The organism is Rhizobium sp. A37_96 (assembly GCF_053521765.1).
Genome location: NZ_JBNWDS010000014.1, coordinates 1 through 112,886 on the forward strand (window position 1 = coordinate 1; position 112,886 = coordinate 112,886).

General features: G+C 61.1%; 104 protein-coding genes and 3 pseudogenes (1 of these 107 running past the window's edge). 62 read left to right on the forward strand and 45 right to left on the reverse strand.

Annotation, left to right across the window (positions count from 1 at the left end; all coding sequences use genetic code 11):
* Nucleotides 1-79: 79 nt before the first annotated feature.
* The 3 genes from ACQZ6J_RS26465 to ACQZ6J_RS26475 are packed head-to-tail and all read right to left on the reverse strand — an operon-like array spanning nt 80 to nt 3,888.
* Nucleotides 80-1,201, reverse strand: coding sequence for a substrate-binding domain-containing protein (locus ACQZ6J_RS26465; protein WP_449086302.1), 1,122 nt, complete (start codon nt 1,199-1,201; stop codon nt 80-82).
* Nucleotides 1,202-1,251: 50 nt separating this feature from the next.
* Nucleotides 1,252-2,298 (reverse strand): ABC transporter permease, encoded by a 1,047-nt coding sequence (locus ACQZ6J_RS26470; protein ID WP_449086303.1) that lies wholly within the window; start codon nt 2,296-2,298, stop codon nt 1,252-1,254.
* Between the two features lie 57 nt (nt 2,299-2,355).
* Entirely contained in the window at nt 2,356-3,888 is a 1,533-nt protein-coding gene (locus ACQZ6J_RS26475) for a sugar ABC transporter ATP-binding protein (RefSeq protein WP_449086304.1), read from the reverse strand.
* Between the two features lie 138 nt (nt 3,889-4,026).
* Between ACQZ6J_RS26475 and ACQZ6J_RS26480 the strand changes: the two genes are divergently transcribed.
* Nucleotides 4,027-4,968 (forward strand): helix-turn-helix transcriptional regulator, encoded by a 942-nt coding sequence (locus ACQZ6J_RS26480; protein WP_449086305.1) that lies wholly within the window; start codon nt 4,027-4,029, stop codon nt 4,966-4,968.
* A 2-nt stretch (nt 4,969-4,970) separates the two neighbouring features.
* On the opposite strand, the gene ACQZ6J_RS26485 is transcribed toward ACQZ6J_RS26480, so the two are convergent.
* Nucleotides 4,971-5,351 (reverse strand): VOC family protein, encoded by a 381-nt coding sequence (locus ACQZ6J_RS26485; RefSeq protein ID WP_163988165.1) that lies wholly within the window; start codon nt 5,349-5,351, stop codon nt 4,971-4,973.
* Nucleotides 5,348-6,259 (reverse strand): NAD-dependent epimerase/dehydratase family protein, encoded by a 912-nt coding sequence (locus tag ACQZ6J_RS26490; RefSeq protein ID WP_449086306.1) that lies wholly within the window; start codon nt 6,257-6,259, stop codon nt 5,348-5,350. The genes ACQZ6J_RS26485 and ACQZ6J_RS26490 overlap by 4 nt, the downstream gene beginning before the upstream one ends.
* Nucleotides 6,260-6,437: 178 nt before the next feature.
* Between ACQZ6J_RS26490 and ACQZ6J_RS26495 the strand changes: the two genes are divergently transcribed.
* The gene (locus ACQZ6J_RS26495; RefSeq protein ID WP_449086307.1) at nt 6,438-7,043 is read left to right on the forward strand and encodes a TetR/AcrR family transcriptional regulator; all 606 of its coding nucleotides are present in this window, start codon (nt 6,438-6,440) and stop codon (nt 7,041-7,043) included.
* A gap of 106 nt (nt 7,044-7,149) precedes the next feature.
* Here the strand turns inward: ACQZ6J_RS26495 and ACQZ6J_RS26500 are convergent, their stop codons facing one another.
* On the reverse strand, nt 7,150-8,013 hold the full coding sequence (locus ACQZ6J_RS26500) for a LysR family transcriptional regulator (protein WP_449086308.1): 864 nt from the start codon (nt 8,011-8,013) through the stop codon (nt 7,150-7,152).
* Nucleotides 8,014-8,098: 85 nt separating this feature from the next.
* On the opposite strand from ACQZ6J_RS26500, the gene ACQZ6J_RS26505 reads away from it, so the two are divergent.
* The 3 genes from ACQZ6J_RS26505 to ACQZ6J_RS26515 are packed head-to-tail and all read left to right on the forward strand — an operon-like array spanning nt 8,099 to nt 10,532.
* The gene (locus ACQZ6J_RS26505) at nt 8,099-8,884 is read left to right on the forward strand and encodes an SDR family oxidoreductase (RefSeq protein ID WP_449086309.1); all 786 of its coding nucleotides are present in this window, start codon (nt 8,099-8,101) and stop codon (nt 8,882-8,884) included.
* A gap of 17 nt (nt 8,885-8,901) precedes the next feature.
* On the forward strand, nt 8,902-9,609 hold the full coding sequence (locus ACQZ6J_RS26510; protein ID WP_449086310.1) for a ribonuclease activity regulator RraA: 708 nt from the start codon (nt 8,902-8,904) through the stop codon (nt 9,607-9,609).
* Nucleotides 9,606-10,532, forward strand: coding sequence for a dihydrodipicolinate synthase family protein (locus ACQZ6J_RS26515; protein ID WP_449086311.1), 927 nt, complete (start codon nt 9,606-9,608; stop codon nt 10,530-10,532). The genes ACQZ6J_RS26510 and ACQZ6J_RS26515 overlap by 4 nt, the downstream gene beginning before the upstream one ends.
* Nucleotides 10,533-10,667: 135 nt before the next feature.
* Here the strand turns inward: ACQZ6J_RS26515 and ACQZ6J_RS26520 are convergent, their stop codons facing one another.
* Together ACQZ6J_RS26520 and ACQZ6J_RS26525 are read right to left on the reverse strand one after the other, a co-directional pair.
* Complete coding sequence (locus tag ACQZ6J_RS26520) at nt 10,668-11,609, reverse strand: sensor domain-containing diguanylate cyclase (RefSeq protein WP_163988176.1); 942 nt, start codon at nt 11,607-11,609, stop codon at nt 10,668-10,670.
* 377 nt (nt 11,610-11,986) lie between these two features.
* Nucleotides 11,987-13,186, reverse strand: a complete 1,200-nt coding sequence (locus ACQZ6J_RS26525) for a serine hydrolase domain-containing protein (RefSeq protein ID WP_449086312.1) — start codon at nt 13,184-13,186, stop codon at nt 11,987-11,989.
* Nucleotides 13,187-13,619: 433 nt separating this feature from the next.
* On the opposite strand from ACQZ6J_RS26525, the gene ACQZ6J_RS26530 reads away from it, so the two are divergent.
* From ACQZ6J_RS26530 to ACQZ6J_RS26540, 3 genes are all read left to right on the forward strand, one after another.
* Nucleotides 13,620-14,792 carry a serine hydrolase domain-containing protein gene (locus ACQZ6J_RS26530; protein ID WP_449086313.1) on the forward strand — a complete coding sequence of 391 codons (1,173 nt, stop codon included), beginning with the start codon at nt 13,620-13,622 and terminating at the stop codon, nt 14,790-14,792.
* Between the two features lie 98 nt (nt 14,793-14,890).
* Complete coding sequence (locus ACQZ6J_RS26535) at nt 14,891-15,619, forward strand: GntR family transcriptional regulator (RefSeq protein ID WP_163988181.1); 729 nt, start codon at nt 14,891-14,893, stop codon at nt 15,617-15,619.
* A gap of 452 nt (nt 15,620-16,071) precedes the next feature.
* Nucleotides 16,072-16,446 (forward strand): cupin domain-containing protein, encoded by a 375-nt coding sequence (locus ACQZ6J_RS26540; RefSeq protein ID WP_449086314.1) that lies wholly within the window; start codon nt 16,072-16,074, stop codon nt 16,444-16,446.
* A gap of 17 nt (nt 16,447-16,463) precedes the next feature.
* On the opposite strand, the gene ACQZ6J_RS26545 is transcribed toward ACQZ6J_RS26540, so the two are convergent.
* On the reverse strand, nt 16,464-17,873 hold the full coding sequence (locus ACQZ6J_RS26545; RefSeq protein ID WP_449086315.1) for an aminotransferase-like domain-containing protein: 1,410 nt from the start codon (nt 17,871-17,873) through the stop codon (nt 16,464-16,466).
* 299 nt (nt 17,874-18,172) lie between these two features.
* Here ACQZ6J_RS26545 and ACQZ6J_RS26550 point away from each other — a divergent pair, with 299 nt between their 5' ends.
* From ACQZ6J_RS26550 to ACQZ6J_RS26560, 3 genes are read left to right on the forward strand one after another with little or no spacing between them, the layout of a single operon-like run.
* Nucleotides 18,173-19,381, forward strand: a complete 1,209-nt coding sequence (locus tag ACQZ6J_RS26550) for a Tm-1-like ATP-binding domain-containing protein (RefSeq protein WP_449086316.1) — start codon at nt 18,173-18,175, stop codon at nt 19,379-19,381.
* Between the two features lies 1 nt (nt 19,382).
* The gene (locus ACQZ6J_RS26555; protein ID WP_449086317.1) at nt 19,383-20,216 is read left to right on the forward strand and encodes a phosphoenolpyruvate hydrolase family protein; all 834 of its coding nucleotides are present in this window, start codon (nt 19,383-19,385) and stop codon (nt 20,214-20,216) included.
* Nucleotides 20,217-20,225: 9 nt separating this feature from the next.
* Nucleotides 20,226-20,663: an SRPBCC family protein gene (locus tag ACQZ6J_RS26560; protein WP_449086318.1), complete on the forward strand. Its 438-nt coding sequence runs from the start codon at nt 20,226-20,228 to the stop codon at nt 20,661-20,663.
* 114 nt (nt 20,664-20,777) lie between these two features.
* Here the strand turns inward: ACQZ6J_RS26560 and aroE are convergent, their stop codons facing one another.
* Nucleotides 20,778-21,626 (reverse strand): shikimate dehydrogenase, encoded by an 849-nt coding sequence (aroE, locus tag ACQZ6J_RS26565; RefSeq protein WP_449086319.1) that lies wholly within the window; start codon nt 21,624-21,626, stop codon nt 20,778-20,780.
* 17 nt (nt 21,627-21,643) lie between these two features.
* Nucleotides 21,644-23,170 (reverse strand): GMC oxidoreductase, encoded by a 1,527-nt coding sequence (locus tag ACQZ6J_RS26570; protein WP_449086320.1) that lies wholly within the window; start codon nt 23,168-23,170, stop codon nt 21,644-21,646.
* Nucleotides 23,171-23,293: 123 nt separating this feature from the next.
* On the opposite strand from ACQZ6J_RS26570, the gene ACQZ6J_RS26575 reads away from it, so the two are divergent.
* Complete coding sequence (locus ACQZ6J_RS26575) at nt 23,294-24,163, forward strand: helix-turn-helix domain-containing protein (RefSeq protein ID WP_449086321.1); 870 nt, start codon at nt 23,294-23,296, stop codon at nt 24,161-24,163.
* Nucleotides 24,164-24,399: 236 nt separating this feature from the next.
* On the opposite strand, the gene ACQZ6J_RS26580 is transcribed toward ACQZ6J_RS26575, so the two are convergent.
* Nucleotides 24,400-25,401 (reverse strand): ABC transporter ATP-binding protein, encoded by a 1,002-nt coding sequence (locus ACQZ6J_RS26580; protein WP_449086322.1) that lies wholly within the window; start codon nt 25,399-25,401, stop codon nt 24,400-24,402.
* 103 nt (nt 25,402-25,504) lie between these two features.
* Here ACQZ6J_RS26580 and ACQZ6J_RS26585 point away from each other — a divergent pair, with 103 nt between their 5' ends.
* The 13 genes from ACQZ6J_RS26585 (at nt 25,505) to ACQZ6J_RS26645 (ending at nt 41,561) form a co-directional block, all read left to right on the forward strand.
* Complete coding sequence (locus ACQZ6J_RS26585; protein ID WP_449086323.1) at nt 25,505-26,809, forward strand: ABC transporter substrate-binding protein; 1,305 nt, start codon at nt 25,505-25,507, stop codon at nt 26,807-26,809.
* A 119-nt stretch (nt 26,810-26,928) separates the two neighbouring features.
* Nucleotides 26,929-27,855, forward strand: coding sequence for a carbohydrate ABC transporter permease (locus tag ACQZ6J_RS26590; protein WP_449086324.1), 927 nt, complete (start codon nt 26,929-26,931; stop codon nt 27,853-27,855).
* Nucleotides 27,852-28,706: a carbohydrate ABC transporter permease gene (locus tag ACQZ6J_RS26595; protein WP_449086325.1), complete on the forward strand. Its 855-nt coding sequence runs from the start codon at nt 27,852-27,854 to the stop codon at nt 28,704-28,706. The genes ACQZ6J_RS26590 and ACQZ6J_RS26595 overlap by 4 nt, the downstream gene beginning before the upstream one ends.
* A 24-nt stretch (nt 28,707-28,730) precedes the next feature.
* The gene (locus tag ACQZ6J_RS26600; RefSeq protein WP_449086326.1) at nt 28,731-31,760 is read left to right on the forward strand and encodes an alpha-mannosidase; all 3,030 of its coding nucleotides are present in this window, start codon (nt 28,731-28,733) and stop codon (nt 31,758-31,760) included.
* Between the two features lie 59 nt (nt 31,761-31,819).
* Nucleotides 31,820-33,013 carry an ROK family transcriptional regulator gene (locus ACQZ6J_RS26605; protein WP_449086327.1) on the forward strand — a complete coding sequence of 398 codons (1,194 nt, stop codon included), beginning with the start codon at nt 31,820-31,822 and terminating at the stop codon, nt 33,011-33,013.
* Entirely contained in the window at nt 33,003-34,079 is a 1,077-nt protein-coding gene (locus tag ACQZ6J_RS26610) for an ROK family transcriptional regulator (protein ID WP_163988208.1), read from the forward strand. The genes ACQZ6J_RS26605 and ACQZ6J_RS26610 overlap by 11 nt, the downstream gene beginning before the upstream one ends.
* A gap of 179 nt (nt 34,080-34,258) precedes the next feature.
* Nucleotides 34,259-35,071: a PIG-L deacetylase family protein gene (locus ACQZ6J_RS26615; RefSeq protein ID WP_449086328.1), complete on the forward strand. Its 813-nt coding sequence runs from the start codon at nt 34,259-34,261 to the stop codon at nt 35,069-35,071.
* Between the two features lie 407 nt (nt 35,072-35,478).
* Nucleotides 35,479-37,110 (forward strand): ABC transporter substrate-binding protein, encoded by a 1,632-nt coding sequence (locus ACQZ6J_RS26620; protein WP_449086329.1) that lies wholly within the window; start codon nt 35,479-35,481, stop codon nt 37,108-37,110.
* 4 nt (nt 37,111-37,114) lie between these two features.
* On the forward strand, nt 37,115-38,041 hold the full coding sequence (locus tag ACQZ6J_RS26625; protein WP_449086330.1) for an ABC transporter permease: 927 nt from the start codon (nt 37,115-37,117) through the stop codon (nt 38,039-38,041).
* Entirely contained in the window at nt 38,038-38,907 is an 870-nt protein-coding gene (locus ACQZ6J_RS26630) for an ABC transporter permease (RefSeq protein WP_449086331.1), read from the forward strand. The genes ACQZ6J_RS26625 and ACQZ6J_RS26630 overlap by 4 nt, the downstream gene beginning before the upstream one ends.
* Complete coding sequence (locus ACQZ6J_RS26635; protein ID WP_449086332.1) at nt 38,904-40,589, forward strand: dipeptide ABC transporter ATP-binding protein; 1,686 nt, start codon at nt 38,904-38,906, stop codon at nt 40,587-40,589. The genes ACQZ6J_RS26630 and ACQZ6J_RS26635 overlap by 4 nt, the downstream gene beginning before the upstream one ends.
* 176 nt (nt 40,590-40,765) lie before the next feature.
* Nucleotides 40,766-40,948: a hypothetical protein gene (locus ACQZ6J_RS26640; protein WP_163988220.1), complete on the forward strand. Its 183-nt coding sequence runs from the start codon at nt 40,766-40,768 to the stop codon at nt 40,946-40,948.
* Nucleotides 40,938-41,561: a helix-turn-helix domain-containing protein gene (locus ACQZ6J_RS26645; protein ID WP_163988222.1), complete on the forward strand. Its 624-nt coding sequence runs from the start codon at nt 40,938-40,940 to the stop codon at nt 41,559-41,561. The genes ACQZ6J_RS26640 and ACQZ6J_RS26645 overlap by 11 nt, the downstream gene beginning before the upstream one ends.
* A gap of 89 nt (nt 41,562-41,650) precedes the next feature.
* Here ACQZ6J_RS26645 and ACQZ6J_RS26650 read toward each other — a convergent pair whose 3' ends face one another.
* Nucleotides 41,651-42,001, reverse strand: coding sequence for a hypothetical protein (locus ACQZ6J_RS26650; RefSeq protein WP_449086333.1), 351 nt, complete (start codon nt 41,999-42,001; stop codon nt 41,651-41,653).
* Nucleotides 42,002-42,394: 393 nt separating this feature from the next.
* Between ACQZ6J_RS26650 and ACQZ6J_RS26655 the strand changes: the two genes are divergently transcribed.
* The 3 genes from ACQZ6J_RS26655 to ACQZ6J_RS26665 are packed head-to-tail and all read left to right on the forward strand — an operon-like array spanning nt 42,395 to nt 44,737.
* The gene (locus tag ACQZ6J_RS26655) at nt 42,395-42,544 is read left to right on the forward strand and encodes a hypothetical protein (protein WP_163988226.1); all 150 of its coding nucleotides are present in this window, start codon (nt 42,395-42,397) and stop codon (nt 42,542-42,544) included.
* 46 nt (nt 42,545-42,590) lie between these two features.
* Complete coding sequence (locus tag ACQZ6J_RS26660; protein WP_449086334.1) at nt 42,591-43,550, forward strand: PLP-dependent cysteine synthase family protein; 960 nt, start codon at nt 42,591-42,593, stop codon at nt 43,548-43,550.
* Nucleotides 43,547-44,737, forward strand: a complete 1,191-nt coding sequence (locus ACQZ6J_RS26665; RefSeq protein ID WP_449086335.1) for a cystathionine beta-lyase — start codon at nt 43,547-43,549, stop codon at nt 44,735-44,737. Before ACQZ6J_RS26660 ends, ACQZ6J_RS26665 begins: the two co-directional genes overlap by 4 nt.
* Before the next feature lie 92 nt (nt 44,738-44,829).
* On the opposite strand, the gene ACQZ6J_RS26670 is transcribed toward ACQZ6J_RS26665, so the two are convergent.
* Nucleotides 44,830-46,155, reverse strand: coding sequence for an NtaA/DmoA family FMN-dependent monooxygenase (locus ACQZ6J_RS26670; protein ID WP_449086336.1), 1,326 nt, complete (start codon nt 46,153-46,155; stop codon nt 44,830-44,832).
* A 320-nt stretch (nt 46,156-46,475) separates the two neighbouring features.
* Between ACQZ6J_RS26670 and ACQZ6J_RS26675 the strand changes: the two genes are divergently transcribed.
* From ACQZ6J_RS26675 to rnk, 7 genes are all read left to right on the forward strand, one after another.
* The gene (locus tag ACQZ6J_RS26675) at nt 46,476-47,102 is read left to right on the forward strand and encodes a GNAT family N-acetyltransferase (RefSeq protein ID WP_449086337.1); all 627 of its coding nucleotides are present in this window, start codon (nt 46,476-46,478) and stop codon (nt 47,100-47,102) included.
* Nucleotides 47,103-47,324: 222 nt separating this feature from the next.
* Nucleotides 47,325-48,047, forward strand: a complete 723-nt coding sequence (locus ACQZ6J_RS26680; RefSeq protein WP_449086338.1) for a gamma-glutamylcyclotransferase — start codon at nt 47,325-47,327, stop codon at nt 48,045-48,047.
* A 244-nt stretch (nt 48,048-48,291) separates the two neighbouring features.
* Entirely contained in the window at nt 48,292-49,641 is a 1,350-nt protein-coding gene (locus tag ACQZ6J_RS26685) for an FAD/NAD(P)-binding protein (protein WP_449086339.1), read from the forward strand.
* Nucleotides 49,642-49,898: 257 nt separating this feature from the next.
* Complete coding sequence (locus tag ACQZ6J_RS26690) at nt 49,899-51,155, forward strand: SfnB family sulfur acquisition oxidoreductase (protein WP_449086340.1); 1,257 nt, start codon at nt 49,899-49,901, stop codon at nt 51,153-51,155.
* Nucleotides 51,156-51,166: 11 nt separating this feature from the next.
* Entirely contained in the window at nt 51,167-52,405 is a 1,239-nt protein-coding gene (locus tag ACQZ6J_RS26695) for an SfnB family sulfur acquisition oxidoreductase (protein ID WP_449086341.1), read from the forward strand.
* A gap of 18 nt (nt 52,406-52,423) precedes the next feature.
* Nucleotides 52,424-53,785, forward strand: a complete 1,362-nt coding sequence (locus ACQZ6J_RS26700; protein ID WP_449086342.1) for an LLM class flavin-dependent oxidoreductase — start codon at nt 52,424-52,426, stop codon at nt 53,783-53,785.
* A gap of 356 nt (nt 53,786-54,141) precedes the next feature.
* Nucleotides 54,142-54,576, forward strand: a complete 435-nt coding sequence (rnk, locus tag ACQZ6J_RS26705) for a nucleoside diphosphate kinase regulator (protein ID WP_163988244.1) — start codon at nt 54,142-54,144, stop codon at nt 54,574-54,576.
* 159 nt (nt 54,577-54,735) lie between these two features.
* On the opposite strand, the gene ACQZ6J_RS26710 is transcribed toward rnk, so the two are convergent.
* Nucleotides 54,736-56,568, reverse strand: a complete 1,833-nt coding sequence (locus ACQZ6J_RS26710) for an ABC transporter ATP-binding protein (RefSeq protein WP_449086343.1) — start codon at nt 56,566-56,568, stop codon at nt 54,736-54,738.
* A 32-nt stretch (nt 56,569-56,600) separates the two neighbouring features.
* Nucleotides 56,601-57,797 (reverse strand): aminotransferase class V-fold PLP-dependent enzyme, encoded by a 1,197-nt coding sequence (locus tag ACQZ6J_RS26715; RefSeq protein ID WP_449086344.1) that lies wholly within the window; start codon nt 57,795-57,797, stop codon nt 56,601-56,603.
* Between the two features lie 81 nt (nt 57,798-57,878).
* Between ACQZ6J_RS26715 and ACQZ6J_RS26720 the strand changes: the two genes are divergently transcribed.
* Nucleotides 57,879-58,721 (forward strand): IclR family transcriptional regulator, encoded by an 843-nt coding sequence (locus ACQZ6J_RS26720; RefSeq protein ID WP_449086345.1) that lies wholly within the window; start codon nt 57,879-57,881, stop codon nt 58,719-58,721.
* 11 nt (nt 58,722-58,732) lie between these two features.
* Here ACQZ6J_RS26720 and ACQZ6J_RS26725 read toward each other — a convergent pair whose 3' ends face one another.
* The 5 genes from ACQZ6J_RS26725 to ACQZ6J_RS26745 form a co-directional block, all read right to left on the reverse strand.
* Nucleotides 58,733-59,245 carry a RidA family protein gene (locus tag ACQZ6J_RS26725; protein ID WP_163988252.1) on the reverse strand — a complete coding sequence of 171 codons (513 nt, stop codon included), beginning with the start codon at nt 59,243-59,245 and terminating at the stop codon, nt 58,733-58,735.
* 18 nt (nt 59,246-59,263) lie between these two features.
* Nucleotides 59,264-60,472: an amidohydrolase/deacetylase family metallohydrolase gene (locus ACQZ6J_RS26730; protein ID WP_449086346.1), complete on the reverse strand. Its 1,209-nt coding sequence runs from the start codon at nt 60,470-60,472 to the stop codon at nt 59,264-59,266.
* The gene (locus tag ACQZ6J_RS26735) at nt 60,473-61,351 is read right to left on the reverse strand and encodes an ABC transporter permease (protein ID WP_449086347.1); all 879 of its coding nucleotides are present in this window, start codon (nt 61,349-61,351) and stop codon (nt 60,473-60,475) included.
* Nucleotides 61,351-62,292 carry an ABC transporter permease gene (locus ACQZ6J_RS26740; protein WP_449086348.1) on the reverse strand — a complete coding sequence of 314 codons (942 nt, stop codon included), beginning with the start codon at nt 62,290-62,292 and terminating at the stop codon, nt 61,351-61,353. Before ACQZ6J_RS26740 ends, ACQZ6J_RS26735 begins: the two co-directional genes overlap by 1 nt.
* A gap of 82 nt (nt 62,293-62,374) precedes the next feature.
* Nucleotides 62,375-63,901 (reverse strand): ABC transporter substrate-binding protein, encoded by a 1,527-nt coding sequence (locus ACQZ6J_RS26745; RefSeq protein WP_449086349.1) that lies wholly within the window; start codon nt 63,899-63,901, stop codon nt 62,375-62,377.
* Nucleotides 63,902-64,226: 325 nt separating this feature from the next.
* Between ACQZ6J_RS26745 and ACQZ6J_RS26750 the strand changes: the two genes are divergently transcribed.
* From ACQZ6J_RS26750 to ACQZ6J_RS26770, 5 genes are all read left to right on the forward strand, one after another.
* Nucleotides 64,227-65,180 (forward strand): N-acetylglucosamine kinase, encoded by a 954-nt coding sequence (locus ACQZ6J_RS26750; RefSeq protein WP_449086350.1) that lies wholly within the window; start codon nt 64,227-64,229, stop codon nt 65,178-65,180.
* Nucleotides 65,177-66,043, forward strand: a complete 867-nt coding sequence (locus ACQZ6J_RS26755; protein WP_449086351.1) for an amino acid ABC transporter permease — start codon at nt 65,177-65,179, stop codon at nt 66,041-66,043. Before ACQZ6J_RS26750 ends, ACQZ6J_RS26755 begins: the two co-directional genes overlap by 4 nt.
* Nucleotides 66,040-66,828, forward strand: coding sequence for an ATP-binding cassette domain-containing protein (locus ACQZ6J_RS26760; protein WP_163988266.1), 789 nt, complete (start codon nt 66,040-66,042; stop codon nt 66,826-66,828). Before ACQZ6J_RS26755 ends, ACQZ6J_RS26760 begins: the two co-directional genes overlap by 4 nt.
* 63 nt (nt 66,829-66,891) lie before the next feature.
* Nucleotides 66,892-67,782 (forward strand): ABC transporter substrate-binding protein, encoded by an 891-nt coding sequence (locus ACQZ6J_RS26765; RefSeq protein ID WP_163988268.1) that lies wholly within the window; start codon nt 66,892-66,894, stop codon nt 67,780-67,782.
* A 70-nt stretch (nt 67,783-67,852) separates the two neighbouring features.
* Nucleotides 67,853-68,860 carry an SIS domain-containing protein gene (locus ACQZ6J_RS26770; RefSeq protein WP_449086352.1) on the forward strand — a complete coding sequence of 336 codons (1,008 nt, stop codon included), beginning with the start codon at nt 67,853-67,855 and terminating at the stop codon, nt 68,858-68,860.
* 7 nt (nt 68,861-68,867) lie between these two features.
* Here the strand turns inward: ACQZ6J_RS26770 and ACQZ6J_RS26775 are convergent, their stop codons facing one another.
* The 7 genes from ACQZ6J_RS26775 to ACQZ6J_RS26805 all read right to left on the reverse strand — a co-directional run bounded on the left by ACQZ6J_RS26775 (nt 68,868) and on the right by ACQZ6J_RS26805 (nt 76,206).
* A complete protein-coding gene (locus ACQZ6J_RS26775; RefSeq protein WP_449086353.1) occupies nt 68,868-70,079 on the reverse strand; it encodes an ROK family transcriptional regulator in 1,212 nt (403 codons plus the stop codon).
* Nucleotides 70,080-70,198: 119 nt separating this feature from the next.
* Nucleotides 70,199-70,966, reverse strand: a complete 768-nt coding sequence (locus ACQZ6J_RS26780) for an SDR family NAD(P)-dependent oxidoreductase (RefSeq protein ID WP_449086354.1) — start codon at nt 70,964-70,966, stop codon at nt 70,199-70,201.
* 159 nt (nt 70,967-71,125) lie between these two features.
* Nucleotides 71,126-72,178, reverse strand: a complete 1,053-nt coding sequence (locus tag ACQZ6J_RS26785; protein ID WP_449086355.1) for a sn-glycerol-3-phosphate import ATP-binding protein UgpC — start codon at nt 72,176-72,178, stop codon at nt 71,126-71,128.
* Nucleotides 72,178-73,026 (reverse strand): sn-glycerol-3-phosphate ABC transporter permease UgpE, encoded by an 849-nt coding sequence (ugpE, locus tag ACQZ6J_RS26790; RefSeq protein WP_449086356.1) that lies wholly within the window; start codon nt 73,024-73,026, stop codon nt 72,178-72,180. Before ugpE ends, ACQZ6J_RS26785 begins: the two co-directional genes overlap by 1 nt.
* A gap of 9 nt (nt 73,027-73,035) precedes the next feature.
* Entirely contained in the window at nt 73,036-73,917 is an 882-nt protein-coding gene (gene ugpA / locus ACQZ6J_RS26795; RefSeq protein ID WP_449086357.1) for a sn-glycerol-3-phosphate ABC transporter permease UgpA, read from the reverse strand.
* 60 nt (nt 73,918-73,977) lie between these two features.
* Complete coding sequence (ugpB, locus tag ACQZ6J_RS26800; protein WP_449086358.1) at nt 73,978-75,285, reverse strand: sn-glycerol-3-phosphate ABC transporter substrate-binding protein UgpB; 1,308 nt, start codon at nt 75,283-75,285, stop codon at nt 73,978-73,980.
* A gap of 486 nt (nt 75,286-75,771) precedes the next feature.
* Nucleotides 75,772-76,206 carry a PACE efflux transporter gene (locus tag ACQZ6J_RS26805; RefSeq protein ID WP_163988285.1) on the reverse strand — a complete coding sequence of 145 codons (435 nt, stop codon included), beginning with the start codon at nt 76,204-76,206 and terminating at the stop codon, nt 75,772-75,774.
* Between the two features lie 87 nt (nt 76,207-76,293).
* Here ACQZ6J_RS26805 and ACQZ6J_RS26810 point away from each other — a divergent pair, with 87 nt between their 5' ends.
* Entirely contained in the window at nt 76,294-77,196 is a 903-nt protein-coding gene (locus tag ACQZ6J_RS26810) for a LysR family transcriptional regulator (RefSeq protein ID WP_163988287.1), read from the forward strand.
* 99 nt (nt 77,197-77,295) lie between these two features.
* On the opposite strand, the gene ACQZ6J_RS26815 is transcribed toward ACQZ6J_RS26810, so the two are convergent.
* Nucleotides 77,296-78,063, reverse strand: a complete 768-nt coding sequence (locus ACQZ6J_RS26815) for a Crp/Fnr family transcriptional regulator (protein ID WP_449086359.1) — start codon at nt 78,061-78,063, stop codon at nt 77,296-77,298.
* Between the two features lie 632 nt (nt 78,064-78,695).
* On the opposite strand from ACQZ6J_RS26815, the gene ACQZ6J_RS26820 reads away from it, so the two are divergent.
* The 6 genes from ACQZ6J_RS26820 (at nt 78,696) to fhuB (ending at nt 86,605) form a co-directional block, all read left to right on the forward strand.
* Nucleotides 78,696-79,094 (forward strand): hypothetical protein, encoded by a 399-nt coding sequence (locus ACQZ6J_RS26820; RefSeq protein ID WP_449086360.1) that lies wholly within the window; start codon nt 78,696-78,698, stop codon nt 79,092-79,094.
* A gap of 467 nt (nt 79,095-79,561) precedes the next feature.
* A complete protein-coding gene (locus ACQZ6J_RS26825; protein WP_449086361.1) occupies nt 79,562-80,080 on the forward strand; it encodes an RNA polymerase sigma factor in 519 nt (172 codons plus the stop codon).
* A gap of 104 nt (nt 80,081-80,184) precedes the next feature.
* Nucleotides 80,185-81,138 (forward strand): FecR family protein, encoded by a 954-nt coding sequence (locus ACQZ6J_RS26830; protein ID WP_163988294.1) that lies wholly within the window; start codon nt 80,185-80,187, stop codon nt 81,136-81,138.
* A gap of 125 nt (nt 81,139-81,263) precedes the next feature.
* On the forward strand, nt 81,264-83,705 hold the full coding sequence (locus ACQZ6J_RS26835; RefSeq protein WP_449086362.1) for a TonB-dependent siderophore receptor: 2,442 nt from the start codon (nt 81,264-81,266) through the stop codon (nt 83,703-83,705).
* A 4-nt stretch (nt 83,706-83,709) separates the two neighbouring features.
* Nucleotides 83,710-84,627 (forward strand): ABC transporter substrate-binding protein, encoded by a 918-nt coding sequence (locus ACQZ6J_RS26840; protein ID WP_449086363.1) that lies wholly within the window; start codon nt 83,710-83,712, stop codon nt 84,625-84,627.
* A gap of 1 nt (nt 84,628) precedes the next feature.
* Nucleotides 84,629-86,605 carry a Fe(3+)-hydroxamate ABC transporter permease FhuB gene (fhuB, locus tag ACQZ6J_RS26845; RefSeq protein ID WP_449086364.1) on the forward strand — a complete coding sequence of 659 codons (1,977 nt, stop codon included), beginning with the start codon at nt 84,629-84,631 and terminating at the stop codon, nt 86,603-86,605.
* 97 nt (nt 86,606-86,702) lie between these two features.
* On the opposite strand, the gene ACQZ6J_RS26850 is transcribed toward fhuB, so the two are convergent.
* Nucleotides 86,703-87,335: a TetR/AcrR family transcriptional regulator gene (locus tag ACQZ6J_RS26850; RefSeq protein WP_449086365.1), complete on the reverse strand. Its 633-nt coding sequence runs from the start codon at nt 87,333-87,335 to the stop codon at nt 86,703-86,705.
* A 73-nt stretch (nt 87,336-87,408) separates the two neighbouring features.
* On the opposite strand from ACQZ6J_RS26850, the gene ACQZ6J_RS26855 reads away from it, so the two are divergent.
* From ACQZ6J_RS26855 to istB, 3 genes are all read left to right on the forward strand, one after another.
* Nucleotides 87,409-87,960 (forward strand): FAD-dependent oxidoreductase, encoded by a 552-nt coding sequence (locus ACQZ6J_RS26855; protein WP_449086366.1) that lies wholly within the window; start codon nt 87,409-87,411, stop codon nt 87,958-87,960.
* 118 nt (nt 87,961-88,078) lie between these two features.
* On the forward strand, nt 88,079-89,575 hold the full coding sequence (istA, locus tag ACQZ6J_RS26860; RefSeq protein WP_174008068.1) for an IS21 family transposase: 1,497 nt from the start codon (nt 88,079-88,081) through the stop codon (nt 89,573-89,575).
* Nucleotides 89,572-90,330 carry an IS21-like element helper ATPase IstB gene (gene istB, locus ACQZ6J_RS26865; RefSeq protein WP_174008066.1) on the forward strand — a complete coding sequence of 253 codons (759 nt, stop codon included), beginning with the start codon at nt 89,572-89,574 and terminating at the stop codon, nt 90,328-90,330. The genes istA and istB overlap by 4 nt, the downstream gene beginning before the upstream one ends.
* Before the next feature lie 131 nt (nt 90,331-90,461).
* On the opposite strand, the pseudogene ACQZ6J_RS26870 reads toward istB, so the two are convergent.
* Nucleotides 90,462-90,701: pseudogene (locus ACQZ6J_RS26870) on the reverse strand (family 4 glycosyl hydrolase); the annotation flags it as partial.
* A 110-nt stretch (nt 90,702-90,811) separates the two neighbouring features.
* On the opposite strand from ACQZ6J_RS26870, the gene ACQZ6J_RS26875 reads away from it, so the two are divergent.
* From ACQZ6J_RS26875 to ACQZ6J_RS26885, 3 genes and pseudogenes are all read left to right on the forward strand, one after another.
* Entirely contained in the window at nt 90,812-91,684 is an 873-nt protein-coding gene (locus ACQZ6J_RS26875) for a helix-turn-helix domain-containing protein (RefSeq protein ID WP_449086367.1), read from the forward strand.
* A gap of 154 nt (nt 91,685-91,838) precedes the next feature.
* A pseudogene (locus ACQZ6J_RS26880) lies at nt 91,839-92,347 on the forward strand (cytochrome P460 family protein).
* A gap of 482 nt (nt 92,348-92,829) precedes the next feature.
* On the forward strand, nt 92,830-94,113 hold the full coding sequence (locus ACQZ6J_RS26885; protein ID WP_449086368.1) for an epoxide hydrolase family protein: 1,284 nt from the start codon (nt 92,830-92,832) through the stop codon (nt 94,111-94,113).
* A gap of 262 nt (nt 94,114-94,375) precedes the next feature.
* Here the strand turns inward: ACQZ6J_RS26885 and ACQZ6J_RS26890 are convergent, their stop codons facing one another.
* On the reverse strand, nt 94,376-95,527 hold the full coding sequence (locus ACQZ6J_RS26890; protein ID WP_449086369.1) for an MFS transporter: 1,152 nt from the start codon (nt 95,525-95,527) through the stop codon (nt 94,376-94,378).
* A 506-nt stretch (nt 95,528-96,033) separates the two neighbouring features.
* Between ACQZ6J_RS26890 and ACQZ6J_RS26895 the strand changes: the two genes are divergently transcribed.
* A complete protein-coding gene (locus tag ACQZ6J_RS26895; protein WP_449086370.1) occupies nt 96,034-97,332 on the forward strand; it encodes an NRAMP family divalent metal transporter in 1,299 nt (432 codons plus the stop codon).
* A 175-nt stretch (nt 97,333-97,507) separates the two neighbouring features.
* Here the strand turns inward: ACQZ6J_RS26895 and ACQZ6J_RS26900 are convergent, their stop codons facing one another.
* Nucleotides 97,508-97,906: a RidA family protein gene (locus tag ACQZ6J_RS26900; RefSeq protein WP_449086371.1), complete on the reverse strand. Its 399-nt coding sequence runs from the start codon at nt 97,904-97,906 to the stop codon at nt 97,508-97,510.
* Nucleotides 97,907-98,216: 310 nt separating this feature from the next.
* Here ACQZ6J_RS26900 and ACQZ6J_RS26905 point away from each other — a divergent pair.
* Both ACQZ6J_RS26905 and ACQZ6J_RS26910 read left to right on the forward strand, forming a co-directional pair.
* Nucleotides 98,217-98,333 (forward strand): annotated as a pseudogene (locus ACQZ6J_RS26905) (glutathionylspermidine synthase family protein); the annotation flags it as partial.
* A 198-nt stretch (nt 98,334-98,531) separates the two neighbouring features.
* Nucleotides 98,532-101,333: a DEAD/DEAH box helicase family protein gene (locus ACQZ6J_RS26910; protein WP_449086372.1), complete on the forward strand. Its 2,802-nt coding sequence runs from the start codon at nt 98,532-98,534 to the stop codon at nt 101,331-101,333.
* Between the two features lie 190 nt (nt 101,334-101,523).
* Here ACQZ6J_RS26910 and ACQZ6J_RS26915 read toward each other — a convergent pair whose 3' ends face one another.
* From ACQZ6J_RS26915 to ACQZ6J_RS26950, 8 genes are all read right to left on the reverse strand, one after another.
* Nucleotides 101,524-101,808: a copper-binding protein gene (locus ACQZ6J_RS26915; protein ID WP_449086373.1), complete on the reverse strand. Its 285-nt coding sequence runs from the start codon at nt 101,806-101,808 to the stop codon at nt 101,524-101,526.
* 26 nt (nt 101,809-101,834) lie between these two features.
* Entirely contained in the window at nt 101,835-102,314 is a 480-nt protein-coding gene (locus tag ACQZ6J_RS26920) for a cupredoxin domain-containing protein (protein WP_449086374.1), read from the reverse strand.
* A 28-nt stretch (nt 102,315-102,342) separates the two neighbouring features.
* On the reverse strand, nt 102,343-103,689 hold the full coding sequence (locus ACQZ6J_RS26925) for a multicopper oxidase family protein (RefSeq protein ID WP_449086375.1): 1,347 nt from the start codon (nt 103,687-103,689) through the stop codon (nt 102,343-102,345).
* 13 nt (nt 103,690-103,702) lie between these two features.
* A complete protein-coding gene (locus ACQZ6J_RS26930; protein ID WP_449086376.1) occupies nt 103,703-105,145 on the reverse strand; it encodes a TolC family protein in 1,443 nt (480 codons plus the stop codon).
* Complete coding sequence (locus ACQZ6J_RS26935; protein ID WP_246725820.1) at nt 105,142-105,369, reverse strand: hypothetical protein; 228 nt, start codon at nt 105,367-105,369, stop codon at nt 105,142-105,144. The genes ACQZ6J_RS26930 and ACQZ6J_RS26935 overlap by 4 nt, the downstream gene beginning before the upstream one ends.
* A 93-nt stretch (nt 105,370-105,462) precedes the next feature.
* Nucleotides 105,463-105,855, reverse strand: coding sequence for a hypothetical protein (locus ACQZ6J_RS26940; protein WP_449086377.1), 393 nt, complete (start codon nt 105,853-105,855; stop codon nt 105,463-105,465).
* A 140-nt stretch (nt 105,856-105,995) separates the two neighbouring features.
* Nucleotides 105,996-106,580, reverse strand: a complete 585-nt coding sequence (locus tag ACQZ6J_RS26945) for a tyrosine phosphatase family protein (protein WP_449086378.1) — start codon at nt 106,578-106,580, stop codon at nt 105,996-105,998.
* A 105-nt stretch (nt 106,581-106,685) separates the two neighbouring features.
* Complete coding sequence (locus ACQZ6J_RS26950) at nt 106,686-107,474, reverse strand: metallophosphoesterase family protein (RefSeq protein ID WP_449086379.1); 789 nt, start codon at nt 107,472-107,474, stop codon at nt 106,686-106,688.
* Nucleotides 107,475-107,674: 200 nt separating this feature from the next.
* On the opposite strand from ACQZ6J_RS26950, the gene ACQZ6J_RS26955 reads away from it, so the two are divergent.
* The 3 genes from ACQZ6J_RS26955 to ACQZ6J_RS26965 all read left to right on the forward strand — a co-directional run bounded on the left by ACQZ6J_RS26955 (nt 107,675) and on the right by ACQZ6J_RS26965 (nt 109,181).
* The gene (locus ACQZ6J_RS26955; RefSeq protein WP_449086380.1) at nt 107,675-108,403 is read left to right on the forward strand and encodes an MgtC/SapB family protein; all 729 of its coding nucleotides are present in this window, start codon (nt 107,675-107,677) and stop codon (nt 108,401-108,403) included.
* 363 nt (nt 108,404-108,766) lie between these two features.
* Nucleotides 108,767-109,024 (forward strand): BON domain-containing protein, encoded by a 258-nt coding sequence (locus ACQZ6J_RS26960; RefSeq protein WP_449086426.1) that lies wholly within the window; start codon nt 108,767-108,769, stop codon nt 109,022-109,024.
* A gap of 13 nt (nt 109,025-109,037) precedes the next feature.
* Nucleotides 109,038-109,181 carry a hypothetical protein gene (locus ACQZ6J_RS26965; protein ID WP_449086381.1) on the forward strand — a complete coding sequence of 48 codons (144 nt, stop codon included), beginning with the start codon at nt 109,038-109,040 and terminating at the stop codon, nt 109,179-109,181.
* Between the two features lie 9 nt (nt 109,182-109,190).
* Here ACQZ6J_RS26965 and ACQZ6J_RS26970 read toward each other — a convergent pair whose 3' ends face one another.
* Entirely contained in the window at nt 109,191-109,466 is a 276-nt protein-coding gene (locus ACQZ6J_RS26970; protein WP_246725821.1) for a hypothetical protein, read from the reverse strand.
* A gap of 76 nt (nt 109,467-109,542) precedes the next feature.
* Nucleotides 109,543-109,866 carry a hypothetical protein gene (locus tag ACQZ6J_RS26975; RefSeq protein ID WP_163988377.1) on the reverse strand — a complete coding sequence of 108 codons (324 nt, stop codon included), beginning with the start codon at nt 109,864-109,866 and terminating at the stop codon, nt 109,543-109,545.
* A gap of 271 nt (nt 109,867-110,137) precedes the next feature.
* Between ACQZ6J_RS26975 and ACQZ6J_RS26980 the strand changes: the two genes are divergently transcribed.
* Entirely contained in the window at nt 110,138-110,476 is a 339-nt protein-coding gene (locus tag ACQZ6J_RS26980) for a hypothetical protein (protein WP_449086382.1), read from the forward strand.
* Between the two features lie 94 nt (nt 110,477-110,570).
* Here the strand turns inward: ACQZ6J_RS26980 and ACQZ6J_RS26985 are convergent, their stop codons facing one another.
* The gene (locus ACQZ6J_RS26985; protein WP_163988381.1) at nt 110,571-110,828 is read right to left on the reverse strand and encodes a DUF2934 domain-containing protein; all 258 of its coding nucleotides are present in this window, start codon (nt 110,826-110,828) and stop codon (nt 110,571-110,573) included.
* Nucleotides 110,829-110,966: 138 nt separating this feature from the next.
* Here ACQZ6J_RS26985 and ACQZ6J_RS26990 point away from each other — a divergent pair, with 138 nt between their 5' ends.
* Complete coding sequence (locus tag ACQZ6J_RS26990; protein WP_163988383.1) at nt 110,967-111,428, forward strand: YbhB/YbcL family Raf kinase inhibitor-like protein; 462 nt, start codon at nt 110,967-110,969, stop codon at nt 111,426-111,428.
* A 98-nt stretch (nt 111,429-111,526) separates the two neighbouring features.
* Here the strand turns inward: ACQZ6J_RS26990 and ACQZ6J_RS26995 are convergent, their stop codons facing one another.
* Nucleotides 111,527-112,886 carry the 3' portion of a phosphoketolase family protein gene (locus ACQZ6J_RS26995; protein ID WP_163988385.1) on the reverse strand. Its footprint extends 1,016 nt past the window's final position, so only the last 1,360 of its 2,376 coding nucleotides appear in the window; its start codon lies beyond the right edge, outside the window; it ends in the stop codon at nt 111,527-111,529.

The window sequence follows — 112,886 nt, forward strand, 5'->3', positions numbered from 1 at the left end:
AAAAGCTTTTACTAATTATTCAACTCAATTCTTGGGTGGGGTTTTGGGGGGGGGCGGCCGGTGGCCTCCGCCCGAGGGGTCACTTGCCCGTCCAGATCTTGGCATAGGCGTCGCGATAGCCGTTATCCGGATCGTAGACATTCTTGGGACCGCCGTCCGAGCCGATGTTCGCTGCGGCGACCAGATGGACGGGGGCGGAAAAGCCCGATGCCGGCTGTCCGGCGAAGGCGCGGTTCAGTTCGTCCACCGCCTGCCAGCCCTGCAGGTGAAGCGGTTCGGCCACCGTGCCGGACTGGTAGAAATTCGTGCGGATGCGCTGGAAGGCCGCCTCGCTTCCGTCACCGGCGGAAATGTTGCGGGGATGACCGTCCTGGGCGATGCCGGCGGAGGCGAGCGAGGCCGACATGAAGTCGAAGGTCAGGTCGTTGATGCTCAGCGTGTAGGTCCACTGATCGCCGAAGCGCTGCAGCAACGAGGTCGTCAGCTGTGGAATACGGGTGCTCGCCTCTGCAAGCGGTGTATCCTCCACGTCGAGAACCTTGCAGCCGCCGCACGCCTTGATGACATTGGCCATGGCGTCCGATTTCGCGACGGCGATCGCATAGGTCGAGTCGGTGAAGATCACCACGCCGGCCTTGCCGCCGGAATCGGCGACCGCGAACGAGGCTGCCGCCTTGGCGACGTCGAGCGGATCGGTTGCGATGTTGGTGAAGAGCTTGAACTCTTCGGAAGGCCCCGGATTGGTGACGGAATGCCAACCCACTACCTTGATGCCGGCACCCGCCGCTTGTGCGATAAGTTCGGCCTGTTCCTTGGCATCCACCGTGCCGAGCACGATGCCGTCAGGCTTGAGCGCAATGGCCTGCTGCAGGGCGGAGGAGCGTCCGGAGACGGTTCCCTGGCCGTCCAGCACGCGCACCGTCCAACCGATCGCCTTTCCGGCTTCCTCCACGCCGTCGCCGACACCGAGCGCGCCGCCGTTGCGCTGGTCCGCCGAGACGTAGACGATCGTCTTGCCCTTCTGGGCGGCGGGGCCCGAGGTCGGGCCGGTCCATGGCGGGTTCGGCTTGGTGACAGCGGCGATGTAGTTCTGCGCGGCCTGCGCGCCATCGTCCTGGGCATAAGCGGAGATGGCCGTCATCGTGGTTCCGAGCAGCCCGAGGGCAAAAAGGCCGATGCTTTTCCGGTAGTTCAATGTCATTTGATATCCTCCCTTGCATGACATGTTGCGAATCTTGGCTGACGCCGGCGTCAGGCCCCGCTTTTCTGGGGCGGCTTGGCTCGGCCGATGGCGCGGCGGCGCTGCGAATACCCGGCGATGCCGATGGCGACGAGCAACGTCATGCCGTTGAAGAGCGGCTCGACGTAGAAAGCGCCGCCGAACTGTTGAATGCCTGAAATGCCGACCGCGAGGATGCTGACGCCGATGACCGTGCCCCAAACGTTGACGCGGCCGGGCTTGATCGTCGTGGACCCCAGGAAGGCGCCGACCAATGCCGGCAACAGGAATTCGAGACCGACGCTTGCCTGGCCGATGCGCAGCTTGGCGGCAAGGACGATGCCGGCAAAGGCGCCGAGCACGCCCGAGGTGACAAATGCGCCGATGACGAAGCGGCGGGTGCGAATGCCGTTCAGCGACGCGGCGCGCTGATTGGCACCGATTGCATAGAGCATGCGGCCGATCGGCAGGTAGTCGGCGACGACCCAGAGCACGATGCTGATTGCCAGCACATAGAAGGCGGCGACAGGCAGGCCGAAGATATTGGTGGCGTAGATATTGGTGAATTCAGGCGGCAACGCACCGATGACCTGACGACCGCCGGTATGCCAGAGCGCCAGCGCATAAAGCACCGTACCCGTGCCGAGCGTGGCAATGAAGGAATCGATCTGGGCGATCTCGACGAGAAGGCCGTTGATAAGCCCGAGAAGCGCTCCAAGAGCCAGAACCACGAGCACGGCCGCGATCCAGTTGAAGCCGTATTGGGTCTGCAGGCTGATGGCCAGCACATGCCACATGACGATGCCGTAGCCGACCGTCAGGTCCATGCGGCCCGCCATCATCGGCACCATGGCGGCGAGCGCGAGGACGCAGATGATAGACTTGTCGCCGAGCACCGAACGCAGGTTGAGCATTGTCGGAAAGGTCGTCGGCAGCAGGATGCTGAACAGGATGATCAGCGCGACGGTCAGGATCGGCAATCCGTAGACCGGCAAGAGCCGCATCATGCGCTGCAGGAGCGACAGATGCGCGAGCTCCCTCGGCGTGGGTTCCAACGCCGTCGATTTGATAGATTCCATGATATCCTCCCTTCCGGCCCGCAGAGCTTGGCCGGCGTCTTTGTGTGCAGGTTGCTGTCAGGCTACGGGCGAAAGCGATGCGGCGCCGAGAAGCTTGGTGACCGACAGATCGGCCGCCGGAATCTCCGCCACCACCTTGCCGGAATGGAACACGTAGGCGCGGTGGCAAATGGCCGTCACCTCCTCGAAATCGGTCGAGATCAGCAGCACGCTCAGGCCGTTCGACAGTGCGTCGGCCAACAATCGGTAGATCTCCGCCTTGGCGCCGATATCGACACCCGCGGTCGGATCCTCGAGAACGAGGACTTTCCCGCCGATGCGCATCCAGCGCGCCATCACCACCTTCTGCTGGTTGCCGCCGGACAGCGTTTCGATCGGCGCGGAGGGCAGGTTCGGCCGCAGCCGGACCCGGGCCCCCATGGTCTCCGCTTCCCGGTCCTCGGAGGCCGAAGAGCGCAGGCCGAAGAGGCTGCGGCCGGAGGCCACCGGGTTCAGGAACATGTTCTCGCGCACGCTCATGCCCTGGGCGACGGATTCGGCATTCCGGTCTCCCGCAACCATCAGCACACCCTGGGAGATGGCATCGAGCGGATCGTGCGGGAGATAGGCGGCGCCCGAAAGGCGGATGGTGCCGGAGGTGACCTTTTCGGTGCCGAACAGCGCCTTGCCGATCGCGTCCTGCCCGGCGCCGCGCAAGCCAACGAGACCCACGACCTCACCGGCCTTCAGCGAAAGATCGACGGGCCCAACGGTCCCGATCGCGACGGCTTCGAGACTGAGGACGGTCCCGGCCCCGTCCGGCGCCGATGGGCGCACGAAGACCTGCTCGTGCGGCCGGCCTATGATCGACTGGATCAGGGAGCCGGCGTCTATCTCCGAGGTTTCGGCAGTCGTCGCGACAACGCCGTCACGCAGGACCACCACGCGGTCGCAGAGCGCATAGACTTCATCGAGGCGATGGGAGACATAGATCATTCCGACGCCGCGCGAACGCAGCCGCCGCAGCACGTCATGCAGCCTCTCGACCTCGGACTGCGGCAGGCTGGCCGTGGGTTCATCGAGAACGATCAGCTCGGCATTGCTGGCTAGAGCCCTGGCGATGGCGACGAGCGACTTGTCGGTGCGGCTCAGGCTTTCGATGCGGTCACCGGGATCGATCTCGCCGCCGATCTCGGCCAGCGCCCGGCTTGCGCGCTCGCGGCTGGCACGCCAGTCGATCAAGCCGAGGCGGCGCGGGTAGCGGGTGGCGAGCATCATGTTCTCGGCCACGGTCATCCAGGGGATCAGGCCGAGGTCCTGGTGGATGAACGCAACGGATCCGGCTTTGGTCGCGGCCTGGACGCTGTCGCCCTTGAAGCTCAGGGTGCCGGTGTCGGCCTGATACACGCCGGCCATGATCTTGATGAGGGTGGATTTGCCTGCACCGTTCTCGCCCAGCAGCGCAACGATCTCGCCTCGGGACACCGCGAACGAAACATCGCGCAGCGCTATCGTGCCGCCGAACCTTTTGCCGACGCCCGAGACGTCCAGAAGCGTCTCCGAAGGGCGGCCTGAATGAGCCCCCGGCGGTGCGTAACCAAGACTGGACATGTTCGTTCCTCCCCGGAGCGGTTTTAAATTTTCTGCTCCTCACCACTTGCGACGCTGATCTTGTCACGTTAAACCAAGGCCGTCATTCGGAAATAGGCCAGCAATTTACTAATATCGGACAATCTCGCGGAGGACGAAATGAAAGCAATGGAGCCTGAGGAAAGCTGTCCGCTAAGCGGTTCGGTAAAAGTGATGCAGCGCTTCGTTCTCGGGAGGCGGGACGAGCGCTTCGCGATTTCGCGCGCCCAGCCGTCCCATGCCGTGGAACTGAAGCTCTCCTCCTTCGATGCGAGTTCCGAGCGCGAATCCGGCGGCATGCTCGTTTGCGTTCACGATGGAGAGGCGAAGCTGTTTGGCGCCGCCGGCTGCTGGACCCTGCCGTCCGGCCACATGGTCTTCATACCCGCGGATCGCTCTTATCGTCTGGCGGCGACCGGCCCTGTGGAGCTGACACTGGTAAAATTCACCGGCGCCGAAGCGGTTTGGCATCATCCGGGCTGCTGGGCCGTCGCGATGCCGGCACTTGCCGTCGAGATGGCCTCCTTTGCGCGTCGCTGGGGCGTGGATCGCGATCCGGCCGACCAGGTCGCCAATGACTTCTTCCGTACGATGGGCCATCTCTTCGCCATCTGGTTCGATACCAGGCGCAAGATGTGGACCCCCTTCGGCAACGGACCCGACATGGAGCGGGTCATCGAATTTGCGCGCGATCATCTCGAAACCGCGTCGCTGACAGATGCCGCCGCCGCGGTTGCGATGTCCGAGCGTACCCTGCGCCGCCGCTTCAAGGACGAACTTGGCATCAGCTGGCGGGAATTTATCAACGAACTTCGCATGAGCGAGGCGATGCGCCTGCTGCGCCAAGGCAATATCAGCGTGACGGAGACGGCCTACGCCGTGGGCTTTAACAGCATCGGCGCCTTCACCGTCGCCTTTACAAGCTATACCGGATCGACGCCGGGTAGTTTCGTACGGCGGCACACGAAGGCCGGCCGGATCTCCGGCCGGGATGTGCATGACGGACAAGGCACCGCACCCCTATCGCTTCATGGAGAAGAACGCCGGCGACAGCACGCCTAGGTTCACTGCTGAGGCTGGTCGCGGAAAACGAGTTCGAGCAGGATGTCGGTCGGCGTCTGGACGAAGATGCGGCGCTCGCCGAGTTCCGGCAGATTCATGAGCGAATGAGGAATGCGCAGCGCCTCCACCTTGCCGAGCATTCCTTCGTAGTCGTCGAGGCGGAAGGCGACGTGGTCGATCGCCTCTCCATCCCGTTTGACCGGCCCGCCACGGGCGGGAATAAGATGGACGATCGGCTCGCTGCCGGCATAAAGCCAATAGCCGGGGAAGGAAAAGGCCGGGCGATAACCGACCTTCAGGTCGAGAAGCGTCTCGAAGAAGGTGCGCGTCGCCTCAAGGTCGCGGGTCCGCAAGGTAACGTGGTCGAGCAGATATACCGTCATGCCGCAGCTCCCGTTTGTGCAAACACCTTGAACCAGTCGGGCAGCGATGGCCCCTTCGGCTGCCATCCCAGACGACGGGCGTTGAGCGCATTGACGTAGCTGTTGGACGCGACGCCGAGCCTGGCGCTTTCACCGAATTGGCGGATGATGTCTGCCACCGGAACGCTCACCGTCCGGCCTTCGAGTTCAGGCAGGGCGCCGATCATCTCCGCGATCTCCCTAAAGGAGTTGTATCCGTTCTCGGCAAAGAAAAACGAGCCGCCGGGCGCCTTCTCGAGCACCAGCAGGTAGAGGCTCGTGAGATCGTCGATGTGCACGTTCGAATAGATGTTCAGGCCGTTGCCGAAATAGACGCCGGCGCCGTTCTGGCGCGAGAGGCCGATGAGCTTGGGAATCTGATCGCTTTGGGGTTGTATGCCGCGGCCCGCGCCGTAGATCATCCCGGGGCAGATGACGATCGTGCGAACGCCCTTTTCGATCGCTGCCTGCCGCACATAACGGTTCAAGTCGACGCGGGAGCGCCGGTAGGGAACAGGTTCGAAATAGTCGTCCTCGGCGAGCGGCACTTCGGCGGCATATTCGCTATCGGCATGGTCGGTAACGATCGAGGATCCGGAGGTGTGGATCAAAGGCTTGCCGCTGCGATCGAGCGCGGTGACGAGCGTGATCACCGAGCCCGCGTGATCGGCGTTGGCGGAGTGGATGACCGCGTCGGCCGCTTGCGCAAGTGCCGTCAGCTTCTCGGCGTCGTCGAGTTCGCCGACGACGGCATCGATCCCGCGCGCCTTCAGCAAAGGGACGTCCTTCTCCGATCGCACCAAACCGACAATGGTGTGGCCGGCGGTTTTGAGGCCCTCGGCGACCGAGCCGCCGATGTAGCCGGCCGCTCCCGTGACAAAGATCTTCATGATGTTCCTTTCGCGCGCCGTTCCTGTCTTGTCTCGGCGGCGGCTTGATTATAGTGTCGATTAAATGACAGCGATCGCTGTCGTTTGTGCGACAGTGATTACTGTCGAATTGAATGTCAAGAGGGTCATGTGTCCTATGGTCAAGACTTGGTCGGCCGATAATCCCAAGGCTGCATTGATGGAACGCAAGCGCGCGCTCATCGTCGACGCCGCGTTGAAGGCGTTTCTGGATTCCGGCTACGCCGAAGCCTCGGTCAATCATATCGCGGCGGAGGCGGGGGTCTCGATCAAGACTCTCTATCGGCATTTTGACAGCAAAGACGACCTCTTCAGCGCGGTCATGCAGGCGGCCTGCGACCAGCCGCTCGGTCCGCATGCACCGATTCCGGACGGGACGCCAGCCTGGTATGATCTTCCTCCCGTCGAGGCATTGCCGATCGCCGGTGAAGAGTACCTTCGGCACGTCCTGTCTCGCACTCAGCTGGCGCTCTATCGCGTGGTTGCGCGCGAGGCCGATCGCTTCCCCGATCTGGGCCGCAGATACCAGGAGCAGACGAGTGGCAGCATATATGCGCAGTTTGTCCGCTATATCGAGCTTTGGGCCGAGCGCGAGGACTGGCGCCTCGTCGATAAGCGCCGCACCGCCCAAACATTCGCCGCTCTTCTCAAGGCCGAGATCTTCGACGAGGCTCTTCTAGGCCTGGGCGTGGCGTCGCCGCAGGAGATTGCAGAGCAGGCGGAGAGGGCTTCCCGCGAGATACTGCTACTCCTAAAGGCCCGGTGAAATCATACCTGCGCGGCGGCCGCCAGATCGGCGATCTCGCGTCGGGCAGTCATCCGCGCTATGTCGCTTTGCCGCGGAGGACGGGGTGCTGATTTGAAGAGTGCTTCTATGCACGCACCGCATCGAGAACGGCCTGGACAAGGCGGCTCGATCGAACATTCCGCGGCCGCAGCAACCCGATTTCGCGATGCGGGGCATTTCTCAGCGGCAGCCGCGCAACCCGAAGGTTGTCGAAAAGCGAGGAGCGCCAGTCGGGCATCAGCGATACGCCCAATCCCGCTTCCACCATGACCGCGATCGCCTCCAAGGAGTCCAGCTCAAGCCATTCACGCGGCAGGATGCGAAGCGACTGGAGATAGGTATCCGCCAGGCGCCCGCCCCAATTGCTTCTGTCGTAGCGGATGAACGGCTGCTCGCGCAGCAATTGATCGGCGGGTGCGTCGGCGAGTTCCGGCGGCGCCAGCAGAACAAACGGCTCCGAGCGGATCAGATCCCACTGCAATGTCTTCGGTATGGGGAAGGGCGGCTTGACGAGGATTGCAGCATCGATCTTCTCTTCCAGAAGCCCGTTGTAAAGCTCTGCGGACGTGCCGGGCAACAGGAAGATGTCTACGCCGGGGATGGTGTCGAAAACCCGCCGCAGCCCACCGGGAAGCAGCCCTGTCAACGCCGTCGAGATTGCCCCGAGGCGCAGCTCGCCGAATGCCTGGTCGTCGTGCGCCAGACTTTTCAGCTCTCTGACCTCCGACAGGACCCGCCTGCTCTTTTCCAGGATGGCGAGGCCAGCCTCCGTGGGTTTCACCCGCCTTCCGGAGCGGGCGAGAAGCGGCAGGCCGATTTCATCTTCCAAGGCTTGAATGCGCTGCGCGATGCCGGCCGGCGTCACGCCAAGCCGTCGCGACGCTTCCGCCAGCGAGCCATGCTGGACGACCATCAGGAAGGTTTCGAGGAAGCGCGTTTCCATAATCATATTTTCTATCGTCTGAAAGAACAAAAAGGAAGGTTTTCTTTTGTTTTCGAGCGGTCATAGTAGCCCCGAACCATTGGAGGAAGAGTTGGATCTTCAGTTGAACAACAAGACGGCACTTGTCTTCGGCGCCGGCGGCGGCCTTGGCGGGGCAATTGCAAAATCGCTGGCGGCCGAGGGTGCTTCCGTCGTCGTCGCGGACATAAACGAAGAGAGCGCGAAGGTGACCGCGGATGCCATCGCGGCCGAAGGCGGCAAGGCGATTGCGCTCTCATGGGATATCGCCGACCTGTCGTTGATCGGCGGGAAGCTCGATGAAATCGGCAAGGCGTTCGGCCCAGTCGACATTCTGGTCAACAATACCGGCGGACCGCCGCCGACGACGGCTGCGGGACAATCGCCGGCAGACTGGTCGAAATATTTCGACATGATGGTCAGGTCCGTCATCGCCGTCACGGATGCCGTTCTTCCGTCCATGCGCGAGCGCAAGTGGGGCCGTATCATCACGTCGACGTCGTCGGGCGTCGTCGCACCGATCGCCAATCTCGGAATATCAAACAGCCTGCGCCTTGCGCTGGTGGGCTGGTCGAAGACGCTGGCGCGCGAAATCGGCCGCGACGGCATCACGGCAAACGTCGTCTTGCCGGGCCGCATTGCGACCCAGCGCATCGTTTTTCTAGACGAGCAGAAGGCGAAGCGCGAGAACAGGCCGGTGGCGGATGTCACCGCCGAGAGCACCGGCTCCATTCCGGTCGGGCGCTATGGCGATCCGAAGGAATATGGCGACACGGTCGCTTTTCTCGCCAGCCCGCGCGCATCCTATATCACCGGTTCCATCATCCGCATCGATGGCGGCCTGATCGGCAGCATCTGAAAGAAAGCGAGGTCTTCATGTCACTCGATCCCCGCACGGTTGAGCTACTGCAGGGCATTTCAACGGCGACGCTGACGACGGTTCTGTTGAAAAAAGGGCTGCGCAATGTCTGGATGCGCGGCACAAAGCCGTTGAAGCCAGGGCAGGGGCGTGTCGTCGGCAAGGCCTTCACGCTGCGGTTCATTCCTGCCCGCGAAGACCTTGCCACGCCCGCCAGCTGGGCTTCGCCGATCTCGACCCGCGCCGCCATCGAAGCAATGCCCGAGGGCTGCATCGCGGTGGCGGATGCGATGGGGACAGTCGACGCCGGTATCTTCGGCGATATCCTCTGCGCCAGAATGGCCAAGCGCAATGTCGCCGGTCTGGTGACCGACGGTGTGATGCGCGATGCCGAGGGCGTTCTCGCAAGCGGCATGAAGGTGTGGTGCAACGGCGTGGCGGCGCCGCCTTCGGTCGCCGGCCTGACGTTTGTCGGCTGGCAGGAACCGATCAACTGCGGTGGTGTCGCCGTCTTCCCGGATGATATCGTCGTGGTCGACGAAGACGGGGCGGTCCTCATTCCGGCAGCATTTCTGGAACACGTCGTCGCCGAGGCTCCCGAGCAGGAGCGCATGGAAGCGTGGATCATGCGTGAGGTCGATCGAGGTGTACCGCTCCCGGGTCTCTATCCGATGAATGCAGAAACGAAGGCCAGATATCAGGCCTGGAAGGACAGCCAGCAATGACGTTCAGCACCGAATCCAAAGGCGTCTACGCAATCGCAACAACGCCGTTCTTCGAGGACGGCTCGATCGACTTCAACTCGATCGACAGGCTGACGGACTTTTACGAGGAAAGCGGCTGCACCGGCGTTACGATCCTGGGCATCATGGGGGAAGCCCCGAAGATGGAACCGGAAGAGAGTAGGGCCATCGTCAAGCGGGTCGTGGCTCGCTCCAGGATTCCCGTCATCGTTGGCGTCTCGGCGCCGGGTTTCGCGGGGATGCGCTCCCTGGCGCGGGACTCGATGGACATGGGTGCGGCAGGCGTTATGATCGCGCCGCCGCCCGCGCTGCGGACGGACGACCAGATCGTCAATTATTTCGCCGGCGCCGTCGAAGCCGTCGGCGAAGACGTGCCGTGGGTCCTTCAGGACTATCCGCTCACCTTGACCGTCGTCATGGCGCCCGGTGTGATCGCGAAAATCATGACCAACCATAAATCATGCCTGATGCTGAAGCACGAAGACTGGCCGGGTCTGGAGAAGATTTCGACGCTGCGCGCAATGCAGAAGGCCGGCACGTTGCGCGACTTCTCGATCCTGTGCGGCAATGGCGGTCTCTTTCTCGATTTCGAGCCGGAGCGCGGCGCCGATGGAGCCATGACCGGCTATGGCTTCCCGGACATGCTCACCGAACTGATGGCATTGTCCGCCGCCGGCAAAAGGGACGAGGCGCACGACCTGTTCGACGCCCATCTGCCGCTGATCCGCTACGAGCAGCAGCTCGGTATCGGCCTTGCCGTCCGCAAGCATGTGCTCAAGCGGCGCGGCGTGATTGCCACCGACGCGCAACGCAAACCGGCGCAGATGCTGACGCCGGCCGCGAGAGCCGAAGTCGACTATCTCCTTGCCCGCGTCGGCAGGCGCGACGAACGGGCAGCGCTTTAACCGAAGCCGCCGCCGAGCAGGAAAGCCGTTCTCCGATCTCTAGGTTCGCGCGTTTCCAGGCAGCGGCGCGGGCGTTTCGCCTCGGCTGCGTGCCAGCGCGACAAAGGAATCGGGCAGCCGGTCCGGCGGCAGACGCTAGAAACGTCCTGCCGTCAAACGGTTGCCGTCCTTCAGCAGCGTTGCCGGAGCAGCCTCCAACGCCGATCGGGAAGACGGTGCGATGCGGAAGCCATTCCTTCCCGCCGATTTCACCTCGTAGAGGACATGATCGGCCTTTGCGAATATATCCTTTGGCGATTGCCCAGGCACGATGATGGCCGCCCCGACCGACGTCGCGATCCGAATGTTCCTCGCCGGCGTCGAAATCGTCCAATGCATGCCTTTTACGACGCGGGCGGCGATCTTTGCGAGATCTTCGGGCGATGAACATGGATGGATGACGGCAAATTCGTCGCCGCCGATGCGGGCAACCATATGCGCATCGGGGACAGCCCGCGATAGCCTGCGGCCGGCAACCTTCAGGCAATCGTCACCGGCCTGATGCCCGAGAGTGTCGTTTACGGACTTGAAGCCGTCGAGGTCCGCCAGGAGCAGGGCCTTGGCCCCATGGCCGTCGGCTCCGCATATCTCGCTCAGGAAAGTTTCAAACCTCGTCCGCGAAGTCAGCCCCGTGAGGATATCGCGCTCCGCCAGATGGCGGAGCTGCTCCATCATCGTCTTCTCGGCGGTGATATCCTGCTTGACCCCGAAGATCCTTGTGGCCGTCCCGCCCGCAAACTCCACGCAGGCGGTTATTCTTATCCAGCGATTGTTTCCTTTTGCCGTAACTATCTGGGCGTCGAGGGTGAAGCCTTCACCTGTGCGAATTGCCCTGTCGCGAAGCTCGTTGAGCTGCCTGCGGGTCCCCGGGGTGTAGAGCCTGACGATTTCATCGCGCGCCAGTGCTGTCTGCGGGGCGAGATCGAAGAATTCATAGACCGTATCCGTCCATTTCAGCGTCTGGTCCGGCAGGCTGCATTCCCATACTCCGATCCGGGCTGCCTTGAACGAACGGTCAAACAGTTCCCGCAAATGCATGAACTCCTGGGAGCCGACTGCATGAGGCTGCGGTATTTCATTTTCATTGCAAGGCATGCGACGCCCTCGCCAGCTGAACGAAGATGGTTTCCCGATCCCGTCGTCATGTCCGGGATTACCATCGGGAACAGAGGCTGGCACATATTGCTTGCGTTCGGGTTTCTAAAAAATATCGAAAGGCTAAATTTTTTCCAACTTAGGTTCGTGCTCGAGGCACCGGCTTCATGCCCGGGGCGCCAAAATGAGGCATTGCGTTTGCAAACGGGGCAATCTCAGGCCGCAGGTGCTGCGAAACCAGGTTGCATCCCGCTGAAACGGCGGCATCTCGGGCATGGCCATAGGCTGGCATTCGTGTCGCCACACTCCCGATTAGCGGGTCAAATTCCCGTTTTGCAGAAATCCCGCAGCCTGTGGGCGGCGGCCAGCATATCGGCCGTGCGATCATCGTTCACAGGATCGACATCGGTCGACAGCTTGATCATCGCAAAGTCCGACTCCGGGTCCATGTAGATATATTGGCCGAAGATGCCGAAGCACATGAAGACGCGGCTGTCGGGGTCCTCGATCCAGAACTGGTTGCGATAGGCTCCCCGCGGCAGCGCGCCCTGGCGCTTGTTGCCGAAAATCTCGTGATCGGCATTGCGGATCGCCTCGATCCACGCGACCGGCACGATCTGGCGCCCATGCGCCTTGCCGCCGCGCAGCAGGAGCAAGGCGAAGCGGGCAAAATCGCGCAGCGTCGCATTGAAACCACCGTCCGCAAGGCCGAAGCCGCCACGGTCGAGCGTGATGTAGGCGTCGTCCTCTGCGCCCATTGGCGCCCAGAGTTCCTCGCTGATCAAGTCCGCAAGATGCTTGCCGGTCGCACGTTGCATGATGAAGGCCAGCACATCCGTTTCGATCGACCGGTACTGGAAGGCCTTTCCATGCGGGCGCTCCTGCTCGGTAAGCTGGAGGACGAGCTGCCATACGGTCATCGGCCATGCGGGATCAATGACGTCGAACCAGCCGCTTGCCTGCCCAAGCTTCTGCATGTGGGAACCAGGCGTCGTGTAGGTCTCGTCGAAATAGACACCGCTCGTCATGTCGAGCACATGCTGGACCGTCGCGCCGCGATAGCCGGTCCCTTCCAGCTCCGGCAGATATTTCGTCACCAGCGCCTGCGGATCGATAAGCCCGCGATGGGCGAGAATGCCGAAGACCGCCGAGGTGACGGACTTGGAGACCGACATGGCGAGATGCTGCCGGTAGGGTTTAAGCCCGTTCATGTAGCGTTCCGCGACGACTTCGCCGCGTGAGAGCACCATGAAGCCGTCCGTTGCGCTTTCCTCCAGATATTGTGCCATCGTGCGGCGTCCGGCGCGCGTCTCGAAGACGATACCGTCGATATCGCGCTTGCGTTCCGGGAGCGGCAGGACCGGGCCGGGACCGCGCCAGACCTGTGCGGTGGGCGCCATCTCGCGCACATGCTGGAAGGTCCAGCGATGATAGGGTGGAAAATCCCATTCCCCGCGCGGGATGATGGGAGCGCCGGGGTTCTCCGGGTCGCGCTGCCACGGTTGCCTGCTGGAATTCATGAGTTCCTCCCTTTTTGCTGACGTGGCGATATCAAGCGATCGCTTCTTCCTAAATTTGTGATCTCAGATCACGTATAAAGTCAACATATTTTCTGCGTTACCGCTTGCGATACGAAATTGATACGATATGGATTATCAGATCTGAGATCACAGTGCGCGGTCTTTGACATCGTCAAGAATTCGAAATAATATTGATTTTTTGATAGATATTCAGCCATTGTGGAAGGTAATCTCGATATTAATGATCGAGAAATGAAAGCTGGATTGGGAGATTATCGAGAATTGCAGGACGTCTTGCCTCGAGGGGGGCCGTCAAAAACTAGATCGAATTTTGTTCAGTTTTCGGTGAGTTTTATTCGGTGGGAAATTGGTGAATTTCTGAGCTAACCGCCGGAATTCAACTGCCGCAACAAGGCTACGGAGAGGATATTTCATGGTCGATATGGCCACATTCGAAGAGAGGTACGGCTTTCGCCGTGACGAGGTGACGGTCGCGAACTGGCGTCTCGATCCCTACGGCCGATGGTCGTTCCAGAATGTCGGCGAACTGGTGCCGAGCGCGCATGTCTGGCGCGGGACGGGAGCCGAGGACACGCCTGCAGCGGAAACGTCCGCTCTCGTCGCCGAGCGAGTACGGCTGGCGAACGGTGAGGAGCGGATCGCGGATTTCCTCGCGCGCTCCTATGCCGACGCGCTCGTCGTCATGAAGGGCGGACATTTCGTTGCGGACTGGTTTGCACCGAGCATGGATTTCGGCAACCGCCATATCGCTTTCTCGATCAGCAAGTCGATCACGGCCGTTGTCGCCGGCGCCCTGCAGGAACGCGGGCTGCTGGATCCCGGCGCGCCGGTCGTTCAATACGTGCCTGAGGCCGAGAGTTCCGCTTACGGCGATGCTACCGTGCAGCATGTGCTGGACATGACGGTGGCTATCGACATCGACGAAGCCTATCTGGATCCGCAAAGCCCGTTCGGCCGCTATCGTCGCGCCATGCTCTGGAATCCGGGCGGCGGAGAGGAGGGGCTTCGGGAATTCCTGTGCAGTCTCAGGCGCCTGCCGGGCGACCATGGGGAAATCTTCCGCTATCGCTCGCCGAACACCGATATGCTCGGTATCATCCTGGAGCGCGCCTCCGGCCGCCGCATGGCGGATCTGTTGCGCGAGATAATCTGGGCTCCGCTCGGGGCACGGGGCGAGGTGACGATGACCGTCGACCGCGAAGGTACAAGCCGTGCCTCCGCCGGCATTTCGCTCACCCCGCGCGACCTGGCGCGTTTCGGCGAGATGATGCGGCAAAGCGGCACGGCGAACGGAACGCGCATCGTGTCCGAAGCCTGGGTAAGCGGTACGCTCAGCGGCGGCAGCAAGGCTGCGTGGGACCGCAGCGATTTCGCTCCTCTGTTTCCGAAGGGGCGCTATCACAACAAATGGTATCAGACAGGCGAGGGGAGCTTCTGCGGCATCGGCATCCACGGTCAATGGCTTTACATCGATCCCGCAGCGGACGTGGTCATCGTGCGCATGAGCTCGCAGCCGGATCCTATCATGGAAGGCTTCGATCGCGATAACCTGGCGCTGCTCGGGCAATTGGCGCGCATGGTCTGACGGACTAAGGCCGTTGCTCGCGATGGTGCTTGCGCGAGCAACGGCAAATCTTCTACCAAAGGCATCTTTGGAGCAGCATTGTTTTTCGAGTGGTGGATATGACGGCGAAGAAAGCGGCAAACATCACGGCGATCGAAGCCCCGGTGCCGATGCACGAGCAAGTGTATCATCAGATCGTGCAAGCCCTCATGGCCGGGCACTTTGAACCGGGACAGAAGCTGACCTATCGCAAGGTCGCCGAGCAGTTCGGGACAAGCCCGATGCCTGTTCGCACGGCATTCCAGCGCCTTCAGGCGGTGCGCGCGCTGAACCTGCTTCCAAACGGCAGCGTCGAGGTTCCGCTTCTCAGCGTGGCCTCGTTCAACAATCTGACGCAGGCGCGAATCTCCATCGAGGGCACGGCAACGGAGCTTGCGACCACCAGGCTCAACGGCAACAGCCTGCGCACCGTGCGCCATCACTGCAAGGAGCGCACCGAAGCCGCCAGGGCCGGCGATATCGACCGCTATCTTCAGGCAAATTTCGATTTCAAATTCTCGATCTACCGGCATTGCGGTAACGAGTATCTCCTGTACCTGATCGAGATCCTCTGGCTCCAGGCGGGTCCGTTCCTGCGCAAGCTGGTGGAAGGCGCGCCCTTCACTCCGACCGAGGTGCTGGACGTCGATTTTCATGAAAGAATTCTCGAAGCCCTGGAGGCGAAGGATCCGCGCGGCGCGCGTGACGCGGTGGTTCACGATATTCGCGAGGCGGCGGACTATATGGTCAAATATGCAAAGTTCTCCGCGGCCGATGCGGACGGCCCAGCCGATAGCGACCTTGCCTAGCGACGCTTCAATCGGGTGAGGCGGAAATGCTGGAGACACTCGCGGAATTGGCCGGCGCGACTGGGCTCGGGTTTGCATGTGCCGCCGCGAATGGCTTCTCTTTGCATGTGAGATCCGGACTAAGCCTGCCCATCCGGGCAGCTTCGCTAAACTTAAGGTAGATGTTATTATCCAGGACACCGGCCCGGATGCCACCCGCGAGCCGGATAGAGTGCAGCGTCCGACGACAATAACATGCCCCACCATTGTCGTCGGATGCACGCGCTCGTTCGGTGCTCACAAAGCCCGCTTGCTTCCGCCATCGAAACGCTCAGACCCCGTCTACAGATTCCGGCAATGCGACGCGCGTGGCATCGGAAATGGCGACAGCTGAACCACTTTGTACAAAGTGGTTCTTGCCGATCTTGCTATGGACCGTTCAGCTCGCACAACGAACCGGGTGGAGGGGACCAATGACCGAAGACAGGCAAGCGATCGTGTTCGCGAATGGCAGCGGTGAGTTCTGGACCGAGGAACGATGCCATATCACGGAGCTGCATAACTGCGATGCCTCGCCGGAGGCGTCGCTGGCATTGGCTCGGGTCGAGGTCGGTATAACCACTCAGCTGCACAGCCTCACCGGCGTGATAGAACGCTACATCGTTCGTCAAGGGGAGGGGATACTGGAGATCGACGGCGTGAAACAGAAGCTTCGGGTTGGCGATCAGGCCGTGATACCGGCCGATGCGGCGCAGCGTATCGAGAATACCGGCCTGGTGGATCTGGAATTCTACTGCCTGTGCACGCCCCGCTTTTTCCCGGAGGCATATGTCAATCGGGAGCAATAGATGACTTTTGCTTCCGTCTAGGCGGCGCGTGCCGTGCGGGTCAGATCGCAGATCGTTTCGATCGCGAACCGCATGATTTCAGGCGGGCGAACGAATGGCAGGCGAATGACGTCGCCGAAATTCTCGTGGGCGGAATAGCCGGGGCCGGCTGATAGGAACAGGCGATGACGCTGGGCTTCCTGGCATAGTGCGACCGCATCGATGCCGGGCATGCGGATCCACATTGCGGTGCCCGCTGAAGGGCGCGAGCAGCGCCATCGGCCTGCGGCTCTCTCGGCAATGAGATCCTCGGCGATTTTCAGGTGGCTCGCGATTTCCTGGTGACGATAAGCCCGCGCCTCCGGGATATTTTCAAGCAGGCCGATGGCGAGATGCTGGTCGAACATGGAGCAGCCCAGGTCGTTGACGGCCTTGAAGCTTGCCAGCCGCTTCACCACCGGAGGCGCCGCGCGGATCCAGCCGATGCGGATGCCGCCCCAGAACAGCTTGGAAAGCGTGCCGATCGTGGCGACATGGTTCGGATCGACCTCGCTCGCAAACAGGCGGGGCGTCGCTCCGGCAAGGGTCGAAAGCTCGTTCTGCGCTCCATCCTCCACAAGGAAAGTCGGATGACGTTCGAGCAAGGCCGCGAGGTCGCGGCGGCTTTCGTCGTCCAGCGACCTGCCTGTCGGATTGTGGGCTTCCGGAAAAAGATAGAGAAGTTTCGGTCGGTTCTTCAGCGCCTTTTCGAGCTGCGGCATGTCGAGCCCGCGTTCCGTGACCGCGACGGGAATGATCCTCGCATTGCGTCGGCGGAAGGCTTCGAGCGAGCCGCGATAGACGGGGTCTTCGACGATGACGGCATCCGATGCGTCGACCATGGCGTTGGCGAGCAGCCATACCGCCTGCTGCGCGCCGCTGGTGATGAGGATGTTGTCCGGGTGGGTCGCCAGCCCCAGATCGGTATAGTAGCGGGCGACCGCCCAGCGGAGGGCGGGCAGGCCGGACGCGTCATAGCCGAGGCCCGCGGCCACGCTTGCAAGCTCCGTACCGCGCAATGAAGCAAGCATCCGGGTGAGGATCGGTGACGGCGGCAAGGCGCCGCTGGTCATGTCTATATCCTGCGGGTGGGCGGGAATCTCGCCGGCAAGGCGGGTATGCGCGGAGCCGGGGGCCGTTGCGGACGCGATGATGCGGTGGCCGCTGCCATGGCGGCTGTCGAGCACGCCTGCATCCCGCAACGAGGCATAGGCCGCGACGATAGTTCCCCGGCTGACCGCAAGCGCTGCCGCCAGCGCGCGTTCGGAAGGCAGCAAGCCACCGACGGGCAGCTCCCTTGCCGTGATCAACCGGGCGATGGCCGCACTCAGCTGTTGGCTGATTTTACCCTCCGGCACCCGCCAGTTTCCGATGAGCCGGCTGATTCTCGCCGGTGAAATCCTGTTCATGCCTGATCCACTTCTCGACAAGTGGACTTTGTCAGATCCGGCGGGGTGGAGCAACTTGGTTTGCGGAGAACCAAGGGAGGAATCTCCGCTGAAAAGGCCAGGAGGAGGCTCGTGCTTGCCGTCGATATCTCCCGTTCCCATGCGGGTGCGGTTGGCTCCGGCTCCCGGGTCAAGGCAGAGACCAGGGCTTGCCCAAGCAAATCACCGAGGCTGCGCCCTTTGCCGCCATGCTGCCGGGGATGATGGCCGCTCGGCCCGAGTGGACGCCGAAAAAATGACAGATACTTGAGGAGGAAGCGATGACTATAGCGAAGACGATTTATGTGGCGGGCTCCATCGATACGAAGGGCGACGAGCTGCGCTATGTGGCGGATCTGATCAGAGCGCAGGGGTTGCCCGCGATCCTGGTCGATCTTTCCACGGCCAGACCGTCGGATGACGCCGATGTCGATGCGAAGACTGTCGCGGGTTTCCATCCCGGCGGCGCGGGCGCGGTCTTCACCGGGGACCGCGGTTCCGCGGTTTCCGCCATGGGGCTGGCGTTCGAGCGCTTCATCCTGTCGCGCGCCGATGTCGGCGGCGTGATCGGCCTCGGCGGCTCCGGAGGCACCGCGATGGTCACGCAGGCCATGCGCGTTCTGCCGGTGGGCACGCCGCGCGTGATGGTCTCGACAGTGGCCGCCGGCAATATCAGCGCCTATGTCGGTCCCAACGATATTGCCATGGTGAATTCGATAACCGACATAGCCGGGCTCAACCGCATCTCGCGGACGGTGCTGTCGAATGCCGCCAACTCGATTGCGGGGATGGTCCGCAACCGGCGGGAAGCCGAGCAGGACGACAGGCCGGCGCTGGGTCTCACCATGTTCGGCGTCACCACGCCTTGCGTTTCCCAGGTCGTCGAGCAGCTGCGCGACCGCTTCGAATGCCTGGTATTTCACGCCACCGGCATCGGCGGCCAGTCGATGGAAAAGCTTGCCTCCTCCGGCTATCTGGCCGGCGTCCTGGATATCACGACGACGGAAGTATGCGATCTCCTGTTCGAAGGCATTCTGCCCGCAACGGAAGACCGTTTCGGTTTCCTCGCGCAGTCGGCGCTGCCCTATGTCGGCTCCTGCGGCGCGCTCGACATGGTCAATTTCGCGGGCATCGACACCGTTCCGCAGAAATACCGTCACCGCAATCTCTATGTGCACAATCCGCAGATCACGCTGATGCGCACCACGGTCGAGGAGAACGTGGCCATGGGAAAATGGATCGGCGAGCGCCTCAACAGAAGCATCGGGCCGGTGCGCTTCCTTCTGCCCTTGGGAGGGGTGTCGCTTCTCGATGCGCCGGGCCAAGCATTTCATGATCCGGAAGCCGATGCGGCCCTGTTCGACGCCATCGAGCATACCGTCCGGCAGACGGACGAGCGCATCGTTCTCCGGGTGCCGCACGCGTTAAATTCACCGGAATTCAGTTCCGAAGTTGTCCGCCACTTCAATGAAATCAGTAGAGGTCGCTAGCATGAAGTTCGAAAGAAGCCAGTTGCTGGACAAGTTTCGCCAGCAGATCAAGGCCGGGATTCCCATTATCGGCGGCGGGGCGGGCACCGGCCTTTCCGCCAAATGCGAGGAAGCCGGCGGGATCGACCTGATCGTCATCTACAACTCAGGCCGATACCGCATGGCCGGGCGGGGGTCGCTTGCCGGCCTGCTCGCCTATGGCAACGCCAACGAAATCGTCATGGACATGGCGCGCGAAGTGCTGCCCGTGGTCAAGCACACGCCGGTTCTCGCAGGCGTGAACGGCACGGATCCGTTCTGTAATTTCGATTACTTCCTCGATGAGCTGAAGGCCGTGGGTTTCGCCGGTATTCAGAACTTTCCGACCGTGGGTCTGATCGATGGCAGGTTCAGAGCCAATCTCGAGGAGACCGGCATGGGCTACGCGCTGGAGGTGGAGGTCGTCCGCCTGGCGCGCGCCAAGGATCTGCTCACCACGCCCTACGTCTTTTCCGTCGACGACGCGCGGGCCATGACGGAGGCCGGGGCCGATATCGTCGTCGCGCATATGGGATTGACGACGGGCGGGTCGATCGGCGCCGATACCGCGCTCACGCTCGAGGCCTGCGTGGACGAGGTCAACGCGATCGCCGCGGCTGTGAGCGGCATCAATCCCGAGGTGATCGTTCTGTGCCATGGCGGTCCGATCGCCGAACCGGAGGATGCCCGCTACATCCTGGAACGGTGCCCGGGCTGCCACGGATTCTATGGTGCCTCCAGCATGGAGCGCCTGCCGGTGGAAAAGGCGCTCGTGGCGCAGACGCAGGCTTTCAAGAATCTCGTCATTCAACGTTAGGAGGGGAACATGGCCAAGGCCTATGCAAGCGCGGTGATCGACGCGCCGATCGAAGCCGTATGGGAGGTCGTGCGCGATTTTAACGGCCTGCCGAACTGGCATCCCGCCATTGCCGGAAGCGAGATCGAAGGCGGGTTGAGCAGCAGCGAGGTCGGCTGCATTCGCTCCTTCCATCTCACGGATGGCGCGCATGTGCGCGAGCGGCTGCTTGCGCTCAGCAACTGCGATCATTCGCTGTCGTACAGTTTCGTGAAGCCCGCATTTCCGGTCAAAAACTACGTGGCAAGCATAAGGCTGCTTCCGATTACCGAAGGCAACCGGACGTTTGCGGAATGGACGGCCACCTTCGACGAGGAGCCGGAAGATGCTGGAAAATATGTGGAAATCGTCTCCTCACATGTTTTCGCTGCCGGCTGGAAAGCGCTTAAATCGAAGCTCAACGAATAAGCAGGCGTGGTGGACGTACCGCTGCCGGCACCCCCGCTATTCGCGATTGTGAATGAAGGCGGGATGGAAGTCCCGCCTGAATGGCCTTGGCCGAAGGCGCCGGAGCATGTTCTTTCATAATCCCAGATCGGCAAGGGCCTTGCGCATGATGCCGGTGTCAGCATCGATACCGGTCCAGTATCGGATCGCGATGACGCCTTGGTTGACCAGCATCCCAAGTCCGTCGGCGGTGCGGCAGCCCCGTGCTTGCGCTTGCCTGAGGAACGGTGTCAGGGGTGGGTTGGGAATGCCGTCGGCGACCACCATGTTCGCGTGCAAGCTGTCCGGTTCGATGTCCGGCATGGCGTCGATATCCGGAAACAGGCCGATCGACGTGGCGTTGATGACGATATCCGTCTCTTCCGGTATGCGATATCGCCCCACCCAGGGCCGGTAGCGCCCCTTGGCCGGCGTCTGTCCGTCAATTACGGCGGCGACGTCCTCTCCGCGTCCGGCACTGCGGTTGACGACGGTGATGTCGGTCGCGCCCGCCAGGGCCATCTCGACGCCCACCGCCCGGGCCGCCCCGCCTGCTCCGAGCAGCACGACGCGCTTGCCTGCGGGGTCGATGATGTCCCGCAGCGCCGCAACGAAGCCTTTTCCGTCGGTGTTTTCGCCGATCAGGCGGCCATCGCGGCGAACCACGGTATTGACCGCGCCGATGATGCGGGCGGATTCGCCGAGCCCGTCCAGATGCTCGATGACCGCCACCTTGTGGGGCAGCGAGCAATTGAAGCCCATCCAGCCCATGGCGCGGGCGCCGCGCACGGCATCTTCAAGCGCGTGCGGAGCGACCTCGCAATTGATGTAGCGCCAGTCGAGACCATGATGCCGATATGCCGCCTCGATCATGGCGACGGTGGGGTTTTCTGCGGCCGGCATGGCAAAGGAACCGGTCAGCGGCGAAAGAAAATTATGAACCATGGAAAGCTCCCGGGTGGTCAGGCGGCGAGATTGTCGTTGCGCCAGGAAGCGCGCAGGTGATTGCCGACGCGCAGCGCCTGCGCGCAGACGGTGAGTGCCGGGTTGAGTGCTGCCGAAGATGGGAAGAACGAGGCATCGACCACATAAAGATTGGGATGGTCATGGGTGCGGCAGACGGAATCGAGAGCCGATTGCGTCGGATCGACGCCCATGCGCACGGTGCCGCATTGATGGGACGGTGCCTCGATGCCGAAGGAGTGGCGCAGGACCACGGGGAAGATTTGCCGCAGCCGGGCGCGCACATGCTCCACGAAACGGTCATGCGCGGATCGGCCCCCCGGATGATAGGCCACTTCGACCCGATCGCCCGGCAGAAGACAGACGCGGCTTTCGGCTCGCGGCAGGTCCTCGGACATGCACAGCCAATCGACGCTATGGCGCCCGAGGAGATTGGCAAGCGGACGCGGCATCCAGGAGTAGGCGGAGCGGATCATCGGCCCCTGAATGTTGCCGAGCATCTGGATGTTGCCTCGCGCCGCGCCGTCACCCGGCACGCCGTGATAGAAATCGTTGACGGACAGCGTTTTGGGAAATTTCGTGTCGTTCACGCGAAACGGCATGAGACCCATCAACCCGCTCAGGTGATGGTTCATCAGGTAACGGCCGACGACGCCCGAGCTGTTGGCAAGCCCATTGGGATGGGCAGCGTCGGTCGAGCGCAACAGCAGAAGTGCAGAGTTGATCGCGCCGGCGCTAAGGACGAACAGCGGCGCCTCAATGCGCATGATCTCGCCGCCACGCCGCACCTCGACCGCCGCTATGCGCCCGTCCGAGGCAGGAAGGAGCCGCGTCGCCTGCGCCCCAGTCCAGAGCGTGACGTTGGGATGTTTCAGGACTGGCCGGATCAATCGCATCTCACCATCGCCCTTGGCGCCATGGCGACAGACGAAGGCATCGCAGGTGCCGCAGCGCCGACAGCTTCCGCCGGGACCAAAATCCACCGCAGCCGGCATGAAAAAGGGGCGAAGGCCCTGCGTGCGCAGTCTTTCAGCCATATCGGCGATGACCGGCTCGTGCGGAATGGCCGCGTGGGAATAGGGATGGGAGCGAGCGCCTTCCGTCGGATCCTGCCCCGCCTGCCCGCGCACGCCGAACAGGCGCTCCGCCTCGTCGTAAAAAGGTTCGAGATCGTCATAGGAAAAAGGCCAGGACGGGGATGTGCCATCTTCATGCTCCGTTTCGCGAAAATCGGTGTCGCGAAACCGGAACATGGCTGTCCCGTAGAACTTCGTGTGCCCGCCGACATAGTAATACTGGCCGGGGCGGTAGCGGCGACCGGCCTCATCCTGGTATTCCTCTCTGGTCCGGTAGCGCGCCTGGGTGAAAACCGCTTCCGCATCGGCATTTTCCGGTTCGTTCGGCAGGAAGCTGCCCCGTTCCAGGATAAGTATCCTTGCGCCCGTTTCGGCGAGCTGGCGGGCTATCGTGCCGCCGCCGACGCCCGATCCGATAATCACCACATCCGGTCTGATCGCCGCTTCCATCCGTTCCTCCTGTTGCCGGGAAGGGTGACATTACGGATGGCAACGGATTGCGCCATTCCCTCGGGCCGCAAGCTTTTGTATGATTACCGCATTATGGTGCGATAGAAGCGGAGCAATAGGTCAATGCAGCCCTGGTTCGAAACGGTTGCCATTCCGGCGGATCGCTCCTGGCTTCTGTTCGACCGGCAATTGCCCGATTTTCCGTTCAACTGGCATTACCATCCGGAGTTCGAGCTGACCTTGACGGTCGATAGCGGGGGCGTGCGGTTCGTCGGCGATCATGTGGAGCGATACGGCGACGGTGATCTCGTTCTGCTTGGGCCGAACCTGCCGCACGCGTGGCAATCCGAGGCGCTGATCGGCACGGCGCGGCTGCACCGGGCCATCGTTTGCTGGTTCTCGCGCGAATGGATCGATGGCCTCATGGCGTTGATGCCGGAATATGGCAGCCTTGCTGCCCTCACCGCTGCGGCGGGGCGCGGGCTGGAATTCGACGCGGCGACCGTCGCGCGACTGCGGCCGCGAATGCTGGCGCTCGGCACGCTGCCGCCGGCGATGCAGGCGCTGGAATTGCAAGGGATTCTGCTCGACCTCGCTTCGGTTCGCGGGAGGTCGCTGGCCTCGGGAGAGGTTTCGGTGAGCGAGACGCCGCGTGACCGGGAGCGGATGCGACGGGTACTTACCTGGTTGCACGCCCATTACCGCGAACCGCTGCGGCTCGCCCCACTCTGCGCCATCGCGCATTTGACGGATAGCCAGTTGCAGCGTGTGTTCAAGCGCAGCACCCGCATGTCGATCAGCCAATATGTGACGCAATTGCGGATAGGCGAGGCTTGCCAGATGCTGGTGCAGACCGATCTCCCGATGAACCATGTCGCCGTCGAATGCGGCTTTTCCGATACGGCGCATTTCGCCCGTCAGTTTCGCGCCGCCAAGGGCCTGCCGCCGACGCATTATCGACAGAGCTTCAAGATCTCCGCAACGCGCGCCTAACCCGGATTGTCCGAAACCGTCGCGGAGGATGGCCCAATCCGCATGCCATCCCGGGCGTCTGTCAGCCGGCAACGTCGTCGAGCGATGGAGCATGCGCTTCAGGGCAGCCTCGCCCGGCGATTTCCATGATGCCGCCGGCATGACTGTGGCGGCAAGACGCATGCAGCTCCTCTTGCCTGCCGTTGCTGCCCGCCACTGACCGGATCGGCGGCGGGCGAGATGCCAGGGCGTCGGCTTCAGCGCATCGCCTGGCCGTCTCCGTCGAATCGGTGAAGCTTCTCTTCCGGAAAGACCATGGAGATCTCCTGGCCCGCCGCTACCATGAGGTCACCGCCGCCGCGGACGATGACGTGGCCGGCATCCGGTAGGTCGACTCTCAAAAAAGTGTCGCTGCCGAGATGTTCGGCAAAGGCCACGGTGCCGCTGATCCCGGTTCCGGGGGCGGATATTTGGATATGTTCCGGCCGGATGCCCAGCGTCGCGGCGCCATGGGCCTCTGCATGACGACCGGTGAGGAAGTTCATGGCCGGCGAGCCTATAAAGCCGGCCACGAAGAGATTGGCGGGTGACTTGTAGAGCTCCAGCGGCGTGCCGACCTGTTCGATCCGGCCCTGGTTGAGCACGACGATCTGGTCCGCCATGGTCATGGCCTCGGTCTGGTCGTGCGTGACATAGATCGTCGTCGTCTTCAGCCGGTCGTGCAGATCGCGGATCTCCGCGCGCATCTGCACGCGCAGCTTGGCGTCGAGATTGGAGAGCGGTTCGTCGAACAGGAAGACTTTGGGATCGCGCACGATCGCGCGACCCATGGCGACACGCTGGCGTTGTCCGCCGGACAGCGCTGCCGGCTTGCGGGCGAGATAGGGTGTCAGCGCCAGTATGCCGGAGGCATGGTCGATGCGCTTGCCGATTTCCTCCTTGTCCCGCCGCATCAGCCGCAGCGCAAAACTCATATTGTCGGCGACCGTCATGTGCGGATAGAGCGCGTAATTCTGGAAAACCATGGCGATGTCGCGCTCGCGCGGGGCCAGGTCGTTGACCACGCGGCCGTCGATGTTCATTTCGCCGCCGGAAATCGTCTCCAGGCCGGCGATCATACGCAGAAGCGTCGACTTTCCGCAGCCGGACGGACCGACGAGCACGACGAATTTCCCATCCTCGATCTCGACGCTGAGATTGTGCAGGACCTGCAAACCTCCGTATTGCTTCGAGACATTGTCAATGACCACACGCGCCATCAGTACCTCCCTTGACACAAAAACAAAGTGATTTAATATAAATATTGCCTGCTCGATCGCTCGTCGTCAACGGGCGGCACGGCAACAAATTTGGGAGGGAATTATGAACTATCTGACGCGCCGCGTTGTCGCGGTCGCCGCGGCTGCCATGGTCGCTTTTCCGGTTTTCGCAGAGGATCTCGTCACCAATGAGCGCGCCGGCAAGGCAGATGCGCCCAACAAGTTGGTCCTGGCGTTGCCGGCTTGGGAGAGCCCGTCATTCTCGGCCGTGCCGGCCTGGGCCGACGGCTACAAGAAGCTTTATGGCGATTTCATTTCCAAGCATCCGGATTGGCAGATCGATTTTCAATACCAGAGCGACGACACCGGTCAGGTGGCAGCCCGCCTGCTGGAGCAGGCCAAGGCCGGCAATGCGCCCGATTGCTCGGCGATCGACAGCTTCGTGCTGCAGCAGTTCATCGACAATAAGGTGCTGAAGCCGATGACGCCCTATTTCACCAAGGAGCAGGTCGCGGATCTCTTTCCCTTCATCCGCGACGTCGTCGTCGCCAAGGACGACCAGCTCTATGCCTGGTGGTGGGCGACCGACATCCGCGTCTTGTGGCGCAACACCGATATCGTGCCTGCTGCGCCAAAGACCTGGGCCGACTTGAAGAAAGCCGCGCTCGCGTCGAAGGAAAAAGGCATGGAGGGCGTGCTGTTCAATGCGGGCCGCTGGGAAGGCACGACTTTCGACTGGCTGGCGAATTTCTGGTCGCAGGGCGGCAAGCTTGTCGATGCCGACGCCAAGCCGATCTTCGGCGAAGGCGACAATCGCGCCAAGATGATCAAGGCGGTCGACTACTACAAGGATCTCGTCGATTCCGGCGCCGCACCGAAGCGCGTGCTCAACATCAAAGCTTATGACGACATCAACGCCGCTGCCGCCGCCGGCACCACCGCCCTGTTCGTCGGCGGCAACTTCCAATACGGTCAGCTGAAGAACGCGCTGGAGCCCGACGATTTCGCCAAATGGCAGCCGTCGCCGCTTCCCGGTCCGACGGAATCGCAGCATTCGGCCGGCACGGGCGGCTGGGCTTTCGGCTCCTTCAGCAATGATCCGAAGAAGGTCGAGTTCTGCGCCGATCTCGTCAAGGAAATCTACAACGGCCCGGCCAACGCCTTGCAGGATCAGTTGCCGACCCAGCGTTCGCTGTTCGACAAATACGATCAGTTCAAGACGCCGATCGACAAGGGTTTCGCGGCAGCTTTGGAAAACGGCAACGCACGTCCCGGCGTCGCGATCTATCCGGAAATCTCCAACCAGATCCAGATCATGATGGGCGACGTGCTTTCCGGCACCAAGTCCACCGAGGAAGCGGTCGATGCCGCCTACAAGGCCTCGCTCGCCGCCTATTCCAGCAAATAACGGGCTTCGGCGGGCTTTCCCGCCGCGGATATGGCAACTTTCCGCCCTGGGGCATGGGCGCGGTTTCGGTGTGGACCGGCCGCGTTTCATGCCGGGAGGGCAGGCACGGAACGATTTTTATGACCGTTGCAGCATTCAGCAGTTCTTCAGGCCGGACGCGGACCGCCAGCAGGCCGTTCTCCGGCTCGGCCTGGCCTTGGCTCTTGCCGGCGATCCTCGTATTGGGATTGTTCTATCTCTATCCGATCCTCGACGCCTTCCGGCTGGCCTTTACCAACCAGACGCTGCTCGGCAGCGACGGCGGTTATTCGCTCGACAAGATGCGGCAGATCCTCGGCAATCCGGCCTTGCCGCTGACATTGTGGATCACCTTTGTCTTCACCCTCGGCAGCGTCGTCGGCCAGCAACTGCTCGGCCTGTTCATCGCGCTGGTGGTCATTCGCGCCGAGAAGCGGCGCCTGTTCGGGGCAACGCTGCTGCGCACCGCGGTCATGGTCGCCTGGGTGGTGCCGGGCATTGCCGGCGGCATCGTCTGGCAGATGCTGTTCAGCGAAGCGCCGTTCGGGGCGATCAATGGCTTGCTGCGCCTTGCCGGTATTGCGCCGGTCGCCTGGCTTTCCGATCCGGCCAACGCCATCTGGTCGGTTGTGATCTCCAATATCTGGCGCGGTACGGCCTTCTCGATGATCGTGATGTACGCGGCGCTGAAGACCATCGATCCCGTCCTGTTCGAGGCCGCAGCCGTCGACGGCGCCAATCCCTTGCAGCGCTTCTGGTACGTCACCCTGCCGCAATTGCGCACGGCGATCCTGGTCAACATGGTGATCATCACCATCCAGACCCTGAACACCTTCGACGCCATTCTATCCTTGACCGGCGGCGGACCGGGCAGGGCGACGGAGGTGCTCTCGCTCTTCACCTACAACCTCGTCTTCCGCAACTTCGATCTTGCCGGCGGTAGCGTGCTGTCGGTGCTGATGCTGGCGATCAGCCTGGTATTGGCGATGGTCTATGCCCGCTTTCTGCCAAGGGAGGCCGCCGAATGAATGCAAGGATCAATGCCCGGATGGCGGAACGCATCGGCGATGTTTTCAGCTATATCTTCATGCTGGTCGTTTTCGCCTTCTTTGCCGGACCGCTGCTGTGGCTGCTGTCTCTGGCGCTGCGCAGCCGTCGCGAGATCTATCTCGGAGTCGCCCGCTTCATTCCGAAGAACCCGACGCTCGACAATTTCTACGCCGTTCTGACCAACGCTTCGTTCGCGGGTTACCTTTGGAATGCTCTGCTGCTTTCATGCCTTTCCGCCCTCGGCGTGCTGGTCGTGTCCCTGCCGGCGGCCTACGCCTTTTCGCGGCTGCAAATGCGCGGAAAACCGATCTGGATGCTGGCGATCCTGGCTTTCCAGATGGTCTCGCCGCTGGTGATCATGGTGCCGCTTTACCGCTATATGAGCTCGCTCGGCCTTATCAACAGCCTGTTCGGCGTGGTCATGGTCTATGTGGCCCTCGGCGTACCCCTGGCCGTATGGCTGCTGAAAGGCTTCGTCGACGGTATTCCGAAAAGCCTGGACGAGGCGGCGATGATCGATGGATGCACGCCGTTCTCCGCCTTCTGGCGCATCATCGTGCCCCTGTCGTCGCCGGGTGTCGCCTCGGTGTTTATCATCACCGTCATCGCCGGTTGGTCGCAATTCCTGGTGCCGTTCCTGTTGATCACCCAGGACAACATGACGCCGGTCGCCGTGGGCATCTTCAATTATGCCGGCTCGAGCAATGACAGCTCGATCCAGTTGCTGGCCGCCGCCTGCCTGATCTCCGTCGTGCCGGCCATCATCGCCTTTCTCGCTCTGCAACGCCTTATTCTGGAAGCCATGACCGCCGGCGCGGTCAAGGGCTGACGTCAAAACCCGACAGGACATGCCATGCATCTTACTATCGCCCAACGCCTCGACCGTCTGAAGGTCAGAACCGCCGAAATCAGCCATTGGCGCGAACGCGCCACGTTCTCGATCGATGGCTGGACCTTCGACGGTCAGGAAATCGCCATCGGACAGGCCTGGCCACACCGCAAGGGCATCGTGCATTTTGCTGCCAAGGCCCATCTGCCTGATGGCTGGCCCCTGGAGGAGAGCCGCCTGCAGCTCGATCTTGGTGGCGAAAGTCTGGTCACTCTCACTTTCGAGGGCGGCATGCGCGAGAGCTTCGGCCTCGACCCCTTCCATCAGGAATTCCCGCTGGCAGGCCGCGAGATCGCCATCGCCACCGACAGCGTCGCCCGGTTTCCCTTCGGCGAACCGAACCGCGAACCGAAGCTCATCCGGGCCCGGCTTGCCTGGCTGGATATACCCGTCCATCGCCTGAACCTGTTGCTCAGGCAGGTCGTCGAGGCCATCGAGGCGCTGGGTGAACACGACGTCGTCGCCCATATGCTTGACGCGGCCGAAGACACATTGCGCAGTCTTGACTGGCCCTCCGCCACGGAGCCGTATGTTGCGCGCACGGCGAATGCCGAATGGCAGCAGAAGATCTGGGAACTGCCGGAGATGATCGACAATCCGGCGGCGTTGTCGGACGAGGAACGCGCCACGGCCGTCGCGGCTTACGACGCCCTGCTCGATCGCCTGCGGACCCTGCAGGCACGCTACCCCCAAAACGGCGAACTGTTGCTGACGGGCCATGCCCATATCGATCTTGCCTGGTTGTGGCCCTACGGCGAGACCCGCCGCAAGATGCGCCGGACCTTCCATACTGCGCTGTCGCTGATGGAGCGTTCGGATGATTTCCGCTTCAACCAGTCGACCGCCCATTATTACGCGCAGATCGAGGCTGATGATCCCGCGCTGTTCGAGCGCGTCAAGGCGCAGGTCGCAGTCGGCAAATGGGAAACCATTGGCGGCATGTGGGTGGAGCCCGACACGATCATGCCGACCGGCGAGAGCCTGGTGCGGCAGATTCTCTATGGCCAGCGCTATTTCGAAAAGACCTTCGGCGTGCGTCACACCGTCTGCTGGCTGCCGGATTGCTTCGGCTTCGCCGGTGCCTTGCCGCAACTCCTGCGCCAGGGCGGCATCGACAGCTTCTTCACGACCAAGGTCAATTGGAGCGAAACCAACAAGTTCCCCTATGACCTCTTCTGGTGGGAAGGGCTCGACGGCAGCCGTGTGCTGGCCCATGCGTTCGACAATCCCATGCTCGGCTATAACGGCTTCGTGCAGCCGGATTGCTTCATGCCGACCTGGAAGAATTTCCGCCAGAAGGTCGAGCACGATACGTCGCTTCTGGCGGTGGGCTACGGCGACGGCGGCGGCGGCGTCACGCCAGAAATGGTCGAGCGGGAAGTGCAGCTTCGCGATTTTCCCGCCATTCCGAAGGCGCGTTGGGGCACGGTCGAGAATTTCTTTGCCGGTGCTCACAGGGTCGCCGAAAAAAAGCGTCTGCCAGCCTGGTCGGGTGAGATCTATCTTGAGCTGCACCGGGCGACGCTGACCACGCAGAGCGGCGTCAAGCGGCTGCACCGCAAGGCCGAGAGAGCGTTGATAACAGCCGAAATCCTGGCCTCCGTCGCCTATATGGCGGGCGCGGCGGCAAAGCCTCAAAGTCTGGAGACGGACTGGCGCGTGACCCTGAAGAACGAGTTTCACGATATTTTGCCGGGCTCGGGCATCCGCGAGGTCTACGAGGACGCCGATCGCGAACTCTCCGAGGTTATCGGCCATGCAGAGGCCTCTCAGGCGGCGGCGATGGCAGCCATCGTCGGCCATCTGCCGAAAGGCGGCATCGCCGATGCCGTGGTGGTCGCCAATCCGTCGCTCGATGTGCGGTCGTTGCGTGCCGTGCTGGACGACGGCACGGTGCTGGCGACGGGCGACGTGGTGGCGCCCCTGTCCGTTCAGGTATTCGATCGCTCGGCGCTCACACCCGCAGGCGTCCTGCGCGCGGATGTGAACCGGCTGGAGAATGACCATATTGCCGTTGTCGTAGGCTCCGACGGCCTGATATCGAGCATGGTGCACAAGGCGACCGGCCGCGAGGCGCTGGCCGAAGCCGCCAACCAGCTCTGGGTCTACCCGGCCGACAAGCCGCGCAACTGGGACGCCTGGGACGTCGATGCCGATTATGCGGAAAAGGGCATCCGTCTCGACAGGCCCGAAAGCATCGAGCTGGCCGAGAACGGGCGGCATCGCGCTGCGATCAAGGTCGTCCACCGCTACCGCGACTCGACGATCACGCAGTTCTACGTGCTGACCGCCAATGCCAAGCGCCTGGATATCGAAACCCATATCGACTGGCACGAGCGGCGCGCATTGCTGCGGTCGCTCAATCCGGTGGCGGTCCGGGCTCGAACGGCAGCCTTCGAATGCGCTTACGGGATTGTCGACCGGCCGACGCATACCAACACCTCCTGGGATGCCGCGATGTTCGAAGCAGTCGCCCATCGTTTCGTCGATCTCAGCGAACCGGACTTCGGCGTTGCCTTGCTCAATGACGCGAAATACGGCCATAGCGCCCGGGGCAACGTGCTCGGCATCAGTCTTGTGCGCGGGCCGATCTATCCCGATCCCCTGGCCGACGAGGGGGAACAGCGCTTCACCTATTCGTTGCTGCCGCATGAGGGCGAATGGCATTCCGGCGGCGTGCGCGAGGAAGCGGACGATCTCAATCAGCCGCTGATAGCCGTCAGTGCCGCCGGGTTGGCCGCCACCTCCCTCGCGCCGCTGTCGGTAAGCGGGGTCCCTGTCGCGCTTTCCGCCCTGAAGCCGGCCGAGGATAGCGATGGCCTGATCCTGCGTGTTTACGAGCCGGCAGGGCGCCGGGGCGGACTGGAAATCGCACCGGCCGGCAGCTGGCGCGTTGGCCAGGGCGTCACCCTGATGGAAGAGCCTGACCAACGGAGCGGCGGCCGGGACATCACGCCGTTCGAGGTCAGAAGCTGGAGGATCGAGCGGACGTGACAGTTGCGCAGCATTGACGGATGACGGTAGAAGGAGGGGAGATATCAAGTTCTGGACAGATGAACGCTGAAGCCAAATATGCGAGCGCTACCGACCTTGCCGGATCCAATGGCGAGCAGGCAGCGCTCCACAACAGGGGTGTGGTGCTGCGCGCCATTCATCGCGGCGCGCCGATCTCCCGCACGGAGATCGCGCGTCAGTCCGGGCTGACCAAGCAGGCCATCGCCCGCATCGCCGAAAAGCTGATCGACGACGGGCTGGTGGTGGAGGCTCGCCGGCGGCACGGCCTGCGCGGCCAGCCGGCGATCGAGTTGGAAATCAACCCCTCGGGCTGCTTTTCCGTCGGGGCCAATATCGATCGTGATCATCTGACGATCGTCGCCATGGACGCGACCGGGGCTGTGCGCGGTCGTGTCCATCACGAAAGCCGCTTCCTGATGCCGGAGGAATTCATCCGGCTGATGCGTGACGCGCTGCAGGGCTTTCGACAAAAGAAGATCATCGACGAGACGCGCTTCGCCGGGATCGGCATTGCCATTCCCGACTGGCTGGGCGAGGTGCCGGTCATCGGATTTCCCCCAGCCTATCATGCCTGGACGGATTTCGATATTCCGGCTGCGCTTGCCAAGTTGACGCCACATCCCGTTTTCATCGACAACGACGCCAATGCGGCGGCGGCCGGCGAGCTGCAATTCGGTCTCGGTCGCGAAAGTCGAACCTTCTTCTATATCCTCGCAAGCGCCTGTCTGGGCGGCGGCCTCGTTCTTGACGGCCAGCAGCACCGCGGCGTCGCCAAGATGGGCGGCGAAATCGGCTGGCTGCCAACCGGCACGGATCCGGGCGGTTTCGGCGGCGGAGTCCAGCCGCTCGGCAAGATCGTGTCGCTGTTCATCCTCTACGACTTCCTGCGCCAGCACGGTATCGAGGCATCGGAGCCGAAACATTTGCTGGCGCTCGACAGCAGGGGCAAGGCGCTGCTGTCGCAATGGTTGAGGCAGGTGAGCGTTCATGTCGCCGAAGCAGTCACGCATGTCGGCCTTATCATCGATCCCGACGCCATCCTGATCGGCGGCCGCCTGCCGGTGCGGCTCATCGATGAATTGCTGCTCTATGTCCATGAGCAATTGGAGCGCTCGGGCGCCGATTATCCGCCGGTGCATCGCGCGGCGGCGTCCGAGGATGCGGCAGCCCTTGGCGCTGCCGCCATGCCGCTTGCCCATGCGCTGATGCTGCGGACCGCCGATGCCGCCTGATCGTGCCCCTCCAGCTCCCGGCCTTGGCCACGCGCAGATCGCCGACCATAATTCGCGGACGATCCTCGAGGCGCTTCGTCGCAACGGACCCATGACGCGGCTGGAGCTGGCGGCTTTGACCGGGCTAACCGCTCCCGGCGTGACCAATGTCCTGCGCCGTCATTTGGCGGAAGGATTGATCGTCGAGGGCCAGCGCCGGACGCAGAACGCCCAGGTTCCCTCCGCCGAATATGCGTTGCGACCGGACGGTGCCTTCGCGATCGGCCTCAGGCTGCGGCGAGACAGGGTTTCCGGCATGTTGGTCGATCTGGACGGCCGGATCCGTAGCCGCGCCAGCGTACCCCGTACCAATGCGGATGAAACCGCCATTGCCGCGGCGTTCGAAGAGCTGCACGCCGCAGCCGGCCCTTCCGCCAATCTCGTCGGCATCGGCCTGGCATTGGATGATTATGGCGCCGACGACGCGCAAAAGGTGCGGCAGGTGTTTCCCGACCGCCTCGTCGTGGCTGAACTCGATACGCTGGCGGCGGTGCTTGCGGAACGCACGGTCGGCGCCGGTATACCGGAAGCCGGCATGGTGATGGTGCTGCTCGAGGAGCGTATCCGCTCGGGACTGTTCCTGCATTCCATTCCCTTTGCCGGCGCCCGCGGCCGTGCCGGGCGAATCGGCGGCATGCTGACCGGGCCTGACCGCCTCCAGCTCGACCGGGTTTGCTCCGCGGATGCTTACATGGCTGCCGTGGAAAATCCCGACGGCGGTTCTGCCGAGGCGACGGCCGCCGCCTGGATCAAGAAGGCGGCGGTCCACCTGTTCGACGCGCTTATGGCGATCGCCGGGTTCGTTGCGCCCGGCAAGATCGTGCTTGACGGCGATCTGCCGAGCGATGTCATCGATGCCCTGATCGTGGCCATGCGGTGCGTTGCGGCAAGCCAGCGTCCGGAAAGCCCGCCTCCGCCGCTGCCGCCGGTGACGCCGGCTACCTTCGTGGGCGACAGCGTTCTTCTCGGAGCTGCCCTGCTGCCATTTTTCGACGTTCTCCTGCCCAAGCGTTCCGTCGCTGAATGAAGAGCCGTGCCGATGGTATCGGACCATCAGCCAGGCTTGTCGCCGTCCTCCTGCGGATTGACGCAGCTTGATCGAGTGATACGAAACCTGGACCCACGCAGCCGAGGTGAATTGGCATCTCCTGCATCCTCTTGTATCCATGGAACCGTGGGTAGGCAGGTTTTCAGGCGGATAGTAAAATGCTGGACAAAGTGACGAAAGATGATCGCGTGCTTATCCTTTCGCCCCATCTCGATGACGCCGTGCTCAGTGCCGGCGGCTTCATGGATCGGGCGGTGAAGAGCGGCATCTACGTTGTTGCGGCAACGATTTTTACAGCCGACATGGACGTCGAAGGAGAACCGTCGCCGCTGGTTCGTGAACTGCATGAATGGTGGGGGCTGGGTGACAATCCATACGAGGTGCGTCGCAAGGAGGATGTTGCCTCGATCGCATATCTGGGCGCCGAATATATCCATGGCGGCATGTCGGATTCCATCTATCGCAGGGACAGCAGCGGCATGCCCCTCTATGCCACCCGGGAGGCGGTATTCTCTCCTCCTTCCGATAGGGATCCGGCGTGGAATCCGCTGAAGGACCTGCTTTCGCAATGGCTCGACGCGGTGCGTCCAACCATTGTTCTCAGTCCGATGGCGGTGGGCCGTCACCTTGACCATGTCGTCACCACGGAGACATTCCGGACATGCTGCGGGCGACGGGATGTCGATATCTATCTCTACGAAGATATTCCCTACTCGGCCGGGTTCTTCCCGCCAAACTACCCCGACAACGTGCCTGCGGCGATCAAGCGGACGAACTGGAAAATAAAAGGACATGTGGACGTGGAGGTCGATTTTGACCGCAAGTTCGGGGCGATCATGAAATACGGATCCCAGATCGCCGAGATCTTTCCCGGCCGCGATGCCGAAAAGGAACTCAGAGAGTACATGCGCGCAGTTTCGGGACGTGGCTTCAACGAGCGCTTCTGGCACGTCGACGCCGGATTGGATTGATCCCCGCCGCCATCGGCTTCCTGCCTTCGCCCGATGACGGTCCGTAATCGCCCGCGTTCGTCGTCCGTCTCAAGGGCGCCGACGACTATCCATCGCACCGTGGATAGAGCGAAAGAGAGAGGGTTCCACGGAACCGGACAGGGTTTTGTCGTGGCGATTCCCGGCAATCGAACCGCCTTTTATCCCGCTGCATGGCGTCGAGCGCTGCCCGTCCGCATTCCCGGGCTTCTGCCTTTTGCCTCATCTCGATCATGGAACGGATTTCTGTCTTCCCGTGCATAAAAGTATCAGCATACCTTTAGTCTAGTAAAATTATAGACAATATTTGTGACCGTTCGGCTTGTGCAATCGCCTCTCGCATTCCGGAGTATGCGACCAAGCGGCAGCGATAAAATCAGGGACGGGATATGAAAAGAAACTATTCGTTTAAGGATAATGGCAAGCGGGGCGTCATCGGTATCGCCCTCGCGTTTTCTCTTTTGACGTCATTCGCCGCGTCGGCAAGCGCCGCATCCGATCCGTCAAAGCCGGTCGATGGCGGCATTCTCACGGTGGGATTGGCAACCGATACGGCGATCATCGATCCGTCGATCACGGGAAGTTCGATCACAGCCGTCATCACCCGCAATATCGTCGATTCCCTTGTCGGACAGGCCGAAGACAACAGTTTCACGCCATGGCTTGCCGAACGCTGGGAGATCAGCAACGACAACACGATTTACACCTTTCACCTGCGTCAGGGGGTGACGTTCAGCGATGGAACGCCGCTCGATGCGGCTGCCGTCAAATATAATTTCGATCGCATTCTCGATCCGAAGACGACCTCCAGCTACGCAAAGTCGCTGCTTGGCCCTGTCGACAAGATCGAGGCTCCGGATAGCCATACGCTTGTCATCCGCTATCGGCAGTCCTTCGCGCCATTGCTGCAGGGACTGAGCCTCCCCTATCTCGGCATCCAGTCGCCGGCCTACCTGCAAAAGGCACAGAGCACCACGAATACGGTAATCGGCTCCGGTCCCTACGTGCTCGACAATTTTACCAAGGGAAGCGGCAGCAAGCTCAAGCGCCGTGCCGATTACAATTGGGGTCCCGGTTATGCCAAGCATAAGGGGGCGGCCCATTTCGACCAGATCGTCTTCAAATATCTTCCCGAGGCTTCCGTGCGCCTGGGCGCGCTGTCGAGCGGGCAGGTGCAGGCAATCGACGCCGTGCCGCCGGCAAACTACCGTTCCGTTCAAGGCAACGGCAAGCTGCAGGTGGTGACGAAGGAAAATCCCGGCGTCAACAGCTCCTATTTCCTCAACACGTCGAAGGGCCCGTTTCAGGATCTGAAGGTCCGTCAGGCCTTTCAAAGTGCGGTCGATGTGGCCGCAGCGGTGAAGGCGGCCTATTTCGGCACGTTGAAACCGGCAGACAACATCCTTGGCCCGTCGACGCTCTACTACGATCGCAATATCTCAAAAAAGTGGGGCTTCGATCTGGCCAGGGCGAACCGCCTGCTGGATGAAGCCGGCTGGTCGCAGAAGGATGCCGACGGGATCCGCAAGAAGGATGGCGCGCGGCTGACCCTGCACTATGTCTTCGACAGCACCTCGACCGCGGCATCGGACCTGACGCTTGCGCAGGCCGTGCAGTACCAGGTGAAGCAGGCGGGCTTCGACCTTCAGCTTGATCCGGTCGATGCCGGCGGATGGACTGCCCGCACCAACGCCAACGACTACGATCTCGTTTCCTTCTACTACGTTCGCGCCGAGCCCGACATCCTGCGTACCGTGTTTCATTCGGCCTATATCCCGCCCAACGGTCAGGATGTGTCCCGGATCAAAAGCCTGGACGAAAAGCTGAACACGGCGATCGGAGCATCGGACGCAGAACGCAAGCGCCTTTATCAGGAAGTGCAGGCGGAAATCATCGAGCAGGCCTATGCCGTGCCGCTCTTCGTCGCGGCCTATCAGCTCGGCGCATCCAAGAAGCTGGCTGGCATTTCCTGGGCGACCAACGCGAAACCGAACTTCTATGACGCATGGTTGGATCAGTAAAATCATGAGGACCGTTTTGCGGCGGGCCGGCGTCATCGTTGCCGTACTCTGGGGTGCGGCAACGATCGCGTTCGTCGCGATCAAGCTCATCCCCGGCGATCCGGTTTCGATATTGTCGGGCGGCGAGAACGTCGTCGGCGAGGCGGAGCGCGCCGCGCTGATCCGGGACTACGGGCTGGATCGGCCATTGATCGTGCAATATGCGCACTATCTCGGCAAGGCGCTCCGTGGCGACTTCGGAGACAGCTATCAGTACCGGCAACCCGTGCTGGAGGTCATCTACGAGGCGGCGGGGCCGACCCTGCAGCTGGCAGGCAGCGCCGTTGTTCTCGCCGTGCTGCTGGCGATCACCGTCGCCCTGGTGACGGCTGGCCGCCGCAGAAGCCTTGCAAGGCTGTCGTCGGGCTTCGAACTGATACTGCTGAGCACGCCGGTCTATTGGATCGGCATCGTCCTGCTGACGATTTTCAGCTTCAATCTGCAATGGTTTCCGGTAACCGGCGATGATGGTCTTTCGTCCCTTGTCCTGCCTGCGATTGCCCTTAGCCTGCCTTTGGCCGCCCTCTTGAGCCAGGTGCTTCGCGACGGACTGGAAGAGGCGCTGTCACAGCCATTTTCCCTGACCGTCAGGGCCAGGGGTGTCGGGGAAACGGTGTTGCGCGTCCGGCACGGGTTGCGCCATGCGGCGCTGGCGGCGTCGACGCTGACGGGCACCCTTCTTGCCAGCACGCTCGGCGGCTCGATCCTCACCGAAACGGTGTTCGGCCGGTCCGGAATCGGCCAGATCACGCTTCAGGCGATCAGGACACGCGACATGCCGCTGGTCCTGGGCCTCGTCATGCTGTCGGCCCTGGTTTTCGTGGTCGTCAATCTGCTGGTCGATGCCCTCTATCTCATGATCGATCCACGTTTGCGAAGGACGGAACTGTGAGCGCAGCCGATTTTACAGAGGATCGCCCGCAAGCGCATCGTCAAGCAGGCAGCCATCCGTGGCTGTCTTTCGGCTTGCTCGCGCCACTGGCATTCGTTGTCGTTCTGGGTGTGGCGATATGGGCGCCGCAATGGTTTTCCTCTTTCGATCCGGAGGCGGTCGATCCGAATGTGATATTGCAGGCGCCGGATGCCACGCACTGGTTCGGAACCGACGACTTGGGACGCGACCTCTTTTCCCGCGTTGTCTACGGCACGTCCCAGTCTCTGACCATCGGCATCGGCGCGACGCTGATTGCCAGCATCGGCGGCACTATTCTCGGCACGACGGCAGCTCTGGCGCCGCGGGTCATTGGCCGGTTGTTGCTGCGTGTCATCGATATCCTGCTGGCCTTTCCCGAAATGCTGCTGGCCTTACTGGTCATCGCCGTTCTCGGCCGGGGACCGGTCAACACGCTCCTGGCTGTGGGCCTTTCCAGCATAGCGAGCTATGCAAGGCTGATCCGCTCGCAGGTTCTTCAGGTCAGATTGTCCGGCTATGTCGAACATGCCGTTGCACTTGGCGAATCTCCCTGGACCATCATATTCCGGCATATCGTGCCGAACGCGATGCGCCCGCTGCTGATCCTGGCGACCATCGGCGTCGGGAGCGCCGTCCTTTCGGCATCGGCCCTGAGCTTTCTAGGGCTCGGCGTTGTCCCTCCTGCCGCCGAATGGGGCGCTCTTCTCGCCAACGGCCGCAATTTTCTCGACATAGCGCCATGGGTGAGCCTGCTGCCGGCAAGCGTCGTCGCTGTTTCCGTGATTTCGATCACGCTGCTGGGCCGGCGCCTGCAAACTCTTCTGGCGACGGGCGACCTGCGATGAACATTCAAACGAGCCTGCAAACCTTCCGCGGCGAAGCTGCCGGACAAAAGCCGCTGCTTGAGGTGAAGGGCCTGCAGGTGAGTTTTTCGACCTCGCAGGGTCGGGTGAATGCCGTGCGCGATCTTTCCCTGCAAATCGCCCCCGGAGAGATCTTTGCCCTGGTCGGCGAGTCCGGATCGGGAAAATCCGTGACGGCACGCACGATCATCGGCCTCGCCGGCCCCCGAGCTTCGGTGCGGGCCGACGCAATCACCCTGGCGACCCATGACGGCCGGGTTCTCGATCTCCTCGACCTGTCGGAGAAAGCCTGGCGGCGCGTGCGCGGTCGCGAGATCGGCTTCGTCCTTCAGGATGCTCTTGTTTCGCTCGACCCATTGAGAACGATCGGCCGCGAAATCGCCGAGCCCATTCTTGCGCATGGCCTGGCGCCGCGCTCGCTCGTTTCATCGCAGGTGCTGGAGCTGTTGAGCCGTGTCGGCGTTCCCGAGCCGGACGTGCGGGCAGGGCAGTACGCGCATGAACTGTCCGGTGGACTGCGGCAGAGGGCCTTGATCGCCTCGGCACTCGCAGCGCAACCAAGGCTGCTGATTGCCGACGAACCGACCACGGCGCTGGATGTCAGCATCCAGAAAAGAATACTGGCCATATTCAGGGAACTGGCCGACGCAGGCCACGGCATACTTCTGATCACGCACGATCTGGCGGTTGCCGCGCAACTCGCCCACAGGGTTGGCGTCATGCAGAACGGGCAGCTGGTCGAGACCGGGCCGGCCCATGATGTCCTGTCGCATCCCGGGCACGACTATACCCGGCGCCTGCTGGCTGCCGTACCGACTGCGGCAAACCGTGGTCGGCACCTGAGCAATCCCGCGTCTCCCCTGCCGAACCGGCAGACTATCCGTTCGGACGACCGCTTGCTGGAAGTTCGCAACATATCGAAGAGTTTCAGGCGTGGGGACGGCAGTCTTCTCCGCGCCGTGAAAGACGTGTCCCTTCACGTCGATCGCGGCGAGACGCTCGGCGTGGTTGGGGAATCCGGATCGGGCAAGACGACGCTCGGCAAGATCGCGCTCGCTCTGCAGTCTCCGGATTCCGGCGTCGTTCTGTTCGAGGGGCGTCCCTGGAGTTCGCTCCCGGAGCGCAGCCGCCGCCCCCTGCGGGCCGGCATGCAGACCATCAGCCAGGATCCGCTCAGCTCCTTCGATCCGCGCTTTACGGTGGAGCGCATCATCGCCCAGCCCTTGCGGCTCTATACCGGACTTGATCGGGCAAGGCGTCGCGAGAAGATCGTCAATCTGCTCGAACTGGTCGGCCTGTCGCCCGATTTGCTTGGCCGCCGGCCGCAAGCGCTTTCCGGTGGCCAGCGGCAGCGCGTGTCCATCGCCCAGGCGCTTGCGGCTGCGCCGAAGCTGCTGATCTGTGATGAGCCCGTTTCAGCCCTGGATGTCACGACGCAGGCACAGGTCCTGGATCTCCTGGTCGATCTGCAGGCGAGGCTCGGCCTGGCGATGATCTTTATTTCGCACGATCTTGGTGTCATCCAGCACGTCAGCCACCGGATCGTCGTCATGAAAGAAGGAGCGGTTGTTGAGGCCGGAGCGGTCGAGCAGGTCTTCGGGCAGCCGCAACATGCCTATACGCGCGAGCTCGTCGCCTCCGTGCCCAATTTTTCCAATCTCTAGCGAGAGCGCTTCAGGGCTTTTCCACGCTTGCGGCGCGACGGCGCCGGGCAGCGCATTCGGCGGCGGCGCAGCAAACGGGAAAAACATTTCTCTTCATCAGCCAAGATTGGGCGCTGCTCTCTCCAAAATGTGACAGTGAAAAAATACACTCCGGATGCTGAATTGCAGGAGTTAGTATGTCCAGCCAGGCCGCCAATGTCATCGATTTCCAAGCCTATCGCGATGCGCGCGACAGGAGCGTTGCGACTTCGCCGAGTGAAGACCCCGTCTTGCCTGTACAGCCGTTTCTGATGTGGGTCCCCTATATCGGTTTCATCCCGGTCGTGCCTTTCGGCAAGCAGCAAAATTATGGCGCTTGAGGTAGACGACCCAAGCCATCTGCCCTCGAGAGCTGACTCGCTCGACGAAATATCGGCGTTGACCGGCCAAAACCTCCGACGCTTGCGCACGCGCCGCGGCTATTCGCTGGATCGGCTTGCCAAGATATCCGGCGTCAGCAGGGCCATGCTCGGGCAGGTTGAGACAGGCAAAAGCAGCCCGACGATTACCATTCTCTGGAAGATTGCCGCAGCTCTGGATGTGCCTTGCGGCTCGCTGATCGCCGAACCGCGCGACACGGCGCTGCAGGTTCTCACCCATGCGAAGGCCAAGGTTCTATCGGCCTCGGAAGGGCGGTTTCAGACGCGGGCGCTTTTCCCCTATGAAAGCGAGCGGAAGGTAGAATTCTACGAATTGCGTATCGCACCGCATCACGCCGAACTGGCCGAGGCACATCGGCCGGGCACGCTGGAAAACCTGGTCGTTTCCCGGGGGACCGTGGAAATCGTGGCCGGCAGGCATGCGCCCCAGATTCTGGGGGAAGGGGATGCCATATTGTTCGAGGCCGACGTTGCGCACAGCTATCGCAACATGACGGGCAACGAGGCTGTGCTCTATCTGGTCACGAGCTACATCGAGGAAGTTCGCGGCTGAGCGCGGCGCAGTAAAAAAGCCGCCCTTGCGGGCGGCTGAAGCTGACGGAGATCCGGTATCAAATCCGGCTCAGGGAAGCGGTGATGATATCAGGCTGCTTCCATCATGCAGCACATCATCATGTTGCCGCACATCATCATCATCGGCATGCCGTTCGACATCATGGACATCATGCGCTTGCAGGCTTCCATGAACATGTCCTTGTCCATGCCGTCCATCGGCATCATTTCGCAGACCATGCCCTTGGCGGTCATCTTGCAGGTCATCTTGCCCATCATCATCTGCATCATGGGCATCATCATCGGGTTCATCATCGGCATCTGACCCATCATGGGCATGCCGCCCATCATCGGATTCATCATGGGCATGCCACCCATCATGGGGTTCATCATTGGATTCATCATCGGCATCATGTTCATTGCAGGATTCATCGTCGTCATCTCCCGTGATCCGCTGCGTTGCGGCCTTCAATGAGTGTTGAGTTATGCCAACTAATTTCTGCTTTCAATGCAGAAATATATTTTAATATTCTTTCCTCCAATAGAATAGATGTGCATCCGCTGATCCTGAGATTATTTTCACGATAGCAGAAAATCCTCTGTTATTTCAGAGGGCCGGCTGATGACGAACGATCGTCGATCGGGAGAAGGGCGCCGCTTGGCCGCTCGCTTTCAGAAAAGTTCATTTTCTTGGCAACGCGCGGATTCTCGAAAAATGATTCCTTTAGTGCACTAAATTTATAGACAATATGACAGGGCCATTCTGTTTCCGTCCGTAGCGCAGCCCGTCATTCATGTTTCCGGCTGCTTCGGGCGCCTGCGCCAGGAGTTCTCATGGATACGGTTCTCTATCTCGCCTCCCTCGCAACACGGCCCACCTCTTCGCTGAGCCGAAGGATCTGGCCGACCTTGCAGCATCTGCTGGCCGCCCTGATGGTCCTGGTTTCGCTTGCCCTTTTGCTGCACGCCGCCTGCGGTGCGTGACGTGTTGCGGAGGCCTGCTTTGCTGCTTCATGAACGGGAGTTATGAGTGACAAGAATATACAACGGTTTTGCGGATCTCATCGGAAACACGCCGCTTCTCGAGCTCCACAACTATCGGCGCAATAGGAATCTCGAGGCCAGAATTCTTGCCAAGATCGAGTATTTCAACCCGGCCGGCAGCGTGAAGGATCGCATTGCCTGGGGGATCATCAAGGAAGCCGAAGAGGCCGGAAAAATCCGCCCCGGCGATTTGCTGGTGGATGTGACGAGCGGCAATACCGGCATTGGCCTCGCTGCCGTCGCTGCCTCGCGCGGCTATCGGACGAAATTCTACCTCAGCGATAATATCAGCCAGGACAAGGTGAAGCTGCTTCGTCTCTTCGGTGCGGAGATCGTCACCGTGAAGAATGAGTTCTTTCTCGATCCGGAGGCGCTCGACAAGATCACGGCGCGCGTTCGGGAGGAAAATCCGACGGCCTTCTTTACCGATCAGCTCGCCAATCCGGCCAATCCGCACACCCATTTCGAAACGACGGGGCCGGAGATCTGGCGGGACACGGAGGGCACTATCGATATCTTCGTCACCGGCGTCGGCACCGGCGGCACCGTGTCCGGGGCGGGCAGGTTCCTGCGGTCCCGAAAGGCCGATCTGAAGATCGTGATCGCCGAACCGGCGGTCGAGTCCCTGCCGACCGAGGAAAACCCTTATCCGGACGAGATCGACGGCGTTCATAAGGTGACCGAGGTGCCGGCGGAGCAGTTGCCGCGCAACTTCGACACGACGATTGCCGACGAAGTGATCTCGCTGAATACCGCCGATGCGCGCGCCGCGGTGATAGCATTGGCCCGGGAAGAGGGGATATTTGCCGGAACATCGTCGGGCGCCATACTGTGGGTCGCGACCCAACTTGCGGCTCGAGCGGAAAATGCCGGAAAGCTCATCGTTGCAATCCTGCCCGATACCGGCGAGCGATATCTCTCGGCATTGACGGAACAGGCGCCATGAGCGGCGGGAGCGACCACCCAAAGCCGTTCGGGCCGAATACGCAGCTCGTACGTGCAGGCTACGATCCCTTCGACTATCACGGTTTCATCAATCCGCCGACAGTGCATGCATCGACCGTGCTCTTTCCGGACGCGCAGACGATGGAGCAGCACGGACAGAAATATACCTACGCTACTCGCGGCACGCCGACCACCGATGCGCTTTGCAATGCAATCAACGAGCTGGAAGGGGCGGCCGGCACGATCCTCGTCCCCTCCGGCCTTGCGGCCGTCACCATTGCGTTCCTTGCCTATCTGTCGCGCGGAGACCACGCGCTGGTCGTCGATTCCGTCTACGGCAACGTCCGGCATTTCTGCGACACGATGCTTGCCCGCTTCGGCATCGAGGTCGACTATTACGACCCGGCGATCGGCGCGGATATAGAAGCCCTTTTTCGTGCCAATACCAAGCTGATCCATACGGAGGCACCCGGCTCGAACACATTCGAGATACAGGATATTCCGGCCATTGCCGAGGTCGCGCATCGGCATGGTGCGGTGGTGACGATGGACAATACATGGGCAACGCCGCTCTTCTTCAAGCCGCTCGATTTCGGCGTCGACGTCTCCATCCAGGCATCGACGAAGTATCCGGCGGGCCATGCCGATATCCTGATGGGGACGATCTCGGCGAACGACAAGCACTGGCGGCAATTGAAGCGCGCGAACGGCGCTCTCGGCATGGCCGGATCGCCCGACGATGCCTATCAGGTTCTTCGCGGGCTGCGCACGATGGGCGTGCGGCTGGCACGACACCAGGCAAGCACCGTGGCGATCGCGAACTGGCTGGAAGGGCGTGCCGACGTCGCCCGCGTTCTTTATCCCGTTCTGGAGAGCTTTCCCGGTCACGATATCTGGAAGCGCGATTTCAAGGGCGCGGGAGGCGTGCTTTCCTTCGTGCTTGCAACCGACCGGAAAGATGATTTCAAGCCCAAGGCCCAGAGATTTCTCGACGAACTGTCGCTATTCGGCCTCGGCTATTCCTGGGGCGGCTATCAAAGCCTGGCGCTCCAGGTCGATCTCAGCGATCGGCGTGTCCTGCAGCCGCCCGAAGAGGGGCCGCTCATCCGCCTTCAGATCGGCCTGGAAGATATCGACGACCTTGTGGCTGATCTCGAGCGCGCCTTTGCGGCGGCGGCGCTCGCATAAGCAGCAAACCTATAGGCGTGGATAGCGCGGGAGCAAGCGGCACCGGCAAATCGGCGGTGCCATTTCCTGTCAGCCCGGATCGGCACCGAGCGTCAGGCGCGTTTCGCCGTGCTGACGCCTCCGGTTCCGGCAAGATAGGGCGGAAGTTCCAGGTTTGAGCGGAAATCGTCTCCCAGATAGTCCGTATCGACAAGTGCGCGGCGGCGCAGTTCCGGCAGCAGTCCGTTGACGAGCAGATCCTCCTGATCGGGGTTGCCGAAGCCGTGCAGGGAGAGGACATCCAGAACGCCCGCACGGAATCGCTCCTCGATCGCGTCGGCGAGTTGTTCCGGCGTGCCGGCGATGGACCAGTGTCCCGTCTCCTGCGCCTGGATGATCAGTTCCCGCAGGGTCAGTCCGTCGCGGGCATACCGCCGGAAAATCTCCACCCGTCCGCGCCGGCGATTGATGCTGGTGACTTCCGGCAACAGCGTTTCCGGCAGGGGCTTGTCGAGCGGCAGGTCGGAAAGGTCGAGATTTCCGCCCAGCATGTCCGCCAGTTTGAGGCGACCCTGCTCGTAGTCGATACGCTCGTGCTTTTCCTTCAGGCGCCTTGCCACATCCGCTTCCGACTCTCCGATCACCGAATGGAAAGAGTTCATTATGAAGGGCAGGCCGTTTGTCCGCCCGAACCCCTTCGCTTGACGACGCAGTTCCCTCGCAAAGGCAATGGCGTCTTCGAGCTTCGGCTGCGACGTGTAGACGACCTCGGCGTATCGCGCGCCGACACTCACGCCCGCCTCGGATTGTCCGGCCTGAAATTGAACCGGGCGCCCCTGCGGCGAGGGCGGCACGTTGAGCGGGCCGTCGACACCGAAATGCTTGCCACGATAGTTGATCGGGTGGAATTTCGAAGGATCGATGGCGATTGCGCCGGATGCCTTGCGCTCGGCCGCGTCCCTGTCATTGGCATCGTAGAGAGCATTGACGATTTCGATGAACTCGGCGGCGCGCTCGTAACGCTCTTCCGGGCTTGGCAGAGCCCCGCCGAAATTCTCCTCGCCGACCGAGGACGTCACCGCGTTCCAGCCGGCGCGTCCGCCGCTTGCGTGGTCCAGCGTGCCAATCTGCCGTGCCAGGTTATAGGGATGATGGAAGGTGGTGGAGACGGTCGCGATCAAGCCAATTTGCGAGGTCGCCTGGCTCAGCGCGGCAAGGGCTACGATCGGTTCCTGAATACCGGCGGTTCCCGCGAGGCCCGCGGGATCGATATGAAGGAGATCGGCGGTGAAGAGGCCGGTGATCTTCTCGGCTTCGGCCTTTCGGGCGAGTTCGACCGCTCGTCTGATGCCCGTTTGCGGGCTTGCATCGTTTCCCGCCGCAATGACGCTGGCCGCGCCGGTCAGGGTCTTCAGGTGCCGAATTGTCTTGAATGCCATGGCGGTTTCCTTGCGGTTTCGAAGATCTATGCGGGGCAGCTATCCGTGCCGGCGGCTGCGGTCCGCCGGATCAGATCATATGACAATTGTCCTCTCTCGACGGATCGGCTCATTTATTAATCTATATTTTTAATGGACTATTGAATCGAGCAATGATGTTTCAATCATCGACTCCACAATAAAAGATCATGTCCTGCCTAAAGGCGCGGCGATCTGCATCCTGACGGTGCGAAGTGACGAGCGGGATTTCGGACGTCGGCGCCACCGGGACGCTGGCGACACCGGACAGCTTTCAGACCGCAATTGGAGGCGCATTCTTCATGACTGATATCATCATCCGGTCGTCGCTGCCGGATCCCGCGGCCCAACCTTTGATCGAAGGGCTCATCGACGAATATGACGGAAGATACGGTGCGGTAAGTCGCCCCGGCGGCGCGCGCACCGAAATCATGCGTTACCCGCTCGCACTGTTTGCCCCGCCGCTCGGCGATTTTCTGCTGTTGCTGCGAGACGGACAAACCATCGCAGGTGGTGCTTTCATGAGCCATGACGATGAGACGGCCGAGCTCAAACGCATATGGACGCATCCCGAACTGCGGCGCCAGGGGCTGGCACGCCGCATCGTCATCGCCCTTGAGGAGAGCGCCGCCGAGCTCGGCTATTCGCGCGCTTATCTTTCCACCGGCTTTCGCCAGCCCGAGGCCGTGGCGCTTTACATATCGCTCGGATATCGGCCGCTGTTCGACACGACAGTCGATCCGGCTTTCTATCGCTCCCTGCCGTTCGAAAAGCATATTGGGGAAAAGGCCGGACGGGCCGGCTCGTCGCCAGTGTATCCTCCAGCCGCATCTTTCGAGGAAGCGACGGCTCGTGTCACCGAGCTGAAAGCCGAGCAGGAGGAGAAGATCAGGGCGCGTCTGGCGTCGTATGAAACATCCGCGGCCTGAGGGCTTGAGGCGTGCTCCAGCCGATCGGCCGGGGCATTGCGACCTGGGCTGAGGCTGCGTCGTGTCCGGCCGCCCTTCGGGGTTCCCGCGACCAACCTTGTCGAGGCAAGCCTGACGTGCTCAGCGAACGGGATTCATCAAGGAACCGACATGATTGTTTGCAACCCGAAGGCATATGAAACCGTGTGCCGAAGCGATCGAAGGTCCGTGCGCCAAGGCGAGATGGATCTGACGAATGATCTGGTCGCTCTAAGCCTGCGCGACGAGGTCGATCCGGGTCCAGACCCATCGCGGATACCGATTGCCGACGACGAGCTGGAGGCGCTGGCGCAGCGACTGCATCGCGAGGCCGAAGGAGAGGCGCTTTGGGTCTTCGCCTACGGTTCCCTGATATGGAAGCCGGATTTCGATGCCGTGGAGTCGCGCGTCGGCGCGATCAAGGGATGGCATCGCTCCTTCTGTCTTCGCATGACGCGCTGGAGAGGCTCCCTGGCGCAACCGGGGCTGATGCTCGCGTTGAAGAGGGGCGGATACTGCAAGGCGATCGTTTTCAGATTGAACGACGATGATCGCCTGGGTCAGATCAGGCGAATGCTGCGCCGCGAGATCGGCACGCTCAACGATGCCGCCGCCATACGGTGGATCCGGGTGCAGACGGACGAGGGTCCGGTGCGGGCTTTGGTCTTTTGGGCCGATCCGAAGGGGGCGCACGTCACCTCCAAACTATCGTTGGACGTGGTGGCTGCCATCCTGGCAAGGGCGTGCGGTCATAGAGGGTCCTGTGCCGAATATCTCTATCTCACCGTGAAGCATCTCGAGGCTCGGGGCATCCGGGATCTCAATCTCTGGAAACTTCAGACGCTCGTCGCAAACGAGCTCAGGGCGATCCACAAACTGGACAGCACGGCGATGGCTGTCCCTCCCGCCATTAGGGAGTCCGCGTGACGGCAGATATGCCGGCAATTGCGATGTGGTCGTGACGGGCTGCTGACGCCCGCTCCCGTCTTTTTCACGCGGCAGGGCTCCGGTCTTTCCTGTGATCCTCTTTATCACCTGGGGAAAGCAGGGCCGCGGGTGTATAACAAGAACATTCGATATTGGATCGGGCATCGGCATGCCCTAGATCAGGCTTGAAGAGAGCATGCATCAGCCGTCTTCCCGTACCTCCCGGGAAGGAGAAGGACACGCAATGATCTACGATGCCGTTATTGTGGGCTCCGGTTTTTCTGCCATCGCTACGGTTTGCAATCTCGTGGAACTGCTTCCCCAATCGGCATCAGTCGCTGTTATCGGCGATGATCCCGGCTTCGGGCGCGGCACTGCCTATCGCACCGAGCTGTATCTGCATCGTCTGAATGTGCCGGCCGGCCGGATGAGCCTGTTTCCGGACCGCCCGAACGCCTTCGTCGACTGGTTGCGGGAACATAAGCGACCCCTGGATGCCGGGGACTTCGCCTCCAGACAGGATTACGGCCTCTATATCCGCGACAGCCTGGCCGCTCTCCTGCGAAACAAGAAACCGCGCTGCCGGGTCGATTTCATCAAGGCGAAGGCGACCGGCTGTGTCGAGCGCTATGGTGGTGCGCTCGGCTTCCAGCTGGACAATGGCAATGAGATCGCCGGACGAAGCATAGTGCTTTGCCTGGGCGTCGGAAACGCCACGTTGCCGGTCGACCTCTCGCAATTGTCTGCCGACGCGCGGGCGCATATCGTCGAAAACCCATGGCGACTGTCCTGGCTCAGACGTGTCCAGACAGGCGACAGCGTTTGCATCCTCGGTTCGGGCCTGACGATGATCGATCAGGCCCTGGCCCTGTTCGCCCATGGTTTTACGGGACATGTGACCGTGTTGTCTCGTCGGGGGCTTGTTCCGCTTGCTCATGTCAGTCATCCGAAGCCGCCGATGGAGATCGACGTCGGAGCATTGCCCACGCAGCTGAGCGAACTCCTGCACGTCTTTCGCCACGAGAGCCGGCATGGCGACGACTGGCGCAGGCTCATGGACGGTCTGCGCCCGCAGACGCAAGCGCTCTGGAGCAGGCTGCCGGATGCCGAGCGGCGACGCTTTCTGCGTCATGCATTGCCCTGGTGGAACATCCATCGCCATCGCGTCGCGCCGGATGTATTCCTCAGGTTCGACGGCATGATTCAAAGCGGCCAGATTTCGGTTCGCGCCGGATACCTGCTGGATGTGGAGGGTGCCCGCCCGCTGACACTGCGCTATCGGCCGCGGGGAAAGAAGCTTGTCACATCCACACAGGCGGACTGGATCGTCAATTGTACCGGTATGGAGCGGGCGGGCATAGCACACTCACCGCTGCTGCAGGAAATGCGCCGTCAAGGTTTGATCGAAGCCGATCCGCTTGGCCTTGGCATCGTCGTCGACAAACAGTCGCGCATCCCGCGCTCGGAAGGTACCGATACGGTCATTTACGCAGTTGGGGCGCTCACCGCGGGCCAGTTCTGGGAAATCACGGCGGTGCCGGATATCCGCTTACAGGCGAGGAGCGTCGCTCAAGCCATAGCCGGGAAAGTCTGAGTTCCGGACCTGCTTTTTGCTGAGATCACGGTCGTCTGCCTGTTTGAAAGCAGCTGGAGCCGATCGGGCAGTTTCGGGAAAAAATATTCCACCCATGCGTATTCACGGGTATTTCCGTCTTTGCCTATAAAATACATGGACTTTATCTTCCCCGGTTATGGCTGTCGTGCTCATCGCCATGGTCTCCTCGTGCAATTTGCGGGCGGCCATGTCCTGTGTGGCCTGCGCTGAATCTGCAATACCGTCGGGAGTGATCCGTGACCGATCAGATCGTATCACCGGTTTTACCGGAGCTTGAAGAGGGCAGCGCCAGGCGCCCCTTGCCGCCACGCGTTCCGCATCTCGTCCGGTCGGATGCCGAAGCGCTGGAGATTGCGGATGGTCTCGCGGCCCGTTTTGCGGCGGGCGCCTCGCAGCGGGATCGCGAACGTCGCCTTCCCTGGGACGAGGTGGAGGCTTATACTGCAAGCGGGCTCGGCGGCATAACCGTTCCCAAGGAATTCGGCGGAGCCGACGTTTCCCATGTGACGCTTGCCAAGGTTTTCGAAATCCTGTGCGCCGCCGATCCGGCACTTGGACAGATCCCGCAGAACCAGTTCGGCGTGCTCGCCCTGCTGCGCGATGTCGGCTCCCGCGAGCAGAAGAGCCGTATCTACGGCGATATTCTGAGCGGCTATCGCATCGGCAATGCCGGGCCGGAGCGCGGGCAGAGGGCGGTCAATCACAGCACGACCCGTATTTCTCATTCGCCTTACGGGCCACGGTTGACGGGGCGGCGCTTCTATTCCACCGGTGCCATCTTCGCCCATTGGATTCCGACGCGCGCCGTCGACGACCAGGGACAGGCAGTGCAGGTCTGGGTTCGCTATGATGCCCCCGGCGTGCGCGTGATCGACGACTGGTCTTCCTTCGGTCAGCGGACCACGGCGAGCGGATCGGTCGAATTCGTCGATGTGCCTGTCGATAGGAATCTGATCTTTCCGGTCTGGTCCTACGTGAACAAGCCTGGTCTGGCTGGACCTGTCTCGCAGCTCATACAGGCCGCCATCGATTCCGGCATAGCCGTTGCGGCCATTGCCGATACCCTCGCATTTGTTCGCGATCATGCGCGGCCGTGGATGGATTCCGGTCTGCAATCGGCCTGCGAAGACCCGACCATCCTGCATGAAATCGGTGATCTGCACACCGAACTGCACGCGGCGCAGGCATTGCTCTACGAGGCGGGCGCGATCATCGACGAAGTTGCGCGGGCGCCCGTCACCGACGCCTCCAGTGCAAGGGCCTCCGTCGCCGTTGCCGAGGCCAAGATCCTGACGACGGAGATTGCCCTGCAAGCAACCGAGAAGCTCTTCGATCTTGCCGGCTCCGCTGCCACGCGCGCGTCCCACAACCTTGATCGGCACTGGCGCAATGCCCGTGTCCATACGCTTCACGATCCGGTTCGGTGGAAGTATCACCTGCTCGGCAATTATCAGCTCAACGGTGTATTCCCGAACCGTCATCAATGGAATTGATCGAGAAGACCATGACGAACACCGATCCTCATCCCGCAATCGAAGCCGCGCCGGCCCCGGCGGAGCGGCCAGATCTGATTGCGGATGACCGTCAGGCCATTCAGGTCGCGACCGAACTGGCGGCAACGTTTGCCGAGGGGAGCGCCGAACGCGACAGAGATCGCCTGCTGCCGTGGCGGGAGCTGGAAAGCTTCAGCCGCAGCGGCCTGTGGGGCATGACCGTTCCGCGCGCATTCGGCGGCGCCGGCGTTTCCACCGAAACCTTGGCCAGCGTCATTGCCATTATCGGCGCTGCCGACGGATCGTTGTCGCAAATTCCACAAAATCATTTTTATGCGATCGAGGTCCTGCGCGTCGGCGCGTCGGTTGAGCAGCAACGCTTCTTTTATGATCGGGTTCTGGCCGGCGAGCGTTTCGGCAACGCGCTGGCCGAAATCGGCAAGCGTGATTTCAAGCGACGTACACGGCTCCACCGGAAAGCCGGCGAATGGCGTGTCGACGGAAAGAAATTCTATTGCACCGGCGCCATATATGCGCACTGGATTCCGACTCTCGTCGTTGCCGAGGAAGAGGGGAGAGATGTGACCTATCTCGCCTTCGTGCCGCGAAACGCGCCCGGGGTCACCGTCATTGACGATTGGGACGGTTTCGGCCAACGGGTTACCGGCAGCGGCTCGGTCGAATTCGCGCAGGTGAAGGTGGAGCCGGAATGGATCGTGCCGTTCCAGGCCTCCTTCGAGCGACCGACGACGATCGGCCCGGTGGCGCAGATCATGCATGCGGCAATCGATCTCGGGATAGGGCAGGGCGCCTATCGGGAGACGTTGCGCTTCGTCCGCGAGCGGGCGCGGCCCTGGCTCGACTCCAGGGTCGAGCATGCGGCGGACGATCCCTTGACATTGCACCAGGTCGGCAATGTCTGGCTGCGTCTGCGCGCCGCCGAGGCACTGCTGAAGCGGGCGGGGAAAGAGACGGATGCCGCCCGCGCCGATATGACGGAAGACAGCGTGGCCCGGGCCTCGATCGCAGTCGCCGAAGCAAAGATCCTCGCGACCAAGGCCAGCCTGCTTGCCGCAAACAAGCTGTTCGAGCTTTCGGGCACGTCATCGACCTTTGCCGGCGACAATCTCGATCGCCACTGGCGCAACGCACGCACGCATACGCTTCATGACCCTGTACGGTGGAAATATCAGGCCGTCGGAGACTATTATCTCAACGGCAAGCGCCCGCCGCGTCATGGTGCGATCTGAATTGGAACGACAGGTAAAATGGTGACCAAGAAAAAGCAGATCCTGCTCAATGCATTCAACATGAACTGCGTGGGACATATCAATCACGGGCTATGGACGCATCCGCGCGATCAGTCCGACCGTTACAAGACGCTCGGCTACTGGACTTCGCTTGCCGCCACCTTGGAGCGCGGCCTGTTCGACGGCATATTCCTGGCCGACATTCTCGGCGTCTACGATGTTTACCAGGGCTCCGTCGATCTTACCTTGCGGGAATCCATTCAGCTGCCGGTCAACGATCCCTTGCTGCTTGTGCCTGCCATGGCGGCCGTGACGCAGCATCTTGGTTTCGGCGTAACCGTCAATGCCGGCGCGGATGCGCCATACGTTTTTGCAAGACGCATGTCGACGCTGGATCATCTGACCAGCGGGCGCATCGGCTGGAACATCGTCACCGGCTATCTCGATAGCGCCGCCCGGGGCCTGGGCCTCGATATGCAACTCGAGCATGATACCCGTTACGATCGGGCCGACGAATATCTCGAAGTACTCTACAAGCTTTGGGAGGGGAGCTGGGAAGACGGCGCTGTCCTCGTGGACAGGGAAAGGCGCATCTATGCCGATCCGGCAAAGGTCCATGCGATCGATCATGAAGGGAAATTCTATCGCTCGCGCGGCTACCACCTGGCGGAACCGTCGATCCAACGCACGCCGGTTCTCTATCAGGCAGGGACGTCCGGCAGGGGCAGGCAATTTGCCGCCCGCCACGCCGAATGCATCTTCATTGCCGCCGCCGACAAAAGCGCGGCGCGCGCGGCTGTCCGGTCCTTGCGCGAGGCGGTCGTTTCCGCCGGGCGAAGACCCGATGACGTGAAGATATTCCTCGGCATAACCGTCATTACGGACCGGTCGGCCGCCGCGGCGCAGGAAAAATACACCGAATACCTGCGCTATTCCAATCCCGAGGCGGGGCTGGCGCATTTTTCGGCTAGCACGGGCGTCGATTTTTCCCGGTACGACCTCGACGAGCCCATCGTCTACGGAACGTCCAACGCCAGCCAATCGGCAACGCAGACCGCGCAGCAGCGTGGCTGGACAAGGCGGCAATTGCTGCATGAGCTTGCCATCGGCGGCCGCTATCCCGTGATTGTCGGCGATGCGGCAACGGTTGCGGACGAGCTTGCGGCATGGGTCGCCGAGGGTGAGGTCGATGGCTTCAATCTCACCAGGACCGTGGCGCCGGAAGGCTTTGAGGATTTCATCGATATTGTCGTGCCCGCCCTGCAGGACCGTGGTCTTTACAAGACGTCCTATGCGGAAGGCTCGTTGCGACGAAAGATCTTCGATGAGAACGACCGGCTGCCCGAGCGTCACAGCGGCGCGTCCTATCGATATCGGTAGGCAATTCCTGCCATTTCGAGTGAAGGCCGCCGCTGCGGGTCGTGTCGCTTTTCACAGCCGATCTTCGCGGTTTGAGTGCGCTTCCGATCTAGCAAGGCAATGCGACTGGAGCCGGAGAGAGCGTCGTTCGGCTTGACAAATGCATCGTTTGATCCAACCATATGCGGATGAAAGCATCGCACTTCCATATTGCGTCCTGTCCGACGCATCGGCCGTTTCCCATCGCGGGAAACTGACCCCGGCTCGGCCCATGTCCCGAGTACGGGGCTTGTTTTTCATCCTGCATTTTTCTCCTTGACCGTCAGGAAAGCCAAGGCTTTCCGCAGTATTCGGTTAGCACCAGCGCGAGCACCATCATGTCAGCAAAACAGAAAGTCGGCCTCCATCAGGGCAAGCCCAATATCGTCATTTGCCATACGGATCGCGAGAGGTTGACGAAGCTTGCAGAAGCGATTTCCGATCGTTCACCTGATATTGCCGAGGAGCTGCTGGTCGAACTCGACAGAGCCAAAGTCGTGAAAGATGGAGGTCTGCCGGGAAATATCGTGCGGATGGGGTCGTCCGTGAAATATCGCTCGGATGACGGACAGGAGCGTCATGTATCGCTGGTCTATCCTGGCGAGGCAGACATTTCGCTTGGGAAGATTTCTATTCTCACCCCGATCGGGACAGCCTTGATCGGGCTTTCCGCCGGTCAGTCGATCGATTGGATCGCCCGCGACGAACGCAGCCACCACCTGACGGTCATAACCGTCGAAGCTCCGGATCCGGTGAGGAAAGGAGAGGCTTGACAGGCCCGTCGAAGGCACCTTCGCGTCTGCATGTTCCCGGCACGCTCAATCGGTGTGCACTCGCAATCGCTGTCTGGCGCCGCAATGCAATGATTATCCAGGCGCCAAAGCGTGTCGCGATCGTTCACGCTCGCTTCGGTCGCCTTTGCGCGGCATGTCTTAGATCGCAACCAGATGACTTGGAGATACGGTTCGATATTCGAGCGGTTTCGCCAAATAATCGACCGGCCGGATCGGGCTCTTCAACTCGTCGCTCGCAGCCATGCGCTTCTCGCGCCGGCGATCGGGATCCGGCACGGGAACGGCGGCCATCAGCTTCTTCGTGTAGTCATGTTGCGGGTTGCCGAAGACCGCCGCCCGCGGGCCGATCTCGACGATTTCGCCCAGATACATTACGGCGACGCGATGGCTGACGCGCTCCACCACCGCCATGTCGTGCGAGATGAACAGGAAGGAGAGGTTCAGTCTCTGCTGGAGATCGAGCATCAGGTTGATGACCTGCGCCTTGATCGATACGTCGAGCGCCGACACACTTTCGTCAGCGACGATCACCTTCGGCTCAAGCGCCAGCGCGCGGGCGATACAGATGCGCTGACGCTGGCCGCCGGAGAATTCGTGCGGATAGCGGCCGGCCATGTCCGGTGTCAGCCCCACCTTGCGCAGCATGTCGGCAACGACGTCCTTTGCCTGCGTGGCCGTTCCCATTCCGTGTTCGAGATAGGGTTCGGCAATTGCCTGGCCGACCGTCATGCGCGGGTTGAGTGAAGCGAACGGGTCCTGGAAGATCATCTGCACGGATTTGCGCATCTCGCGCATTTCGCGCTTGTTGAGCGAGAGCACGTCGCGGCCGCCGACGATGACGGAGCCGGATTGCGGCTCGATCAACCGCATGATGGCGCGGCCGGTGGTCGACTTGCCGCAACCGGATTCGCCAACGAGAGACAAGGTCTCGCCGGCAAAGAGATCGAAGGAAACATTCTCGACCGCGTGCACGCGGCCCTTCAGGCTGCCGAACAGACCCGAATGGATGTCGAAGCGCTTGGTGAGGTTCTTCACCTGGAGGACCGGCTTTTCCGTGGCCACCGTATCCGGGACTTCGACAGGCGTGTCGGATTCCCCCGTTGTCGTATTGACGACAGGAAAGCGCAGCGGCCGCTCGTATGCCTGCATCGAGCCGAGTACGGGCACGGCCGACAGCAGCGCGCGGGTATAGGGATGCTGGCCGCGATGGAAGATATCGGCCGTCGCGCCCGTCTCCACCTGCTCGCCGCGAAACATGACGACCGTGCGATCGGCGATTTCCGCGACCACCCCCATGTCGTGGGTGATGAACAGGACAGAGGTTCCTTCTTCTTCCTGCAGCATTTTGATGAGGTCGAGAATCTGGCCCTGGATCGTGACGTCGAGCGCCGTCGTCGGTTCGTCCGCGATCAGCAGTCTCGGTTTCGACGCCAAGGCCATGGCGATCATCACGCGCTGGCGCATGCCGCCGGAAAAGCGGTGCGGATATTCGTTGAAGCGCGAGGCGGCCGACGGGATCCGGACCTTCTCCAGCAGCCGGATCGTTTCCGCTTTGGCGTCCGCGGGCGACATGTCCTTGTGGCAGAGCAGCGCCTCGGAAATCTGATCGCCGATCGTGAAGAGCGGATTGAGTGATGTCATCGGTTCCTGGAAGATCATCGAGACATCGTTGCCGCGCACCTTGCGCATCTCGTGCTCGGGAAGCGAAAGCAGGTTGCGGCCGCCGAGCATGATCTTGCCCTCGATGCGGCTTGAATCGCTCTGCAGCAACCGCATGATCGAAAGCGAGGTCACGCTCTTGCCCGAGCCGCTTTCACCGACGATCGCTAGCGTCTCTGCCGGAGAGACCGAGAAGGAAACATTTCGCACGACCGGCTTCCATTCGCCGTCCACCAGGAACGAGGTGGTGAGGTTCTCGACGGAGAGAACCGGTTCGGCAGCCTCTATGGTCTTTACCTGCGATGTGCTCATCTTTGTTCCTTTCTTTCGGTCCGCCTCACCGATCAATCCGGCCAATTCAGCACACCGTCGAAGCGATGCCTGCTGCGGTTCTCGATCGGCGTTGCAATGATCTCGTTGGATGCGCGCGCCTTGTCGAGTTCTTCGCCGAGGCGGGTCGCCACGATCGTTTCCTGACCGGGATGCAGGTTGCATGGATCGAGATAGAAATAGTGGTGCTCCACCTCATGGTCCCGAACGATGACGGGTGGATTGCCGCGGCCGAGCGCGGCGGCAAGGTCCCAGGCGCTGATATGCGCTTCCGGGGCCGAGATGACGACGCGAAGACGGTCGAGCGGGTTGTTGGTCGGATCCGGCTCGATCAAGGCGGTGACGCCGGGGCGGCCATCCAGAGTTCGCTTCCACAAATTCAGATAGCCGGTTTCGCGTTCGCGGATGCCTGAATGGTCGCGCTTTTCCCATGCTTCCAACGCCGCCATGACACCATAGACGCTTTCCTTGCCGACCTTCATGCCTCGGCCGATGCCCATATTCTGAAGGAAGGCATTGCGGACCAGCTCCTTCTTTCCGGTGACGATGCCGGAGGTCGGGCCGCCAAGGAACTTATGGCCGGAATAGAGTACGATATCGGCGCCCTGAGCCAGGAAAAGCTTCAGATCATATTCCGAAGCCGCATCGACGATGACCGGTACGCCCTTGGCATGGGCTATCTCCACGAATTCGGTCAGATGCAGCAGGCCATAATTCACCACATGATGCGACACGACATAGACGGCTGCCGCGGTTTTCTCCGTTATGGCGTTTTCCATGTGGAAACGGTGCGTCGACGTCGCCTGGCCGACCAGCACGGTCTTGCCGCCGGCAAGGCGGATCGCCTGGTCGACGGGCGCGCCATAGCTCACCACATGGCCCATCTGCAGGATGACTTCGTTCTTTTCCGACGCGACGTCGGGCAATTTCTCGATGGCGAGCAGGTTGTTGCTGGTGATGGCGCCGGCGACCGCGAGGCTGATGCCCGAGGAGCAGGATGCCGTCACGAAGCCCGCTTCACCGCCCGTCAGACGCGCGATGACGGCGCTTGCCTTGCGCTGGAGGTCATTGATTTCCACGAACTGCGGCAAGATCGCCGTCATGGCCGCAATGGCTTCGGGAACGACGATCGACGCGCCAAGGCTCGTCATCGTGCCGGATACGTTGATGACGGGCCTCAGACCGATTTTGGTACGGATATCATCGGACATTCTGTCTCTCCAAAGTGACGGCAGGCTGCTGATTGTCATCGACAGTTATGCCATAGTAATGTAATAGCTTGTCAAAATTCCATGAGGAGCGTTGATTTGGACGCCAAGACTCTATCGCCAGCCCCTCCCGAAGATGCCGCTTCCACGAGCGAGATCAAAGGCGCGCGTCGCTCGCGCGTAAGCGGCATCGACCGCGCGCTGCAGGTCATTGATTATCTCTACGAAACCGGTGCGCCGGCCGGAGCCTATGCGATTGCCAAGGCGGTGAAGGCACCCCTTTCGACCGTTTACGTCATCATCGACGATCTGGTGGAAAAGAACATGCTCGGCCGCAACGCCGACGGTACGGTCTGGCTGGGCGCCCGCCTTTATCATTACGGGCTTGCCTATGCGCGGTCGCTGGATTTCATGAGTGTCGCGACCCGCGAAATGCACGACCTCTGCCAACAGGCGGGGGAGACGGTTCAAGTCTGCGGCCGCGATGGCGATCATATGCTGGTGCTTGCCATGGCGGACGGGCCAAGCCATTTCCAGGTCACCTCCCGCGTCGGCACCCGCGTGCCATTGAACTGGACGGCATCCGGCCGGCTTCTGGTCGGCCACCTGCCGGAGAAGGAGAGGGTCGAGCTTTTCAAGCGCTGCGCGCGCACGTCCCCAACCGGCCGCGCCGAGATCGATGCCCGTGTGCTCTCGGACTCTGCGGGCAAGGCGTTTAACGAGCGCCTGTCGATCCAGGTGGCCGAGTCCGATTATGCGGTTGCCTGCATCGCCTCGCCGGTCGTCGACCGCAATGGCCAATGTGTCGCGACCATTTCGATTGTGCTGCCGGAACAGAAGGTCTTTTCCGACGGCAACCACTATGGACAGCAGGTGCGCGCTGCTGCCGAGCAGATCGAAACGTTGATGGGCTGGCGCAATCACTGACCTTGTTCTCCTCAGTCGTTGAGCGAGACGATCGCCTCGATCTCGACGGTGATGTTGCCGGGTAGCGATCCGAAGCCGACGGCCGAGCGCGCATGTTGACCCGCCTCGCCGAAGACCTCGATGAACAGGTCCGAGCAGCCATTGATGACGCTTGGATGATCCTCGAAGTGCGGAACGGCGTTGACCATGCCGAGCAGCTTCACCACCCGCTTCACCCGGGAAAGGTTGCCGAGTGCTTCATGCATGACGGCCAGGAGGTTGATGCCCGTGAGCCGGGCGTGCTGATAGGCACGATCAACGCCGACGTCTCCGCCGACCTTGCCGGCGTGGAGACGGCCGTCCAGCTCCCGTGGCCCTTGACCCGATAGATACAGCACATTGCCTTCACGAACATGGGTCACGAAATTGGCGATCGGCGGCGGCGGCGGCGGAAGCTCGATACCGAGCGCGGCCAGTCGCTCATAGGGTGTTTGCGCTGCGGAGGCGACCTGTATTGGAGACGTGTTCACGGATGCTCCTGCCATGCGATTGGAGTGTTTCAACTAGCGCCACGAGTAGCCGTGGCTGTGGCGGACGAGTTTGCGGGCGCGGGGAATATAGCGGGAGGCTGTGATCGCCTCGGCTCCGATGATCGAATGGCGCGGCTCGAACAGCTTCTGCAGGCGCGAGACGTCACCGTTGGAATCGGTCGCCTCAAGGTCCGCATCCACCAGGTCGAAGATGGTGAAATCTGCCCGTTCGCCGACCGCCAGCCGATTTGCCATCGAAAGCTTGATGACCGAGGCCGGTGCATGCGTGACCGCCTCCACCACCTTGTCGAACGGCATGCCGACCGAGAGCAGTTTGGACATGGTGGTCGCGAGATCCCAGACCGGGAAGTTCATGGAGTGGCCGTGCAGGTCCGTCGAGATCGAGTAGGGCAGCAGGCCACGCCTGATCGCCGCTTCCGCAACCTTGAAGGAGAAAGAGGCACCTCCGTGGCCGATATCGAGCCGAATGCCTTCGCCGGCGCAGCGTTCGGCGAGATTGTAGAGATCCTCATCTTCCATGATGCTGGAACCGGCCTTGCCGTTGAAGCAATGTGTGACGACATCGCCGGGGCCGAGAATTTCAAGCACCTCGTCATAGAGCGCCGGCGGCTCGCCGACATGCACCATCATCGGAACCTTCAGGATCTTGGCGATTTTCTTGCCGAGCTTGACGGGTGTCACGCCCCAGGATCCGGTGATCACATGACTGGCGCGGACCTTGATGCCGACGATATGCTCACTGTTCTGCGCGTAGCATTCGAGGATGCGGTCGAGGTCGATGTCCCTGATATCGCGCAGTTCCGGGACACGATTGCAGGCGACGAGGCCGATCGAACCGAGATTGAGGAAAGCCTTGATGCGTTCCCTGGATGGTTCGATGATATATTCGCGAAACCCATGAAAATTGGCTTCGCCGGCCGAACCCGCATCGACAAGGGTGGTGACGCCACGTTCGGCGCCGCACTCGGATGGGCGGATCGAAATGTCCGTGCCGCCATGCCAGATATGGACATGCAGGTCGATCCAGCCGGGAGAAATCCAGGCACTTTTGCCGTCGATGCGCTCGACGTCGGCGGGGGCGGCGAGCTGCGAGCCGGTGGCGGCAATCCTGCCGTCGGCGTCGACCAGAATGTCGATCACGCCGGCCGGTGTGTCGCTGCCGAAAGCCATGGGCTTCACATTGGTGAGGAGGAGCGGCTTGCCCGCTTTTTCACCGGTCATTTACAGGTCCTTTCGAAGTCTTGGATCGAGCATGTCCCGCAGGCCGTCGCCGACCATTTGCAGCGACAGCACGGAGAGGATGATGGCGAAGCCGGGGAAATAGGTCATCCAGTCGGCCTGGCCGATATACTGGCGGCCGGCGGCGATCATCGTTCCCCAGGTCGGGATTTCGGGGCTGACGCCGAGGCCGAGGAACGAGAGCCCGGCTTCGGCAAGCATTGCGCTGGCGAAAAGAAACGAGCCCTGCACCAGGATCGGTGAAAGGAGATTTCGCAGGATGTGCCGCGTCATGATATGGAATGTCGAGATGCCAAGGGCTCTTGCCGCTTCCACGTAGGGGAGCTCGCGGATGACCAGCGTCGAGGCCCGGACAATGCGCGCAAGTCGCGGCGAATAGACGATCGACAGCGCGACGATGACCGTCGTCAGAGAGGGGCCGAGGGCAGCGACGAGCGCAATGGCAAGCAGAATGTCGGGAAACGCCATCATCGCGTCGATCAATCGGGCGATCGGCGTGTCGAGCTTCTGGAAGAAGCCAGCGAGCAGGCCAAGCGTGACGCCGATTACCGCCGACAGCGCCACGACCGCCGCTCCCACGAGCAGCGACAGACGCCCGGCATAGATGGTGCGAGAGAAGACGTCGCGGCCGAATTCGTCGGTGCCGAACCAGTAGACCTGGCTCGGTGGCTTCAGTCTGTTGACGATCGAGAGTTTCGAGGGCGAATAGGGCGCGATCCACGGTGCCAGGACGGCAAGCAGCACGAAGATCGTCAGCACAAGGAGACCGACGGCGACGGTCTTGCGCTTCAGCAGGCGACGAAGGAATTTGCTGCGCTCGCCCCGCGCCCGCTTCGGTGTATCGGTGACAATATCGGCCATCAGTAGCGTACCCTCGGATCAACCAGCAGGTAGAGCATGTCGATCACAAAATTGATCAGGACGTAGAGGCCCGCGATGACGAGCAGGGCACCCTGGATCACCGGATAATCGCGGCGCAGCACCGCGGAGACGACGAGGCTTCCGACGCCCGGCAAGCCGAACACGGTCTCGGTGACGACCGCGCCGGAAATCAGTACCGCGGCTGTGAGGCCGAGAACGGTGAGAATGGGAATGAGCGCATTCTTCAGCGCATGCTTCAGGATGACGCGGCGCTCGGCAAGCCCCTTGGCGCGGGCGGTGCGGATATAGTCGTCTCCGAGCACATCAAGCATCGATGCGCGGGTGAAGCGCAGGATCAGCGCCGAGGAGACGAGGCCGAGCGCGAATGCGGGAAGCGTCAGATGATACATGCGGTCCAGGAAGCTTGCGCCCGGTCCGCCATAGCCGGATACCGGAAACATCCCCAGCCTTACTGCGAAGAACTGCATGAGGATCAGGCCGAGCCAGAAGCTTGGAATGCTCGCCGCCAGCATGCCGATCGTCATCGAAAGCTGGTCAATGAATGATCCACGCCGATAGGCTGCATAGATGCCGATCGGCAGCGCGATGACACCCGCAATGAGAAGCGAGAACAGTGTGAGGAAAAAGGTTGGCTCGGCGCGCTCAAGCAGTGCGGAACCGACCGGAATGTTGAGGAAGATCGACTGACCGAGATCGCCCTTCAGCAGCTGGCCGATATAGAACACGTATTGAACGAAGATGGACTGGTCGAGGCCGAGCCGAATTCGCAAGTCTGCAATATCCTGGGCGGTCGCGTCCGGGCCGAGCATGACGGCGGCCGGGTCGCCGGGCGTCACGCGCACGATCACGAAGACGATCGTCACGACGAGAAACATCACGACGATCATGCCTGCCAGGCGTTGAAGGATGTAGCGTATCATTCGTTCGGTTCCCGGGCCCGCAAACGGACAGGATCTGAGGCGGGCGCCGGCCACGGCCGGCGCCCGAACGTCTCGAAATGGCTTACTTCTTGATCGATGCGTTCCAGAAATAGGGCCACGGCGCCGGGTCGACGCCCTGAAGCTTGGTGGAGATCGCCGCAACGGCGTTGAAATCGCCGATCTTCATCATGGGCGCTTCGTCATAGATGGTCTTTTGAACGTTCGCCCAAAGCTCGACACGCTTTTTCGGATCGACCTCCGTGTTGAACGCGTCGACCGCGGCCTTGCTCGCGGGCGTGTTCCACCAGCCGGGCGAGCTTGCCGAAAGCGTGCCAATCAGGGCGGGTTCGGGCAGGAAGGGGCTGTGGGTGATGTAGATGTCCCACAATGCCTTGTCGGCGCGGCGCTGGGTGAGCGTCGCCCAATCGACCACCTGAAGATCGACCTGGAAGCCCGCAAGCTTCAGATATTCGGCGGCGACTTGCGCCATCTTGTAGTGGAACTCGTATTGGCGGCTGGTCAGGATGCGGATCGGTTCGCCGTTGTAGCCTGCGGCCTTGGCGGCTGCGGCGGCACCCTCCGTATCGGCGACGTTGTAGTTGCCTTTGACGCCGGCATCCGTGCTCCATGCATAGGGAGCGGGATACAGGTTGCCGTCAAGCGTATAGAAGTCCGTGCTGCCGAAGGCCGCTGCGAGCATGTCCTCCATGCTGAGAGCCTGCCGGATCGCCTTGCGGATCGCGACATTCTTCGCGATGCCGTCAGCTGTATTGAAGACGAAGACCGGATAACCGAAAGGCTTTAGAAGCAGCGGCTGCGTCGCCGAAGCGGATTTCAGCTTGTCGAAGGATTCGACCGGAAGAGAGTCGATATAGTCGTACTGGCCCGAAATGGCCGCCTCGACGCGCGTATTGGCGTCCGGGACCGGAACGAAGCGGATTTCATCGAGATATTGATGGCGCGCACCGCCGTAACCGTTGCTTTCTCCGTCGCGTGACTTGTAGCCATCGAAGCGGACGAGCTGGATATACTGGTCAGGCTTGCGCTCCTTCAGCATGTAGGGACCGGTGCCGATGAAGTCGGTCATCGTGTCAGCCTGCTTGCTGGCGGGGATGATGATGGCGGCGGAGTTATTAAAGGCAAGCAGCGAGGTGAGAGGGGCGTAAGGCTGCTTCAGCTTGATGACGACGGTGGCCGGATCCGCGGCGGCGATCGAGTCGATAAAGCCGCCCGCCTGCTTGCCACGCGATGCCAGCTTGATCCAGCGGTTGAGCGAGGCGACGACGTCGTTGGACGTCATGACACTGCCGTCGTGGAACTTGATGCCCGTCCTGAGCTTGATCGTATAGGTCTTACCGTCGGCGCTGATCTCGGGCAGGCTTTCGGCAAGAAGCGGCGTGGCGTTCCAGTTCTTGTCGAACGTATAGAGCGTCTCGAAGATATGTTGCGTGACGATGCCGACAAGATCGGCGGTTGAGGTCATCGGATCGAGCGTCGGCGGCTCTCCGATCGTTGCCACGTTTATGACGCCACCTTTTTCCTGGGCCATCAATAGTGAAGGAGCTGCAATCAGGGCAGCGGCAATCAGGAATCCGACTTTCAGATTCATCGAGTCTCTCCCATTTATGTTCCACAATTATGTTATATAAGCTTTTATAGAAGAATACAGGACGTGCGCTGCGTGTCAATGGTTCAGCAGATAGGTGAAAAACGCGCATGGGCCAGAGGAGCGGTTCGATCACGCCTTTGAAGGCGTCGCGGACAGCCAGGCTTCTCGCGCACGGGTATTTGGGCCAGAACTCGAGACCAATTGTGACCGACGTCCGACCGGGCAATCGTGGATCGGGATCCCCTGCCAATTCGACGCGTCGCGAAAATAGCGCTTGCGTGCCCATTATAATTAGGTAAGTTGCCTAATAAATGGATCGAGGCGCATGATTGCTGGAATTGATATCGGTGGAACCAAAACGCAGCTCGTCGTCGAGGCGGGCAGCGAGACGATGGGCGAGAGGGTCCTCCACACCGCCGAATGGCGGGCCCGCGTCGATCACGATGCGGATGCGCAAGCGCTTGTTTCGCTGCTGGTCGCAACGGCCGGCGCGGCGCCGGCGGTCACTGTGGTCGGCGCGCATGGATGCGACAGCGACGACGATCGGCTTGCCCTGCAGCGGAGACTGGCCCGGCACCTGCCCGGCACGGTTCTCGTTCTCAACGACTCCGAGTTGCTGCTGCCGGCAGCAGGCAAGGTCAGCGGCATCTCCGTCATCAGCGGCACCGGTTCGATTGCGGTCTCCCGTGACGCTTTGCGGAGGATGATCGCCTCGGGCGGCTGGGGCTGGTATCTCGGTGACGAAGGAAGTGCGAGCGGCCTTGTCCGCGAAGCTGCCCGCATCATTCGCTTTGCGCTCGATCAGGGCGAGGCGCTTGATCCGCTCGGGCGGAACTTCATCGAAGCCCTTGCCGTCTCATCGCCCATCGAGATTGGACGGACGCTCGGCGAGATCGGATCGGCGGCTGGAATAGGCCGGTTTGCACCCCTGGTATTCGAAGCGGCTGACGCAGGCTCGATTTACGCCGACAGGGTCATCGCCGCGGCCGGCGCCTCGCTTGCCGTGCTCGCCGCGCAATTGATCCAGCGCGGAGCACCGCGGGGCGATGTCGTAACCGGAGGCGGGGTCATTGTCCGGCAGCCGCGGCTGTTTGCAGCGTTCAAATCCGCCCTGAACGACCGCCTGCCGGACCTGACGCTTACCCTTCTCAGCGAGCCACCCGTAACGGGCGCGATGGCGTTGGCCCGCAAACTCAGGCTTGGCGACCTGCCGGCGACGTTGCCCCTGCCGCACATCGACGGCGAATTGAGAACTGCCGGTGATTGGAGAGCCGCATGACGTCCCAGAAGATCATTCCCGCGCAAAACTGGGGGCAGCGTGTGGTCGCGGTCCTGCTGATCGCGGTCGTCGCGCTGCTTGCATTCATGGTCGGCACAAGCCGTCATATCGCCTGGTCGGCCGTGCCGCAGTATATTCTCGACGACACGATCCTGGACGGGATCAGGCTGACGATTCTGTTCACCGTTCTGTCGATGATTATCAGCGTCGTCGCCGGTGCGATCCTTGCCACGATGCGGCTCGCGTCCAATCCGGTACTGTCAGGCTTTGCAAGTCTCTATATCTGGTTCTTTCGCGGCACGCCGCTGCTGGTCCAGATCATCTTCTGGTTCAATATCCAGCTCTTCATTCCGAGCATCGATATCGGATCCATCCATATCGATACCAATTCGATCGTTACGGCGTTCGTCGCGGCTCTCCTCGCCCTCAGCCTCAATGAAGCGGCCTACATGGCGGAGATCATCCGCGGCGGACTGCTCGCCGTCGATAGCGGCCAGCACGAGGCTGCTAAGGCGCTCGGTTACACGCCAGCCCAGTCGATGCTGCGCATTGTCTTTCCCCAGGCGCTTCGCGTCATCATCCCGCCGATCGGCAATCAGACGATCTCGATGCTGAAGACCACGTCGCTTGTCTCCGTCGTGGCGGCGCAGGATCTTCTGACGCGAGCGCAGAACATCTACGCCCGGAACTTCCTGATCATCGAGCTGCTGATCGTCGCCAGCATCTGGTATCTCGTCATGACCACGGTCGCCTCCGCCATCCAGCTCGTCATCGAACGCCGGCTTGGAAAGTCAACAAACCAGGCGCCCGGCCTTCTGCAAGGCGCATTGCGCCTCATGCGCGCCGAAGGGAGAAACGGATGAGCGCCCCTATGACATCCTCCGCGGCAAAGCCCATCGTCGAGGCGGTCGACGTCCAGAAATCGTTTGGTCCGCTCGAAGTGCTGAAGGGTATCAATCTCTCCGTCGGCAAGGGCGAGGTCGTATGCCTGCTCGGCCCGTCGGGGAGCGGAAAATCCACCTTCCTTCGATGCATCAACCATCTGGAGCGTATGACGAGAGGCCGAATTCTCGTCGATGGCCAGTTGATCGGCTATCACGAGCGCGGTGACGCGTTGCATGAGATGAGTGGCAAGGAACTTGCCGTCCAACGTCGCGACATCGGAATGGTGTTCCAGCGCTTCAACCTTTTTGCCCATCAGGACGTGCTGACGAACATTTCGCAGCCTCCGATTCTCAATCGCGGAAAATCGCGCGAGGAGGCCGTCGCCCGGGCGAGGGAACTGCTGAAGATGGTGGATCTCGAGGGCCGGGGCAGCGCCTATCCCTATCAGCTTTCCGGCGGCCAGCAGCAGCGCGTGGCGATCGCCCGGGCGCTGGCGATGAACCCGAAACTGATGCTCTTCGACGAGCCGACGTCCGCACTCGATCCCGAGCTTGTCGGTGAGGTCCTGAGCGTGATGCGCAAGCTCGCCGCGGACGGCATGACGATGATCGTGGTGACCCATGAGCTTTCCTTCGCCCGCGATGTCGCCGACCGGATCGTGTTCATGGATCAGGGCGTCGTCGTGGAGGAGGGGCCGGCGCGCGACGTGCTCGACAATCCAAGGCAGGAAAGAACCCAGGCGTTTTTGAGACGGATGCACTGACCGGCAGGCTCCGCAATGAGGCCGCACGTCCTTTACGTGCACCAGGAAAAAAGGGGAATACCAATGACAGGGAAGACCAGACTGACAATCATGTTCGCCGCGGTGACGATGCTGGCAAGTTCCACGGCATGGGCCGCCGGCGTCGACCAGAAACTGCACGATCTGCTGCCCGAAAAGATCATATCGGCCGGCGAGATCAAGGTCGGCACGGAGCCGCAGACGCCGCCCTATGATTTTTATGGGGAAGACAACAAGACGATCATCGGCCTCGAGCGCGAGCTTCGCGATGAGATGGGTGTTCGTCTCGGGGTGAAGTTTACCGATGTGCCGGCGCAATTTGCCAGCATCATTCCGGGCATTCAGGCCGGTCGCTTCGATATGGGCATGTCCGCCTTCGGCGATTTTGCCGAGCGCGAAAAGATCGTCGATGTCGTCAACTACATGCTTGAGGGCACCAGCATCATCGTGCTGGATGGCAATCCGAAGGGCGTTCACAAGCTGAAGGATGCGTGCGGGCTCAATGCGGGCGCGGTCCAGGGCTCGATCCCGCTGCAGCTTCTCGACAAGCAGAAGACGCTGTGCCCGGCCGACAAGCCGCTCAACGTCATGCAGTTTCCGTCGAACGATCAGATCAAGATCGCGTTGCAGAGCGGTCGCGTCGATCTTTCCATGGATACGACGGGTGTCGCCGCCTATAGCCTCCAGCATCAGCCTGAAGGCAACAAGAAGCTCGAGCTTGTCACCGGGACGCAATATGCGGTCGGCTACCAGGCGATGCTCGTCAGCAAGGAAGATCCGAAACTGCGCGATGCGCTTGCGGCGACCATGCAGTCGATGATTGCCGATGGCTCCTACGCCAAGATTTTCGAAAAATGGGGCCTTGGCGAAAACAAGCTCGACAAGGTCACCATCAATGATGCCGCGCGCTTTGCCGACTACATGAAGCTGGACTGAGATCCGGCAAATCCCTCGGCGGCCGCGATCCAGGCGGCCGCCGATTTCTTTCAAACATATGGGAATGAACATGACAGACAGAGTGCCCTACCGCGAAGCGATCGCATTGCAGCCCGCTGCCCTCAACACATGCTTCCATTCCGTCTCCAAGCGGCTGGAATCGCTCGACCTCGAACCCGTGACGCGTGGACCCACGGTTCTTGTCGGTATCGGCGCCAGCCTCTATGCGGCGGTGGTCGCTGCGGCCCAGATGCGCGCCCAGGGCCTGCGGGCCTTCGCCTTGCCGGGCACCGATCTCTACGATCCGTCGATCGATCTGGGAGAGGCCTATATTGCCTTCTCCGCCTCCGGACGCAGCGAGGAGCCCGCGCGCGCCATGGAGCTTCGTCCCAATGCTCATTCCTACGGCATCGCCAAGGCGGACGGCACGCCGATTTCCCGCGTGGTCAAGCATATGATCGCAACCGAGAGCGGCGCGGACAGCGGTCCGAATACGACAAGCTACCTTGGATCGCTGCTGAGCGCAGCCCTGCTTGCCGACAAGGCCGGTCGCTCGTCTGGAACGAACTGGAGTGAAATTTCGGGTCGCGCGGAGGCTGTCCTGAAGCAGACGCGCGCCCAGGCCGACAAGGCCGCCAGGCTGCTGGCCGGCAAGAAGTCCATCGATTGCGTTGGTGCGGGCACGGCTCTGGGCACTGCCGGTTACGCAGCGCTCCTCGTGCGCGAGGCGGCGCGCGTCGCGGCCCAGGACTGGGATACGCTGAACTTTCTCCACGGACCGATGGAGCCGAACGATAGGGACAGCGGCGTGCTGCTGTTCGGCAATGGCCGTGAAACCAAGCTTGCGAAGGATCTCGCCGGCTTCGGCATTCCTTCGGTTCTCGTGACCGCACGGACCGATGTCGCCGATGCAGACAATCTCGTCGTCATCCATGTGCCCGCCTTCTCCGAGGGGATTGGCGATGCCATCCTGCAGGCTATCCCTGCGCAGTTGCTGATTGCGACCCTCTCCGAGGACGCAGGCCTGCCGGTGTGCGAATTCCGCTACCGCCAGACGGACACCAAGCGCGATCTTTGAATTCCGCTCAGATGCTGATCTGGTCCGCCGTCAGCGCACTGGGATAGAGGAAGGCCGTCTTTCCTTCCTCTCCCAACAGCCTTGCCATTGCGAAGTCGATGGCGAGGCGTACCGCGCCAAGAACCGTTGCCTGATTTGACAACTGGCCATTGACCACTTCGACCGGCCAGCACAATTCCTTCACGACATCCCTGACCCCAGCCAGCAGCTGCGGGTTTTGCCCGACGCCGCCACCAAGCACGATCAGTTGCGGATCGAGTACGCTGACGCAGGCAGCAGCCAGGTTTCCGACATCACGGGCATGTTGCTCGATGATGGCGCGCGCAGTGGGAGACTGCTCCACGCGGGCAAAGAGTTCGCTGGTGCTTTTGGGCGGCGTGCCTTCATCGTCCGGCCATCTTGCGGCGGCACGTTCGAGAAGTGCCGCGGACCCCATGTAGGTTTCCACCTGTTGCCATCTCGGCTGCTCACGCTCGGACCAGGGGAAGGGCAGGTGGCCAATCTCGCCCGCGCCCCCCTTGAAGCCGCGAAAGAGGCGCCCCTCCAGCACGATGCCCATGCCGGTTTTCACGCCGATCTGCATATAGATCGCAAAGGAATAGTGCTTTGCCGATCCCTCGTGATACTCTGCAAGTGCCGCGCAGTTGACGTTGTTCTCAAGCAGCACCGGCGCACCATAGGCGGATTGCAGCCGCTCGAGAACGGGGATCAGGGTCTCGCGCCCGAACATTCTTTCCAGCGACGCCGAGATGATATTCGGCAGGGCAATTGCGATTGCGCGCAACGGCGTCGATCGCGCTTCGAACTGCGAAAACAACCGCGCGACAACCTCCTCGATCAAGAGGAAACGTTCATCGGCGGACTTGTCGGTGAACGGCATTTCCACGGCGCCGAGCGTTGCTCCGTCGAGGCCGCGCGCGATGGCATTGATATGGGTCGTCCCGCAATCGATGCCCATAACGAAGCCCGCCTTCGGGCCGAGGCCGTAGGTGACTGACGTTCGCCCGACCGAGCCGCGATTGATGCCGGCCGGCGCAAGCAGATCGTAGCGTTCAAGCTCGCTCACGGCCGCTGACATGGTCGGCTTGGAAAACATGAGCGCCGCGCTCAATTGCGGTCTTGTGGCGGGACCGCTGCTCGCAATCGTCCGCAGCACCGCCCGCGCGCTTTCCGTCAGCGGCGGCGCGTCAATTTCGGTCTGTTGCCAAGCTGTACTCAAAGGACACCCGGGGCGGTGAAGTCATTCGTAAAGCTCCCTTACCATCGGCTTGGCGGAATTGACAGCCGGATCCCATTGAAAAATATCGATCCGATCGGACGGGCCCGCGCCTCATCCGATCAGATGGCGGTAAAGCCGTTGTCGACGAAGAGATGGACGCCGTTGACGAAGTTGGACTCGTCCGAGGCAAGATAGAGGGCGGCTCGCGCCACGTCCTCGGGCTCGCCGATCCGCCCTTGCTGCGCGGCGATGGCGGCATCCGAGACGTCGATGCCGAGGGCCTGCAACTCCGCCACCTCGCGCAGTCCGTGCGGCGTGCGGATGAAGCCGGGGCAGACGGCGTTGCAACGAATATTGCGATCGCGGAATTCGACGGCGATGGCGCGGGCGAACATGTGAACCGCCCCCTTCGTCGTATCGTAGAGCACCTCCATCGGCGTTGCCGCAACCGCGGAGATCGACGAGGTGCAGACGATGGAGCCGCCGCCGGCGGCGATCATGCCCGGCAGCACGGCCCTGGTCATCAGGAACATCGAGCGCACGTTGACGCCGTGCAGCCATTCCCATTCATCGAGAGTCGTTTCGAGAAACGGTTTGATGACGATGGTGCCCGCGTGATTGAAGAGGACGGTCACGGCGCCGAAACGGTCTTCGATGCCTTTGACCGCCGAATTGACGGCCGCTTCGTCCGAAACATCGGCAACCCAGTGGTCGGCGATGCCGCCGGCATCGCGGATCGCGCGTACGGTCTCCGCCGCCGCATCGCCGTTGCGATCGATGATCGCGACCTTCGCGCCTTCCGCCGCGAACAGGCGCGACGCCGCACCACCCATTCCAGTGGCGCCGCCTGAGATGATGGCAATCTTGCCCTTGAGCCTATCCGTCACGCATTTCCCCCCCCGTTTGCCATTGTCCATCGGCGAAACTATCGCGGAAAATGCGCTTGGTTTTTCCGCGAAGCAAGAACAATCAATGGCATGACGTCAACTTCAAGCCGGCCCGGATTTTCCTGCGTCTGCCGGAATATCCGCCCGGCCGACCGCCGATCAGTTCGGATCGATCCGTTTGCCGTCCGGCGCAAACAGATGCAGTTTGTCGGGATCGGCCTGAACATGGCACTCACGGTCGAGAGCGATATTCGAGCGGCCGGCAACACGGAAGATGATGGTCTGGCCGTCCGCCAGCGCCCCATAGACATAGCTCTCGGCCCCCACCAGCTCGACAGCCTGCACCCGGACCTTCGCGCCAAAGGAGCCGGCTTGCTCCGCATCGGCAAGATGAAGGTCCTCCGGCCGGATTCCGATCGTCATCGAGCCGGCGGCGGCGCTGATATTCGACGGCATCGTAATGCCGGATTCCGCATTGACCTTGATCAGGTTCATCGAGGGCGAGCCGATGAACGAGGCCACGAAGGTCGTCGCCGGCTTTTCATAGAGGTCGATCGGGCTGCCCATCTGTTCGATCCGGCCGCCGTTGAGAACAACCAGCTTGTCGGCAAGCGTCATGGCTTCCATCTGGTCATGCGTGACATAGACGCTGGTCGTTGCCAGCGAGCGCTGCAGGCGCTTGATTTCCACCCGCATCTGCACGCGCAACTTCGCATCGAGGTTGGAAAGAGGTTCGTCGAACAGGAAGGCAGCCGGCTCGCGAACGATGGCGCGGCCCATCGCGACGCGCTGACGCTGCCCGCCGGAGAGCTGGCGCGGCTTGCGATCGAGAAAGGGCTCGATCTCGAGCGATCGCGCCGCGGATTGGATGCGCTGTTCTATCTCGGCCTTGGGAACATTCCGGTTCTTCAGGCCGTAGGCGAGATTCTGCCGCACAGACATGTGCGGATAAAGCGCGTAGTTCTGGAAGACCATGGCGATGTCGCGGTCGGAGGGCTCCAGGCGATTGACGACGCGGTCGCCGATGGCGATTTCGCCGGACGTGATGGCTTCGAGGCCGGCGATCATGCGCAAGAGCGTGGACTTGCCGCAGCCGGATGGGCCGACGAGCACCACGAGTTCGCCGTCGTCGATGTCCAGCGAGACGCCTTTGATGACCTCGATGTTGCCGCCATAGGTCTTGCGCACGTCTTTCAAGCTGATCTTGCTCATTACTTCTCCGTCTCCACAAGTCCTTTGACGAACCAGCGCTGCATCAGCACCACGACGACAATGGGGGGAATGATTGCGAGGATTGCCGTCACCATGACGAAGTTCCACGGGGTCGCCGCATCCGCGAAATCCACCATCTTCCTCAATCCGATGATGATGGTCGTCATGTGGGCATCGTTGGTGACGAGCAGGGGCCACAAATATTGCGTCCAGCCATAGATGAAGAGAATGACGAAGAGGGCGGCTATATTGGTGCGCGACAATGGCAGCAGGATATCCCGCATGAAGCGGAACGGGCCGGCATTGTCGATGCGTGCCGCCTCCACCAGCTCCCCCGGGATCGTCAGGAAGAATTGCCGGAAGAGGAAGGTTGCCGTTGCCGACGCCATCAGCGGAAGCGTCAGCCCGGCGTAGGTATCGATCATGCCGAGATCGACGACGACCTTGTATGTCGGAAGAATGCGCACTTCGACCGGCAGCATCAAGGTGACGAAGATCATCCAGAAGAAGACCATGCGCAGCGGAAAGCGAAAGAAGACGATGGCAAATGCGGAGAGAAAGGAAATGGCGATCTTGCCGACGGCGATGACGACGGCGACCACAAATGTATTCCAGAGCATCCGCTCGAGGCTGACGCCAACGACACGCTCGACTCCGCCGAAAAGAGCATCCCCATAGTTTGAGAGGAATTGGTTGCCCGGCAGAAGCGAGATCGGCGGTCGCAGGATATCGGCTGTCGTCAAGGTGGAGGCGACGAAGGTGTAGTAGATCGGAAACGCGACGACGATGATGCCGACAATGAGCATCAGGTGGCCAAGGAGGTTGGCGATGGGACGCTGTTCTATCATTGGCCGGCCTCACGCATAATGGACTCGCCGCTCGATGAAGCGGAACTGGAAGGCAGTCAGCGCGATGACGATGACCATCAGGATGACGGATTGCGCCGCCGAGGAGCCGAGGTTGAGATTGACGAAGCCGTCATTGTAGACCTTGTAGACGAGGGTCTCTGTCGCCTTGGCGGGGCCGCCGCCGGTCACGGCATGAATGATGCCGAACGTATCGAAGAAGGCGTAGACGGTGTTGACGACGAGCAGGAAGAAGGTCGTCGGCGCAAGCAGCGGAAAGACGATCGTCCAGAAGCGCCGGTTGCCTCGGGCGCCATCGATCGCGGCGGCTTCGATCAGCGACTTCGGGATGGCCTGCAGGCCCGCGACGAAGAAAAGGAAATTGTAGCTGATCTGCTTCCAGGCGGCCGCCACCACGACCAATGCCATGGCCTGGTTGCCGTTCAGGAGCGGATCCCAGGGGATGCCGTTGCGTCGCAGCAGGTAGGCAAAGGTTCCCATCGCGGGATTGAACATGAACAGGAACAGCATACCGGCGACGGCCGGCGCGATGGCATAGGGCCAGATGAGAAGCGTCCGATAGAAGCCCTGGCCGCGCACGACCTTGTCGGATGCCGTGGCGAGCCCAAGCGCGACGATCATCGACAATGCCGCCGTCAAAAGGCTGAAAATTAACGTCACTTGCAAGGAGTGGAGATAGGTCTCCTCCGACAGGATGGCCTTGAAGTTCGAAAGGCCGACGAAGCCGCTCTTCAGGCCGAACGGGTCCTCGCGCTGGGTCGATTGATAGAGCGCCTGGCTTGCCGGCCAGAAGAAGAACACGATCGTCAGTGCGATCTGCGGGGCAAGCAGGATGTAGGGAAGGATCTTGTTGGGAAAGACGACACGTTGCAAGACGGCCTCCATTGACCATGCAGGAAGCGCCCGCAGCCGTGCCGCGGACGCTCCGCCGGTTCAGTTGCCGATGGCTTGCTGGATCGCGGCGTTGCCGCGTTCGACGGCCTTGTCAAGTGCCGTCTTGGCGTCCTGCTTGCCGGCGAGCATCGCCTCGAACTCCTCGTTCATGATGTCGCGCACCTGCGGCAGGTTGACGAGCCGGACACCTTTGGAGTTTTCCGTCGGCGCCTTGCCCATCATCTGCAGGATCGGCGTCTCCCGGCCGGGGTTCTTGTCGTAGAAGCCGGATTTCTTGGTGTCCTCATAGGCGGCCATCGTCACCGGCATGTAGCCGGAAACCTGATGCAGGCGAGCCTGGATCTTGGTCTGGGAGAGGAAGTGGAAGAATTGGGCCACGCCCTTGTATTCCGCATCGGTCTTGCCGGCGAAAACCCAGAGGCTTGCGCCACCGGGTATCGTGTTTTGCGGCCCGTGTCCCTCATAATAAGGAAGCTGGCCGATGCCGTAGTTGATGCCGGCCTTGACGATGTCGCCGAGACCGCCGGACGATTCCGTCAGGATCGCGCATTCGCCCGACGTGAAGAGCTGCTTGGCTTCCGACGTGCGGCCGCCGTAGCGGAAGGTGCCGTCCTTGGCGAGATCGGCAATTGCCTGGAAGTGCTGGACGAAGAGGGGGGAGTTGAATTCGAGCTTGACGTCCGTGCCGCCGAGGCCGTTTTCGTTCGTGCCGTAGGCGACGTTGTTCCAGGCCGCAAGGTTTTCAGTCTGGATCCACGTCAGCCAGGTCGAGGTGAAGCCGCAGGGCGCAGCACCGCTCGCCTTGATCTTCTTGGCGGCGTCGAAGACTTCGGGCCAGGTCTTCGGCGGGTTTTCCGGATCGAGGCCGGCCTTCTTGAAGCTGTCCTTGTTGTAGAAGAGGATCGGGGAGGACGAGTTGTAGGGAAAGGACAGCATCGTGCCGTCCGGCTTGGAATAGTAGGAAACGATACCGGGCAGATATTCCGATTTGTCGAAGGTGTAGCCACCCTTCTTCAGCACGTCCGCCGCCGGCATGATCGCACCTTCCGCTCCCATCATGACGCCGCTGCCGGCATCGAAAACCTGCAGGATCGCCGGTGCCTGTTTCGCACGGAAGGCGGCGATGCCGGCGTTCAAGGCTTCCGGATAGGAGCCCTTGAAGACGGGCACGATCTTGTAGTCGTTTTGGCTCTCGTTGAATTCCTTCGCAAGCTGCTCGACGACCTCGTTATTGGCGCCGGCCATGGCATGCCACCATTGCAGCTCGGTTGCTGCAAGCGCGTGCGTCGCGCCCGCGATCGACATGGTCGCCGCCGCCAGGTGGATTGCAAAAGCTCGAATGGACATATATCCTCCCTCATTGAATTTATTGGCGTAAATGCAGTCTCGCTTCGTTTCCGCCGATCCCGAACCCTCCTCCGGTCCGCAATTGGCATTGTCTGGAATGTCACATCGTCATGGCGCCCGCTTTGCAAGCGCGTTCAATGTACTGTAGCGCCTGCTGCCCATCTGTCCAGACGTTGGCAAGGATTTTATAAGCCAGCTACTCTTCCGGCCTGTCGATCGTGCCGGATGCGCAAGCCGCAGAAAGAGGGGAAACCTTGGAGATCACGGTCATCCGTGGTCGCTCGAAGCGATGGAGATCTTCCGGCATATAAATGCATGAAGCGACCAGAGTCCGGTCGCTTCAATCGGGTCGGGCGTATGGGCAAGGCTTTGGCTAGGTCGTCCGGTGCGAACGAAGCCGGCATTTTGCACGCTGGCGCCTCGAACGGGAGTTATCGGGAACCGCAAGGGCGCCTATTCATCAGAAGCGGAATGGACGCCGCGCATTCAAGATGCGCGTGCTGACGGCATCGCCCCGATCGGAAATGCCCGGTCGTATGCGATGTTGAAGAAGAACGCGTAGACCAGGTAAAAGGCGACGATCGCGATATCCATCGCCAGCGCGGTCACCAGGCTGATCCCGAGATACCAGGCGATAAACGGAATGAGCATGACGATCAGGCCGGCTTCGAACAGGGCGGTGTGGGCGAGACGGATGGGTATGGTCTTCCGCACGCTGCCCTTGAGGCGCAGCATGGCCTTGTCGAATCCGACATTGAAAATGAAATTCCACACCGTCGCCGTCGTGGCGGAGATGATGCCGACAATACCCATGTGTTCAACGGGCTGATCGAACAGCAACGCAGCGCCCGGCGTGAAGACCGCCAGACCGATGAGTTCGAACATGACCGCATGTCGGATGCGGTCTTTGAAGGTACGCATTTCGATGTCCTCTGTTGTTGTTGTCGATCGCGGTTCTATCTGATATTCACCATAGGTAAAGTTAGATAGTATCTGGAATTCGGATAGATGACGGTTTCGCTCGAACAATTGGAGGCTTTCACCACCGCCGCCGAAGCTGGCTCCTTTTCGGCGGCTGCGCGGCATTTGCGCAAAGCGCAGTCGGCGGTCAGCCTGCTTGTCTCGACGCTGGAGGACGATCTCGGCGTCAAGCTTTTCAGCAGGGCGACCAGGAATCCGATATTGACCGACGCTGGCCGGCGGCTGTTGCCGGAGGCCAGGTTGCTTCTCGACCGCCGTGAACATCTGATCGGTGTTGCGAGAAGCTTCGAGGAGCATGTCGAGACCCGGCTTGCCGTCGCCATCGATGAGCTTTACCCCGAACCATCGACCGGGGCGCTGTTTGCAGCCTTTGCCGAACGCTTCCCGCATGTGGAGCTTGAATTGCTGTTTCCGCCGACCAGGGATGTTGTCGGGCTGGTTCTCGGCGGCAAGGCCGATCTCGGCGTGATGTGGCGGCAGGAAGACCTGCCGCCGACGCTGGGTTTCCACACAATCGGCTGGGTGCCTCTCATTCTGGTGTGTGGTCGCGACCATCCCCTGGCGCAGTCCCCCGTGACATGGGAGGAGCTTAAGCGCCATCGTCAGATCATGGTGACAAAGCGCAGCGACGGCATGGAGACGCATCGCCTGCGCGTGGCCGCCGAGGTGTGGTGGGTCGAAAGCCATTGGGTCATCCTGCAGATCCTGCAGCAAGGCATAGGCTGGGCGCTGATCCCCGCGCATATTCTGGAAAACTCGCCGCTGGCTCCGAACCTGGCAACGCCGCAGCTTCAATTCGACGAGGGTGCCCATCCTGTCGCGCTGGAGCTCGTGTGGCACAAACAACGCCCGGCCGGCCCTGCGGGCAAATGGCTTCGCGAGCAGTTCGCGGCAAGCGGAATAGACTATCGAAAGCCCGACGAGGGCTAGGATGGCGATGGCCGCAACGGCGGGCTCCGACGCTACATGCTCACTGTCTTCGCTGTCGAATTCACATGATCGCCGGCGCCCATCATTTCCACCTATTTGCTATTGCAGATAGGACGAGTCGAAGTCGGCCAGATGCTCCAGCTTGTCGAAATCGAGAAGCTCTACCCAGCCATCGTGAAATGTCATGGCATTCAGCTCGCGCAGATGCCTGAGAACACGATTGAAATGAACGGCTGTCAAACCCAGGGCGTCGGCAATCAGCGACTGGGTCAGAGGGCATTCATATGCCGTCTTCATGTCGGGATGTGCAGTGCTCAATCTCGAGCCGAGTTCGAGAAAGAAGTGAGCCGTCCTGTTGACAGGTCGCCGCCGACCGACGTCAACCAGATGCTGGCTGACGATAGCCTCATCTCGAAACGCCAGCCAAAGAATCGCCATGGCGAGGCAGCTATTAGAGCGAAGAGCGGCAAGCAGGCTTTCGATATCTATCTCGCCGACTTCAATGCGTGTTACAGCACAAAGATTGTCATCGGCATCGGGGATCAAAAGCCGTCGAATACCGATGAGATCGCCTGGCACATGAAAATTGATGATCTGCCGTGTCCCATTGCGCAACAGTGCATAGGAACATGACCATCCCGATTGGAGCAGATACGCATTCTGGCCCTGTTGATCTTCATGGATAAGATCGCTCCCTTTCGTGAAGACGCGCTTTCGCATCACAAGCGCATCGAGAACTCCCATGGTCTTGGTCAGACAATCCATATGCAGAGCAGGATGGCCCATGCTCCTGTTCGTAGACAGCGAAGGATGGTTGAATTGATGTGCAGGTGAAAATGGATCATGTGGCATGAGAAGTGCCTTCAAGGTTCGATGCCGAGACACTACCCCCTTGCAGGAAATATTATACCTGGTCGCATTATTCTAAAACTAAACTCGGGTTAATGATTGCAAGAAGGTAAGCCGCGCGCCCAATCATGAGCCGATGGCTTCTGCAATATTTACAAGATATTAGGCTAAAGACCATCGATCTCCAGCAGTTGACATCACGAGCGCGCACTTCTTGATGAAGCAATTGTGATAATATTTTTCAAAGTATTGATACTCTCTATTGCAGCACAATACACAGAAATTCGATGGCACATAAGAACGGCCATCAGCCCATGCCGACCCGGCGATATCCGTGGGCGAAATTCCCTATCGAGAACAAAAGCTAAGCGGCAATAGTCGTTGCCGCCGGTGACGACACGAGACGGCGATATCATGACCTCCGCGACCGGCGATGATGTGCCCGATGGTCGGCAGGTACATCAACGATGAGCATCTTCCTGGTGCCCGGTACGACCCGAAGGCGTGGATGCATTGATTAGGATTATATCGACGCATCACGAAGCGGCTCAGATTGAGGCATGCGGGTGCTTGTACAAGCAGCTGCACTTCGGAAACTCAAGATCATGCCTGTTCGGAAGAACCGGCAATCGCTCCTGATGGAGATTGAAATGTTCAAGACACCCAAGTCAACGATCGTGTTCGCCGTTCTGGGAACGACCTTTGCCGCTCTCGCGGCCTCGTCTGTTCCCAGCTTTGCCGCATCGACCTGCGCGGGAGATCTGCGGCTCACCAGAACGGAGTTGCGCGATACGCCGAACGGTCAGCAAAAAAGCGAAGCCATGGGACTTTATTCTGCTGCGATGAACGCGCACGACAATGGCCAGGAAGGCCGCTGCCTGGGAGATATCAATCGCGCCGACGCGGTACTGACCGCTGCCTCCGATCCTTCCCCGTCCATGTATCCCTTCGACCCCGGCAATGTTGGCGTGGACCCTCCCTCCACTCCTGCGCATCATCATGGTGACCATGGAGAACACGGCCACGGGCACGATCACGGGCGGCACTAGACTTTCGTCCTGCCGGATAGATGCAAGCGAATTGCGCTCCACCCGCGATGGGAGTCGCGGGTGGTGGCTTCTCATGGCTTAGGTCTGTTCATGGGCTCGATAGGTCTGGGCCCCCATACCAAAAGACGAATGCGGATATCGCGTCATCCAGCCATGCTCGGTCGACCGCCGACGGGCGGCCATTCGCCTGGGACATGTCAAATCAATGGCTGCCGGCGGCGCGAATTGTTGCCAATCGGCAACATAGTGTAACAAAACATGATTTTTATATTCATGTTTTATCCGACCGCAAACCAAGTCGCTGAAAGCAAAAACAATAGGTTACCGCACCATTTCCGCGCGGCGAGATCATGCTTCACCCGTTCCATAGAATGAATCCAATCTATAGCGATTGCGGAGGCAACACGGTCTTTGTAATGGCTGATCGGACGCATGGCGGAAGATCGCGGGGGTATGTCGGGTTTGCGATGACGAGTTGGGGCAGCAAGATCGGGCGGCTTTTTGTTGAGCATCACCGGCGGTTGGAAACCCTGGTGCGTAGAAGCGTTCGCAATCGCGAGACGGCGGCCGATATCGTACAGGATGTCTTCGTCCGTGCTCTCGCGGCGGGGCCAAGGGCAACTGCCGAGGACGATCGCAATGTGCTCTATGCGGCAGCCAGGAATGCGGCCATCGAACATCACCGGCGCGAACATAGAAGGGCCGAGATAATCTCCGGCGTCCTGCCGGAGCAGATGCACTCCTCCACCTCATCGACGGAAGCAGGCCTCGAGGCGCGGCAAGCGCTTTCCGCGCTCGACGAGGCGCTGGCCGCACTGTCGCCGAAGTGCAGGGATATTTTTCTGATGCGCCGCGTGGACGGGCTTTCGAACAAGGAAATCGCTCGCCTGCAGGGAATTTCCATCAACAGCGTCGAAAAGCATATCGCGCGAGCCCTGCGCCATTGCCAGGCGAGCCTTGCCGATCACATCCGGGAAGAGAACTGAAATCCTGTCATTGTGAGACACGGCATTTCACCCGTCGCCCGTTCTCCTTTATAGAGATGGCGCGCGCTTTCGGTGCGCCATGACTGCGCGTTCTACGAGGAGAGATGACGAGCGACGAACCGACGGAAGAGCAGCGCGACCAGGCGGCTCTATGGCTGGCAAAGCGGACGGGGGGCTCCTTCGGAGCAAGCGACGCCCGAAAGCTGGATGACTGGCTCAATGCCGACCGCCGTCACCGGCGAGCGTTCGATGATTTGCGCGTTCTCTATGCCCAGTTGGAACTGCCGGCCCAGCGTCTTGCGGCAAGGACCATGTTTCGTCGCAAACTCGCCCTGGGTTTGCGTCCCCGTCTGGGCTGGCTCATTCCGCCGGCCGCTGCGATCGCCGTATTCCTCGGTTTCTGTTGGCTCAATCCGTCTCTGGTCGAGAACTGGCAGGCCGATATCGTCACGCATCAGGAAATTGTTTCGGACATTACGCTGCCCGACGGCTCGCTTGCCCGCCTTGGTGCGGATACGGCTGTCGGATTGGATTTCAGGGACGGCCGGCGGCGTGTCCGGTTGTTGCGCGGCGAAGCCTATTTCGAGGTGCGGCATGGGGTGCCGGGAACCTTCACAGTCATCACCAGAGGCGATGAGGTGCGCGATATCGGCACCAAATTCAACGTCGATATGGGCATTGCGGAAACCGACGTGGTCGTCTCGGAGGGCGCCGTTGCCGTCATCGGCAGCAATGACAGCGTGCCGGTCATCTTGCGCGAGGGCAATGAGACCACGCTTGCCGGCGGTCGCGTGGGTAAGATCGCACCCACCGATACCAGCCTCGCTCTTTCCTGGATGAGCGGGCGTCTGGTCGTTCAAGGGGCGCGCGTGGCCGATGTCGTGCGCGCGCTGGAGCGGCATTCGCCCCGGCCGATCGTGGTTCGCGGCCGGCTGGCCGATCGCAGGATATCCGGCACCTTCCCGCTGACCGATGTCGATGCATCGCTGGAGACCATAGCGCAGGCGGTCAACGCCACTCTTACGCGCGTACCTTCGCTGCTGACTGTTCTCTACTGAGACAAAAATAGCCGGCGACGGCATTTTTCTTGGTTGGACAGACACGGCATGTGCTCCGTCACCCGTTTCACCAATGAGGGGCCGCTCGATGGCCGCGTTGGCAAGGGTTGATCAAGGAGTAGATAATGGCAGGGCGCGCAGGCGGAGCTAAGGGACGCAATCTTGGCAGGCTGATGGCCACAACGGCGTTGCTGATGGCGGGAGTGATTCCGGTTGCCGCACAGCAGGATGCAAAAGCCAGCCGCCCCGGCGTTTCGGCATTGGCCTATCGCTTCGATATTCCCGCAAAGCCGCTCGCGGCTGCCATCGCAGATGTCGGGGCGGTCAGCGGCTGGCGCATCGCCTATGGCTTCAGCCTGCCGGCGGGCAGCCGTTCCGCTCCCCTGAGCGGCACGATGTCCGCGCCGGAGGCGATCGGCAGATTGCTTGCCGGAACGGGTATCAGCTACCGGGTCGCCGGCAACCAGTCCATCGTGCTCAGCGATCCGAAGCAACCCGTTACCGCTGCGGGCGCCGATGGCGCGACCGCGCTGGCGCCGATCGTGGTGCAAGGCCAGCAAACTGGCGCGACGACCGAGGGAAGCAATTCCTATCGCGCCGAATCCGTAACCATCGCCGGCAAGATACCGGTTCCGATTCGGGAGATTCCGAATTCCGTCTCCGTCATTACCCGCCAGCGGATTGCCGATCAGAATCTGAACACCGTCGAGGATACGCTGCGGCAGACCACCGGCGTCACGGCCACGCCCTACGGCGACGGCACTTCCTATTTCAACGCCCGTGGCTACAATCTCGATGCGCAATATGATGGCATGCCCGTGCCGGGAGGCGTCCAGTATCTGGCGCAGTTCGACATGTCGATCTACGATCGCGTCGAGATTCTTCGCGGCCCCGCCGGATTGCTGCAGGGATCGGGAAGCCCGGCAGGTGCGGCAAACTTCGTCCGCCGCATGCCGCTCGATCATTTTGCGGTCTCCACCGACACGCAGATCGGGTCCTGGAACTTCAAGCGTCAGACGGTCGACGTGACCGGGCCGTTCAACAGCGACGGCACTGCCCGCGGCCGCTTGATCGTTACCGGCCAGGATCGCGATTTCTTCTATGACGACGCGGGCGAATGGCACGGCACGGCCTATGGCGCGCTGCAATTCGACCTTACGGACAAGACGACCTTGAGCTTGTCCGGCGCCTATCAAAAGCAGAGATTTTCACCATTCGACTACGGTCAATCACGCTACACCGACGGTTCGTACCTGAATGCGCCCAGATCGGCGTTCTTTGGCGCCGACTGGAGCTATAACAATTTCGAGACCAGCGAACTCTATGCGAACCTCAAGCATGAGTTCGACAATGGCTGGACGTCCAACACGACGCTGATGTATCGCGACATGCGCAACGACAGCACCTATGCCTACATGTACGACGGCGTCGATCCCGCCACCAACGAGGCCGCATATGCCGTGCAGGGAGGGCCGATCCATAAACAGTGGTTCGGCATCGACACCAATGTCTCCGGATCTTTCGACTTCCTGGGGCATGAGAGCCAGCTGCTGCTCGGCGCGAACTATGCCTATCGCACCTCGCGTTCGGAGGGCGGCTTTGTCGACGCCGGCGTCTTCAACATCTACTCCGCGCCCTCGACCGTGCCGGAGCTGGACGTTCCCTATGCCTTCGGAGATCAGTCCCGATCCAACGAATCCGGCGTTTATGGCCAGACGAGGCTGAAGTTGCTCGATCCGCTGACCGTCGTGCTCGGCGGGCGGTTCAGCTTCTACAGCAACGAAAATCGCTCGCTGGTGCCGACAACGACCGACTGGGCATCGGATCCCAGCGTCAACGGCAAATTCACGCCCTATGCCGGCGTCGTCTACGACCTGACCGACAACTATTCCGTCTATGCCAGCTACTCCGACATTTTCCAGCCGCAAACGGAGACGACAGTAACCGGAGGCGGGCTCCAGCCGCGCGTCGGCGAGCAGTATGAGGTCGGCGTCAAGGGTGTCTTCCTCGATGGCGGTCTGACGGCGACATTGGCCGCCTTCAACATCAACGACAATCACCGCGCCGTCGCCGATCCTTCGAACCCGCTCTATTCCGTCTCTGCCGGGAAGGCGCGCAGCCGCGGCATCGAGGCGGAAGTAACTGGCGAAGTTTTCACCGGCCTCAACCTGACCGCCGGCTACACCTACCTGCAGACAAAGTTTCTTTCCGATCCGGATTACCAGGGCCTGGTGCTGGATCCCGAAGAGCCGCGGCACACATTCAAGCTCTGGAGCAAATATACCTTCCAGGATGACAGCTCGCTCGACGGCGTGAGCCTTGGGGCAGGCATGCGCGCCTACAGCAGTTCGGACCGTGGCGCCGGCACCGGCATCGATGTCGGGCATCAAGGCGGCTATGCCGTCTTCGACGCGCAGGTCGGCTACAAGATCAACGACCATGCCGAGGCCAGCCTCATGGTCAAGAATATCTTCGACCGGACCTACTTCGATCGCATCCCGACCCGGTATTTCGGCATATATGGCGAACCGCGCAGCTTCATGGTCAGCCTGAAAACCCATTGGTAGGCAGATGCGGGCCGATTGCGATCCGCTTGGCCAGAAACTGACCCGGCGGCGCCTGCTGGCGCTGCTGGGCGGATCGCTTATTGCCTCCGGGGCGGGGAGCGGACTGGCCGGGGCGGAAGGTGCGCCTCCCAGGATGGCAGTTCTGGATTGGGCGCTGGCGGCAACGGCGTTGGCATTGGGTGGCGACGTCATCGGCGTACCTGCCATCGACTACTATAGCCGGTCCGTCGTCGAGCCGCCGATGCCGGATGATGTCGTCGATGTCGGTCTGCTGTTCACGCCGAATTTCGAGCTGCTGGATCAGCTTTCTCCCGATCTCATCGTCATTCCGCCGGCGCTGCGCATCGGCGAGCCGTTCCTGCAAAGGATCGCCGCGACGCGAGTGGTCGATCTTGCTCGCGACGGCGACGCAACCATCGCGGCGGCGATAGAGGGAACAGGGCATCTGGCGGAAGTCATCGACCGCCAATCGGCGTGGGTTAAACTGCGGTCCGACATGGAGCGTCAATTGCAGGATGCGGCAGCGCAGCTGGCGCGATGGCGCGACCGTCCGCTCTGGATTGCAACATCGGCGGACGACAGACACCTGACGGTCTTCGGGCCGGGAAGTCTCTTTGCCGATATCCTGAACAGGCTTGGTCTCGTCAACGCCCAGAAGGAGAGCGGCTTCTGGCGCGGGCAGGCGACCGTCGGCCTCGAGCGCATCGCCGCCGTTCCCGAGGCGGGCCTTGTCCTGATCGATGCCGATGGCAGCAACTCCGTATCGCTGCCGGGAAGCGACAGCGTGTTCTGGCAAGCGCTCCCTGTTGTGCGCGAAGGCCGCGTTTTTCGCCTGCCGCCCGTCATGGAGAATGGCGGCGTCCCGGCGGTGATGCGTTTCTCCAGGCTGCTTGCCGCCGGCTTGAATGGCGGAGGCGGCTGACATGACCCACGTCCGCCATCCGCTCCGGCTCGTTTCGATAGGCCTTCTGCTCGCGTCCCTCTCCCTTGCGTTCAGCCTCTACGGCGCATCGCAGACCCTGGATCCGCATTTGTGGTGGCAGGCGGCGCGCGCGCCGGACCTTCATTCCATCCCGCAACTGACGTTGCACTACAGTTTTTTGCCGAGGATTGCCGCCGCCGTTCTCGTTGGTGCCGGACTGGCGCTTGCCGGCGTCCTCATGCAGCTGATCCTGCGCAATCCCGCCGCCGAACCGGCGACGCTCGGCGTGGCGGCGGGTGCCTTTCTTGCGTTGAGTCTGGCGACGCTTTGGGCACCGTCTGTCATCCATGCCGGCAGAACCGGCCTCGCATTTGCCGGCGGCGCATTGGCCGGCCTTCTGGTGTTCGGACTGGCCTGGCGGAGCCGCTTCGCAGCGCAGGTCCTGCTTCTTGCCGGCCTGATGACGAGCCTTTATGCCGGCGCCATAAACACGCTGCTGATCATGCTGAACGGCGGCCTCATCAAGCTTTTCATCTGGGGCAGCGGCTCGCTGGCGATGCAGGATTGGAGCATCGTCCTCTATCTGTTGCCGCGCTTGCTGCCGGCCTGTCTTCTGAGCCTGCTGCTCATACGGCCGATTGCGGTGCTCATCATTTCCGACGAGGCCGCCGCCAGTCTCGGCGTCTCCCCATGGATGATCCGTCTGGCCGGACTTTCCCTTGCGGTCTGGATCGCGTCGGTCTGCGTGGCGGGCGTCGGCGTCATCGGTTTCGTCGGTCTTGCCGCGCCGGAAATCGTCCGCCGATGCGGCTATCAGCGTGTTCATGAACAGCTTTTGGCGGCCCCGATCTTCGGCGCGCTGTTGCTTTGGCTGACGGATCAGGTCTTCCAGCTGCTGCCGACCGCTTCGGAAATCCCGGCGGGTGCGGCCACGGCCTTTCTGGGGGCGCCCCTGCTGCTCTGGCTGGTTGCGCGCCGCAAGCAGATAAGGCCGATCATCGCAACGCAGATAGCCGCCTCGTCGGATCGCGTTCGTGCTCAAGGCCCGATGCTGGCCGTCATCCTCGCAGTGGCAGTGGCCGCAGTCTGCCTGTCGTTCCTGATCGGCCGCGGGCTGCACGGCTGGACATTCACCGGTCTCTCTTCGCCCGAGGCCACCTTGTTCTGGCGCGGTCCCCGCATGGCGGCTGCCGCCGCCGCCGCGGTTCTGATGGCCATTGCCGGCTGCATCGTCCAGCGCCTGACATCAAATCCCTTGGCAAGCCCGGAGCTTCTCGGCGTGAGCTCGGGTTCCGCGCTCGGCGTGATCGTGGCGCTCCTCATTCCCGGAACGGGCACCGCCATGTCTTTTTCGCTCAGCATGGCGGGCGGGGGCGCAATCCTTTTCCTGCTTTTGCTGTTCGGTCATCGCAAGGCCTTTGCGCCGCATGATCTCTTCATGTTCGGCATTGCGCTCACGACCTGGGTGAGTGCCTTCGTATCGCTTCTGCTCGCCAGCGGCGATCCGCGCATGTTCGACCTGTTGCGATGGTTGAACGGCTCGACCTTTCTTGCAAGGCCGATCGACGCCATCGTCCTCTGTGGCTGTGCCGTCCTGGCACTCGCCTTGCTGCCATTCTTTTCCCGCTGGTTGACGCTGCTTCCGCTGGGGTCGAGCACGCCGGCGGCGCTCGGCATGCCGCTCACCCGCGGCAGAGGCCTGCTCCTTGCCTTTTCATGTATTCTGGTGGGCTTGTCCGTGCTGATGATCGGACCGCTCAGCTTCGTCGGGCTGATGGCGCCGCACACCGCCAGGATGCTGGGCTTCCGGCGACCCATGATGGAAATGGCCGCCGCCTCGGCAATCGGCGCCGTCGTCATGATACTTGCGGACTGGCTCGGCCGCATTCTGCTGTTTCCGAACCAGATCCCCGCCGGATTGATCGCGACACTGATCGCGGCGCCCTATCTCTTCGTGCTGATGACAAGGCGCTCCTGACCTGCGGATATCGCTGATTGCCACACCCGCCGCCGAGTGCCGACCAAACCTCGGACTTCGACGCGCGCTTTGCACCGTCGGGATCGAATTGGATCCGTCATACGTAAGGTGAGCCCGCTATTGCGGCTTTCAGGCCGGTCGTTCCCTTTTCGACAATGGCGAGAAAGGCGGCCTTCGCTTCCTCCGTATCGCGATTCCGTCGAAAGGTTCCGTGAGCCTGAAGGAAGGCTACGGTCCATGTTGCCAGGAGCAGATTGGCCGCCAGATGGGCATCGGGATCCGTGGCATCCCGCCCTGCGCTTTCGCACAGCGCCATCGCTATGACCTGCGCCAGTTCGTCCCGTATCGCCCTGGCTCGCGCCTTCAGGCTCTGGCTGGCCTCGATCGTTTCCACAAAGCCTTGGCTCCGGGCGGAGAATTCCACGTAAGGGCTCTGAGCGGCGACCAGCCGGTGAGCGAGCAGGCGTAGCACTTCGACCGGAGCAATGCGGGGATCGCGCTTCAGCAGCGCTTCGCGCAGGATCTCGCGACCCTCTTCGTCGCGGTCGAAGAACATGTCCTCCTTGCGGGGAAAGTGATTGAAGACCGTCATCCGCCCGACGTCGGCTGCCGCGGCGATCTCATCCACGGTCACATGATCGAAACCCCGCTCCAGGAACAGGCGCGTGGCGGCGTTGGAGATGCTTTGCCGCGTGGCAAGTCGCTTACGGGATTGGCGGTCTGATGACATTGACTTTCGGCTCCTGATGGCGCATGAATAAATGTACTGAGTACATATTTATATCAAGTATATGGAAAAACCAATGGAAAATCAAGTCGATGTTGTCGTCGTCGGTGCCGGCCCGGTCGGGTTGCTGACCGCGATCGAGCTGACCCTGGGCGGAGCGCGCGTCCTTGTGCTTGAACGTCTGGCAGCTCCCAGCATGGCCATGAAGGCTCTGGGGATGGGGCCTGTTGGAATAGAGGTATTGCAGCGTCGCGGGATGTCCGCAGCCATCGCCGCGGCGGAGGCGCGCGGGTTCGAGGCGATGAAGCCGTTTATCGCGCAGAGCGGATCGGACGTGCGTGGGAGAGGGTCCAGGTTCAGCGGCCATTTCGCAGGCCTGTCTCTTATCCGCAAAGACGCGCAGAAAGAGCCGGAGCGACGCGCCTGCCCGGTGGATCAGCATGGCGTCGAAGCCATGCTGGCCGAGCGCGTGCTGTCTCTTGGGATAGAACTGCGCCGGGAATGCAGCGTGACCGGTTTCGCCCAGCATGCAGAAGGCGTCGACGTGGAATGGGTCTCTCCGGCAGGGAAGGGACATATTCGCTGCTCCTACCTCATCGGCTGCGACGGGGGGCGTAGCCTCGTCTGAGAGCGGCGGTGCAAAAACCTACCACGGTAGCGGCGGGATAGTCCCGCTTCGGGCGGCGTAAAAGTCGGCCACCTATTTACCTTTTGCAATCATTGCAGGAGGGCTGGGGATCTATACCGTGGAACTATATCTGAAGGTCCGTCTGGCTTGCTCGGAAGGCATGAGCCGGCGTCAGGCTGCAAAGCATTTCAACATATCTCGCGACAGCGTTTCCAAGATGCTGTCCTATTCGACGCCACCGGGCTATCAGCGGCAATCACCGATCCGGCGACCGAAGCTGGATGCGTTCGTTTCGACGATCGATCACTGGCTTGATGAGGACGTGAAGGTGCCGCGCAAGCAGCGCCATACGGCCAAGCGGGTGTTCGACCGGCTTCGAGACGAGCGCGGGTTCACTGGCGGCTACACGATCATCAAGGATTATATGCGCGAGCGGGATCAGCGTCGCCAGGAGGTGTTCGTGCCGCTGGCGCATCCGCCAGGACATGGGCAGGCCGATTTCGGCGAGGCGGTGGTTGTCATTGGCGGCGTGGAGCAAAAAGCGCATTTCTTCGTGCTCGATCTTCCCCACAGCGACGGCTGCTATGTGCGGGCCTATCCGGCGGCGGTGGCAGAGGCATGGGTCGATGGCCACATCCATGCGTTCGCCTTCTTCGGGGCTGTGCCGCAGTCGATCGTCTACGACAATGATCGCTGCCTTGTGGCGAAGATCCTGCCCGATGGCACACGCAAGCGTGCATCGCTGTTCAGCGGCTTCCTGTCCCATTACCTGATCCGGGATCGTTACGGACGGCCGGGCAAGGGCAATGACAAAGGGAATGTCGAGGGTCTCGTCGGTTATAGCAGGCGCAACTTCATGGTGCCGATCCCGCAGTTTGCGACATGGGAGGCATTCAACACCTGGCTGGAAGAGCAATGCCGCAAGCGCCAGCGCGACAGGCTGCGGGGCGAGAGCGAGACGATCGGAGAACGGCTGCAGCGCGATCTTGCTGCCATGCGCCGATTGCCGGCGTCGCCATTCAATGCCTGCGACCAGACGAGTGCCAGAGTCACGGCCCAGTCGCTCGTTCGCTACAAGACCAACGACTATTCCGTGCCGGTCGCCTATGGCCATCAGGATGTCTGGGTCCGGGGCTATGTCGACGAGGTGGTGATCGGCTGCCGTGGCGAGATCATCGCCCGCCATCCTCGGTGCTGGGAACGGGAAGACGTCGTCTTCGATCCTGTGCATTACCTGCCGCTGATCGAACAGAAGATCAATGCGCTGGATCAGGCCGCCCCTCTCCAGGGCTGGGATCTGCCCGAAGAGTTCGCCACGCTGCGCCGCCTTATGGAAGGCCGCATGGCAAAGCATGGCCGGCGTGAGTACGTGCAGGTTCTTCGCTTGCTGGAGAGCTTCGAACTCGCCGATCTGCATGCGGCGGTGAAGCAGGCCCTGCAACTCGGAGCAATCGCCTTCGACGCGGTCAAGCATCTGATCCTGTGCCGGGTGGAGCGCCGGCCGCTGCGGCTGGACCTGTCCATTTACCCCTACCTGCCAAGGGCGACGGTCGAGACGACCTCGGCGAAAGCCTACATGCGACTTCTGTCGTCGGATGCGGGAGAAGCCGCATGAGCACCGAAGCACCAGAGATCCTTCTGTCCCATTACCTCAAGACCCTGAAGCTGCCGACTTTCCAGCGTGAGTATCAGAAACTGGCCCGGCTATGCGCCACCGAAGGCGTTGATCATGTCGGATACCTCACCCGGCTTGCCGAGCGGGAGATGATCGAGCGGGATCGCCGCAAGGTCGAACGCCGTATCAAGGCGGCTAGGTTCCCGGTCGTCAAAAGCCTGGACAGCTTCGACTTCGCAGCCATCCCCAAACTCAACAAGATGCAGGTGCTGGAACTGGCGCGATGCGAATGGATCGAGGGCCGGGAGAACGTCATCGCTCTTGGTCCCAGCGGAACGGGCAAGACCCATGTGGCCCTCGGCCTCGGCTTGGCCGCATGCCAGAAGGGCCTGTCCGTCGGCTTTACCACGGCGGCAGCTCTGGTCAGCGAGATGATGGAGGCACGTGACGAACGGCGTCTGCTCCGGTTTCAGAAGCAGATGGCGGCCTACCAGCTTCTCATCATCGATGAACTGGGCTTCGTGCCACTCTCCAAGACCGGCGCAGAATTGCTGTTCGAGCTGATCTCGCAACGCTACGAACGGGGCGCCACCCTGATTACCAGCAATCTTCCTTTTGACGAATGGACGGAAACTCTGGGATCCGAGCGTCTGACCGGCGCTCTGCTCGACCGCATCACCCATCACGTCAACATCCTCGAAATGAACGGCGACAGCTATCGTCTCGCCCAAAGCCGCGCCCGAAAGGCAGGCTGAAACCCTTCGAAAAATCGCCGCGCGCGCATGAGACCCCCGCTCGGGCTACGCCCTCCCGCGGGTCTCATGCGCGCGCCAAGGTGGCCGACTATTGCGCCGCCGCGTGGCCGGTTTTTACTCCGCCGTTGACAGACGAAATCCGAACCTTGTAGCGCCTGGCGGCGATCAAGCGTCGCCTCGACCCGGACCTTGCCGAGATGAAGCGCCTCGCAGATGCGCCGCGCAACGATTTCGGATGTTTTCAGGCGTTCGGGATCGATGTCGAAGAGGCTGATGACATAGTCGCCACCACTCTGGCTGGAAAGGACGTCACCCAGAATATTCTGGGCAAAAACGGTGCTGCCGGCACCAATCAGGCAGATCTTTGGCATAAGGAGGCCTCGCAAGAGATGGATGCGGACCTAGATGCGCCTTTCAAATCGGGATTTCTTCCTGTTAATAGAGAAATTATTCCCGGATCCGCGCCAAAGGGCGAGTGACCATGTCAAAACTTCGCATGTCCGCCGAGCGCGGCGCCTCGCTGGCGTCGGAAGGCGATTTTCTCATCGAGCGTCATATCGCCGATGCCATGAACGCGGCGCATTGGCACGATCACGTCGAGCTGAACTATCTGCTCGACGGCCAGATGACCTACATCTTCAACGGACGGCAGGAGCAGGTGGAGGCAGGGCGGCTGGTGCTCTTCTGGGCCGCCATTCCCCACAGAACGATCGCGGTCACGCCCAATGCGCCGCTCGTCTGCATCTATCTTCCGCTCGTCGATTTCCTCGGCCTGCCGATCGATCGCGGTGTCCGGCAGTCGATCATGCAGGGACGGTTTTCCGCGGATGCTCGCGGCCATGCCGCGGATGCGATCCTCCTGCCGCAATGGGTAGAAGACTGGCAATTCGGTGACGCGGCCCGGCGCCAGCTGGTGCTTGATGAAATCAAGCTTAGAATACGACGCTTCGTCCTGGATGTTCCCGTCGGCGATCATTCCGCCGCCCGTCCATCTGCGGCATCGGGTGCCAGTGCCGCCGTGCGTCGGGCCGAAACGCTGACCGACCTCATTCATGCCCGCTATTCCGAGCCGGTCAGCCTGCCGATGTTGGCCAAGCTTGCCGGAATGCATCCGAGCACGGCCAACAAGATCTTTCGCGGCATCCTTGGCATTCCCGTCAACGAATATCTCATGCGCTATCGTCTGGCGCGGGCGATGCAGCAGCTTGCGGAAACGGACGCGCCGATCCTCCAGATCGCCTATGACTGCGGCTTCGGCTCCAGTAGCCGGTTTTACGATATCTTCAAGCGACGGACGGGAACGACGCCAAGGCTGTTCCGCTCGTCTCTCGGGCGCGAGGGGAGGGCCGACTAGCGGCTGCGCGCCGAAGCATGTTTCTTTGCCTCAGCGGCTGCCGGTCGCTTACCGCGAAGCTACACTTCGATACAATATGGCTGCGTCCTGAAATTTGGCCGATACATCCTGCGGCGATCCTCCCGGCAGATCATCGGTCAGGCAGGAGTCAAAAATGAAGCTCGCTCTCCTTGGCGCATTCGCCGTTTCAGGCCTTGCTGTCGGCGTCGCCGCTTCCCAGTCTTCCGGCACGGCAACGCCGCCGGAAAATGCTTCCCCGATCTATGGCGTAACCATTCCGGAAGGCTATAGGGACTGGAAATTCGTCGCGCCGGCGCAGGAAGCTCCGCCACTCGACGAGCTTCGCGCAGTGCTCGGCAACGATATCGCCGTCGACGCCTACAAGAAGGGTATCCTGCCTTTCCCGGATGGTTCGATCCTCGTCAAACTTGCCTACAAACGCAAACAATCGACGGAATTCGCACCGGCAACGGTGCCGGGATGCCGACGACGGTGCAGGTGATGGTAAAGGATTCCAAGAAATATCCCGACAGCCACGGCTGGGGCTTCGGCCGGTTCATCAACGGCAAGCCGGTCGACATTGCGCAGCACGAGACCTGTCTCAGCTGTCATGTCGGCAACGTGAAGGACCACGACTACGTCTTCACGCGGTATGCGCCATAAGTCCCTTCAACAGCGCTGAATTGAAATTGCCGGCCCGATCGCGCCGCATCGGGGCCGGCCGGCTATCCACGGTCTCCTCCTCCCGCCGGGATAGCCGCCCCTTTTTCCGAGACCGGACAGCGACGGCTATCGGTTCGTTCATTGACCGTATCGGGGCCGCCATAGGCTCCGGGCTCTTGCCCTCGCGGATGATGGTTGCCGCAAGTCCGCTCGGCTCCGCCGGTCCCGGCGTCCGTGTGACAACCATTCCAATCTCTCCACGGTCGAAATCCGGTATCCAGCGCCGCGTTTGAAAGGCCGAAGCGTGCATGTTCACGTTCTCCGGCGGAGCACGAAAGGGCGCTATGCGTAATCGATTGTAGCTTTGGCGGGATCGGATACTGGCCGATACAATTCGATGTGGTTGAAGACACAACCGGGATACACGAAGACAGCAGAAATTCGCGGCAACCCACAAACCTCCCAAACAGATGGAGATTCTGATGTCGCCTTTCTCGTACCCATTGAATCGACGTGCCTTCGTGACTGCGGCCGCTGTCGCCGGTGCAGTCGCGATGCTCAAGCCCGCAATGTCCCTTGCCGGATCGGAAGCCCTGCCGGATGGCGTCAAGCCATTCAAGGTTCACGTCCCTGACGGCGCAATCGCCGATCTGAAGCAGCGGCTCGCGATGGCACGCTGGCCGCTCAGGGAAAATGTCGCCGACGACTCGCAGGGCGTGCAGCTCGAGCGTCTGCGCGATCTCGTCGGATACTGGGCCGACGGTTATGATTGGCGGAAGGTGGAGCAGAAGCTCAATTCCCTTCCGATGTTCATCACGGAAATCGACGGGCTGGATATTCACTTCATTCACGTGCGCTCGCAACACGACAACGCCATGCCGCTGATCATGACCCATGGCTGGCCGGGCTCGATCCTGGAAATGCTCAAGGTCATCGATCCCCTGACCAACCCGACGGCCCATGGCGGCAAGGCCGAGGATGCGTTCCATCTGGTGGTGCCGTCGATCCCCGGCTTCGGCTTCTCCGGCAAGCCGACGACGAAAGGCTGGGGTTCGGACCATATCGGCAGGGCATGGGGCACGCTCATGCATCGCCTTGGCTATGAGCGTTTCGTCTCGCAGGGCGGAGATTGCGGCTCGGTCATCTCCCAGCGCATGGCGCTCCAGAATGTGCCGGGATTGCTCGGCATCCATGTCAACATGCCCGGCATCGTTCCCAAGGAGATCGCCCATATCCTCGCAGCGGGCGATCCGGCTCCGGCAGATCTGACCGCAAAGGAGCGCGCCTGCTTCGACAAGCTCGCGGAATTCTATCGGGACAGCTCGGGCTATGCCAATATGATGGTGACCCGCCCGCAAACCATCGGCTACTCGCTCGTGGATTCGCCGGTCGGCCTTGCGGCCTGGATCTACGACAAGTTCGCCACCTGGACTTACAGCGGCAAGCACCCGGAAAAGGTTCTGAGCCGTGACGAGATGCTGGACGACATCTCCCTCTACTGGTTCACGGAAACCGGAACCTCGGCGGCCCAGATCTACTGGGAAGATCATTCCAACAACTTTAATGCTATCCGGATTCCAACGCTGCCCGTAGCCGTCAGCGTGTTTCCCGGCGAAATCTACCAGGCACCGAAGAGCTGGACCGAACGTTGCTATGGCAACCTGATCTATTTCAACGAAACCGACAATGGCGGGCACTTCGCGGCTTGGGAGCAACCGGCGATTTTCACCAACGAGGTCAGAGCTGCATTCCGCTCGCTGCGGTAGAGCAACTCCAGGAAAAGTGCATAGCGATTTTCCGTCCGGAATTACGCAAAAACAACAGGATAGAGCGTTTTCGCCATTCGAAGAAAAGCGGAAAGGCTCCAGGCGGAGAGCAGCCTTCTACCTGGTGAAAATCTCGCAGGCGGGCAATGCTCCAAGCCCGCCTGCGGGAGAGGATCCGCCTCCGCTGGCCGAATTTGTCAAGCCCGATGGCAAGGGTCTTGACCAATTCGCCCCAAGCGGACCGCCGGAGATCACGAGGCTCTTATGCAAACGCGCTGCGGCGCGTCGAAAGCGATCCGATGCCCATCAACGCCGCCAGGATGACCGGGATGCATACGAGATACGCCGTGCGGATACCCGCGTGTTCGGCGACAAATCCGAGCAGTGGCGGCGCCAGGAAGAAGATGACGAAGGCCATCTGTCCGAGGGCTGCGACATTGACATGGGCCGGGCGATCGGTGCGCTGGGCGGCGGCTGAAACCGCCAGCGGGTAAACGGCGCTGCAGCCGGCGCCCATGAAGGCAAAGCCCAGGAGCGCGACATGCGGATGGGGCGCAAGCCAGACGGCGCAAAGGCCTGCGGTCGAAAGGAGCAGCAGAAAGAGCGCGACGGAGCGGGAGCCGAAACGATCGACGAAGCGGTCCGCGAACAGTCTCGCCAGTGCCATGAAGAAGGTGAACAGCGTCAGCCCCAGGCCGCCAATGAACGGTTCGACGTGAAAGACGTCCCGCATGTAGATCGCCGACCAGTCGATGCCGGCGCCCTCGACGAGGAATGCCGCAATGCCGATCACGCACAGAGGCAGCAGGCCGAATGTCGGAAGCGCGATATGGCCGGTTTCGATGTGGTCGGCTGTCGGGCGAGCCGGCGCATTGCGGATGCCGGCTATGGTCAGCGAACCCACGATGAGGACAAAGGCGAATGTCAGGGCAAGGTGCAATTGCATCGGAACGCCGGCCTGCCGGACCGCCGAGGATACCAGCGCGGTGACGAAAAAGCCGAGGCTCCAGAAGCCGTGCGCGCGGTTCATCACACCACGGCCGAGCTGCGCCTCGATTCGATCGATCTCGACATTGAGGTTGATTTCGAGAGCGCCGGCCAGTAGCCCCTCGCAAAACAATACGGCGAAGACCAGTGGAGCCGCGCCCATCCAGGGTACCAGCGCCAGGGATGCGGAGGTTCCGAGCACGGTGATGAACGCCGTCTTGCGGGCGCCGAGGCGGCCCACGATCGGGGAGGCGAAGGTGAGCGATATCAAGGCGCCGATCGCCGCGCCGATCAGCGTCAGGCCGAGTTCGGATTTGTCGATCGCCAAAGCGTCCTGAAGGTCGGGAAGGCGCGACAGCAATGCGCCCATCGACACCGCAAAGAGAAAGAAGCAGACGTAAATTCGCTGCTGCGGTTCAAGGCGCATTTGTAGCTCCGGAGAATCTGAACACGGGAGAGATAGACAGGGTCTATCCGAAAGCAACCAGCGCTGGCAATACGACGGATCGTAAATGATAGGATGAGCCGGACGCCTTTCCGTCATTTCGTGCAGGAGATTGCAACAGCAGGCGCGCGAGCCTGTTCCGGGCGCTCGGTTCATCCGCTGGGAAAACATTCTCCAGACGATGCGAAGGCTGGGCTATGAGGCTCTGCCTCGTTGGCATGAGGCAGAGCCGGGAGCCTTGTTGGGGCGCCTGTGCGATACTTCGATGGGGGGCGCAAGTATTCGCACAATGCGTGCTGTACCCGCCAAGGCTGAAATGTAGCTGAAGGACAGCCGAGTGCCGGCCGTATAGCACAGGCAGCCCGGACAGTTCGCCGTGGCCGCGTTTTCGTTCCTCGTCATCTTCGCCGGAACAAAAGGGGCATGCCGGGAATTGATTGGCACCCAGGCCGGTGTGAAAACGTCAGCCGAATTATTCGGAGGCAGTCATGAGCGACGATCATTTGGTTGGCGGAACCGCACTGGCTGAATCGGCAAAGCCGCGATTCTGGGATATTCTCGGGCCTGGCCTCGTTACCGGCGCCTCGGACGACGATCCGAGCGGAATAGCGACTTATTCGCAGGCCGGCGCGCAATTTGGCTTCATTACCGGCTGGACATTGATCGTGGCCTATCCGCTGATGGTCGCCGTACAGATGATCAGTGCGCGTGTCGGGAGGACGACAGGCGAGGGATTCGCCGGCGCCATAGCCCGCTGCTATCCGGCCTGGGTCGGCGTGGCCGTTACCCTGCCTCTTCTGGTTGCCAATATCATCAATATCGGTGCCGATCTTGGTGCGATGGGAGATGCCGTGCATTTGCTGCTGAACGGCAGCGCGCTCCTCTATGTCGTTGGTTTTGGAGTAATCTGCGTTCTTCTGCAGGTCTTCCTCAAGTACAAGCGCTACGTCGTCGTTCTGAAGTGGTTGAGCCTGGCTTTGCTTGCCTATATTGCGACGCTTTTTGTCGTCCATGTGCCGTGGTCAAGCTTCGTACACGGACTTCTTGTGCCGACGTTCAAGGCGGATCCAAACTACTGGTCGATGATCGTTGCCATATTCGGCACGACGATCAGTCCCTATCTCTTCTTCTGGCAGGCATCACAGGAAGCCGAAGATTTGAAGGAGAAGCCCCGCGAGGAGGCGTTGATCGAGCATCCGCGCGAGGCGAAGGAAGCCAACCAGCGCATTGCATGGGATACGCTGATCGGCATGGCCGCATCGAATATCGTTGCGCTTGCAATCATCGCCACCACGGCGGCTACGCTCAACAAGGCGGGCGTGACCAATGTCGAGAGCTCGGTCGACGCGGCAAAGGCTATCGAGCCGCTGGCCGGACAATTCGCCAAAGTCATATTTGCCGCGGGCATTGTTGGAACGGGATTGCTGGCCGTGCCCGTTCTGGCGGGTTCGGCCGCCTATGCCGTTGGCGAGGCGGCGCGCTGGAAAGTCGGGTTGTCGCATGAGCCAGGCGAGGCAAAGGCATTCTACGCGACGATCGGGCTGGCCACGGTGGTGGGCGTATTGCTGAACTTCACGCCCATTCCGCCGATGAAGGCGCTGTTCTGGAGCGCCGTCATAAACGGCGTCGTCGCCGTTCCCGTCATGGCGATCCTGATGATGATCGCGTCGAATCATAAGGTCATGGAACAGTTCGTCATCGGCAAGGGCTTGAGGGCGCTTGGATGGACAACCAGCATTGCCATGTTTGCAGCCGTCGTCGGCATGGCCGTAACCGCCACCTTGTAAAGGTCAATCTGGAGGCAAGCGGCCAGCTCTGTGTTCGGAGTGGCGGGGGCGATCAGCTCCCGCATCTCACTCCGCCGCAAGCCGTCACACCGATCGCGAATGCCGACACGCGCCGAAAACTGACCTGGGGTCATCACTCGCTCGCGTGTCGGGTGGTCGTCATGAACGCCAAAGGTCAGGCTTTGTCGGGAATACGGGCGATGACCTTGATCTCGAAATCGAAGCCTGCGAGCCAGTTCACGCCGATGGCCGTCCAGTTCGGATAAGGCGCCTTCGGAAACATCTCGGTCTTCACGGCCATGATGGTGGGGAACTGGTTCTCGGGATCGGTATGAAAGGTTGTTACGTCGACGAGATCATCGAACGTGCAGCCGCCCGCAGCCAATGTCGCCCGCAGATTCGCAAAGGCCAGCCGGACCTGGCTTTCGAAGTCCGGTTCCGGCGCACCATCCTCTCTGCTGCCGACCTGCCCGGAAACGAAAAGAAGATCGCCCGAGCGGATGGCGGCCGAATAGCCGTGCTCCTCGTAGAGTGCGTGCCTGTTCGCAGGAAAGATTGCGTCGCGATTTGCCATGTCTTCACCCTTCTCTATTGCGCGTCGCTGAAGTCCGGCCGGAACGGCACTCTTCCGCGGCGACTTCACGACTTGCCAATGATTCATATACGTTGCGTATGTAAATAACTAGGATACGCAGCGTATGTCAATTTAAATACGCTGCGTATGTGAAAAAAAGGAGGGCGGAGTTTCACATGGTTGCTGCCCGCAATATGTTCTTCTTGGGCAACAGGCACATTCCCGCGCTATCCCAACTTCCCGGTCGACGTCGTCCGGGACGATTCCCTGCTGACGGACGCACAGTGCAGGCCGGCCATTGTGTTCAGCCGGTTTCGCGGCGCTCGGAAGCTAGGCTATCGCCGATCGTGCCTGCCCGCTCGGCGTCCGCGAAGATCGCTTGCGTGTCACCGCCAACCGCTCCCGCTTCGTACCAGACGTCATAGTTTGCGGATGCGGCCAACGCCGGGTCTGTCGTCCCGGCTGCGGTTCGAATTCGTCCGAGCCGTGCATGAGCTTGCGGCAAGACAGGCACCGGCTGTAAGAGAGATGTCGAGGAAGACTTAGACTGTGTCGGCAATACAATGATCGGCGGGTACGTATTGCACGCAATCTCCAAGGGTGTGAATTCAAAGGGTGGTCGCGCATGAAGGAGCTCGCTTTCCAGGGCAAATGGCGAACCTACCAGCAAAAAATCCTCGACAATCTAACGAGTCTCCTGGAGGACGATGGCTTACATATCGTCGCCGCGCCCGGCTCGGGCAAGACGCTTCTGGGCTTGGAAGTCATGCGCAGGATTGGCGAACCCACCCTGATTCTTGCACCGAGCCGAACCATTCGCGATCAATGGGCACAGCGGCTATGCGCGATGTTTCTGCCCGCCGGAGCCTCGCGGCCAAAATGGATCTCGCATGACATTCGCTCTCCCGGGGATGTTACCATCATAACCTATCAAGCGCTCCATGCCGCATTTTCAGGCAGGGTCGCCGAAGAGGAGGATACCAATGTCGAGGATGAAAGCCTTGACGATGGTGAGAATACGCGGCCCCGCGAGGCGACGAAGCGGGAGGCCGAGAAGCACGCAGGAAAAATCGTTGCGGGGCTGCGGGAGGTCAAGGTCCGCACACTTGTTCTGGATGAAGCACATCACCTTAGAAACGAGTGGTGGAAAGCCCTGACTACGCTCAAGGAGGCGTTGGCGAGGCCGACGGTCGTCGCTTTGACAGCGACGCCTCCCTATGATGTCGATCCTCAGGAATGGAGCCGTTATCAGGAGCTTTGCGGGCCGATCGATGATGAGATCTCCGTCCCTGAATTGGTATTGCAAGGAGATCTGTGTCCACATCAGGATTATGTCTATTTCAGCTTGCCAAACGCAGCGGAGGCGGAAAGGCTTGCGCGGTTGCGCCAGGATATCTCTGATTTCGTCAGCGGCGTATCGGAGAGCGCAGTGTTCAGGGATGCGATATTGCGTCATCCATGGCTTACAGATCCAATGGGGAAAACGGAAGCCATTCTGGATGATCCGTCATTTTTCTCCAGCATGCTGATCTTCCTGAAAGCACAGAATATCCAGCTTCCGCAGTCGGCGCTCGATATTCTTGGCGTCAAGGTTCATGACGTCCCGACTTTGTCACTTCGTTGGATGGAAGTTCTCTTGAACGGCGTGTTTTATGGGCATCGAAATGACTTCGAAGCTGCGGAACAAGTGATTGGCTCGCAACAGAGCAGGCTGCGTCAAATAGGAGGACTTGAGCGTAGCAAGGTGCGGCTGGTGGAACAAAAGTCCATACAAAAGCTGCTCGCGTCAAGCGCGAGCAAGCTCAACTCGATCCTCGATATCGTCAGACTTGAAAGCGCATCGATGGGGGATGATCTGCGTATGGTCATCCTCTCCGACTATATCCGCAGGGAGGCTCTTCCTGCCGAGCCGGGAAATCTACGCCCGATTGACCGGATGGGTGTTGTCCCTATCTTCGAGATCCTTCGGCGGTCCGGCTTTAAGCATTTAAGCCTTGGAATCCTAACCGGCAGCCTGGTTGTCATTCCAGCGAGCTCCAAGGGAATTCTCGGCAAGATTGCCGCCTCTCTTGGTATCGACGCGTCGAACATACGCTACCAGGAACTCGCATTCGATGCCGGGTTCGTAAGCGTCGAAATCATCGGCGGGGGGAATTCCGATATCGTACATATCATTACCCAGCTGTTTGCCCAGGGCGGAATAAAGGTGCTGGTCGGTACCCAGGCTTTGCTTGGGGAGGGGTGGGATGCACCCTGTGTGAATACGTTGATCCTGGCGAATACGGTCGGATCCTACGTACTCTCCAATCAGATGCGCGGACGTGCGATTCGCATCGATCCCATGAATCCCGAGAAAGCCTCCAACATTTGGCACTTGGCCGCCATTGACCCGGAAAAACTGAAATGGAGTAATTCTCATCCATTGAGTCCGATGGCAGCCGACGGCAGTGTTTCTCATTCCTCCGACGTAGTGACAGTTGACCTCGGCAGCGACTTTGATGCGTTGAAACGCAGATTCCATGCGTTTGAAGGCTTATCCTTCGACACTCCTCCCATCATCAAAAGCGGGTTCCAAAGATTGGCGCCGGCAATGGCGATGCAGAAAATGCTGAACCTTCATGACGTCAACAGAACCATGGAGCAGCGAGCTTCCGACCGCAAATCGCTGAAAACATTCTGGCAGATTGCCCTGCGTGGCAACAGTGCCGCGCCGAGAATGCGGGAGATACTCCAAAGCAATTATGTCCCCAAGGGCCTGTTTCACTGGAAAACGGCGAAATATCTGCTCGTTGAGAGCTTGGCCCTCGGAGGACTGATCCTGAGCAGCATTTCACACCTCTTCCGTGCGCGCTTCCACTCGTTTGAGGAAATAGTGCCATTTCTTTTTGCAATCTGCTGCGTTCTGGCAGTTGTCTGTCTGCCGCAGACCCTTAAGGCGTCCTTCCTGCTTCTCCGCAACGGTTCGCTGGAGAGCCGAATGAGGCAAGTCGGCATCGCTGTCGTCGAAACATTGCACCATATGGAGGTCATAAGAACAGATCTACGGCAGCTAGTTGTCCACGCTGCTCTCGATGACAGCGGCGTAATCTTCTGTCAGCTCGAAGGCGCGACCGCGGTTGAGAGATCGTATTTCCTTGAAGCGATGCGGGAAATCCTCGTTTCCACACAGAATCCGCGCTACATCTTGGTGCGACCGTCGATGCTTTGGTGGCTGCGCCGCACGGATTTTCATGCCGTTCCGTCTATGATCGGTCAAAAGAAAGAAAATGCAGAGTATTTCGCGCAGCTCTGGAATCGCTACGTCGGTTATTCCGAACTTGTCTACACGCGGAACCCCGAGGGCCGGCTCAAACTCCTTCAATATCGCACAAAGTCATTTGCGTCTGCATTTACGAGGGAAATTGATAGGTTTAGCCGCTGGGAGTGAGAATAATTGGTGGTCGCAGCCAGCTTTCGCTGCTGGAACGCCTGACACTCTTGAATCGCTTGGATTGTGCTGTCTCTGCCGCGGAATGAGCGAATTATATTGAGTCCAAAGAGACATGACGGTCCATTGATCCTGAAGCCTGGAGATCATCGGCAAGCCGGGCCCCGACGTAGGGCCCGGCTGCAATCGGCTATTTCACCTGCGTTACCGTCAGCTTGCCGTTCACTCTTTCGGCAACGAACTCGATGCTGGCGCCTTCTTTCAATTTGGCGCGGATGGCGGGGTCTTCTATGCGGAACACCATCGTCATGGCCGGCATGTCGAGGTTTTTCAGTGCTTCGTGCTTGATCGTCACCTTGTTCGTCTTGGCATCGATCTTGTCGACCACGCCTTTGGTGAACTCCTGCGCGTGGGCGCCTGCGGCGGCGGCGATGGCCAATACGGTGACAAGGGCGATTCTAGTGAGATTTTTCATGCTGGTTTCTCCTGATATTCGAGGTCTCAATTGGCTGCCACGGACACGTCGCCATGCATGCCGGCTTCGTAGTGACCGGGGATGAGGCAGGCGAATTTGAACTCGCCGTCGTTGGTGAACTTCCAGACGATCTCGCCGGATTCGCCGGCGGCGAGGCGGATCGAGTTGGCGTCGGCATGTTCCATTTCCGGAAACTTCGCCATGACAGCCTTGTGCTCGAGGATCTTGTCTTCCCGGTCGAGCACGAATTCGTGGTCGGTTTGGCCGGCGTTCCTGAGCGCGATCTTCACCGTTTGTCCTTTACGGACCTTGATGAGGGCCGGCTGGAAAAGCATCCTGCCGTCTTCGGTTTCCTTCATGGTCACGCGGATCGTCTGCGTCGCCTTGGCCTTGTCGCCGGGTTCGCCGACGGCGAGCTTTTCGTCATGGCCACCGGCGTGGCTTCCCGATGCGTAGGCGGGGCCGGCGAGTGCGGCGAGCAGGATTGCGATTGCGAGTCTCTTCATTTTTGAAATCCTTTGAGGTTGCTGGTTGTCATTCTTTGGTCGGTTTGGGGGTAATCCGGGTTTGGGCATCATTCGCTCTGGTCTGCTCCGGCATCTCGCCAGTCCATTCCCAGGCCTGCGTTCCCGGCGGGTTCGCGTACCAGCCGGGATCGGCGTAATCGCCCGCGGAGATGCCCTCGCGGACTTTCACGACCGAGAACATGCCGCCCATTTCGATCGGGCCGTGCGGCCCCCAACCGGTCATCATGGGGACGGTGTTCTCGGGTATGGGCATTTCCATTTCGCCCATGTCGGCCATGCCCCTGGTGCCCATGGGCATGTAATCCGGCTGCACCTTGCGGATCGTGGCGGCGAGCTTCGATTTGTCGGCGCCGATGAAGGTCGGGATGTCGTGCCCCATGGCGTTCATCGTGTGGTGCGACTTGTGGCAATGGATCGCCCAGTCGCCCTCATGTTTCGCGTCGAATTCATAGGCCCGCATGGCGCCGACGGGGATGTCGACGCTGACCTCGGGCCAGCGCGCCTCGGGCCGAACCCAGCCGCCGTCGGTGCAGGTCACCTCGAAGTCGTAGCCATGCATGTGGACCGGATGGTTGGTCATCGTCAGGTTGCCGACGCGCACCCGCACCCGGTCGTTTTTCGAAACGACGAGCGGAGTGATGCCGGGGAAGACGCGGCTGTTCCAGCACCATATGTTGAAGTCGGTCATTTCCATGACGCGAGGCACGTAGGAGCCGGGATCGATGTCGTAGGCATTGAGCAGGAAGACGAAATCGCGGTCGACCCGCATGAACGTCGGATCCTTGGGGTGGACGACGAAGAAGCCCATCATGCCCATCGCCATCTGCACCATCTCGTCCGAATGCGGATGGTACATGAAGGTGCCCGATTTCACGAGATCGAACTCGTAGACGAACGTCTTGCCGACCGGGATGTGCGGCTGGCTGAGGCCGCCGACGCCGTCCATGCCCGACGGCAGGATCATGCCGTGCCAGTGGACGGTCGTGTGCTCGGGCAGCTTGTTGGTGACGAAGATCCGCACCCGATCACCCTCGACGGCTTCGATCGTCGGGCCGGGCGACTGGCCGTTGTAGCCCCAGAGATAGGCCGTCATACCCTCGGCCATTTCCCGCTCGACCGGCTCGGCAACGAGATGGAACTCCTTGACGCCGTTGTTCATGCGGTGGGGCAGGGTCCAGCCGTTGAGCGTGACGACCGGTTGATAATCCGGTCCCGACGTCGGATGGACGGGCGGCTGCATATCGGCCGAGGTCATGGAGGGCGCCTCGGGCAGGCCCATGGCGGATGTCTTGGTCCATGCTCCGGCGGCGAGCATGGCTGCGCCCGCGCCGAAGAGCTGTCTTCTGTTGAACATCGAAATTTCCTTTCTACTCGTCGGAGCCGGTTGCTGCGGCTTCTGGAGATCCGGAGGAGCCGCCGCCGTAGATGGCAGGCGCGAGATTGGCTTCCGCGAGCCAGAAATCACGCTTGGCGTTGACCGACAGCAGGATGGCGTTGATTTTCTCGCGAGTGTCGGTCAGCAGCTCGAAGGTGTTCGTGATCATGCCATTGTAGGTCAGCAGCGACTGCTCCTCGACGCGAGCGCGCAGCGGCACGATATTGTTGCGACAGTGGCGCGCGATATCGAGGCTGGAGCGATAGGCTTCATAGGCCGAGCGTGCTTCCGAGCGGATGTTCACGGCCTTTTCGGCAAGCAGATTGGCCGAGCGCATGTACGCCAGTTCGGCTTTTCTCATGCGCGCCCTGCCAGTGTCGAAAATCGGGATGGCAAAGCTGATTTCCGCTGATGCTGCGAAGTCGGTCTTCTTCGTGCCGTCCTCGCGGCTGCGCTCTGCCTCGAGCCCGGTCATGAGCTCCAGGTCCGTGACGTAGCGGGTCGCTTCCGTCAGGCCGTAGGAGCGAGCGGATGCCTCCAGTTCCAGCCTTGCAACCTTCAGATCGATGCGATTGCGAAGTGCGTCCGCCTCGATGGTGTCGCGCTTTGCTATCGTCTTTGGCAGAGATGGCAGCCGGTCCGGTATCCGGTAGTCCACGTCCGAACCCCATAGTCCCAGGAGCCGCGTCAGGCTCTCCCTGGCGAGCCGGGCTGCCAGCCGTGCCTTGGCGGTTTCAGCGGCAAGTTCGGCCGCAAAGGCATGCTCGCGCGCCTGTGCGCCTTTCGCCATAGCCCCTGTTTCACCCAGCTTCTCCGCGAGTTCCGAGGCCGCATCGGCGGCAATCTGGGCGCTCTGGAGCTGGGCAACATTCTCGTTGGCCGCTACCGCGGTGATCCAGGCACGGCGCGTATCGGCGGCGAGACGAAGCGTCGCGACCGCCGCATTGAGCTGCGCCTGCCGGAAACGCGTATCGGCAAGCGCGACATCGCGCTTCTTGGTCATGAGGGAGAGGAGGTTGGCCGTGATCGCCCCCTCGACCGTCCTGAATGCTTCAAGCGCGGGTGTGCCGATGCCGTTCAGGCCGATGGAGGCCTGCGGATTGGGCAGCATGGTCGTCTGCCATGCAGTGGCGGCGCTGTCGCTGAGATCGGCATAGGCGGCCTGAAGGCCCTTGTTGTTGAGGAGCGCGACCTGGACGGCCGTCTCGACATCAAGTGTCTTTCCGCGGGAAAGCAGCGTCTTGACCTGTGAGGATAGCGACTTCGCCTGCTGCCGGTTTTGAACCCAGGCGGTATCCTTCGCGATCGCCGATCCGGTCGTCGCGGACACGGTGGCAAAGCCGGCTTCCTTTCCGGCATAGTCGGCACTGCTGACGCAGCCACCGAGAACGATCGGAAATACCGCAGCCGTTGCCAATTTTCGAATGGCGATCATGAGGCATCTCCCTTGGCTGGAGACTGCCGATCGTTCTGTTGTCGCCAGGGCTTGGGATCGACCGGCTTGCGCGGCACATAGCCCGACAAAGGGGAAGTATATTGGAGGGGAACGACAGAACGCGTCTGTTCGATATCCGATGACGCGACGACGTCAGGAGGAAAAGTGGATGCGCAGCTGCCCACGAGCAGGGGCAGCCCCACCACGACTATGGAGGGTTTCATCTTTAGAAATCCGAATAGGAGATTGCCAATGGCGCTCGCCGGGAAAATCCCGACAAAAGCCATGCGAACCCGTCAAATACGGGTAAATCCTAATCAGATGTTCGGTGGGCGATCGAGATTGGGCTTTTCGCCAGGCGTGTGCCGGTCGTCAATGAACTGGCGGATGGAGGACACGGTAAATCCGCCGACATCGTGGCCATCGCAGATGATGCCGAAGCCGATACAGAAATCCTTGCAACATTCCTGCTTGGCGACCTTGCCCTTCATGGGATCGGACGCACCGCTATGGTGGTTGTCGGCTGCATCGGCCCGCGTCACATGATGATTGCCGTGGTCGCTCTGCCTTTCGGCGCGGGCCTCGGGAAACGCAGACCCATGCATGGCTGCGTTTGCGTTGGGCAGCGTATAGCCCGCCAGCGATACGACGATCGCCAGCCGCACAAGAAGGAGCAATCTGCTCAGTGCGATTCGATAGGCTTTACCCATGGGGCGAGAGGTACAACCAAAGCCAATCCGGTTCAACGGGAATTTGTATCGTATCCGGTATCGTTTGCGTGAGGAAGCACTGCGGACGGCGCGCCCCTAGTCAGCTCGACGAAGATGGCCGACATCATCGAAGGCGTTCCTCAGCCGATGCTCGCCATCCTCAGCTCGGCCTCCCGGCCGAGGCTCGTCATCCATTCCACGAACTCCGGGCGTGCCTTGATCTGCCGGGCATAGTGGCGTGCGAGCGCGGCTTTCAAGTCGCCGTTCCTGCCGAGCTGCTCGTCGGCAAAGCCGATCATCTGCGAGTTCGGCCATGCCTGCGGGCGGATGGCAACCAGGCGGGTGAACAGGCTTTCGCCGGCTTCATCCGGATTTGCCTGTGCCATCAGCGAAAGCATGGCCGCAGTCGAGCGTGATACGCCCATATGGCAATGCACTAGCAGATGGCTCGAGGCTTGCGCGTCTTGTTGTGCGTGGAACTCGGAGCCGAATTTCAGAATTTCTTCGAGATGTTCCGGTTGCGGCATCACGCGTCCCTGAGCGGCGTCTATGATGTCGTGGAAGCGCAATGTCGTGCGATGATGCCCGCCATAGGAATGAAACACGTCCAGATCGGGATGCTCGGGATCAAGCAGGGATAGCACATGCGTAACGTTTCGAGCGCGCTGGTTCGGTAGTTCCTCGATGCCACAAACCGTCAGTTCCGGAGAAAAAAGCACGCCCATTTCGCATTCCTCAAATCACGTCGCGATTCCCAGATATCTCGGCAGGATATAGTGTGATCGTCCCTAAGTGGAAGTGCTTTTCCCGTATGTGGTCATTGAGCCGCCTCAGATAACAGGTGCACCTGCCTGTGCCGCTGTAAACAGCACGACCTGCGTGCGGATCTCTTCGTCGTGTATCTCCAGAATGCGATAGCCGAATGTCTGGGTATCGGCTTGCAGACGTTCGGATTGCTTGACGATCTGATAGGAAACGGCGGGTGTGACATATTGCCGGACATTCGCCTCCTGCGCTTCGTCGATCATGTGGTAGTGGCCGCTGAACAGCGATATATCGCAGCCTGTATTGATCAGAAGCGACCTGACCTCATTCCGGTCCCGCAGGGCTGCGCCGGTTCGGTCGACGGGCGTGTCGAGCGCCAGGATCGGGTGATGCACGAAGATCGCGGCGCGCTTTGCGTCTTCGAGCTCGCGGCCAAGCCAGGCGCGCTGGCGCTCGCCAAGCTCGTTGGCGGAGCTGTCGAGGAAGATGCGTTTCAGATGCCCATCGTCGTGTGAGAAACACAGCTTTCCATCCACAGCGGTTCCATCGACGCTGTGATGCGCGGCGACATTGCCAAGCGTATCGTGATTGCCGAGGATGACCGACAGTTCGAAACGGTAGCCATGCAGAAGCTCGAAGAAGCCGGCGGCGGATTGCGGCGTACCGATATCGCCGCCGAAAACGACATGGGAAATACCCTTGCTTGCGATGTCGTCGAGAACCGTTCGCAGATGATTTTCGTGTTCTCCCGGCATTTCCTCGTAGCCCATCCTGTCGCCGGCCATTTCGTTCCTGGCGACCAGTCGCTGGCTGAGATGGGTATCGGTGAAATGGGCGAGAATAGTTTTCGTCATTGATGGATCCCGTGGCAGTAACTCTGATCCTACCCTAGTGCGACAATCCGTGCCGATGCTTCGATACACGCCGAAGTATGCAAGTTATTTCCGCGTCAGCGTGTTGCCGGGGATGAGGGTGGTCCTCGAGTGGAACGAAAAGCACGCAGCACGGTTGTCACCGAAGAGATTGTCGTGAGCGATCCCTGCGGGAGGATGCCGTGCCAAATCTGATGGATAATATGCCCCTGGACCCAAGCTGGCTCGATATCGTCGTTCGGCTATCATTGGCGATCGCTGCCGGGGCGCTGATTGGTATCAACCGCGAAATCGGCGGCCATGCGGCCGGTTTTCGCACGACGATCCTTGTCGGATTGGCGGCATGCCTGATGATGATCCAGGCGAATCTGCTGCTCTCTACCTTGGGCAGGACATCGCAATCCTTCGCTTCGATGGATGTGCTGCGTTTTCCGCTGGGTGTGCTGACCGGGGTCGGCTTCATCGGTGGCGGCGCCATTCTCAAGCGGGGCGATCTCGTCACCGGCGTGACCACGGCGGCGACCTTGTGGATCATGACCGCGATCGGCCTTTGCATTGGTGGAGGACAGCTGATTGTCGGTTCGGCCGGCGCCGTCATCGCCTTTGTCGTGCTGTCGCCTCTCAAATGGTTCGACACGCTGATAGCGCGCAGACAGAAGGCGCGTCTCGTCATCGAGCTTCCCCGCGACGCGGCTGTAGCCGTCGCCGGCACGGAAGCGGCGCTCGAACCGCTTGGATATGCCTTCGCCTTCGTTGGCAGGACAACCGGTTCGACCGAGGCGACGGCTCATATTTCCTACGAGGTACGATGGAGGCGCGCGGGCTCCGATGGCGGCGGGGCGCAGCTGCTGACCATTCTTCAGGAGCATCACAAGGTCGTATCCTTCGAAATGCTGACGACAGGGGCGTGAAGGTGGATCCCGGGACAGGAACATTCCTCGGCTGCAAAGGTTCTTCCCTGATCGAGCAAGGAGAAGATGATGAACGAGATCAAGAACCCGAAGACGGTGCGGGATCCTCGGAAAGCTGGCGCTATCCGCACTTTGCAGGCCCTCGATCAGGCGGCCGGTGGTTCCGGAGATGTCGCGCCGGAATTGGCGACAGCGATGCCGGCGACCCGGGAGAGCCGACCTCAACCGGTGACGGATGATGCGCGCTGCGAGGATTCGGCTGAAAACGATCGGCGCCGCAGACGGGACGTTGACGAAGTTTACTTCAAGGGAAGGAAGACAGGCTCCGGACCGCGGCAATTTGACGATAGGGAATTGTCGGCGATGTCAGTTACCGAGGAGCCTCGGGCGCCGAAACACCAAAGGGCCGATACCGAAATCCGTGCGGAAATCGAAAGCAGATTGGAAGCCGATGGGCTGCTGGATGCCGTCGGCATCTTCGTCACCGTCAGCTGCGGACGTGTTGTTGTCGAAGGATCCGTCGAAAATCACGAAGCAAAGCAGCGTGCCGAGGCGATCTTCCGGCAGACAGGCGGGATCGTCGGGCATGACAGCAATCTTGTTGTCCGGAACGCGCGGTAGGGGGAACGTCGGGATGCGCACGTTGATGATCGTCGTCTTCTGCGTGATGGTCGGATCGATCCTCGCCATCCTCGTCATCAAGCCGTTTACCTCTGGCGACAGCAGGGATTCGACCGTTCCCAGCGGTCCGATCCAACAACCGGAACCGAAACCGTAACGACGGACCTCATTTGCTGGGCTGCTGGTTGTTCCGCGGATCGCCTGGCTTGATCACAGGCGTCCTGCCGACCTTGGGAGCGGGCTTTTCCATTTGGCTGTCGCCGACCGCCGGTGGCTTGAGCACGCCGGCGCAATCCGACAGCTTTTTCCCTGAATTGCCGTCCGGCGTTGGGGCTGTCTGTCGATTGTCCGCCTGCCTGTTGTCCGTCTGCCGATCGGTATCGGCGGCTTTGCACCGGTCGTCGCTTGACGCCTGCTGTGCGAAGGCGGGGGATGATGACATGGCGGCCACTGTCGCCGCCATTAGCAGGATGCGGCGGCATGCGGACAAGGTCCGGCTCTTGAATAGGCGCGACCCGTCAAACCTGCGTCGAAATGATCGTGTCGACGCCGATGGAGCCCTCGACGACCCCACGTTCATGATAGTCCTTGCCATTGTTCACCTCGATGACGGTATAGAGCTTCTCGTTGCGAAAGACGCTTGCCATCTTCGTCGTCTTGTCTTCCGCCGGCGCCGCATCGACGTCCATGAAATCCAGCTCCCTTTCGGCGGCCACGATACGGGCATCGCCGGTCGTGCGGGCGGCAACGAGGACCTCGGCATGGGATTTGGCGCCCAGCCAGTTGGGATCGTCGTCAGCCGCTATCGGAACCAGGCGGTAAAGCTTCAGTTTCTCCTCCATCTTTCATCTCCTTTGACGTTGGAAGGCTGCAGATCGGATGGATAGGAAGCTCGTCTGCCGTTTCGTTGGCTATGGAGAGAAAGCGGAAAAATCTCCATATTCTTCAGCACCATCGCGTCCGCTTGGCACGAACTGCAACCTCATGGGGCTAACGCCCCTAGGCGCGCATTGTTCCGGCTTGAGGCAGCCAGCCGCGGACGCCGGGCCAGGGAACCATCTGCAAACCTTCTGGTTAGACGGGTATCAGTTTTGCAACGAACGGAGGCTTGCAATGGCACCCCAGGAACCAAAGAAGCCGCTTTCTGCGACCGAAGCCCGCCAGGGCATACGCGGCACGCATCTATTCGCGATCCTGGTTACCGCGCTGGTTCTGGCCGCAATCGTTTGGGTCGGCGTCGAAGTGTGGGGCCGCTATATCGAGCCGAACGGCTCGCAAAATCCGGCGCCGACCATCAGTTCCTCTTCCGGGCAGCCGCAGGGCGCCACGATCGACAATACCCCGCCCGCCGGCCAATCGGCCCAGCCGGCACCAACGGATCGATCGGAGAACAATCAGCAGGGCGCGAAGAGCACGCCAGCCCAGCCTAGCCGCGACGGAACCCAGAATTAGGCAGGCAACTTTTGAGCGCTGCCATCACGCATCCGGATGCTTATCGGGGAAGGCAGGCCTATTTTTCTCGGCGGGAGCTGATTGCGAGCGCACGCTATCCGACGTGACGGCCGTTGGGGCCATCGTCTCTTTCGGCTTCGCGTGCGTCATTCTCGGGTCGATGCATCGTCGTTTTCTGGTGCAGCTTTACGAGCACCTCCTTGCCATCGACGGATGCCCGCGTTCGCTCCATGATCTCACGTTCCTTGGCGGCCTGCTCCCAATGATGCTGGCTGCATCCCCAAGGGCGCCCGGCCGCTTCCCAAATGGCGTAGGACCGCTTGCTGATCCACTCGAACCGTTCATCCGTCATTTTTTCCTCCTTCGTGGACGTTTCGAACTGCGGGTAAGCGCGAATGTTCCCCGCGCGGAACAATAATGGTGCTGACGGGTTGCACCTTACGTTCCGAACTTCACAAACGCATGAATCCACGACAGAAAGGAGGACCTGATGGCTTTGACGTTGATCAGCAAGGTCTTTGCTGAAGACGAACCGATTCCGAGCAAATACGCGCTGGACGGCGAAAACATATTCCCGCCGCTGGCCTGGGGCGGCGCTCCCGATAAAACCCAGAGCTTTGCCCTGATTATCGAGGATCCCGATGCGCCCAGCGGCACGTTCCGCCATTGCGGCATCGCCAATATTCCCGCGCAATGGGGCGGCCTGGCCGAGAGCATCGATACAACGCAGGAGCAGGCGCTTCGCTTTTACAAGAACGATTTCGGCAATGCCCGCTACGACGGTCCGCAGCCGCCAAGCGGTGATCCTCCTCATCGCTATATCTTCCGGCTCGCCGCTCTCGATGTGCCGAGGGTCACGCTTCCCGAAGCCGCCGGAGCCGAGGCAATGTGGCAGAAGGTGAAAAAACACATGTTGGCCGAGGCAAGCCTCACCGGCACCTATCAGGCATAGACCGCTGTTGATACGCAGAAGCGACCGGTGCTTGAAAACACCGGTCGCTTCGCCACCTAGCGAAGACGGCCGAAGCCGGCTTCAGATGACGGAGTGCTCTATCGCTTCCACCGCCAATCGCTGATTTCCGGCATATCCTCCCCGTAACGCCGGACATAGTCATGATGCTTGATGAGCTTTGCCTTGAGCGCGTTTATGACGTCGGGAACTTTTTCCGCCAGGCCCGGCACGCGATCGATCGCCTCCAGTGCAAGATGATAGCGATCGAGCTCGTTGAGAACGGTCATGTCGAACGGCGTCGTCGTCGTGCCTTCCTCGATGAATCCCCGCACATGGATGTTGTCGTGATTGGTCCGGCGGTAGGTCAGCCGATGGATCAGGTAGGGATAGCCGTGATAGGCGAAGATCACCGGTCTGTCCGTGGTGAAGATCTGGTCGAATGCCTGGTGATCGAGGCCGTGCGGATGCTGCGCGGGATCCTGGAGGGCGAGAAGATCGACTACGTTCACCGTGCGGATCTTCAGGTCCGGGATCGCCTCGTGCAGCAGCATGACGGCAGCCAGCGTCTCCATGGTCGGGACGTCGCCGGCGCAGGCCATGACGACGTCGGGGGCAATCGTGTTGTCCTCGTAGCTTGCCCAGTCCCAGATGCCGGCGCCGGCCTTACAATGGGCGATCGCCTCGTCCATGCTGAGCCACTGAGATTCCGGCTGCTTGCCGGCAACGATGACGTTGACCCGGTCGTAGGTGCGCAGGCAATGATCGCCGACCCATAGCAACGTGTTGGCGTCCGGCGGCAGGTAGATGCGCACCACGTCGGCCCTCTTGTTGGCGACGAGATCGACGAAGCCTGGATCCTGATGCGAAAAGCCGTTGTGGTCCTGCCGCCAGACGTGGGACGTCAGCAGGTAGTTCAGCGACGAGATCGGCTTGCGCCATTCCAGTTCCCGCGAAACCTTCAGCCATTTGGCGTGCTGGTTGAACATCGAGTCGACGATGTGGATGAAGGCCTCGTAGCACGAAAAGAGCCCGTGACGGCCGGTCAGAAGGTAGCCTTCCAGCCAGCCCTGGCACAGGTGCTCGCTCAGGACCTCCATGACGCGCCCATCGCGGGCCAGATGGACGTCATAGTCCTCGATCTCTTCCATCCAGACCCGATCCGTGGCCTCGAAGACGCTGCCGAGCCGGTTCGATTCGGTCTCGTCCGGGCCGAAAATACGGAAATTCTGCGAGGCATCGTTGAGTTTTAGCGTGTCCCGCAGGTAATGGCCGAGGATCTCGGTCGATTGCACCTGCTTGCTGCCGCGCTCGCCGATCTCGACGGCATAGTCATGAATGGAGGGGACCAATAGTTCCTTGCGCAGCAGGCCGCCATTGGCGTGCGGATTGGCGCCCATGCGCCTTTCGCCTTGCGGCGCAAGCGCGCTCAATTCAGCCTTGAGACGGCCGTCACCGTCG

Bases quoted from the DNA above. Each gene is read 5' to 3' on its own strand.
- ACQZ6J_RS26840 (WP_449086363.1), top strand. From the start codon at position 83,710: ATGCGGGCCGATTGCGATCCGCTTGGCCAGAAACTGACCCGGCGGCGC.
- rnk (WP_163988244.1), top strand. From the start codon at position 54,142: ATGTCAGCAAAACAGAAAGTCGGCCTCCATCAGGGCAAGCCCAATATC.
- ACQZ6J_RS26485 (WP_163988165.1), bottom strand. From the start codon at position 5,351: ATGACGGTATATCTGCTCGACCACGTTACCTTGCGGACCCGCGACCTT.
- ugpE (WP_449086356.1), bottom strand. From the start codon at position 73,026: ATGATAGAACAGCGTCCCATCGCCAACCTCCTTGGCCACCTGATGCTC.
- ACQZ6J_RS26760 (WP_163988266.1), top strand. From the start codon at position 66,040: ATGAGCGCCCCTATGACATCCTCCGCGGCAAAGCCCATCGTCGAGGCG.
- ACQZ6J_RS26785 (WP_449086355.1), bottom strand. From the start codon at position 72,178: ATGAGCAAGATCAGCTTGAAAGACGTGCGCAAGACCTATGGCGGCAAC.
- ACQZ6J_RS26635 (WP_449086332.1), top strand. From the start codon at position 38,904: ATGAACATTCAAACGAGCCTGCAAACCTTCCGCGGCGAAGCTGCCGGA.
- ACQZ6J_RS26640 (WP_163988220.1), top strand. From the start codon at position 40,766: ATGTCCAGCCAGGCCGCCAATGTCATCGATTTCCAAGCCTATCGCGAT.
- ACQZ6J_RS26695 (WP_449086341.1), top strand. From the start codon at position 51,167: ATGACGAACACCGATCCTCATCCCGCAATCGAAGCCGCGCCGGCCCCG.
- ACQZ6J_RS26665 (WP_449086335.1), top strand. From the start codon at position 43,547: ATGAGCGGCGGGAGCGACCACCCAAAGCCGTTCGGGCCGAATACGCAG.
- ACQZ6J_RS26545 (WP_449086315.1), bottom strand. From the start codon at position 17,873: ATGAACAGGATTTCACCGGCGAGAATCAGCCGGCTCATCGGAAACTGG.
- ACQZ6J_RS26535 (WP_163988181.1), top strand. From the start codon at position 14,891: ATGACGGCGAAGAAAGCGGCAAACATCACGGCGATCGAAGCCCCGGTG.
- ACQZ6J_RS26950 (WP_449086379.1), bottom strand. From the start codon at position 107,474: ATGACGAAAACTATTCTCGCCCATTTCACCGATACCCATCTCAGCCAG.
- ACQZ6J_RS26670 (WP_449086336.1), bottom strand. From the start codon at position 46,155: ATGGCATTCAAGACAATTCGGCACCTGAAGACCCTGACCGGCGCGGCC.
- ACQZ6J_RS26835 (WP_449086362.1), top strand. From the start codon at position 81,264: ATGGCAGGGCGCGCAGGCGGAGCTAAGGGACGCAATCTTGGCAGGCTG.
- ACQZ6J_RS26730 (WP_449086346.1), bottom strand. From the start codon at position 60,472: ATGACCGGTGAAAAAGCGGGCAAGCCGCTCCTCCTCACCAATGTGAAG.
- ACQZ6J_RS26805 (WP_163988285.1), bottom strand. From the start codon at position 76,206: ATGCGTACCTTCAAAGACCGCATCCGACATGCGGTCATGTTCGAACTC.
- ACQZ6J_RS26655 (WP_163988226.1), top strand. From the start codon at position 42,395: ATGGATACGGTTCTCTATCTCGCCTCCCTCGCAACACGGCCCACCTCT.
- ACQZ6J_RS26855 (WP_449086366.1), top strand. From the start codon at position 87,409: ATGGAAAATCAAGTCGATGTTGTCGTCGTCGGTGCCGGCCCGGTCGGG.
- ACQZ6J_RS26520 (WP_163988176.1), bottom strand. From the start codon at position 11,609: ATGCATTTGCGGGAACTGTTTGACCGTTCGTTCAAGGCAGCCCGGATC.
- ACQZ6J_RS26595 (WP_449086325.1), top strand. From the start codon at position 27,852: ATGAATGCAAGGATCAATGCCCGGATGGCGGAACGCATCGGCGATGTT.
- ACQZ6J_RS26770 (WP_449086352.1), top strand. From the start codon at position 67,853: ATGACAGACAGAGTGCCCTACCGCGAAGCGATCGCATTGCAGCCCGCT.
- ACQZ6J_RS26495 (WP_449086307.1), top strand. From the start codon at position 6,438: ATGGAACGCAAGCGCGCGCTCATCGTCGACGCCGCGTTGAAGGCGTTT.
- ACQZ6J_RS26550 (WP_449086316.1), top strand. From the start codon at position 18,173: ATGACTATAGCGAAGACGATTTATGTGGCGGGCTCCATCGATACGAAG.
- ACQZ6J_RS26490 (WP_449086306.1), bottom strand. From the start codon at position 6,259: ATGAAGATCTTTGTCACGGGAGCGGCCGGCTACATCGGCGGCTCGGTC.
- istB (WP_174008066.1), top strand. From the start codon at position 89,572: ATGAGCACCGAAGCACCAGAGATCCTTCTGTCCCATTACCTCAAGACC.
- ACQZ6J_RS26985 (WP_163988381.1), bottom strand. From the start codon at position 110,828: ATGACGGATGAACGGTTCGAGTGGATCAGCAAGCGGTCCTACGCCATT.
- ACQZ6J_RS26590 (WP_449086324.1), top strand. From the start codon at position 26,929: ATGACCGTTGCAGCATTCAGCAGTTCTTCAGGCCGGACGCGGACCGCC.
- ACQZ6J_RS26750 (WP_449086350.1), top strand. From the start codon at position 64,227: ATGATTGCTGGAATTGATATCGGTGGAACCAAAACGCAGCTCGTCGTC.
- ACQZ6J_RS26480 (WP_449086305.1), top strand. From the start codon at position 4,027: ATGAAAGCAATGGAGCCTGAGGAAAGCTGTCCGCTAAGCGGTTCGGTA.
- ACQZ6J_RS26945 (WP_449086378.1), bottom strand. From the start codon at position 106,580: ATGGGCGTGCTTTTTTCTCCGGAACTGACGGTTTGTGGCATCGAGGAA.
- ACQZ6J_RS26890 (WP_449086369.1), bottom strand. From the start codon at position 95,527: ATGCGCCTTGAACCGCAGCAGCGAATTTACGTCTGCTTCTTTCTCTTT.
- ACQZ6J_RS26735 (WP_449086347.1), bottom strand. From the start codon at position 61,351: ATGGCCGATATTGTCACCGATACACCGAAGCGGGCGCGGGGCGAGCGC.
- ACQZ6J_RS26605 (WP_449086327.1), top strand. From the start codon at position 31,820: ATGAACGCTGAAGCCAAATATGCGAGCGCTACCGACCTTGCCGGATCC.
- ACQZ6J_RS26715 (WP_449086344.1), bottom strand. From the start codon at position 57,797: ATGTCCGATGATATCCGTACCAAAATCGGTCTGAGGCCCGTCATCAAC.
- ACQZ6J_RS26875 (WP_449086367.1), top strand. From the start codon at position 90,812: ATGTCAAAACTTCGCATGTCCGCCGAGCGCGGCGCCTCGCTGGCGTCG.
- ACQZ6J_RS26555 (WP_449086317.1), top strand. From the start codon at position 19,383: ATGAAGTTCGAAAGAAGCCAGTTGCTGGACAAGTTTCGCCAGCAGATC.
- ACQZ6J_RS26610 (WP_163988208.1), top strand. From the start codon at position 33,003: ATGCCGCCTGATCGTGCCCCTCCAGCTCCCGGCCTTGGCCACGCGCAG.
- ACQZ6J_RS26925 (WP_449086375.1), bottom strand. From the start codon at position 103,689: ATGTTCAACAGAAGACAGCTCTTCGGCGCGGGCGCAGCCATGCTCGCC.
- ACQZ6J_RS26560 (WP_449086318.1), top strand. From the start codon at position 20,226: ATGGCCAAGGCCTATGCAAGCGCGGTGATCGACGCGCCGATCGAAGCC.
- ACQZ6J_RS26825 (WP_449086361.1), top strand. From the start codon at position 79,562: ATGACGAGTTGGGGCAGCAAGATCGGGCGGCTTTTTGTTGAGCATCAC.
- ACQZ6J_RS26895 (WP_449086370.1), top strand. From the start codon at position 96,034: ATGAGCGACGATCATTTGGTTGGCGGAACCGCACTGGCTGAATCGGCA.
- ACQZ6J_RS26620 (WP_449086329.1), top strand. From the start codon at position 35,479: ATGAAAAGAAACTATTCGTTTAAGGATAATGGCAAGCGGGGCGTCATC.
- ACQZ6J_RS26470 (WP_449086303.1), bottom strand. From the start codon at position 2,298: ATGGAATCTATCAAATCGACGGCGTTGGAACCCACGCCGAGGGAGCTC.
- ACQZ6J_RS26540 (WP_449086314.1), top strand. From the start codon at position 16,072: ATGACCGAAGACAGGCAAGCGATCGTGTTCGCGAATGGCAGCGGTGAG.
- ACQZ6J_RS26810 (WP_163988287.1), top strand. From the start codon at position 76,294: ATGACGGTTTCGCTCGAACAATTGGAGGCTTTCACCACCGCCGCCGAA.
- ACQZ6J_RS26530 (WP_449086313.1), top strand. From the start codon at position 13,620: ATGGTCGATATGGCCACATTCGAAGAGAGGTACGGCTTTCGCCGTGAC.
- ACQZ6J_RS26935 (WP_246725820.1), bottom strand. From the start codon at position 105,369: ATGAAACCCTCCATAGTCGTGGTGGGGCTGCCCCTGCTCGTGGGCAGC.
- ACQZ6J_RS26580 (WP_449086322.1), bottom strand. From the start codon at position 25,401: ATGGCGCGTGTGGTCATTGACAATGTCTCGAAGCAATACGGAGGTTTG.
- ACQZ6J_RS26975 (WP_163988377.1), bottom strand. From the start codon at position 109,866: ATGGAGGAGAAACTGAAGCTTTACCGCCTGGTTCCGATAGCGGCTGAC.
- aroE (WP_449086319.1), bottom strand. From the start codon at position 21,626: ATGGTTCATAATTTTCTTTCGCCGCTGACCGGTTCCTTTGCCATGCCG.
- ACQZ6J_RS26680 (WP_449086338.1), top strand. From the start codon at position 47,325: ATGGATCTGACGAATGATCTGGTCGCTCTAAGCCTGCGCGACGAGGTC.
- ACQZ6J_RS26755 (WP_449086351.1), top strand. From the start codon at position 65,177: ATGACGTCCCAGAAGATCATTCCCGCGCAAAACTGGGGGCAGCGTGTG.
- ACQZ6J_RS26970 (WP_246725821.1), bottom strand. From the start codon at position 109,466: ATGTCATCATCCCCCGCCTTCGCACAGCAGGCGTCAAGCGACGACCGG.
- ACQZ6J_RS26650 (WP_449086333.1), bottom strand. From the start codon at position 42,001: ATGACGACGATGAATCCTGCAATGAACATGATGCCGATGATGAATCCA.
- ACQZ6J_RS26720 (WP_449086345.1), top strand. From the start codon at position 57,879: ATGAGGAGCGTTGATTTGGACGCCAAGACTCTATCGCCAGCCCCTCCC.
- fhuB (WP_449086364.1), top strand. From the start codon at position 84,629: ATGACCCACGTCCGCCATCCGCTCCGGCTCGTTTCGATAGGCCTTCTG.
- ACQZ6J_RS26465 (WP_449086302.1), bottom strand. From the start codon at position 1,201: ATGACATTGAACTACCGGAAAAGCATCGGCCTTTTTGCCCTCGGGCTG.
- ACQZ6J_RS26820 (WP_449086360.1), top strand. From the start codon at position 78,696: ATGTTCAAGACACCCAAGTCAACGATCGTGTTCGCCGTTCTGGGAACG.
- ACQZ6J_RS26515 (WP_449086311.1), top strand. From the start codon at position 9,606: ATGACGTTCAGCACCGAATCCAAAGGCGTCTACGCAATCGCAACAACG.
- ACQZ6J_RS26710 (WP_449086343.1), bottom strand. From the start codon at position 56,568: ATGAGCACATCGCAGGTAAAGACCATAGAGGCTGCCGAACCGGTTCTC.
- ACQZ6J_RS26830 (WP_163988294.1), top strand. From the start codon at position 80,185: ATGACGAGCGACGAACCGACGGAAGAGCAGCGCGACCAGGCGGCTCTA.
- ACQZ6J_RS26685 (WP_449086339.1), top strand. From the start codon at position 48,292: ATGATCTACGATGCCGTTATTGTGGGCTCCGGTTTTTCTGCCATCGCT.
- ACQZ6J_RS26900 (WP_449086371.1), bottom strand. From the start codon at position 97,906: ATGGCAAATCGCGACGCAATCTTTCCTGCGAACAGGCACGCACTCTAC.
- ACQZ6J_RS26910 (WP_449086372.1), top strand. From the start codon at position 98,532: ATGAAGGAGCTCGCTTTCCAGGGCAAATGGCGAACCTACCAGCAAAAA.
- ACQZ6J_RS26980 (WP_449086382.1), top strand. From the start codon at position 110,138: ATGGCACCCCAGGAACCAAAGAAGCCGCTTTCTGCGACCGAAGCCCGC.
- ACQZ6J_RS26965 (WP_449086381.1), top strand. From the start codon at position 109,038: ATGCGCACGTTGATGATCGTCGTCTTCTGCGTGATGGTCGGATCGATC.
- ACQZ6J_RS26600 (WP_449086326.1), top strand. From the start codon at position 28,731: ATGCATCTTACTATCGCCCAACGCCTCGACCGTCTGAAGGTCAGAACC.
- ACQZ6J_RS26765 (WP_163988268.1), top strand. From the start codon at position 66,892: ATGACAGGGAAGACCAGACTGACAATCATGTTCGCCGCGGTGACGATG.
- ACQZ6J_RS26850 (WP_449086365.1), bottom strand. From the start codon at position 87,335: ATGTCATCAGACCGCCAATCCCGTAAGCGACTTGCCACGCGGCAAAGC.
- ACQZ6J_RS26885 (WP_449086368.1), top strand. From the start codon at position 92,830: ATGTCGCCTTTCTCGTACCCATTGAATCGACGTGCCTTCGTGACTGCG.
- ACQZ6J_RS26615 (WP_449086328.1), top strand. From the start codon at position 34,259: ATGCTGGACAAAGTGACGAAAGATGATCGCGTGCTTATCCTTTCGCCC.
- ACQZ6J_RS26725 (WP_163988252.1), bottom strand. From the start codon at position 59,245: ATGGCAGGAGCATCCGTGAACACGTCTCCAATACAGGTCGCCTCCGCA.
- ugpB (WP_449086358.1), bottom strand. From the start codon at position 75,285: ATGTCCATTCGAGCTTTTGCAATCCACCTGGCGGCGGCGACCATGTCG.
- ACQZ6J_RS26510 (WP_449086310.1), top strand. From the start codon at position 8,902: ATGTCACTCGATCCCCGCACGGTTGAGCTACTGCAGGGCATTTCAACG.
- ACQZ6J_RS26960 (WP_449086426.1), top strand. From the start codon at position 108,767: ATGTCAGTTACCGAGGAGCCTCGGGCGCCGAAACACCAAAGGGCCGAT.
- ACQZ6J_RS26700 (WP_449086342.1), top strand. From the start codon at position 52,424: ATGGTGACCAAGAAAAAGCAGATCCTGCTCAATGCATTCAACATGAAC.
- ACQZ6J_RS26645 (WP_163988222.1), top strand. From the start codon at position 40,938: ATGGCGCTTGAGGTAGACGACCCAAGCCATCTGCCCTCGAGAGCTGAC.
- ACQZ6J_RS26525 (WP_449086312.1), bottom strand. From the start codon at position 13,186: ATGAATTCCAGCAGGCAACCGTGGCAGCGCGACCCGGAGAACCCCGGC.
- ACQZ6J_RS26675 (WP_449086337.1), top strand. From the start codon at position 46,476: ATGACTGATATCATCATCCGGTCGTCGCTGCCGGATCCCGCGGCCCAA.
- ACQZ6J_RS26930 (WP_449086376.1), bottom strand. From the start codon at position 105,145: ATGATCGCCATTCGAAAATTGGCAACGGCTGCGGTATTTCCGATCGTT.
- ACQZ6J_RS26500 (WP_449086308.1), bottom strand. From the start codon at position 8,013: ATGATTATGGAAACGCGCTTCCTCGAAACCTTCCTGATGGTCGTCCAG.
- ACQZ6J_RS26740 (WP_449086348.1), bottom strand. From the start codon at position 62,292: ATGATACGCTACATCCTTCAACGCCTGGCAGGCATGATCGTCGTGATG.
- ACQZ6J_RS26915 (WP_449086373.1), bottom strand. From the start codon at position 101,808: ATGAAAAATCTCACTAGAATCGCCCTTGTCACCGTATTGGCCATCGCC.
- ACQZ6J_RS26575 (WP_449086321.1), top strand. From the start codon at position 23,294: ATGCAGCCCTGGTTCGAAACGGTTGCCATTCCGGCGGATCGCTCCTGG.
- ACQZ6J_RS26745 (WP_449086349.1), bottom strand. From the start codon at position 63,901: ATGAATCTGAAAGTCGGATTCCTGATTGCCGCTGCCCTGATTGCAGCT.
- ACQZ6J_RS26940 (WP_449086377.1), bottom strand. From the start codon at position 105,855: ATGGGTAAAGCCTATCGAATCGCACTGAGCAGATTGCTCCTTCTTGTG.
- ACQZ6J_RS26570 (WP_449086320.1), bottom strand. From the start codon at position 23,170: ATGGAAGCGGCGATCAGACCGGATGTGGTGATTATCGGATCGGGCGTC.
- ACQZ6J_RS26585 (WP_449086323.1), top strand. From the start codon at position 25,505: ATGAACTATCTGACGCGCCGCGTTGTCGCGGTCGCCGCGGCTGCCATG.
- ACQZ6J_RS26475 (WP_449086304.1), bottom strand. From the start codon at position 3,888: ATGTCCAGTCTTGGTTACGCACCGCCGGGGGCTCATTCAGGCCGCCCT.
- ACQZ6J_RS26625 (WP_449086330.1), top strand. From the start codon at position 37,115: ATGAGGACCGTTTTGCGGCGGGCCGGCGTCATCGTTGCCGTACTCTGG.
- ACQZ6J_RS26920 (WP_449086374.1), bottom strand. From the start codon at position 102,314: ATGAAGAGACTCGCAATCGCAATCCTGCTCGCCGCACTCGCCGGCCCC.
- ACQZ6J_RS26990 (WP_163988383.1), top strand. From the start codon at position 110,967: ATGGCTTTGACGTTGATCAGCAAGGTCTTTGCTGAAGACGAACCGATT.